The organism is Bradyrhizobium sp. Crot121 (assembly GCF_059512385.1).
This window is the reverse complement of the sequence record NZ_JCAMOR010000010.1, coordinates 56,583-169,760: the sequence shown is the minus strand read 5'-3', so window position 1 is coordinate 169,760 and position 113,178 is coordinate 56,583. Positions and strand designations below refer to the sequence as shown.

Below are 113,178 nucleotides of genomic sequence, written 5' to 3'. Positions count from 1 at the left end.
CTTGCGCTCGAGAGCGCGAAGGTCGGCATCACCGTCAACGCGATCTGTCCCGGCTATACCCACACCGAGATGCTGGGTGCGGTCTCGCCGGAGGTCATGAAGGATGTGATCCTGCCGCAGATTCCGGTCGGCAGGCTCGGTCGGCCCGAGGAGATCGCGCGCGCCGTCGTCTTTCTCGCCGCCGACGAGGCCGGCTTCATCACCGGCTCGACGCTGTCGATTAATGGCGGCCAATATATGAGCTGAGCCATCGAACACCATCACTGACGCAAGGAGAAGCAATGTCCAGCTCTGCGACACGAACTACGACCGCGACGCATGCGCATGCGGTCGTTTGGATCGATCATCTCACCGCAAAGATCTTCTCGATGGGCCTCACGGGCGTGGATTCCATCGTGGTGCCGGCGCATCTGTCCTCGACCCATCTTCACCACAAGGCCAACAGCATCGGCTCAGGCAAGGTCGAGAGTGATCCCGCTTTCCTGGTCAGCGTGGGGCAGGTGCTGCAGAATTGCACCGACGTCCTGATCATGGGGCCGGGGAACGAGAAGACCGAGCTGCTGCATCATCTGCAGGACACCTACCCGAACATCATCCTTCGCGTCGAGGCGAGTGATCACCCGACCGACAAGGAGATCATCGCCCGCGGCAAGGAATTTTTCGGCTTCGCGTGAATTTGGAGCGCGCTGCGGACCTCACCTCTCCCGCTTGCGGGAGAGGTCGCTGCGCCTTGGCGCAGCGGGTGAGGGCTCTCTCCACTCAGGGAATCCCAATGCGGAGACACCCTCACCCCAGCCCTCTCCCGCAAGCGGGAGAGGGAGTGCAGCATCCATTGCGGATGCAATTCATCACGCTCCCGTCGAGCGCCGTCGGCGGCGCGTTGGTGGCGAGCTCGGCAGCAATCATGCCGAAGCGCGTTCGATGGCCGGTTTCGACGATCAGCATCACGGCGTTGCCGCTGACCACGCTGGTCCCGGCAAAGAGCGCGTTGCTTGCTTCAGCGGGCAGGGTGCCGCGCATGGCGCGGTGGTCTTGCTCGCCGGAAACGGCTCGCCCGTCATCAAGGCCTCGTTGACCTGCAGTTCGTGTACGTCCAGCACGATCCCGTCCGCGGGCACGAGGTCTCCGGTGCGGAGGTGAACGATGTCGCCCGGCACCAGCTCGGTGACGGGAAGGGAGACGATAGCCCCGTCGCGCACGACGTCGGCCTGGATCGCCACCGACGGCCGCAACGCTTCGGCGGTCAGTTCGGCGCGGTGCTCCTGGACGATGTCGAGCGTTAAGGACATGCCGATCACGAGCACGATGATGACGAAACTGCCGATGTCGCCGCTCATGCCGATACCCATGGGCGCTCGCTGCATGCGGTTCGGACCGCCCGATCCATGCGGGAGGCCGTGGCAAACCAGTTTGACGCAGCTCAAACCGTTGCTGGCGGCACTAGCGTAAATGGAGTCAATGGAGGTTGGTATGACAAGCGAGGCCATGGATTCCAAAGTCGTTCCATTCGAGCCGGTCAAGCCGCCGTTGCAAGTCGGCGCGGCGGTCCCCGCGGTACCAGCACCGTCCGAGCCGGTATCGGCGTTCGACGTGATCGATCACCTCGCCCATGCCATGATCGCCCGCTGGACTGGTGGCCTGTCTCCCGCCGCGCTTACGCTGGCGCTGCTCGACTGGCAGCTCCATTTGGCGATCTCGCCGGGCAAGCAGTTGACGCTTGCACGGGGTGCGATCCGCGACGCGATGCAGTTTTTCGAGACACTCGCGAACCCGCATCCGGTCTATCGCACCTGGGGCCTGATCGCGCCGGCGCCGACCGACCGGCGGTTTTCCGAGCCGGACTGGGAATTGCCCGCCTTCAACATGCTGGCGCAGGCGTTCCTGCTGACCGAGCAGTGGTGGCAATCGGCCACCACCGATGTCCATGGCGTGGCGCGGCAGGATGCGGCGATTGCGGATTTCGCGATCCGGCAGTGGCTGGACGTGCTGGCGCCGACGAATTTCGCGCTGACCAATCCCGAAGTGCTGCGCAAGATCATTGAGACCGGCGGCGGCAATTTCGTCGGCGGCTTGCACAATTGGCTGGAGGATTGGAAGGCGCTGGTGACCGGTCACGGGCCGGAACATAGGTTCGTCGTTGGACAGAACGTCGCTGTCACCAAGGGCAAGGTGGTCTACCGCAACGAATTGATCGAGCTGATCCAGTATTCGCCGACCACATCGCAAGTCCGGCCCGAACCGATCCTGATCGGGCCGGCCTGGATCATGAAATATTACATCCTCGATCTGTCGCCGCACAATTCGCTGGTGCGTTTCCTGGTCGAGAGCGGCTTTACCGTGTTCATGATCTCCTGGCGCAACCCGACGCCCGAGGACCGCAACGTCAGTCTCGAGGACTATCGCCGGCTCGGCGTCGATGCCGCGATCGAGGCTATCGGCCGGATCGCCCCCGGCCAGCCCATTCACGCCACCGGCTATTGCCTCGGCGGCACGCTATTGTCGATCGCGGCGGCGCGGCTGAGCAAGGAGAAGCCGGACTGCCTGCGCACCGTGACGCTGCTGGCCGCGCAGACCGACTTCACCGAGGCCGGCGAACTCACGCTCTTCATCAACGAAAGCCAGGTCTCGTTCCTCGAGGATATGATGTGGCAGCGCGGCGTGCTCGAGACCACGCAGATGGCCGGCGCCTTTCAGATGCTGCGTTCCAACGACCTGATCTGGTCGCGGATGATCCGCGACTACCTGATCGGAGAGCGGCAGCCGCTCAGCGACCTGATGGCATGGAATGCGGATGCAACTCGCATGCCCTATCGGATGCATTCGGAATATCTCCGCCAGCTCTTCCTCGACAACGAACTTGCCGAAGGGCGTTATCGCGTCGACGGCAAGCCGATCTCGCTGTCCGATCTGCATGCGCCGATGTTCGTCGTCGGCACGCTTCGCGATCACGTCGCTCCCTGGAAATCGACCTTCAAGATCCATTTCCTCGCCGATGCCGATACGACGTTCGTGCTCACGAACGGCGGACACAATGCCGGCGTCGTCGCGGCTCCCAACGAGCCGTGGCATTCCTACCAGGTCCTGACCGAGCTGAAGGACGGGCTCTATATCGGGCCGGATGAATGGCTGAAGGTCGCGCCAAAGCGCGAAGGCTCCTGGTGGCACGAATGGGTCGCGTTCCTGAATGCCCATTCCGGCGAACCGGTTGCGCCGTCACCCATGGGCGGCGCCGGCAAGGACGCCACCGCGCTGGAGGATGCGCCCGGCCGATACGTGCTGCAGCACTAGCGCTTTCGTCCACGATGCGGGCCCCGCGTCACCTCGCCCCGCTTGCGGGGAGAGGTCGAAATTCAAGCTGAGCTTGAATTTCGGGTGAGGGGGAGTCTCCGCGAGTCCGTCTATCACCGTCCGCCTGGAGAAAGCCCCTCACCCGACCCTCTCCCCGTAAGAACGGGGAGAGGAGAAGGACCGTCATCGTTTCGATCTAATCCTCTGGCGCGGCCCGCCGCGGAAGACATCGCACGCTCCGCTCCAGCGTTTCCTCCGGAGTCCCCGACGCATCCACGAGCGCCCAATCGACGACGCCGGTGTCGATGCTGTCCTGAAACAGCGCCACGTCCTGGGTTGCGTCGGAGGCGTCATTCCGGCGTGCGCCGATGCGTGCGAGGCGGACGGCGGTCTCGGCAACAAGGAATATCCCGAAGAAATCGACGCCGCAGGAGGCCGCAAGCGGGCGAAGCTGGTTTCGCTCGTCTTCCTTCAGGAACGCTGCGTCGACCAGCGCGGAAAATCCCTGCGCCAGCATAGCTCGCGCGCGATCGAGCATTGCGTCATAAACGCGCGCGGACGTTCCGGGCGCGTACGCTGACTCGGGGAGCTTGACCAGGGGGCCGACTCCGAAGATCTTCTTGCGGATCACGTCCGAGCGCAGCAGCACCGCGCCGGGCGCCGGCTGGATCACTCCGGCAATGGCGCGCGCCAACACGCTCTTGCCGGTGCCTGAGCGGCCGCCGACCGCGATCAGCGACGGCTTGCCCGGCGCGATCAGTTCGCCTGCGAGTTCGAAATACGACTGCGCATCTGACAGCACGGCGGCGCCGCCGCCTTGCGCATGCTTGGTCAGGAGCACATTGGCTCTGATTGCCGCGCGGATGGACAGGAACAGCGGCAGCAAGGCAAGCGCGCCGGCGTTCTGCTGCCACGTGGCCTGCAGATAGGAGTTCAACAGCCGGTTCGCGGCAGCACGGTTGCCGAAATGCAAGAGGTCCATCAGCGGAAAGGCGAGGTCATAGAGCACATCCGTGGTGGCGATGACGGGGTCGAATTCGATCGCATCGAACAGGCGCGGCTTGCCATCGATCATCACGATGTTGCCGAGATGCGCGTCGCCATGGCATCGGCGCACCCTACGAGCGGCGGCGCGCTGCTTGAGAAGCACCTTGTTCTTGGTGAGCAGATCGCAGCTCAGCAGATGCAGGCGCTCGACCTCGGCGCTTGCAAGTGCGGGATGGCTGCGAAACGCTGTTGTGTTGCGCTCGATGATTACGGGGAGCGAGGCGAGCCAGGTCTCGCCATCCGAAACCGGTGCGCTGTCGTGGGACGCGGCGATCGCCTCGGCCAGCGGTTCGGCGAGTTCTGGCGTGATCTCGCCTCGTGCCGCCAGATGGTCGAGCGTCTGGTTCTCGTCGAACCGCGCCATCTCGACCGCCCACTCGATGACGTCGCGCTTGCCGCCGATTTCAGGGCCAGCTTCGCCTTCCGTGATCGGCACCACGCCGCGATAGATTTCCGGCGCGAAACGCCGATTGATGGCGATCTCCTCCTCGCAGGCGTGCTTGCGTTTGTCGAGCGAGGAGTAATCCAGATAGGGCAGCCGCACCGCACGCTTGACCTTGTAAACGCGGTCGGGCTTCAGGAACACGATCGAGCCGTGCGTGTCGACGCGAAGGGTATCATGCCCGCCGGACGGCTTGCCGAGAAAATCCAGCACGCGGTCCTGGTCGGTCGTGCCTTGATGCGAGGACGGTGGCGTCATGGCCGCAGCACCGCCGCGCCGACCAGATTGCCGCTGCGCAGGCGCGCCAGCGCTTCATTGGCCTGATCCAGAGGAAAGGTGGTGGTCGTCGTCTTGATGTTCGCCTCGCGCGCCACTTTCAGAAAATCCCCGCCGTCCTGGCGTGTCAGATTGGCGACCGAGACGATCTGCCGCTCCTCCCAGAGAATATCATAAGGAAAGGACGGAATGTCCGACATGTGGATGCCGGCGCAGACCACGCGGCCGCCTTTGCGTACAGCGCGCAACGCCTGCGGCACCAAGGCGCCGACAGGGGCATAGATAATGGCGGCGTCGAGCTCGGCCGGCGGCTTGTCACCGGAGGCGCCCGCCCAGTCGGCGCCGAGCGACAAAGCAAGCTGTTGCGCCTCGGTGTCGCCGTCGCGCGTGAAGGCGCAGATGCTGCGGCCCTGCCAGCGCGCGACCTGCGCGATGATGTGGCCGGCAGCACCAAAGCCGTAGATGCCGAGGCGCTTGCCGTCGCCGGCCATCAGCAGCGAGCGCCAGCCGATCAAGCCGGCGCAGAGCAGCGGCGCCAGCGCGACATCGTCGCCGCCTTCGCCGAGCGGAAAGCAATAGCGCGCATCGGCGATCAGGTGGCTCGCAAATCCCCCATCGCGGGTGTAGCCGGTGAAGCGCGGATGGTCGCAGAGATTCTCCTTGCCCTCGCGGCAATAAGGGCACGTGCCACAGGTGAAGCCGAGCCAGGGCACGCCGACGCGCGCACCTGGCGCGAGGCCGTCAACGCCTTCGCCGAGCAGATCGACCCGGCCGACGACCTCGTGACCGGGAATGATGGGATAACGGATGTCAGGCAATTCGCCGTCGACGACATGCAGGTCGGTGCGGCAGACGCCGCACGCGGAAACTTCGATGCGCACCTCGCCCGGTCCGGGCAACGGATCGGGACGCTGCTCACGCATGAGCGGCCTGTTGGGTGCTTGAAGAACCATGGCGTACATCAACAACACCTCTCTGAGGCCTCAAGGGAAACCGCTCACCTTCTCGCGTTAATTCCAGTCTGCCGCACATGTGCCGGGTCTCGCTTGATTTCGCTCAACGCCCGTTGTTCGGCCGGGCGTAAAGTTCCGACACCGGTTCGGCTTACATAGGAGGCAATCATGATCAAGCCTATGCGGCCGGCAGAAGGCTGCCGAGCATGGATGTCAGCGAGACCGACAAGGCGATCGAGATCACGGCGGAACTTCCCGGTCTCGAGCAGAAGGACGTCGAGCTCAATCTCACCGACAACCTTCTCACCATTCGCGGCGAAAAGAAGAACGAGCGCGAGGAGAAGAGCAAGGATTACCACCTGGTCGAGCGAAGCTTCGGCTCGTTCGCGCGCTCCGTCGAATTACCGCCGGGTGTGAAAGCGGAAGATATCTCCGCTGAGATCTCCAAGGGCGTCCTCAAGGTGACCGTGCGCAAGCCCGAGCCGAAGCAAAGCAAGCAGATTGAGATCAAGACGGCGCCGTGACGCGGAAGATGGGGACGACGGTCGTGGGTTAGACGTCGTCAAACCGGCTCGGTCATTCCGCGGCGATGCGCAGCCTCGAACCCGGAATCCATTTCACAACTTGCGGCACGCGGCATAATGGCTTCCGGGCGCGCGCTGCGCGCCCCGGAATGACAAGTTGCTGGAATCGCTGAACGTTGCGCTATATGCTGCAGCGCGATGATCGATGGTACAGGCGAAGTTCTTATCCTTACCGGTCCGCCAGGATCGGGAAAGACAACCACGGCAAAAATCCTTGCCCACGAGCCGGGTATGCCCAAGGTGCATCTTCATGCCGACGATTTCTGGCATTTCATCAAGCACGGTGCGATTCCCCCCTATCTGCCGGAGGCGCACGAGCAGAATCGGAGCGTGGTTCGTATCCTCGCAAACGTGGCGGAGGGATACGCCAGAAGCGGCTATTTTGTTCTCCTGGATGGCATTTTCGGGCCGTGGTTTCTGGGGCACTTCCACTCACTCAGGGTCGCTCTGCACTACATCGTTCTCAGGCCCCCGCTCGAGATTGCCATCCAACGCTGTCGCGCACGCGGAGGCGATACACTGACCGATGCGGAACAGATCACGGTGATGCATCAGCAATTCTGCTCGTTGGGAGATCTCGAACGGCATGTACTCCAAACCGACGGATATGACCCGGAACTGACAGCGCGCGAGGTGAGCAGGGCGGTGCAGAGCGGAGCGTTCCGATTGCCTGGATGATGGGGTGCTGTGCTGGAACGATGATTGCCGGGCCGCGGCACTCTTCACCGTTCTCGGCGTTGTAGCGCTGGGACTTGCGCAGTCCGCATCCAACAGCAATACGGAGCAAGCATGGCTGTCGAGACGGAACTGAAATTCCGCGTGGCCGCGCGCGACCTCAAATCTCTCGCCGGCTGGCGCATTCCCGGTGGAAAAATGGGTGAGCGATCGGACAGCGATCTTGTCTCGACCTATTTCGATACCGGGAAACACAAGCTGAAGAGTCGCGGTCTGACACTGCGCGTGCGGCAAAACGGCAGCACGAACATCCAGACGATCAAGTCGGCGAACGGCGCGCAGTTTGGCCGAGGCGAATGGGAAGCGGAGATCAAGGACGACGCGCCGGACCTTCGTGAGGTCGACGACACGCCGCTCGAGCCGCTCGCCACCGGCAAGCTACGCCGCAAGCTGAAGCCTGTGTTCAAGACATCGGTTCATCGCACCATCGTTCCGGTCCGGACCCGCAGGAGTGAGATCGAACTCGCCATCGATCGGGGAAAGATCGTTGCGGGTCACCGTGCGAGCCCCATCGAGGAACTCGAACTTGAGCTGAAAAGCGGCCGGCTCGCTGACCTGTTCCGTATTGCCAGAGCGATCGAGCAACGGTTGGGAGCCGAACTCGACTTGCGATCAAAATCGGACCGCGGCTATGGCCTCGCCGAGGGCAGGGAGGAACAGGTCGTTTTCGCCGAGCCGATCGAGCTCCCCGCCGACATGACGGCGGGCGAGGCATTCCGGGTCATCGCCCGCGCGACGGTTCGTCATTTCTCTGGAAATGCGGATGCGGTCCGCAATCTTGACGCGGAAGGTGTTCATCAGATGCGGGTGGGCCTGCGCAGACTCCGCGCGGCGATCTCGCTGTTTTCGAAGGTGCTGCCTGGTGCCGGGACGGGAGCCGCCAAGCGCGAGCTGAAGTGGCTCACGGCTGAGCTCGCGCCTGCGCGCGAAATCGACGTGTTCATCAGCGAGCAGGTCGAGCCGGTTACGCACGACCGCGCGCTGAGCCGCGGCGGCAAGGCCATCAAGGACGAGTTCGACGAGAAGCGCGCCCATGCCCTTACACGGGCGAAGAGGGCGGTGAGCTCGATACGGTTCCGCAGGCTGCTGGTCGACACGCTGGAGTGGGTCGAGTCGAAGCCGCCTTCGGCGAACGAGCATATGGACGTTCCGATCGAAAAATTTGCGGCTGACGTCTTGCACCGTCGCATCAGGAAGGCGCGCAAGCAAGGCCAGCACCTTGACCGCCTGTCGCCGCGCGCGCGGCATAAGCTCCGGATCAGGATCAAGAAGATCAGGTATGCGGTGGACTTCTTCAAGTCGCTTTTTCCGGCCAAGCGCGAGCAGAAGAGACTTAAACGCCTGTCCGGCCATCTCAAGAAGATCCAGGATGCGCTTGGCGCGCTGAACGACTTTGTTGCGCATCGGAAGATGGCCATGGCAGCAGCGCTGCAGGCGCCGCGCGAGAACAGGCGCGCCCGCGCACTTGCGGCCGGCGTGGTGGTTGGCCGGGAGGACAAGGCGATCAGGCCGCTGATGAAGGTCGCCCTCAAGGAGGCGCAACGGCTGCAAGTGGCGTGAAGCCGACGGCGTCTATGTCGATTTGCCCGGCGTCGCGCGTTTGCTGCCGGCGATCTCCGCTTCCCATCCGAACACCGAGCGGCCGCCGAGCGCGGGCGATCGGTTGCGCTCTTGCGCGACGAACGCATCGAAGGATGGGCCGGTTGCGGTTCGCTCCAAGAGGCGCGCCTGACTGTCGAGGCGCTTCAATGCCTGGATCTCCTCCTCGCGGCCAAGGCTCGCCTGCTGCACGGCGGATTTCAGCACGCGGATGGTCTCGTCATAGACCTTGATCGGCACCGGATAGGGATGGCGGTCCTTGCCGCCATGGGCGAGCGAAAACCGCGCGGGATCCTTGAACCGGTAGGGTGCGCCGTGGACGACCTCGGCGACCATCGCGAGCGACTGCACGGTGCGCGCGCCGACGCCCGGCGTCAGCAGCAATTCCCGAAAATCGCGCGGGCCGCATTCGGCGGCCGCCGCCAGCGTGCCGTGCAGGCGGCGCGTAAACACGTCGCTGGCGCGGACGTCGTGATGCGCGGGCATGATCAGATGCGGCAGCTCCGGCTGCGCCTCGGGCTGTTTCGACAGCGCGGCATATTCGCGCGCGATGCCGTCGGGCCCAAGCGCGCCGAGCAGATCGAGCTGCGCCGCGCGCGATTGTTCGGCGCGATGATCGGTCAGGTTGATGATCTCGCCCTGCGCGGGACCATCGATGGCGCTGTGCGGCTCGTCGACGAAGCTCTTCAGAGTTTCGGAATGCCAGTGATAGCGGCGCGCCTGCCGCTTGTCGCCGTTCATGCCCTGCTGCACCACGGTCCACTTGCCGTCCTCGGTGACGAAGAAGCCGTGCAGATAAAGCTCGAAGCCGTCCTGGACGGCGGCGCTATCGACCTTGGCCACCAGCCGGCTGGCACGCGTCAGCGCCACGCCATCGAAGCCGGTGCGTTCGCCGAGCGCGGTCAACTCGTCCGGCGTGCGGCGCGAGTTGCTGCCGCGGCCGCCGCAGACATAGATGCCAAGCTCGTCTTGCAGCGGCACGAGCCCGCGCTTCAATGCGCCGATCACCGACGTGGTGATTCCAGAGGAATGCCAATCCATCCCCATGACCGCGCCGAAGGATTGGAACCAGAACGGATGGGCGAGCCGCTGCAGGAACTCCTCGCGCCCGTAATGGTGGACGATCGCCTGCGTGATGATCGCGCCGAGCGTGGACATGCGCTGGCCGAGCCACGCGGGCACGCGCCCGTTATGGAGCGGAAGATCGGCGCTACCGGTTCGTCGTGCCATGAGGCTCCTGGTGCTGAATCAGGTGGAGTATAGCAGTTCTTGCTTCACCTCTCCCATAGGGAGAGGTGATCGAAGCGTCCCTCGCGACTAGTCCCGCATCGTGCGCAACGTAATGGAATAGCGCGGCGCTTCGACCGCTGGGATGCTGTGCTCCCAGATTTGTCTCGCCTCGCCCGAGAGCAGGTAGATCGATCGGGGCTGCGCCTCCAAGGTGAAACGTTCCCACTTGTCGCCGGCCGGGCGGCGGAAGCGGAACTTGCACGGCGATCCCAGCGACAGGCCGAAGACCCGCTCGTAATGCGGCTTGTCGCGATGCCAGCCGATGCCGACGCCGGTCTCGTATTCGGTGCAGAGCGCCTGGGCGATCTCGGTCCGTGGCCCGCCGAAGGCCTCAACCTGCTCGATCAAGGGGCGGAGCCAGTCCGGGATGAAATCGGCCTCGCGCATCCGGCGCTCCGTATAGTCGTAGCGGAAGCCGAACGAGGCCACCCGCCGCTTGCCCTGATATTGGCCGAACTGGAACGGTTGCAGCGGCAGCGCAGCGATGCGCGCGATCAATTCCCGCTCGACGTCAGGCGAAATGAAATCGGCGGCATAGCGCAATCCCTCCGGCGCTGATGACGCGGAGGAATTGTCGGCAAAGAGGGCGAGCTGCTCGGTCAAGCCGGCGGTCCTTATCTCGGCCTGCAGGGGCACCACCTAAATATAGGGCGGAGCAGCGCGACATGAAGGGGCGCGGGTAGCATCGCCGGACCAGGCGCGATGGCCCTTCACGCGGGCGTGCGTTACTCCGCGGCCATCTCCTGCGCACCGCCGAGCAGTTTCACATTGAGCCGGCCGCCGGCGAACAGCATGTCGTCGAGCGCCTCGTCGATGTCGGCCGACATCACCGACTTGCCGCCGTCGCGGGCGATGCTGGCCTGTGCGAGGCGCCGCATCAGCTCCTTGATGAAGGCGGCGCTGACGCCGTCCGTGCGCCGCACCGCTTCATCGACGGTGGTCTCCTCAAGCGGCAGGTTCTTGCCATAGAGCCGCACGAGCTTGCCGCGCCCGATCGCATCCGGCAGCGGCACCTCGATCGCCTGGTCGATGCGGCCGGGCCGGCCGGCCAGCGCGCTTTCGAGCTCCTCGGGTCGGTTGGTGGTGAGCACGAACAGGATGTCGGCATCCTCCTTCAACCCATCCATCTCGTTGAGCAGCTTGTTGAGCAGCGATTCCTCGCACGGGCCCATCAGCTCGCGGTCGGTGGCGATCAGGTCGACGTCCTCGATCACGACCATCGTCGGCTGCAGCAGCCGCGCCAGATTCATGTAGGCTTCGAGCAGCCCGATCTGTTCGGCGGTGATGATCAGTGTCGTATGTCCCGGCAGGTTGGTGGCGAGGTAGCGGATGGTGTGAGTCTTCCCGGTGCCCGGCGGTCCATAAAGCAGGATGCCCTTGCGCGTCGACTGGCCAAGCCGGCGCAACGCGTCGCGGCTGCCGACAAAGTTCAGGACGTTGCGCTCAAGCAGTCTCAGGGTCGGTTCGTGCAGGATAACGGCCTCGCGATCGACCGGCGGCAACCGGTGCACAGTTACGCCCCTTGAACGTCCGCGATACTCGGCCCCGCTGTCGAGCGAAAGAATCTTGCCGCGATAGGAGCGTGCTGTCTGCACCGCTTGCTCGAGTTCCGAAAAACAGCGCTGAACGAAGGTGTCGCCGGCCGCGCCGGTCGGCACCGCGATCTCGATTCGGATCGCGTCCTCGTTGCGGGATTCGCGATAAATGGACAGCAGCACCGCGTAGCGAAGCTCGCCGGCGCGGCACAGCCACAATCCGTTGTTAAGACATTTCACCGCCGCCGGCTCACCGACATCGACTTCATAATATTGCGGCGGAGCGATCACCGGCGCATTGCGCCCGTCGTTCATCAATCCCGCAAAAGTCAGCGTCTCGTAGCGATATTCTTCGTGAACGCCGAAGAAGTGGATCGGTGAGGAGAGCAGTCGATCCAGCGCGACCTGAACGTCCGCACGCATGTGACCCGGAAAGCCGCGCGCCCGCGTCACGAGCTGGTTGCGTGGAATGCCCGCAAAATGCCAATCGATCGCGACGTATGTGTATCTGAATTCTTCGCCCTGCAATTTTTCGGATGCATCCCTTGCCGCGAGCAGGCAGTCGCTGCAGAGGCAGGCAATCTTGTCGTCGAGTTGCACCTCCTGCACCGGCGGCGGCGCGCCGCACAGATCGCAGGGACCGCTGGTCCTTACCGCTTCGCTGGTAATCTGAAGACCATGCCCGGCTGCGTTGATGCGCTGTTGCGCTGTTTTCCATAGCGCTGCCGCGACCCGGGACGGATAGGGGCCACAGGTGGCGTTGCCCTGCTGGTCGATCTCGGCCGCGAACAGGATGGCCTCCCGCTCCGACTTGCCGAACACGGCGCGCAAAAGCTCTCTGACGAACTCTCGAGGCGTCTCGTTATCGTTGTGGAAGACAAATTGAAACGATTCGGCGCCGGTATACCCGTCGTCCATGAAATACCTCTTGCGCACAATTTAAGATCGAAAGAACAAAAAAAGAACATCATGAAACCTGCCGTTCGTCAAGCAGGCCAAACTGGAAAATGTTGGGAGCGCTTCGCTGGAGAGCCATTCGACACATCTTCGGCAGATTGACGGCGCACAGACCGCGATACCGATTCGCCGTTTCGCGCGGCCGCGCTTGTGAACTGCCTCTCTCTGCCGCTTGATCAAATCGGCGGGCATGTCCATAAGCGGCGCCTTGCGACCGGCGGTTCGGTTGCTTCGAAGTGGTGCAGAGGGAATTGCGTGGCAAAGATTCATCAGCAGATTGCGCAGGAGCTTGGCGTGCGCGAGCAGCAGGTCGAGGCGGCCGTCACGCTGCTCGACGGCGGCGCCACGGTGCCGTTCATTGCCCGCTATCGCAAGGAATTGACCGGCGCGCTCGATGACGCGCAATTGCGCACGCTGGAAGAACGGCTGACCTATCTGCGCGAGCTCGAGGAGCGCCGCACCGCGATCCTCAATTCGATCCGCGAGCAGGGCAAGCTCGACGCCGCGCTCGAAGCGCAGATCATGGCCGCCGACAACAAGGCGCGTCTCGAGGATATCTATCTTCCCTACAAGCCGAAGCGTCGCACCAAGGCCGAGATCGCCAAGGAGGCCGGGCTCGAACCGTTGTCCGAGCTGTTGATGACGCAGCCGCAGCATGATCCGAAAGCGCAGGCGGCAGCCTTTGTCGATGCCGACAAGGGTGTGGCCGACGTGGCCGCGGCGCTGGAAGGCGCGCGCGCGATCCTGGTCGAGCGCTTCGACGAGGATGCCGATCTGATCGGCGCGCTGCGCGAGGAGGTGTGGGCGAACGCGCGCATGGTCTCGACCGTGCGCAAGGGCAAGAAGACCGAGGGCGAAAAGTTCAAGGACTATTTCGACTTCAGCGAGCCGCTGCACAAGCTGCCGTCGCACCGCATCCTGGCGCTGTTCCGCGGCGAGAAGGAGGAGATTCTCGATCTGCAGATGCAGCCGGAGGCGGAGCCGCCGGTGGCCGGCGTGCCCAGCGCCTATGAACTGAAGATCATGAAGCGTTTCGCCATTTCCGATCTCGGCCGTCCCGGCGACAAATGGCTGATCGAAACCGTGCGTTGGGCCTGGCGCACCAAGATCCAGGTGCATCTCAACATCGACCTGCGCATGCGGCTGTGGACCGCGGCGGAGACCGAAGGCGTGCGCGTGTTCGCCTCCAACCTGCGCGACCTCCTGCTGGCGGCGCCCGCCGGTGCGCGCGTGACCATGGGGCTCGATCCCGGCTATCGCACCGGCGTCAAGGTCGCCGTCGTCGATGCGACCGGCAAGGTGCTGGCGACGACAGCGGTCTATCCGCACGAACCGCAGCGGCAATGGGACGAGGCGCTCGCGACCCTGGGCAAGCTCGCGATTCAGCATCGCGTCAACCTGATTGCGATCGGTAACGGCACGGCCTCGCGCGAGACCGACAAGCTCGCGACCGAACTGGTGAAGCGGCTGCCGGACTTGAAGATGACGAAGATCGTCGTCTCCGAGGCCGGCGCTTCCGTCTATTCGGCTTCGGCCTATGCGTCCGAGGAACTGCCCGGGCTCGACGTCACCCTGCGCGGCGCGGTGTCGATCGCGCGGCGCCTGCAGGATCCGCTCGCCGAGCTCGTGAAGATCGATCCCAAGGCGATCGGCGTCGGCCAGTATCAGCACGATCTCGGCGAGAGCAAGCTCGCACGCTCGCTCGACGCCGTCGTGGAAGACTGCGTGAATGCCGTGGGCGTCGACGTCAACACCGCCTCCGTGCCGCTGCTGTCGCGGGTGTCGGGCATCGGGCCCGGCTTGGCGCAAAGCATCGTGCAGCACCGCGACTCGAACGGCCCGTTCAAGTCGCGCAAGGCGCTGAAGGAGGTGCCGCGGCTGGGGCCGAAGGCCTTCGAGCAATGCGCGGGCTTCCTGCGCATCAACGACGGCGAGGATCCGCTCGATGCCTCGGGCGTGCACCCCGAGGCCTATCCGGTGGTGCGCCGGATTCTCACGGCGACCAAGAGCGACATCAAGGCGCTGATCGGCAACAGCGAGATCATGCGCCAGTTGAAGCCGCAGTCGTTCGTGGACGAGACCTTTGGTCTGCCGACGGTCACCGACATCCTGCGCGAACTGGAAAAACCCGGCCGCGATCCCCGTCCGGCGTTCAAGGCCGCGGTGTTCAAGGAAGGCGTCGAGGAGATCAAGGACCTCAGAGTCGGCATGATCCTCGAGGGCACCGTCACCAATGTCGCCGCCTTCGGCGCCTTCGTCGATATCGGCGTGCATCAGGACGGTCTGGTGCACATCTCGGCGATGTCCAGGACCTTCATCAAGGATCCACGCGAAGTCGTCAAACCCGGCGACATCGTCAAGGTGAAGGTGCTCGACGTCGAAGTCGCCCGCAAGCGCATCGCGCTGACGCTGCGGCTCGATGATGAGACCGGCAAGAAGGATTCGAAGGGCTCGTCGAGCGACCGTGTTCGCGGGCCGATGACGTCCTCCGCCCCGCGCAAGCAAGAACAACCCGGCAACGCCTTCGCCGACGCCTTCCGCCGCGCCAGCGAGAAGAACGGCAAGCCGCTACGCTGAGCGGAACTGCTTAGTCTGGCACGGAAGCTAACTTCCGTGTCAGAATCTGTCGCCTTTGTCAGTTGAAGTCGAAGGAGCTTTTAGCTCTCCTGATCGTTCTCCTGTTGCGACGCGATGCGTCGCTGCAATTCAACCAGGGAGGAATCGGGATGAAGAGCAAGCTCGTCAATTCCCTTATCGCGGGTGCGCTCACGACCGCGCTTGCGTTCGCGTCGCCGGCCTTCGCTCGCGGTGGCTTCGGGGGCGGCGGCGGTGGCTTCCATGGCGGCGGCATGGGCGGCGGTTTTCACGGCGGCGGCATGGGCGGAGGCTTCCGCGGCGGTGGCATGGCCGGAGGTTTCCGCGGCGGCGGCTTCGGAGGCGGGATGCACGCCATAGGCGGAGGAACGCGCTTCGGCGGCATGGGTGGAGGGACGCGTTTCGCGAGCATTGGCGGAGGACCGCGTTTTGCTACCATCGGCGGAGGACCGCGTTTTGTGGGTGGGCGGTTTGCTGGTGCGCGGTTCGCGAATGCGAATGCTGCATTCGCGCCGCGCTTCGCGAGCCTCGGCTTTCGAGGCGCAGCTTTTCGAAGCGCAGCCTTCCGGCATGGCTTCCATAACCGCTTCTTCCGCAACCGCTTCAATCGCTTTGCGTTCATCGGCGTGCCCTTCGGCTACGCCGCCTACGCTGGCTACTACGACGACTGCTGGACCCAAGTGTGGACGGGCTATGGGCTGCAGTGGGTCAACGTCTGCGGGTACGACGGTTACTACTGACTGCCGACCCACGGTGTGATGAGCGCGACACGGCACCTTCCGGCGCAGCCTCGCCGGGTGGGCCTGGGGTGACCGTCACATTCATGTGAGCCGTCCCGCGCAACCATCGGAGTACGATGAGCATCTCCGACAAAGCCAGCTGCGCGACGTCCTGGACTGCAGGAACGCCGCGCGTTCGTGGCCAGTCATTCGGAAGAAGACCATGACGGCAGGTCATCGCCGCATTCTCGTCGTCGAGGACGACGCGGAAACTGCCGGCCAACTCGCCGAGCAACTCACGAGCAGCGGCTATGAGGTGGATCTGGCCGCGAGCGGCAACGAAGCCCTTCGGCGCGGCACGTCTCGCGATCATGCCGTGATCACGATCGACCGCATGCTTCCCGACATCGATGGCCTCACGGTCATGCGTCAATTGCGCGACGGTGGCGTCGCTGCTCCCTTCCTGATCATCAGCGCGCTCGGCGAGGTCGATGATCGGGTCCGTGGCCTGCGCGCCGGCGGCGATGATTATCTGGTCAAGCCCTTCTCCTTTGTCGAATTGCTGGCGCGGCTGGAAGCGCTTGGCCGGCGCAGCGAGACCATCGCCAAGGACACCATCCTGCGGGTCGGCGATCTCGCCATCGACCTGATCTCGCGCACCGCCAACCGCGGCGGCAAGGCCATTCCACTGCTTCCGCGGGAATTCCAGCTTCTGGAGTATCTGGTCCGCAACGAAAACCGCGTTGTCTCCCGCGCGATGCTGCTGCAGCACGTGTGGGATCTCCACTTCGATCCCTCGACCAATATCATCGACGTCTATGTCGGACGCGTGCGGCGCAAGGTCGACGACCAGCAGGCCTATCCGTTGATCCATACCGTCCGCGGCATGGGGTACTGTCTCCGTGCTCCTGGCTGATACCCTGAGGTCGACGACCTTCAAGCTGGCGCTGGCCGCGATCGTGACCTTTGGCGTAATCGCCGCCACCATCTTCGCCTATGTCTATCTGTCGACCGCCTCTTTCGTGCGCAGCCGATCAGATCAGGCCATCATGGCCGAATATTCCGGCCTGCTCGGCGCTTACGAGCGATCAGGACGCAAGGAATTGATTGAGCTGATCCGAAACCGGATGGCCGACAGCAGTTCCGCAGAAAAACTGTATCTTCTGGTCGATCATGCGTCCGCCGTTCTCGCCGGGAATCTCGACAAATGGCCTTCGGCGGCCACGACTGCGCAGGGATTGACGGAGTTTCATGCCCCTCGTGCGTCGGATGCCGCAAGCCAATCGCGGTTTCGTGCCATGTCTGCAACGCTACCGGGCGGCGATCGTCTGCTGGTGGGAACTGATATCAGCGACCTCGACAGCTTTGCCGCCAAGATCTGGGCGGCGGTGATTGCAATCATTTTCCTGATGTTCGTGGTTGCGGTGGTGGCGAGCATCCTGGTCACGCAGCGGACAGTGGGACGAATAGAAGAGATCAACGCCACCAGCCGGGCCATCATGCAAAGCGGCCTCGACAAGCGCATTCCGCTGCGCGGCAGCCATGACGAATGGGATCGTGTGGCGGAGAATCTGAACCTGATGCTCGACCGCATCGAGGCCTTGATGGGAGACGTCAAGCAGGTGAGCGACAATGTCGCCCATGATCTGCGGACGCCGCTCACGCGGATGCGCGGACGGCTGGAGAAGGCCTATCACGGCGAACGTATTGGCGAGAAAGATCTAGCGCTGATCGGCGACACGATCGCGGACCTCGATGCCGTCCTGGGGATGTTCTCCTCGATCACGCGGATCGCGCACATCGAGACCCAGGTGCGCAAAGGCGCGTTTCGCAACGTGAACCTGGTCGAGATCGCAAGCGAGGTCGTCGAGCTCTATGACGCCGCGGCGGAGCGCGACGGTACCGATCTCTCCATCACTGGCGACCGCGAGGTGCGGGTGACCGGCGACCGCGATCTGTTGTTCGATGCCATCGCCAACCTCGTGGACAATGCCATCAAGCACGGTCGCGCCGGAGGCAAGATCGTCGTTGCCTGCGAAAACGTCGATGAGGAGGCCGTCATTGCGATCACCGATGACGGGCCCGGAATTCCTCCCGGCGAACGCGACCATGTCTTCAAGCGGTTTTACCGGCTCGAGCAGAGCCGCTACACGCCTGGAAACGGCCTTGGACTGAGCCTCGTCGCCGCCGTGGCCCACCTCCATGGCGCCCGGATCGAGCTGCTCGATCAGTCACCGGGTGTTCAGGTCAAGCTCTGGTTCTCAGCGCCAGCGAATTAGAGCATGATGAGATCACATTGAATCTTCACCTCTCCCGCTTGCGGGAGAGGCCGGCGCGTAGCGCCGGGTGAGGGCTCTCTCCACTCGGGGAGTCCCAATGCGGAGACACCCTCATCCCAACCCTCTCCCGCAAGCGGGAGAGGGAGCGCAGTTCCGCCGGGACTATCTTTCACCTGATCGGCGATTGCGCTAGCCGAGCGAACTCTCTGTCGACAACAGACCGGTGAAGAGGGGACGAACGTAGAGCCGAACTGCGTTCTCCGCCGTGATCGCTGGTGTCCACCGCTCCAACTCCGATGCAGCATTGACCATCGTCGACACGAGCTGCGCGGCAATGGAGGCGTCGAGCACGCGAACCTGACCCTGTTCCATTCCTTCGACGATGAACCTGCCGAAGCGTTCGGTGAGGCGGTTGAGCCCGGCCTGGGCATCCTTGCGCTGGCCGAGCGGGAGCGCACCCCAGGCGGTGATCCGCAGCAGGGGTCCCTGATCGGACAGTTGAAAGCGGACGAGCTCCCGCGCGCTCGTGCAGAGGCGGGCCCAGCCGGAGGGGCTGCGCTCGATGGCGAGCGACTGCATCCTCCGCACCACGTCAAAGGTTCGCTCGAAGCAGGCGATGATCAATTCGTCCTTGCTCGCGTAGTGATGATAGAACGATCCCTTAGTCAGGTTGAGGCTGCTCGCGATCCGCTCCAGCGATGCGCCGCGATAGCCCTGTTCATTCACCATCATGGTGGCCGCGCGCAAGAAGGCCTCTGGAACGACATCCCGTGCGGTCGCGGCTCGCAGCCAACCGAGCTCGGGCGCTGCGCCTTCCCGCCAGGACTTGGGCGATCGGGCAAGGCCATCGATCAGGATCGCAGACATCCGTTCAGCCGCTGGCCGATAGTCGGACGGCTCATAGCGTGAGATCCACGCCCGCATCATATTAACGAGCGACAGCAGGAGGTGGGTCCGGGCATTTCGCGACAGGCGATCTTCCGTCGACTCGCTGCGGGGAAGCAGCGAGCGCACGCTGCGGAACAGATCGTTGTAGGCGTCGAATACGCGACGCGCATGAGATCCGGTCAATGCGCGGATATCGTTGAAGAACACCAGCTCGTCCCGCGCGCCGGTGGTGATCTCCGCCAACAGATCGGCGTAGCCGCATACGTAGCTGCGGATTCTGTCTTCCGGCCGGTTCTCCCGTGCCGCGTCGAGGACCACGGTTTTGGTTGTCTCTATCGCCGCAAGCAGACAGGCCGCCGCGAGATCCTCCTTGCGGCGATAGTAATAGGTGATGCTGTGGGTCAGCAGCCCGACATCCCCAGCGATCTCGGCCAAAGTCGCGCCCTTCAGGCCATCGCGGTTGAAAAGGCGCGCCGAGGTTCCGATGATCGCCTCGCGCCGCTTCAGGTATTTTTGCGTGTACGCAGCCGGATCACCGCGCCGCGTCGACCTCTCGGACGGCATTATTGTGCGGCCATGTCGTGCAGGTGGCAAGCCACGGCCCGACCGGCACCGAGGTCGCGCAACGCAGGGTCCTCGTGTCGGCAGCGATCGATCGCAAGCGGACAGCGCGTGTGGAAGCGGCAGCCGGACGGCGGATTCATCGCGCTCGGCACCTCGCCCGAGACCGGAACGCGCTTGCGGGTGGCCTCGACAACGGGATCGGCGACCGGCACGGCCGCCAGCAGCGCCTGGGTATAGGGATGGAGCGGCTTTCGATAGATCTCGTCCCGTGCCGCGATTTCGACGATCCGGCCAAGATACATCACGGCGATGCGGTCACTGACGTGGCGGACCACGGCAAGGTCGTGGGCGATGAAGAGGTAGGCCATTCCGAGCCGCTGCTGCAGCTCGACGAAGACGTTCACGACCTGCGCCTGGATCGACACGTCGAGCGCGGAGACTGGCTCATCGCAGATAATCAGCGCGGGCTCGAGCGCCAGCGCGCGCGCGATGCCGATCCGCTGTCGCTGGCCGCCGGAGAATTCGTGTGGAAAGCGGTCGGCCATGTCAGGCAGCAGCCCGACCGTCCGCATCAGCTGCGCGATCCGTTGATCAAAGGCCTTTCTGTCGTTCGCGAGGCCATGAACCTCGAGCGGTTCGCCGATGATGTCGCGGACCTTCATGCGCGGATTGAGCGATCCGAAGGGGTCCTGATAGACCATCTGCATGCGCCGGCGCAGCGGACGCAGGCTGGACTTGTCGAAATGGGTGATGTCCTTGCCCTCGAACTCGATGCGCCCCCCAGACGGCTCCAGCATCCGGAGGATTGCAAGGCCCGTTGTCGACTTTCCGCAACCGCTTTCGCCGACAAGGCCAAGCGTTTCGCCGCGCTTCAACTGGAAGGAGACGCCGTCGACGGCCTTTACCGTCGCCACCTGCTTGCGGAACACCGCGCCCTTGTGCACGGGAAAGTGCACCCGCAGATCGTCGACGCGGAGGAGGACATCGGCCTCAGACATGTGCAGGTGTCTCCAGCCAGCAGGCGGTTTGGTGTTGCGGTCTGATCTCGGCCAGCGCCGGCCGCTCGCGGTGGCAAAGGTCGGTGGCCTGCTTGCAACGCGGCGCGAACGCGCATCCTGTCGGGAGCCGGGCGAGGTTGGGCGGCTGTCCGTCGATCGGCACCAGACGTTTATTGGTGTCGCCGTCGAGCCGCGGCACCGATGCCATCAAGCCGCGCGTGTAGGGATGGCGGGGATTGGCATAAAGCTCGCGCGCGGGCGCCTGTTCCACCACGCGCCCCGCATACATCACGACGACCCGGTCGGCATAGCGTGCGACCACTCCGAGGTCGTGCGTGATCAGGATCAGCGAGCAGCGAGAACCTTGCGCGAGATCCTTCAACAGGTCGAGGATCTGCGCCTGAACCGTGACGTCGAGCGCCGTGGTCGGCTCGTCCGCGATGATCAGCCGCGGCTCGCAGGCCAGCGCCATCGCGATCATGGCGCGCTGGCGCATGCCGCCCGAGAACTGATGCGGATAGGCGCGGAGCCGCGATTCCGTATCCGACATCCGCACCCGGCCGAGCAGTTGTTTCGCGGTGCCAAGCGCTGCATCCCAGGGCTTGCGTCGATGGACATTGATCGGTTCGGCAACCTGCAATCCCACCGTGAGCACCGGGTTGAGCGAGCTCATCGGCTCCTGGAAGATCATGGCGATTCGGTTGCCACGAATCTCCATGATCTCGCGCTCGGAAAGCTTGGTGAGATCGGTGCCTTCGAACAGGATCTCGCCGCTTTCGATCCGGCCGGGCGGCGAGGGAATCAGGCGCAGGATCGACAGCGCGGTCACGCTTTTGCCTGAGCCCGACTCGCCGACAACAGCCACCGTTTCTCCCACGCCGACATCGAAGGAGACATCATCGACGGCGGTCACCGCTCCCCGGCCGCGACCGAACCGGGTCACGAGGTTGCGTACGCTGAGGAGAGGTTTGGCTGCCGCCGTCATTGCGAGGCCTCTAGTAACCAAGCTTCTTCTTGAGATCCTGATCGATCCAGAGTCGAGCATGGATCGGACCGGGTCGTTCGGAGCCGACACGCAGTTCGCCGCCATAGTTCTTCACCCACGGCCACCATGCCGTATAAAAGTAGTCGACGGGCAGCCAGATATAGGGGGCCTTGTCCACGATCTCGCGCGTCAGCGCCTTGATCATTTCCTGGCGCTTGGACTCGTCCCGCTCCAGGTAGACGTCGTTCATCTTCTTGTCGAATTCGGGATCGGAGTATTGCGACGGATTCCAGGTCTGCTTGGTGACGAAGCTCTTGCGGATCGAGGTCGTGGGATTGGTGTGGCCGTTGCGCATGAAATAGCCGGCGGCGTTGGTCTTCGTCGTCATGGCGGAGAGGAAGGCGCCATATTCCATCGGCTGGATCTTCAGCTTGACGCCGACTTTCTCCAGATAAGCCGCAACCAGCGGCAGCAAATCCATGTGATCCGGCGAGCAGGAGCAGACCTGGACCTTGAAGGAGAAGCCGTTGGGATAGCCGGCTTCCTTCAGCAGGGCCTTCGCCTTCTCCGGATTGTAGGTGAAGAGCTCCTTCACACTGTCGGGCATACTTTCCAGTGGCTCGTAGTAGCCGATGTAATCCGGATGCATGGGATAGGCGAACAGTTCGGCATTGCCATTATAGTAGGAAGCCACGATCTCCTTCTTGTTGACCGCCATGTTCAGCGCGCGCCGCACGCGAATGTCGTCGAACGGCTTGGTGTCGACGCGCATGGCGAGGAAGGTGCCGCCGGTGCCGAGCGAACGCGACCACTGCAATTGGGGCGCACTCTTCTTCAATTCGTCTACGGCGGTCCATCTGATCGCTTCGAGAAGGTCGAGCTTGGCCGTGCGCAGCGCGGTGAGGAACGTGGCCTCATCCTTGATAGTGCGATAGACGATCTTGTCGACGAACGGGAGCTTGTACTCCTGGCCGGCGATCTTTTCCTTGTCCCAGTAGACCGGGTTCTTCGAGAATGTGACGGCGTTGCCCTGGATATAGTCCGTCAGCATGAACGGGCCGGTGCCGTTGGCGTTCTTCCAGTTGCCGGCGCCGGCGTCGACCACTTCCTTCGGCACGATGCCGGAATAGTAGCCCCAGCCGAAACGGTAATCCCACTCGGCGTGATAGTTGTTGAAGGTAAAGACAACCGTGTGCGGGTCCGTCGCCTCGACTTTCTGCACATGATCGAAATAGGTCGGGACCTTCTTCGGGCTCTTGTCGAGGCGGTAGTAGCTTTGCACGACGTCGTCGGCGACGAGCTCGCGTGAGGCCATCACGCCTGGCTTTTCGGGAAACATCACGCCCTTGCGGAGCTTGACCTCGACGCGGAGCGGATTTTCCTTCCATTCCCAGCTTTCCGCGAGTTCGCCCTTGACGGCGTCGCTCGGCAGCCAGGCATCCGGCACGAAGCTGTATTTGCCGCCGTTGCGCTTTGTCTTGGAAAGATCGCCGACAAAGAGCTGCTCGTACATCAGCCCGGTGTCCTGCTGGAATTTCCAGGTCCAGTCGGCGGGATCCCACGATAGCGGCGACAGCGTCACGTAGACCATGCCGATGTTGAGCGTGCCGCCGACTTGCGGCTTTTCGTCCGCCAGGGCAGGCGACTGGGACAGGCCAAGGGTAGCTGCGATGGCCAAACCTCGCGCGAGACTGCCGAACGTCGTCTTCCGATCCATGCTTCTCTCCCTCCTCTTTGTTTGTTTTGTATGGCCGCCGGCTATCGCGACCCGCGCATGCGCGGGTCGAGCAGATCGCGCAGGGCATCGCCAAAGACGTTGGTGGCATAGACCACGATGGTCAGGCAGAGGCCCGGCGCCAGCGCCAACCATGGACCCTGGAACATGTAGGTTCGGCCGCTGCCCGACAGCAATCCGCCCCAGGTCGGCGCCGGCGGCGGAACGCCAAGCCCGAGGAACGACAGTCCGGACTCGACGAGGATCACGGCGCCGACGCGGGTGGTGAACAGCACGATGATCGGCGGCATGATGTTGGGCAGGATATGCCGCCAGAGGATGCGGCCGGTGGAGGCGCCGATCGACTGGCTGGCGTGCACATACATGTGCTCGCGCACGGAGACGACGGCGCCACGGATGATGCGCGAACCGGCGATGCCGAAGGCAAGGCTCAACACGCCGATGATTTGCGGCATGCCCGGACAGACCACGGAGACGACAGCGATCAGGATCACGAGTTCGGGAAAGGACATGTAGGCATCGACGAATCGCTGCGTGATCAGATCGAAGCGGCCGCCGAGATAGCCCGTCAGTGCGCCGATCAGCACCGAGATCACGGTTGCAAGAAACGCGGCCGAGAAACCGATGATCACCGAAAGGCGGGCGCCATACAGGCAGCGCGAGAACAGGTCCCGGCCGAGATTGTCGGTGCCGAAGAGATGCGCCCAGGACGGCGGCTTGAGCCGCTGTATGGGATTGATCTCGTTGAAGCCATAGGGCGCCAGCACATCCGCGAACAGGCCGGCAAAGACGAACAGCAGAAAGATGATCCCGGCCGCGGCACCAAACGGCTTCTCGCGGAACAGGCGGCCCAGAAACTGCAGTGCCGGGTTGCGTCTCGTCTCCTGACCGACGGAGGGATTGGCCTGTTCGATCGCCGTCATCTGGTCCTCACTCGCGGATCGAGCAGTCCGTAGCTGAGGTCGACCATGAGGTTGATGAGCATCACTGCGAGTCCCACCGTCAGGAACACGCCGGTGACGATCGGGTAGTCTCGCTGATTCACCGCCTCGAGCAGGAGAAGCCCCATGCCGGGGATGACGAAGATCTGCTCGATGATGATGGCGCCGCCGATCAGCAAGGGGGCCTGGAGACCCACCAGGGTAATCACCGGGATAAGCGCGTTGCGCAAGGCGTGGCGCATGATGACGAGGCGTTGGTTGAGACCCTTGGCGCGGGCGGTGCGGATGTAGTCCTGGCGCAGCACCTCCAGCATCATGGTGCGCGTCATGCGCATCGTGACGGCCGACAGGCTCGCGCCGAGAACCATGGCCGGCACGATGATCTGCTTGAGATTCTGGATCGGGTCGTCGGCGAACTTCACATAGTTCACTTCGGGCGACCAGCCCCACCAGATCGATGGGAACACCATGACCATGGTGCCCATCCAGAAGCTCGGCACGGCCAGTAAAAGAATCGAAAACGAGCGCGCGACGAAATCTCCCACCGTGTCCTGCCGGACGGCGGAGTAGACGCCGATCGGCAGCGCGATCACGAGACCCACCGCGAGCGCGATGACGCCGAGCTCAAAGGTGACGGGCAGGCGCTGCAGGACGAGTTCCAGGACCGGAGTCGATTGCCAGAGCGAGCGGCCGAAATCGCCTTTCAAGATGCCGGCGATCCAGATCAGGTATTGTTCGGCCATGGGCTTGTCGAGGCCGAGCGCTTGAACGAGCTGCTCGCGGCTCAGCTTGTCGGCCGCCAGATCGTTCTGGCTCAGCATCATGTCGATCACGTCGCCCGGAATCATCCGTACCGTGGCGAACACGATCAGACTCGCAAACAGCAGCGTGGGGATCAGCGCCAGCAGCCGGCGCACAATGTAGCCGTACAAGGGCCTACCCGCTGATCGTAGCAGCCATCAAGCATGCCGAAAGTTCGAAAAGAGTGTTCGCTGGCTTCACCTTGCAGTCCTCCCTCTTGCAATCGGTCTGTTGCCGATTTTTCGTGAGGAGAAATTTGCCGCTCAGCTTGCGTTGCAACGCGGCAATTTCAAGCGTTTCCCCACTATTGTTTGGATCGTATCACCGGCTAGCGCGCTTGCAACAGCTTCGTGGATGCGTCGACTGCTTCCGAGCACGCTGGCAGCTACCATACTCGGTTTTTGAAAATGCAGATGCGGCTCGTGGCCGCAGTGGAGACTCATAGCGCGTCATCATCACGCCAGAACCTGTCGCCGGGCGCGCCTTTGGCTAGCCCGGTGGGTGGGGCGTCTCGGAGAAGCGTAACAGGTGTGAAGTGGGATTGAAGCGCTATGGCTTTGCTTGAATCGGCGTGACGGCAGTTGTTCACCTCTCCCCGATGGGGAGAGGTGAGGCACCTTCGACCGGGCACCAACTCGAACCTGACCTTATCACGCGCTAGCTCAACCGGAATATCGCCACGGCTACTCCGCGGCTTCCGCACCGCGTGACTCGTCCTTCCGCTCGAAAGGCGACTGCAACACGAGCATGGTCTGCGGTGGCCGGGCGATCTGGATGTTGAGCTCGTAGAAGCGCTTCTTCATGCGCCGGTAGAACTCGCGCTGCACCGGCCAGCGGCCGGAGTCCGTGCATTGGATCTGGCCGACGATGGTCGTCATGGTGGCATCGACCTTGTCGACACCCCAGAGGTCGAGATCGCCGCGGATCATGTGCTGGAATGCTGGATCCTTGCGCAACTCGGCGCCGATCTCCTTCAGCACGGCGCCAACCCGATCGGGATCTTCCTTGTAATCCACGTTGACACTGACCGAGGCATTGCCGATGCCACGGTTGGTGTTGGTGACTGATGTCACCGAGCTGAAGGGGATGATGTGCACGGAGCCGTCGCCGGCCCGCAGCCGAATGGTGCGGATCGAGAGGTTCTCGACGACACCAGACAGGCCCGACACGGTGACGAAGTCGCCGACCTGCATCGCGTTCTCGAGCAGAAGGAACAGCCCGGTGATGACGTCCTGCACCAGTTTCTGCGAGCCGAAGCCGATGGCGATGCCGACGATGCCGGCGCCGGCGAGCAGCGGGGCGATGTTGACGCCGAGCTGGCTCAGCGCCGTCAGCGCGACGACGGTGAGGATGATCGACAGCAGCGTCGTGCGCAGCATCGGCAGGAAGGTACGCATCCGCGCCGCGCGGGCGTAGCGTCCTTCGCGCGAGAGCTGCAGCAGATGCTGCTCGACGGCGGCGTTGACCGCTTCCCAGATCGCAAGCGCGACCACGCCGGCGATCGCGACCGTGATCAGCGCCGATAGCAGGCGTCCGCCGATGTGATCGCTGGTGAACCATGCCGCCGCATCCAGGCCCCAGACCTCGAGCAGCGCGATCACGGTGATGACAGCGATCACGCCCGAGACGATGCTCCGCAATGCAGGGAAATACCGGTTGGCGCGTGCTTCGAGGCCCGGAAACTGGCGCGTGAATTCCGGGCTGATGCGGAACACGCGATCCAGCGCCGCCATCATCGCAATCTGTGCCAGCCGCGCGATCAGGAGCACGGCGACACTGGCGACGAAATAGCGGAACAGCAGCGCATAGCCGTTCTGCACCCGCAGCGCCCACACGGTCCATAGCGCGAGGTCGAGGACGATCGCGAGAATGTGCCAGACATCGGCGAAGCGGTTGCGCATCACCACCAGCGGGCCGCGCGCGCCCTCCGGCGCCCGGATCCAGTCGGCGACGCTGCGGCGGCATTGCAGGATGATGACGACCACGAACAGGTGCACCACCAGCATCACCAGCCGAACTACCGCGTGATAGGCCGGGCGGTACAGGCCGAGCAGCAGCGCGATGTTGGCGAGGGCGATGCCGAACACCGTGAAGGCGACGATCCGCCGCCACCAGATGTCGAGATAGGCGGCAGCCTCGTCGCGGATAATGAACAGGCTGGGCTGGCTGGAGGCCGGCGACATCACCGCCGCGGTGACGGCGAGGATGCTGCGGTAGATCACGTAAGCATTGACCATCGCCAGGATGACGACGCGGGGCGTCGGCGCCCGGCCGATGTCGGTTGCGAGCAGGAGATTGCCGATCGCCGCGAAGCAGACCACCGGCAGCAGGTCCAGGAACAACCGTGCCAATGCAAAGGGAAGCCGGATGGCGAGTTGCCAGGCGTAGGTGAGCGTTGCATGCCAGCGCCGGACCGGCTGCGTTTCGTTGGCCGCACTCGGATCCCGTACGGTATCGACATGCCGCGCGCGTAATGGAATGTAGCGGTCGATGGCGTTGAGCGGACGCCGGATCGCGCGGCGAATGATCCATTCCGCCATGAAAGCGCAGGCGATCACGAGCACGAGCCGCCACGCCGTGTCGAGCAGCATCTGCTGCATGTACGGATTGGTGGTGAGATTGACCAGCCAGCCCCAGATCATCGGAAAGTCGGACACCGCGCGGGCCGCGGTGGCGAGCTGGTCAGAGACGTCGCCGAACCAGTCCGAGACTTCGGCCAGAAGCTGCACGCCGAGATTATCGGTGAAGACCGGCGGCGACGCCGAACCTTGCGGCTGCGCTGGCGCGCCGGAGGAGGACGCTTTCGCAATGGTCTGCAGCGTCTGGATGAGCTGGGCCCGCTTCTGGTCGTCCTGCAGGATATCCAGCGTCGCTTGCGCCTGCGCCGCTGCTGACGGCTGCGGCGGAGGAGGCGGCGACGTGTTCGGGATCATCATCTGCGCTCGCGCAGGCGACATCAGCAGCAGACAGGTGAGCGCAATCGTGATGAGTCGGAGACAGTTGCTCGGCATGAAAACGCTGCGATGATGAGGGGTGGCGGGAATCGCGTGTATTTAACGCGGGTACGGCCATAGTTTGGCATGCCTGTGACAGGCGGCTCACTGCCTGCCAATGCATAGAGCGTTTTCGAGCGAAGCATGCCCTCGGACTTGATCCGAGGGTGGACACCGGTTAGCGTGAAGAAAACGCGCCAAAGCAAGAATCTAGAGCTTCGGTTCTGATGCAATTAGAACCGAAAACGCTCTAGTCACAAGATGTTCCAGTACCCCTACGAAAATGCCGCTGCAGGAAGCCCTGCCACTACGCCGCCCCGAGCGTAGTTCCGTAGACGACGCCTTTTTCCTTCAGCCAGCGCCGGTATACCACGGAGGAGGCATCCGCCCGGGTCGGGATTTCCGCGCGCGGTTCCAGCGGCAGCAGCCGCGGGCGCTGGTTTTCCAGGATGATGCGGTCCTGCAGGAAGATCATCTGCTGGAACTGGATGAGATCGGCGAGTTCTGAGGTGTCGTCGATCAGGAACCCCACCGGGTGGGCGCGGCAATGGTCGGGGTCGAGCGGCTGTACGAACAGGCAGATCACATCCAAGCGATCGGCGGCATTCGGGCAGGTCTTGTAGAGCAGCGTCGCGAAGGGGGCGGCGACCCGGTAAATATATTGCGTGACAATGCCGTCGCTTGCCGATAGCGCCGCCTGCGGCTGGAAAAATTCGCAGTCGGTGGCCCAGACCTCGTCCACGTCGCGGCGGATCTCGGTCGTGTAGTGGCGCACCTCGGTGTGCGGCTCGGCGCCGAGGATGTCGGTGTGGACGAACGGGAAATGCGCCATGTCCAGGAAGTTCTCGACGATGCGCAGGCCCGAAGCGTGCACCGAGACTGCGCCGCAGACGATATGCCGCCGGTCCGCTTCGTCAGCTTCGGGAAGCGGCAACACGTCGCGATCGGGCTTTCCGAGCGTGGTCCAGAGGTAGCCGTAACGCTCGCGTACCGGCAGCGGATCGTCGCGATCTTCCGCCGAGACGACGACCGCGCCATCTGCGTCGCGGAGCGTGGTCAGCTCAACGCCGAGCAGGCGATTGCGCCGCGGCGATGCCGGGATGTCGCTGAGCGCATCCAGCACATACCACTGGTTCAGCGTGCCGGGGTCGATATTGCCATTCATGGTGCAAGCTCCGCTTCGTTGCGGTGGGGCTATTGCCGGTAGATTCGTTGCATGATCTTCGCGTGATCCGCAAGCGAGGCCTCGACGTCGTGATGCACAAATTCTCCGCGGCGGATGATGTTGCGCCCGTTGATGAAGGAATAGTCCACCTTGAACGGGCCGCACATGATCATCGCCGCCAGCGGATCGCGCTGGGTGCCGGAGAGCCCGAGCTGGTTCAATCTGATCGCGATGAAATCCGCGCTCATGCCGGGCGCGAGATACCCGATATCGTCGCGGCCGAGCAGTCTGGCGCCGCCGCGCGTCGCCATGTCCAGCGCCTCGCGCGCCGACAGCGCTTTCGGGCTGCCACCAAATCCGCCGCGGCCGCCTGGCGTCTCGGAGAGATAGCGGTGCGGCGCGACCCGCTGCAGCATCTGCGCCAGCCGCGCCTCGAGGAAGAGGTTCGAGGTGTCGTTGGAGGCGGAGCCGTCGACGCCGAGCCCGCAGGTGACCCCGGCGTCACGCATCTCGCGGATCTTTGCGATCCCCTGGCCGCACCGCATGTTGGCGGAGGGGCAATGCGCCATGCCGGTGCCGGTCTCGGCGAAGGTCTTGATCTCGTTGCTGTCGAGGAAGATGGCGTGCGCGAACCAGACGTCCGGCCCGAGCCAGTCGACCGAGCCGGCGAATTCCACCGGCCGCATGCCGTAGATATCGCGGCAATAAACCTCTTCGTCGAGGTCTTCGGCGAGATGCGCGTGCAGGTGCACGGCCTTGTGGCTGCGCGCAAGCTGGGCGGCTTCCTTCATCAGGCCTGGTGTCACCGAGAAGGGCGAGCAGGGCGCGAGCACGATCCGGCTCATCGCGTGCCGGCTCGGGTCGTGGTAGGTCTGGATCAGCCGTTCGGCGTCCTTGAGGATGTCCGCTTCCTTCTCGACGCAACTGTCCGGCGGCAGTCCGCCCTGGCTCTTGCCGCGGGACATCGCGCCGCGCGCGGCGTGGAAGCGCAGGCCCAGCTCCTGCGCCGCCTGGATCGTGCTGTCGAGCCGGACATTGTTGGGCTGGATGTAGAGATGGTCAGAGCTCGTAGTGCAGCCGGAGGCGATCAGTTCGGCCATCGCGACGCGGGCCGAGACATAGATCGCCTCGTCATCGAGCTCGGACCAGATCGGATAGAGCGTGGTCAGCCAGACGAACAATTCATCGTCCTGCACCATCACGCGCGTCAGGTTCTGGTACATGTGATGATGCGTGTTGACCATGCCCGGCATCACCAGATGGCCGGAAAGATCGAGCACGTCGTCGGCAGCAAGATGCGCCAGCTCCGCATTGCTGCCGACCGCCTCGATCACATTGTCGCGGACGAACAGCGCGCCACCCTTGATCTCGCGATTGGCGTCGTCGAAGGTCGCGAGGTGATCGATGTTCTTTACAAGCAGCGTCGACATAAGCTCACCGCAGGTCACGATAATAGGGAATGCCGAGCGCGGCAGGTGCGGCCATCACCTGGCGCATGCGGTGCCAGGCGACGACGGGAACGACGATGAAGGCGATGGTGCCGAGATAGGGCAGCATCGAGAGCACGGGTGCGGCGATCGGCCAGTTGCGCGCCTGCCCGACGAAGCCGAGCGAGGTGATGACGCCGAACAGCAGCGCGGCCAGCACCGCATTCAGTGGGCGATAGCCGGCGAAGATCACCAGCGCCACCGCGATCCAGCCGCGGCCGGCGACGACGCCTTCGGACCATGACGGCACGAAGGCGAGCGTGAGATAGGCGCCGGCGCCGGCAGCGAGCGCCGCGCCCGCGGTTACATACCAGAAGCGGATCCGTTGCACGGCGATCCCTGCCGCATCGGCCGCGGCCGGGTTCTCGCCGACGGCGCGCAGGTTGAGGCCGTGGCGAGTGCGGAAGATCAGGACGTGCAGCATCACCGGCAGGATGATGTAGATCAGGTAGACCAGCACATTCTGCGTGAACAGCACCTGGCCGATCAGCGGGATCGAGCTGAGATAGGGGATCTCGACGCTCGTAAACGTCGCCGGCGCCGGGATTCCGGAATAGGCCTTGCCGACGGTCGCGGCAAAGCCCGTGCCCATCAAGGTCAATGCGAGTCCGCACAGCACCTGGTTGGCGCGCAGATAGACCGTGATCGCGGCAAACACCATGCCGACCACAAACCCCACCGCGAGCGCCAGCGCGAAACCGGCGGTCGGACTCCTGGTCGTGACGACGGCGGCAATCCCTGATATCGCGCCGAGCGCCATCAATCCTTCGACACCGAGATTGACCACGCCGACACGCTCGGCCAGCACCTCGCCGAGCGCGGCCAGCGCCAGCACGCCGCCGGCGAGCAGAGAGGTGTGCAGGATGCCCGCGATCAGATCCATCTTCAGGCCTCCGCCGGTTTGCTGCTGACGATGCGGAAATGCGCGAGCTCGTCGCCGACAGCGGTGAAGAACAGGATCAATCCGGTGATGGCGAGCACCGTGGATGTGTTGACGCCCTGGGTCTGCAGGATGATGCCGGAGTTGAGGATCACGGCCATCAGCGCCGCGCCGGCGATCACGCCGATGCAGGAGCCGCGCGCCAGCACCGCGACCATGATGCCGAGATAGCCGAAATTGTTTGATATGCCGCCCTGCAGGCGATGCACGGTGCCGGCGACCTCGAGCATGCCGGCGATGCCTGCGATCGCGCCCGACAGCAGCATCACCACGATCAAATGGCGGCGGAACGGCATGCCGGCATATTTGGCGGCCTGCGGGTTCGAGCCCGCGATCCGCACCTCATAGCCCCAGCGCGTGAAGCTGAAGGTGGCGGCCGTGATCACGGCCACCAGGATCGCGATCGGAAAGCCCCAATGCACCATGCCGATGAATTCGGGGATGTCGTGCTTCAGCCGCGCGGTGGTCCCCAGCGCATGGCCGCCAGGATCGAGCCAGGGGCCGGTCGCGACATAGTAGACCATCAGTGTGGCGACGAAGTTGAGCAGCAGCGTCGTGATGAGCTCGCTGACATCGGCATAGGCGCGTGCAAGCGTCGGGATCAAAATCCAGATCAGCCCGCCGAGCGCGCCGGCGATGAACATCAGCGGCAGCATCACGATGGTGGGACCGGGGACGAACAGCGCCATGCCAGTCGCGGCAAAGGCGCCGGCATAGAACTGTCCTTCCGCGCCGATATTCCAGGCGCCGATTCTGAGCGCGACGGCGACAGAAAGCCCGGTGAGGATCAGCGGCGTTACCAGCAGGCCGACATCCTCAAGGCCAAAACCGGAGCCGAAGGTCGACTTCAACACCTGCTGCGCCAGCTTGAGCGGTTGCGCGCCGCTGGCCGCGAGCAGGAGACCGGCGGTGACAAGCGCCATCAGGATCGCAATCGCGCGCGCCGCAAGCGCGATTGCAGGCGAGGCCGATGGCAGGCGTTGCAAACGGACTGCCATCGTCAATGCACCATCGCAGCCGCGCGCGCCGGTGTGGCCGCGCGCTGGCCGCCCATCATCAGGCCGATCTGTTCGATATCGGCGCCTGCGCTATCGACAATGCCCATGATCTCGCCGTGGAACATCACCGCGATGCGGTCGGAGAGATTGAGCAGTTCCTCGAGCTCTTCCGAGATTACGACGATGCCGACGCCGGCATCGCGCAGCTCGACGAAATAGCGCATCATGGTGTTGATCGCGCCGACGTCGAGGCCGCGGCTCGGATAGGCGGCGACGAGAAGCTTGGTCGCGATCCGCATCTCGCGCCGCGCCACGAAGCGCTGCTGGTTGCCGCCGGAGAGGTTGCGGATCGGCATCGCATAGTTCGGCACCATCACGGCGGCGGCTTCTGCTATCTTGCGCGCCAGCGCCGCTGCCGCGCGCGGCCGGTACCACGGTCCGAGCGAGACCGGCGCGCGGTCATATTCGCGGATCACCGCGTTGTCGGTGACGCTGAGCGCGGGTGCCAGTCCGCTGCGCAGCCGGTCCTCGGGGATATGGCCGACGCCGAAATCCGCGAAGTCGCCGGCGTCCGCGGCCGAGACATCGCGCCCGCCGAGCATGATCTGTCCGGAGCTGGCCGCGCGCATGCCGGTCAGAAGTTCGCTCAACTCTTTCTGCCCATTGCCGGCCACTCCTGCGATGCCGAGGATCTCCCCGCCCGCGATATCGAGCGAGACCCTGTTCAGTACGACATGGCCGGTGCTGTCCCGTGCCGTCACCTCGCGCAAGCTGACGACCGGCTCGTTGGCTTTGGCGACTGCGTTCGGTCCCCGTGCGCGTAAATCGTCGAGCACGATCTCGTGCCCAACCATCAATTTCGCCAGCATCTTTTCGCTGCAGGCGCCGGTTGGTTCGGTCGCCACCTTGCGGCCGCCGCGCAGCACGGTGACGCGGTGGGAAATCTCCAGCACCTCGTCCAGCTTGTGGCTGATGAAGATCACGGCGTTGCCGCGCGCGACGAATTCCTTCAGCGCCTTGAACAATTCGCGCGCTTCCGACGGCGTCAGCACAGCGGTCGGCTCGTCCAGGATCAATACCCGCGCTCTTCGCGCCAGCACGCGCAAGATCTCGACCCGCTGCTGCTCGCCGGTCGAGAGTTCGTCGATCCGCGCGCCCGGGCGGACCGCGAGATTGAGCGAGGCCGAGAGCTGCGCGGTGCGCGCTTCCAGTTCCTGCGCACTGATCGCGCGGGGCGTTTCCGACCAGCCGAGATGGATGTTCTCGGCGACGGTGAAAGCACGCACCAGCTTGAAATGCTGGTGCACCATGCCGATGCCAGCCGCGATCGCTTCCACCGGCGAGGCAAAGCTTTTCAAGTAACCGTCGATGATGATCTCCCCGGCATCGGGCTGGTAGATGCCGGTTAGGATATTCATCAAGGTGGATTTCCCGGCGCCGTTCTCACCCAGCAGTGCGTGGATCTCGCCGGGCCATACTTCGAGGTCCACGTCCTGATTGGCAACGACGCCGGGAAAATACTTGGCGATGCCCCGGAGCTGCACCAGTGGCGGCGTGCCGGGAGGACGGTCGGTGACACCGGGCATCGCCATCACGGTCAGCTTCAGAGCCCCGAAATGCCGGCGATCGGCCAATCCCAGTTGTAGAGCTCGGTCTCGCTCATGCGCTTGCCACTGGCGACTTTCACATTGCCCTTGGCGTCCTTGATCTCGCCGACGAAAGGCGACCAGCCGCCGAGGATCTTTTCGCGCACGGCGTCAGCCTGCTTGCGCACATCCTCCGGCACGCTCTCGCCCCAGGCGTCGCGGTCGACGCCGGCGCCCATCGGCAGGATGGTGCTGGAGGGCGTCCAGGTGCCTTCGAGCCGCTTCTTCACCTCGCCGACATAATATTGCTTGAAGTCGATGACGATCGAGCTGATGTAGGCCTTCGGCCCGTAGCGGCGGATATCCGTGTTCCACATTACCGCCTTTGCGCCGCGCTTCTCGGCGACCTGCAGATAGCCGGCCTCGTCCATGATGCCGAACAGGAGGTCGCAGCCATTGTCGAGCAGCGCCGTGCCGGCTTGGGTGGCGGCCTGCGGATCGAACCAGGAATTGATGGTGATGACCTGCATGGTCGCGTTCGGATTGACCGAGCGCGCGCCCATCAGGAACGCGTTGGTGCCGGAGAACACCGAAGGCACCGGGAAGGATGCGACATAGCCGAGCTTGCCGCTCTTGCTCATCAGGCCGGCGGCGACGCCGGTGACATAGGTCGGGTACCAGTGCCCGACATAATAGGTGCTGAGATTGTCGAGCGGGTTGCGGCCGTCGCATTCGTAGAACGCGACCTTCGGCGAGCGCTTCGCCACGTCGTAGAGGAAGTCGCCATAGTTCGAAGTCGCGAACACCATGCAGGCATTCTCGGAGACGAACTGCCGGTACGTGCGCGTCGCATCGGCGGAGTAGGGGATGCTCTCCACGAACACGGTCTTCACTTGCGGGAACGCAGCCTTCACCGCCTTCATCCCCTGGTCGTGACTCCAGGTCCAGCCTTCATCGGTGACGGGCCCGGTGTGGCCGAAGGCGATCACGGCGTCCTTCTCGGCGACCGCGGGCAGCGGTGCCGCGGCATGCGCGGACCGGATCAGGCCCGGCGGCAACAGGAGCGAAGAGCCGGCGGCGGCGCCGAGGTTCAGGAAGCGCCGGCGGGACAGATGGCGGAGGTCTGACATGGTTGAGCTAAGCCTCGTGTTGGAGCCCGTGTTCTGTTGCGGATCGTTGCCGTGGCCAAACCAGCCGGAAACTCCGGGCAATGCCGATCGTCGACACAGCGTGTCGGCGCTCTGTTACCGAAAGATTTCCGTAGCAAGGTCCATGCCGCAGTCCGCGCATCGGCGGCATCACCGGCCCATCCCGCACGCTTGCGCATAGTCAGCGTGTCTGGCGCTGGCTGTTTCGCATAGGCGCTTTTTTTCGATTGCGGTGATCGATCCAGCGCAACATCGTTCGGCAACGATGCCTTAAAAAACAAGCAGATCGCTGCTTCTCTGCTCAAAGGATATGCATGGGCAATCTTTCCGCTTGCCCTGATCGCGGCACGCTCGAATAAATCGAACCACAGGGATGTGAGCGCATGCAGGGAGCAACCGTTATCGTCTTCGCAGGGCAGTTTCGCGTCGACAGCTTCGTCGAGTTCGTCAACCACCGCGCGCGGCGGTTGCAGCTCGACGCGGTGGTGGAGACGGCGACGCCTGATTGCATCGAGGTGGCGGTTTCAGGACAGCCGGAGCTGGTCGATGCGTTCGAGATGGCGTGCAGCCTCGGGCCGATCGACTGCCTGGTGCGGGATGTCTGGCGGAAGAATGCCTCGGCGTAAGTCTTGCAGCGCGTTCGCCGGGTTCGCGATGGAGATGGGTTGATGGAAACAGGGTGGTATCCGGTCGCGCTGGCGGAGGGGCTGGAGCGCGGCACTTCTACTGGCACGCGGCTGTTCGGCCGCGAGCTCGTGGTCTGGCGCGACAGCGCGGGCGCTTCACACGTCTGGGAAGATCGCTGCCCGCATCGTGGCATGCGCTTGAGTTTCGGCTTCGTGCGCGACAACCACATCGCCTGCCTCTATCACGGCTGGCAGTACGATACGGCGGCGCAATGCAGCTATATTCCGGCGCATCCCGATCTTGCCGTCCCCAGCACGATCCGGGTTGCGAGCTGTCCTTCGATCGAACGGCTCGGCATCGTCTGGGCCTACAACGAACTCGACAGCGACGCGCCGCAGGACATCGGGTTTGCCGAGCGCGCGCCGGTGACACCGGTGCGCAGCCTCTATGTCGATGCTTCGGCAGCCAAGATTTTCGACGCGCTCGTGCTGGCCGAATGCCCACTGTTGACGATTGCCGGCGGCCCGACGCAGCGGTCGCGAACCGATGCGCTGGTCTCGCTCAAGAGCGGCGGCGACGAAATTCTGGTCGCGGTGCAGCCGCTATCCGATGTGGAGGCGGCGCTGCATATCGTCATCGCCGGACCGCCGGACGTCCATTCCGGCGATAGCCAGAAGCGCGTCTCCGCCTGGGGTGAAGCCTTGCGGCGTGAGATCGAAGGAGCGGCGCGGCCCGCCGGCGAACTGCGTCACGGGGTGACGCCGTGAGCGAGATGACCCTCTACGACTTCGAGCTCGACGAAAATTGCTACAAGGTGCGGCTCGTCCTGTCTGTGCTCGGATTGTCCTACCGCAAGGTCGCGGTCAACATGGTGCCAGGCCGTGAACATCTTGGGCCCGCGCTGATGGCACTCAATCCGCGCGGCGGCCTGCCGATCCTAACTGATGGCGAGATCGTGCTGAGCGAAGCGGAAGCGATCATGACCTATCTCGCCAGCGCTTATGACAACGGTAACGCGTGGCTGCCCGCCGAACCGAAGGCGCACGGCCTGGTCGCAGCGTGGCTGCAATTTGCCAGCCGCGATCTCCATGCCGCCTTCCTCGCGCGGCGGCTGGCGATGTTCGACGAACCAGGGGATGAGGTGGCGCTGGGCTTTGCCGCGCGGCGCGCCTTCCGCCTGATGGAGGATCACATGACGGCACGCGAATTTGATCGCGCCGCCTGGTTCGTTGGCGATAATCCATCGCTTGCCGATCTCGCGCTGTTCCCGGCAATCGCGCTGAGCCGCGATTTCGGCATCGAACATGAGGCCTATCCGGCACTGCGGCGCTGGATGCGCCGCGTGCGGACTACCCCGGGGTTCGTGACCATGCCGGGCATTCCCGACTATTATTGAGGCCGATCACGCACGCGCAACGTAAGAGGCCGCCATGACCAGGCTCACCCGCTTTTCCGTCCAGCCGCTCCACACCATGACCCGCCGTCTCGCCGACGTTGCCTCGGGACGGGCGGCGCCCGATCTCGTCATCACGGGCGCGCGCGTGCTCTCGACTTATTCGGAGCGGATCATCGACAACAGGGAGATCTGGATTGCAGGCGGGCGGATCGCCGCGGTGAAGCCGGCCGGCGCGCACAAGGCTGCCGCTGGCGACGCCGCGATCAAGGACGTTGCTGGCGGCATCATCGCGCCAGGGCTGGTCGATCCGCACATCCATATCGAATCCTCGATGGTGACGGCTTGCGCCTATGCCGAAGCGGCCCTGCTCAACGGCACCACGACGATCTTCTGCGACAGCCATGAGATCGGCAATGTGATGGATGTCGCCGGCGTCGAGGCGATGCTGGAGGATGCGCGCGAGGCACCGCTCTCGATCTTCCTGACCGTGCCGAGCACGGTGCCCGCCACCTCGCCGGAACTCGAGACCGCCGGCGGCGATCTCACCGCGGAGAAGATCGCCGGCCTGTTCGACCGCTGGCCGGAGGCGGTGGCGCTCGGCGAGAAGATGGATTTCGTCCCCGTGACGCTCGGCGACGAGCGCAGCCACGCGATCCTTGCCGCGGCGCTCAAGCGCGGACGGCCGGTGTCGGGCCATGTCTATGGTCGCGAATTCGTTGCGGCCTATGCCGCGAGCGGCGTCACCGACACCCATGAAGCGATCGACCGCGATATCGCCGACGATCTCTTGGAAGCCGGCGTCTGGATCTTCCTGCGCGGCGGTCCGCCGACCACGCCGTGGCACTCGCTGCCGCAGGCGATTCGAACAATCACCGAACTCGGCGCGTCGCATAAGCGCGTCGCCGTCTGCACCGACGACCGCGATGCCGACGATCTCCTGCAATTCGGTCTCGACTGGGTGGTCCGCGAAGCTGTCAAAGCCGGCATGTCGCCGGAACAGGCATGGTCGATGGGGTCGCTGCATGGCGCTACGCGCTTCGGTGCCGAGGGCGAGATCGGCGGCCTCGGCGGCGGCCGGCGCGCCGACCTGGTGCTGCTCGATGATTCGCTGAGGCCACACGCCACCTGGTATGGCGGCGAATGCGTGGTCGAGAACGGCAAGATCACGCCATTGCTCGATGCCGCGCTGTCGAAGCGCTACCGCTATCCGCAAGCCGCCTATTCGACGGTGAAATTGCCTGACGAGGTGAAGCTGACGCCGGCGCTGCCGACCGAGGCCTGCACCGTCAATGCTATCAGAACCGCGCTGCCCGGCATCACCCTGATCCACGACCGCATCGCGATCGAGCCCGCCAATGACTGGCAGCCGCTGTTCGAGCGCTACGGCCTCTGTTTCGTCACTGTGGTGGAACGCCACGGCAAATCGGCCGGCAATGTTGCCCACGGTGTCCTCAAGGATTTCGGTCTCAAGCACGGCGCGGTGGCATCGAGCGTAGGGCATGACAGCCACAACATCATCATTGCCGGCACCAACGAAGATGACATGCAGGTCGCGCTTGCTGCGATCAGGGATCATCAAGGCGGCGTCTGCGTCGTTGCCGACGGCAAGGTGAAGGCGATGGTGCCGCTGCCGATCGCGGGCCTGCTCTCCGACAAGCGGGTGACCGAGGTCGCCGAAGAGGTGCAGAAACTCAAGGTGGCATGGCAGAAAGCCGGCTGCACCATCCCCTATATGGGCTTCAACCTGATCCCGCTGTCGGTGATCCCCGAAATCCGCATCACCGACAAGGGGCTGGTGCTGGTGCCGGAAATGCGGCTCGCGCCGCTGTTCGAGTAGCAGATGGATCCACACCGGCTCGGCCTGATCTCGACGCGCCTGCATTATTTCCAGCTCGTCGCCCAGCTCGGCTCGATCCGGCAGGCCGCGCGCGTGCTCAATGTCGCGCCGTCCTCGATCAGTCGCGTGATCGGTCAGCTCGAGGACGAACTGCAGACGCCGCTGTTCGAGCGCATCCGCCAGCGGCTGAAACTCACCAGCGCCGGCGAAATCCTGCTCTACCGCACGCGCGCCAGCCAGGGCGAGATGACGCGCGCCTACACCGAGATCACCGACCTCCAGGGTCTTCGTCGCGGCACTGTTACGGTGGCGGTGGTGGAGAGCATCGCGCGCGGGTTGTTGCTCGACGTGATGTCGACGTTCTGGGAGAGCTATCCGGCGATCACCGTCGACATCAAGGTGATGGGATCGGAACATGCGTTCGACGCGGTGGCCGACGGCGAATGCGACATCGGCATCGCTTTCGACATCAAGACGCCGCGCAACGCGCAGCGGCTCGCCGGCACGGTGCTGAATATGGGGGCGCTGATGCATCCCGGGCACCGGCTCGCCGGCCGCAGCGAGCTCAGGCTGTTCGATCTCGCCGGCGAGCGCGTCGTGCTGTCGGATGCCAGCCTTTCGCTCGGTGCCTCGATCGAGGAAGCGCTGAACGGCTCATCGATCGATTTCGGGCGCCGCGCGCTGACCAACTCGATCACGGTCATGGCCGATCTTGCCATGCGCGGCAACGGCGTCGCGCTGCAGACGCGGATCGGCGTTCAGCGCGAGATCAGGAGCGGGGCGCTGGTGTTCGTGCCGCTGCGCGATCCCAAATTGCGGCCACGAAAGCTGGTGCTGCTGTCGCGCGCCAAGTCCGGCATGTCGGAAGCGGCCTCGAGCCTCGCCACCATGCTGACGCGGGCGATCGAGGGCCTGTCCGGCGGCTGAGACATGTTGCGCATGGCGCATCAGGCTGGTGAGAAATCAGGGCCTATTCAGAACATCTCGCGCCTGAGATTTTGCCCGAAAGGGGAATCTGCATGAAGCCATCCGCCGTCGACGCCGTGATCCGCGGCTTGAAGCAAGCAGGTGTCAGCCTCGTTTGCTATCTGCCGGACTCGCTATTCAAAGAGCTCTATCCGGCGCTCGACGCCGACCCGGATATCCGCACCATTCGCGTCACCAATGAAGGCGAGGGCGCCGCGATCTGCGGTGGCGTGTTCCTGTCGGGCAAGCGCGCGGCGCTGGTGATGGAGAATTCGGGCCTGCGCGCCTCGGTCGAGCCGCTGGCGCGGATGGGGCTCGGGGCCGGCATCCCAGTGGTGATGCTGATGAGCTATCGCGGCGAACTCGGCGAGAACAATTGGTGGGCGATCCCGCACGGCATCACCATGGAGCCGGTGCTGAACGCGCTGCGCATTCCCTATCGCATCGTGACGGAAGAGGAGCGGATCGAGCGCGCCATCACCGATGCGTTCAGTTGGTCCTATTCGGCCTATTATCACTCGGCGGTCGCGCTGGGCGGGAGCGTGGTGCGATGAAGCGGTTCCACTGCATGAAGGCGCTGGCGCGCCGGCTCTCCGACGAGCTCGTGATTCTTTCGCTCGGCGCGAGTGTCGACGAATGGTACAACGCCGCTCCCCATATGCGCGATGCCAGCCTGTTCCAGCAGCAGCTCGGTTGCGTCAGCGCGCAGGCGTTTGGTCTTGCGGCAGGCCTGCCGCATCGGCGCATCGTCTCGCTCGATACTGACGGCGGCATGATGTTCAACCTCGGCATCCTCGCCACCATCGCCAACGAGCAGCCGAAGAATCTGTTCGTCGTGGTCTGGGACAATGAATGCTACCAGTCGATCGGCGGCCCGCCGACGCATACGGCAAGCGGCCGCGTCGACATCGCCGCGATCGCGCGCGGCGCGGGCGTGACGCGGGCCTATACCGCGCGCACAATCGAGGAATTCGACGGCCATTGCGCGGACGGGCTGGCGGCGCAGGAGCCATATCTGGTCGTGGCAAAAGTGTCCGGCACGGTGCAGCCCGACATCAAGCGCAAGCACAGCGATGGGCGCGAGGACAAATACATCTTCGTCCGCCACGTCGAGCGCACCGAGAACATCGTCATCATGGGCCCGAGCGAGCATAACTAAGGCATGACGTTATTGGCTCGATCTGCTTGCGCGTCGCCTCTTCACCTCTCCCCTTGTGGGAGAGGTCGGATCGCATCGCAAGATGCGATCCGGGTGAGGGGTTTCGCTCTCTCGTCGGACCGGCGGCCCCTCACCCGCGCCGGAGCCTGTCATCGGGCGCGCCTTCGGCGCGACCCGTTGGGCGCGACCTTTCCCCGATGGGGAGAGGTGACACGCGCAAGCGGACCAATTGAGCCAAGAATGCAACAGCCATGACCGCGCTCCTCCCCGCCTATGATTACATCGTGCTCGGTGGCGGGTCCGGCGGCGCGGTGGTGGCGCGGCGGCTGGCCGAACGCAGCGATGCGAGTGTGCTGCTGCTCGAAGCCGGACCGTCGGATGCCGGCATCGCCGCGATCGAGGATGCCGCGAACTGGACCGCGCTGCTCGGCGGCCCCTACGACTGGGGTTATCGCTACGCGCCGCAGCGCGAGTTGAACGATCGCAGCATCGCGATTCCGCGCGGCCGCGTGCTCGGGGGATCGTCGAGCCTCAACGCGATGCTGTGGTACCGCGGCCACCCCTCCGACTATGATGCCTGGGAGGCAGCGGGCGCTGTGGGATGGAATTTCCGTTCCGTGCTGCCTTACTTCCAGCGAGCTGAGGATTGGGAGGGCGGCGCCTCCGACTGTCGCGGTGCCGGCGGTCCTTTGCGCATCGAGCGGCCGCGCGATCCGCATCCGATCGCGCTCGCCATGCTCGCGGGCGCCGCCGAACTCGGCATCCCCGTGATCGACGATCCGAACGGCGCGAGCAATGAGGGCGCCAGCCTCGCCAATCTCAACGTCGGCGAAGGCAAGCGCTGGAGCGCGGCGCGCGGCTATCTCCGCCCCGTGGCGGAGCGGAATAATCTCACCATCCGCACCAACGCGCTCGCGATCGGTCTTTTGTTCGAGGGCCGCCGCGCCCGCGCGGTGCGCGCGATCATCGACGGCGCCATCGTTGAGACGCGTGCGGACTCCGAGATCATCCTGGCGCTCGGCGCGATCGACACGCCGCGGCTGCTCCTCATGAGCGGCATCGGTCCGGCGGAGGAACTCGCGCGGCTCGGCGTATCAGTCATTGCCGACCTCGCAGGCGTCGGCGAGAATCTGCAGGACCATCCGCTGCTGATGGGCATGAATTTTCGCGCCAAGGCGCCGCTCGGGCCGGTCCGCGACAATGGCGGCGGCAGCATGATGAACTGGAAGAGCGCTGCCACGCTCGCCGCGCCCGATCTCCACGCTTTCGTCGTGCAGGGCCGTCACGCCAACGATGAGGTTGCCGCGGGTTACGATCTCTCCGGCGACATCTTCGCGATGTCGCCGGGCTTGATGGGCTCGGCCAGCATCGGCCGCATGCGGCTCAACAGCGCCGAGCCGGGTGCGGCGATCGAGCTGCAGCCGAACTTCCTCGCCGAGCCCGCCGACCTCGAGGCGCTGATCGCCGGCATCGACACCATCATGGAACTCTCTGCTACCAAGGCCTTCGCCGATCTCATCGCGGCGCCGGCCGCGCCCACCCGTCTGCTATCGCGCAGCGAGAAGATCGCGTTCATCCGCATGAGCTGCTCGACCTTCTTCCACACCTGCGGCACCTGCGCGATGGGCGTAGGCGAGCGCGCCGTGGTCGACCCGGAGTTGCGGGTGCGCGGCGTCGAGGGCCTCCGCATCGCGGATGCCTCGGTGATCCCGATCATCCCGTCCTGCAATACCCATGCGCCCGTGGTGATGATCGGCGAGCGCGCCGCCGATTTGATCACCGGCATGAAACCTGCAGAGCAGGCGGCATGAACGCAAAGGACCAGATCATCGCCGCCGACTTCGTTCTCACCATGGACGAAGCCAACCGTGTTATCTCCGACGGCGCGGTGCTGGTGCGCGGCGCCCGCATTGCTGCGGTGGGCAAGAGCAACGCGCTCTGTGCCGCCGAGCCGGCGGCCGAGGTCACTTACCTCAAGAACTGCCTGGTGATGCCGGGGCTGGTGAACTGCCACATGCATTCCGGCTTCCTGCGCGGCACCGCCGAGCACCTGCCGGTGTGGGACTGGTTGCGCCTGCACATCAATCCGATGCATCGCGTGCTCCGGCCGCACGAGGCGGAGGCCGCGTCCTATCTCTGCTACGCCGAGAGCGTGCTCTCCGGCACCACCACGACGGTCGACATGTGGCGCTTCATGGATGGCAGCGCACGCGCGGCCAGCGCCATCGGCAACCGCCTCGTCGCGGTGCCCTATGTCGGCGAGCATCCGGACTACAATTATTTCGACACGCTCGACGACAACGAACGGATGATCGAGAGCTGGCACGGCAAGGAGGACGGTCGCATCTCCGTCTGGGTCGGGCTCGAGCATCTCTTCTATGCCGACGAAGCCGCGCAACGCCGCGCGGTCGAGATGGCGAAACGCCAGCGCACTGGTTTCCACACCCATTGCAGCGAGGCCTCGATCGAGGTCGCCGAGTTCGAGAAGCGCTACGGCAAGCGGCCGATGTTCGTGCTCGACGATCTCGGCTTGTTCGAGACGCCGCGGGCGATGATCGCGCATGCGGTCTGGCTCGACGACGCCGAGATCGCGCTGCTCGCCCGCCGCGGCGTTTCGGTCGCGCACAATCCCGTCAGCAACATGAAGCTCGCCAGCGGCATCGCGCAGGTCGAGGCGATGCTGCAGGCTGGCCTCGCCGTCGGCCTCGGCACCGACGGTGAGAAGGAGAACAACAATCTCGACATGTTCGAGGAGATGAAGGCGGCCTCGCTGCTCGGCAAGCTGAAGTCGCTCAATGCCGCAGCGCTGGATTCCTGGACCGCGCTGCGGATGGGCACGATCCTGGGCGCGCGCGCCATCGGCCTCGACCACGAGATCGGCTCGCTCGAAATCGGCAAGAAGGCCGACCTGATCGCGGTGCGCACCGACACGCCGCGGATGACGCCGCTGTTCGGCGAGGGACCCTATTTCAACCTGCAGCACAATCTGGTGCACGCCGTGCGCGGCGGCGATGTCGCGCTGACAATGGTCGACGGCCGGATCGTCGTCGAGGACGGCCGGTTGAAGACAGCCGATCTGCGCGCGCTGATCGATCACGTTCACGAGGTGGCGCCGGGATTGTTCGCGCGCCGCGCCGCCTGGCTCGCCGAGCACGTCCACGGCTCGGTGCAGTGGACCGGCGCGGCTGGGGGAGGCGATGGCCAAGACCACTGATCCCGTCGCGCTGAACGAATGGTACGCGATCGAGACATTGTCCGAGGTGACGGCAACGCCGCGCCTCACGCGCCTGCTCGGCCAGGATCTGATCATCGACTGCGACGCCGATGGCGCCCCGCGCGTACGGGAAATCGTCGCGGGTACACCGGCCGCGCCGCTGCCGACCCGCGAGCGCTATGGCTGCCTCTGGACCACGCTCGGCCAGCCGCGGCGCGAGATCTTCGACATCGCCGAGGCCGCGGAGGAGGACCGCCGTTTCGTGATTTGCGGCTGGGTCAAGATGCGCACTTCCGCGCCGCGGGTGATCGAGAATTTCCTCGACATGGCGCATTTCCCTTACGTCCATCACGACATCCTCGGCGCCGTGCCGCACACGGAGGTGCCGAGCTATGTGAGCGAGATCCGCCGCGACGTCGACGAGGTCTGGGCGAGTAATTGCCGCTTCTTCCAGCCGCGCATCGCGGTGACGGAATCATCAGGCGATTTCGTGCAGCTCACCTACCGCGTGCCGTCGCCGTTCACGGTGATGCTCTACCGGGTCTGCCCCTCGGCTCCCTCGCGGCTCGATGCGATCGCGCTGTTCATCCAGCCGATCGAGGAGGAACTGTGCCGCGCCCAGCCGGTGATGTTCCTGGTCGATGCGCAGTCGGCCTACAACGACATGCTGAAGTTCGAGCAGGTGATCTTTTCGCAGGACCGCATCATCGTCGAGAACCAGCGTCCCCTGCGGCTGCCGCTCGAGCCGCGCGCGGAAATCCCGACCCGGGCCGACGGCTCCTCCGTCGCCTATCGCCGGTGGCTCAAGGAAAAGGGCCTGCGCTTCGGCATCATCGCCGGATCGCCATGATCTCCTGAGATCTCTATAGGCGGGCTACGGCACTGATTCGCCGGCCGCCTCGTCATGCTGTTGCCCTCCGGTCCGCCGGGACAGGCCTTTTATGCCTTTATTCCGTGGAATGACAGGGCCGTTAACGGATGATTAACCATGGCTACCGATCATTAACCATTCGAAAAGGAGCTGAGTCGGCCGCGATGGACGCACCTGTGCAGTCAAACCGTCAACTGGTCCGCATGCGGGGCCGATCCTACGTTGCGTTCGTGTTTACCCCCGTGGTCCCGATCATGAACTGGCTCGGGGAAATCGACGCGACGCTCGCCCGTTCACCCGGATTCTTCGTCGGCAAGCCGGTGGTGCTCGACCTCTCGGCGCTGGACCTCAGCCAGAGCGCGATCCAGCATCTCGTTGCCAACCTCGAGCAGCGCAACATCCGCGTGCTCGGCATCGAGGGCGTCAGCCCCGACCATCTCACCAACAGCCTGCCGCCGCTGCTCACGGGCGGCCGGCCCTGCGGGCTCCCGCAGTCTGAGCCGCCAAAGCCGCAAACCAAGCCGGCGAAGCCGAAACAGACATCGCTGCTGCTCGACCAGCCGGTGCGTTCCGGCCAGTCGATCGTGTTCACGGATGGCGATGTCACCGTGCTGGGCTCGGTCGGCTCGGGCGCCGAAATCGTCGCCGGCGGTTCCATTCATGTCTATGGAACGCTGCGCGGCCGGGCGATGGCCGGCATCAACGGCAATTCATCGGCACGGATCTTCTGCCAGAGGATCGAAGCCGAACTACTGGCCATCGATGGCTACTACCAGACCGCAGAGGACATCGGCGAAAGCCTGCGCAGCCGGCCGGCCCAGGCGTGGCTCGAAGACGATTCCCTCAAAATCACAGCGCTGAATTGATCGACCAAAGGAGGAGAGAAAATGGCCAAGGTTTTGGTCGTGACGTCTGGGAAGGGAGGCGTCGGCAAGACGACGTCCACGGCTGCGCTCGGTGCGGCTCTTGCGCAAGCCGGACAAAGCGTTGTCGTGATCGACTTCGATGTCGGCTTGCGCAACCTCGACCTGGTGATGGGCGCGGAACGGCGGGTCGTGTTCGACCTCATCAACGTGGTGCAGGGCGTCGCCAAGCTCTCGCAGGCGCTGATCCGCGACAAGCGCCTGGAGAATCTGTGGCTGATTCCGGCGTCGCAAACCCGCGACAAGGACGCGCTCACGGATGAGGGCGTGCGGCGGGTCATCAACGAGCTTAGGACCAAGTTCGACTGGATCCTGTGCGACAGCCCGGCCGGCATCGAGCGCGGCGCGACGCTGGCGATGCGCTATGCGGACGAGGCGGTCATCGTCACCAATCCCGAAGTCTCCTCGGTGCGCGACTCCGACCGCATCATCGGCATGCTGGATTCGAAAACCGCCAAAGCAGAGCGGGGCGAGCGGGTCGAGAAGCACCTCCTGGTCACCCGGTACGACGCCTCGCGCGCCTCGCGCGGCGAGATGCTCTCGATCGACGATATCCTGGAGATCCTTGCGACGCCGCTGCTCGGCATCATCCCCGAAAGCCAGGACGTGCTGCGCGCATCCAATGTCGGTTGCCCGGTCACGCTGAACAGCACGAACAGCGCGCCGTCCCGCGCCTATATGGACGCTGTACGCCGCCTGATGGGCGAGACGGTGCCCATGACGGTGCCGGTTGAACGCAAGGGACTGATGAACAGGCTATTACGACGGAGGGCGGCATGATGAATCTCCTGCGGCTTATGAGCGGCCGCTCCGGCTCCGCGCCAGTCGCGCGGGAACGGCTGCAGATCCTGCTTGCGCATGAACGCGGGGTGGGTGGCAGCGGCGCGCCCGAACTGTTGGAGCTGCTGCGCTCCGAAATCCTCGCCGTGGTTTCCAAGCATGTGGATCTCGATCCGGAGAAGGTCGTGGTCAAGCTGGATCGGGGCAAATTTGTCTCGATGCTCGAGGTTGACATCGAAGTGCCCAATGCCGCGCAACGATCCAAGCTGGTGGCTGCAACATGACGGCGGACAGCGATAGCCATATTGCCTGGCAACGGGCGCAGGTCAGGAAGCACCGCGCTGCGCTCAAGGAATTGGAAATCGCCCGGTTCGGGGGGGCCGCTATCCCGACTTTCAACCGAAAAACCGAGCAAGCGATCAGCGAGCTGAAGCGGAAGATCATGGAAGCGGAGCGCTGCATCGGCGATTACGAGCGGCGAACCAAGCGGCCGCTGGCCACCGACGGGCGAAGCCTCGCAAGCGTGAGCTGGAGCCACTGGGACGCTAATGGCACCACGCCGCAGCGCCGCCGCGCCTGACGCTTCCGTAGCCTGATACTTTCGTAGCCCGGGTGAAGCGAAGCGCAACCGGGACGCCTGTATCCTCGTTTGCCGGCGGTCCCCGGGTTACGCTTCGCTCCACCCGGGCTACGATTGCATGCGGCTTGATGCCGCGCAACGCGCACACGCGTGTGTGAACTGCCCCCGAACCGCTATGACAGAGCCAGGGCTTTGGCATAGGCTGCTGTTGCTCTGACCAGAGCGGCAGAGAAAATGCGCATGCGATCGAGGATCGTCATCGCACGGGTTCCGGAGGTCGCATGCAGCTCATCGTCAACGGCAGGACGCATGAGGTTGACGTCGAAGACGAGATGCCCCTGCTGTGGGTCTTGCGCGACGTGCTTGACGTCACCGGTCCCAAATATGGCTGCGGCATTGCGATGTGCGGGGCCTGCACAGTGCATGTCGGTGGTGAGCCGGTGCGTTCCTGCTCACTGCCGGTCGGCGACGTCAAAGCCGACGTCATCACGATCGAAGGATTAGGCACACCGGCGGCGCTGCATGCGGTCCAAAAGGCGTGGGTCGAGCATCAGGTCGCGCAATGCGGCTACTGCCAATCCGGCCAGATCATGTCGGCCGCCGCGCTGCTCAGCGCGAACGGCAATCCGAGCGACGACGATATCGATGAGGCGATGTCCGGCAATCTGTGCCGCTGCGGTACTTATCCGCGCATCCGCGCTGCGATCAAGACCGCAGCGCGTGAACTCAAAGGCCGCCCGACATGAGCAGGGCCGGCACCATCGCGCGGCGCACCTTCCTGATCGGTACTGCTGTGATCGCAGGCGGCGTCGCGTTCGGCGTCTATGCCTATAAGCGCGAGCCGATCAATCCGCTGCTGAAGGAGCTTGGCGACGGGCAAGCGGCGCTGACGCCTTACGTGCGCATCGACCAGGCCGGCGTCACCATCATCACGCCGCGCGCCGATCTCGGACAGGGTGTCGCGTCAGTGCTTGCGGCTTTGGTCGCCGAGGAGCTCGATATCGCCTGGAACGACATCAGGATCGATTTCGGACCGCCGAGCAGCGCGTACTATAACGGCATCGCCGCCGCCGAGGGCCTTCCCGTTCCGGCAACCGACGACAGCATCAAGGCGCGCTCCGCGCGCGTCGTGGGCGACGCGGTGAGCAAGTTCCTGGGGCTGCAGATCACCGGTGGATCGTCGTCGGTTGCCGATGCCTATGAGAAGATGCGCATTGCCGGCGCGGCTGCTCGCGAAGTCCTGTTGCAGGCGGCAGCGATGCAGACCGGAATTCCAAAGCACCAGTTGAAGACCAGGGACGGCAGCGTGATCACGCCGCGCGGCGAGGCGCTGAGCTACGCGTCGCTGGCAGCGGAAGCCGCCAAGATCGAACCGCCGCGCAAGGTCCGGCTGAAGCCGGAGTCGGAGTGGCGCTATCTCGGCAAGCCGATGCAGCGCATCGACATCGTCGCGAAGTCGACCGGCACAGCCACGTTCGGCATCGATATCAGCATGCCCGGCATGGTCTACGCGACGGTTCGCGCCAATCCTTCCATCGGCGGCGGCATCAAGGGATATGACGCGAGCGCGGCGGAGAAGGCGAGGGGTGTCATTGCGGTCGTGCCGATCAGCGGCGGCGTCGGCGTGATCGCCGACAACACCTGGCGTGCCTTCCAGGCGGCGGAATTGATCAAATGCGATTGGGGCCCGGCGCCCTATCCTCCATCCAGCGCAGCGATGTTCGAGACGGTCGCGGCGTCCTTCACAGGCGAGCGCCAGGATAGCCGGCTCAAGGATGAGGGCGATGTCGAGACGGCGCTGCAGGGCGATGGCGCGATCGCGGCCGAATACAAGGTGCCATATCTCGCGCATGCGCCGCTCGAGCCGATGAACGCCGTGGTCCAGCTCAAGGACGGACGGCTCGATATCTGGACGGCCACGCAGATGCCGCTGTTCTTGGTGGCGGCGGCGGCCGAAGTCAGTGGGCTCGCACCTGACAAGATTCACCTTCATTCGCTGATGTCGGGCGGCAGCTTTGGCCGGCGCCTCGAGGACGATTATGTCCGCCAGGCGGTCGAGCTCGCAAAGGCGCATCCCGGATCTCCGATCAAGATGACCTGGAGGCGCGAAGAGGACATGACCCACGACTTCCCGCGCCCGCTCGGCATGGCGCGCATGCGCGGCGCGGTCAGGGATGGCAAGGTCGAAGCCTATGACCTCAAGGTCGCCTGTCCGTCGGTGACAGCCTCTCAGATCGGGCGGCTGCAGATGCCGACCTTCGGACCTGATATCGCGATCGTGGCGGGGGCCTGGGACCAGCCGTTCCGGATTCCGCATTATCGCGTCACCGGCTATCGCGTGCCGGAGTTGGTGCCGGTGAGCTCCTGGCGCTCGGTCGGCGCGTCGGCAAACGGCTTCCTGCACAATGGCTTCCTCGACGAGTTGATCCACGCGGCGGGCGCCGATCCGCTGCAGGAACTGATCCGGCTATGCTGGCACGAGCCGTCGCGCAGAGTGCTTGCCACCGTGGGCGAGATGTCGAAATGGGGCAGCGCTACAGGCAAGGATCGCGGCCGCGGCATCGCGTTCACGCTGTCATTCGGCGTGCCGGTGGCCGAGGTCGTGGAAGTCTCGAACACGCCGCGCGGCATCCGGATCGACAAGGTGTTCGTCGCCGCCGATGTCGGCAAGGTGCTGGACCCGACCAATTTCGAGAACCAGGTTCAGGGCGCTGTGATCTGGGGATTGGGCCACGCCGTCAATTGCGAACTGACCTTCAAGGACGGCGTCGCCGAGCAGACGAACTTCGACGCCTACCAAGGCTTGCGCCTCAATCAGGCGCCGGCGATCGAAGTGCGCGCCGTCGACAACGGCAGCCCGATCCGCGGCATCGGCGAGCCCCCGGTTCCTCCCGCCGCGCCAGCACTCGCCAACGCCATCTTCGCCGCCACCGGCAAGCGCATCCGCGAGTTGCCGCTGAACAAGCACATCGATTTCGTGTAGCCGCGCCTCGTTGTTCCGAACCCAGCCGAAGTCAGTATTCGCTCCGTCAATCAGAAACGGACCAAAGTGACGCCGAGAACGAGAAGGGCTGCACCGGCGAGCCGGACCGGGTTTGCTGAATGTTGCGGAATACCAAGAACGCCGAAATGATCGAAAGCCAGTGATCCGATCATTTGACCGACGACAATCAAGGCAAGCACTGTCGCGGCACCGAGGCGAGGCACCATAAGAATAGCGGTTCCGATGAAGATCGCACCGAAGATGCCGCCTGCCCATGAAATGAAGGAGGTGCGCACGACCATGGCGGCCGACAGCCATGGTTGATCGGAGATTGTAGCAGCCGCCAGCATGACTATCGTGCCGACGAGATAGCTGATGAACCCTGCCCACCAGGGGGAGTCCAGCTCTGTCCGGAGGTTCGAGTTGAGAACTTGCTGGAATGCGACGCTGACTCCCGCGCCCACCACCACGAGACAGAACAACACGTTGACATAGCCTCCTGGCATCGCACCACCTCATCAAATGGGTATGAGCCGGTGCCATGAGTGGCTATCGCCGCAGTCGAGTGACTGGCTCTCCGCGCTCTATCGCGCCTCCATTAAGGGAGCCGGATCGGCGCGTCTGGAATGTTTGTGACAGGCTCAGCCCAAGCGGTATTGGCCCGGCGTAACGCCAAAGATCCGCCGGAACCATCGACCGAGATGGCTCTGGTCGGCGAACCCGGTTTCCGCCGCGACCGCGGCAATGGTCTCACCGGCACGCAGCAATTTGCGCGCCCGATTGAGCCTGCTCGCGAGCCTGAAGGCGTGAGGAGGCATACCGGCACGCCGGGTGAACATGCGGGAAAAGCCTTCACGGCTCATTCCCATTCGCGCCGCGATCTCTCCGACGGGTTTATCGCAGATGGTGCGAACGGGCGCGGCAGGGCTGGCCAGCATCTCATCCTGGCGGTGTTCGCGGATCACTGCAATGAGGTCGTTCCATCGAACTTGATCGGATTTGCGCCACTGGCGTTCGATTTCCTTCAACATCGGGCCGACCGCATATCTCCCCGCGGGGACATAGGCATTAAGGCAGACCACTCCGGCAGGTTCTGCGATGGAACGATGAGGAATGCCGGCAGGAATCAGCGTGCCCTGGCCAGCAGCAAGATCGATGACGTTGCCTTCAACGACAAATCTTCGCCTGCCGGAAAGAACGAACGTGATCTGGTTCTCGTCGTGGAAATGCGTCGGCAGACCTACCTCGCGACCGTGCAGGGTGCCCAGCTCTACAACGTGCTCCGCCATTGGGCGCCAATAGGTCCATCTGCCGCTGGACGTGGCTGGCACATCACTGTTGAGGAAAAGACGCTCCATATTGGTTCATCTACTGCCATTCGGTTCTGAGCGCCAACGTTTATGTGATCGGCCCGTTTGGCAGCCCTTCGGAATAAGACGCGCCTGCACGCGTCACACCCCCACAACCCAATCAATATGGAGGCCAGAATGCGTAGGCCATCGTTTCACGGCGCCGTGACGGCACTGTCAGGTATGCTTCCGAGACCAGGTCCAGGCACTGCGGTTCTTGGCGCGCGCCTTCTCATCGCGCTTTCTCTTCCGTCGCATGTGCTTGCGCACGAAGCCCACCAGCCTGCGCAGCCGGCAGTTGCCGCCGACGAGGCTCCGTTTTGGAAAGAGAACGAGGCTGCGATGACCAGGATGATGAACGACATGGAGATCAAGCCGACCGGCGATGTCGATCGCGATTTTGTGGCGATGATGTCCCCTCATCATCAAGGCGCGATCGACATGGCGATCAGCGAATTGCGCTACGGCAAGAACGAACAGTTACGGCGCATCGCGCAGGAGATCATCGTCGATCAGATGCAGGAAATCGCGGCTATGAAGCTTGCGATCGGTCAGCCGGTGACGGATGCCGCGCCTGCTCCCACACAACAGTAACCGGCTTCGACACCGGTCGAACATCACCACTCAGGCATGCCGATGGACATGTCATCGGGAACGAAGAAGTAGGAGCAAACCATGACGATCTGGAAAAGCCTTCTCCTTGCCGGTACGATGCTTGCGACCTGTTCCGCCGCGTGGGCAGGACAAGCGCCCGGCGCGCTGTCCGCGCCCGATGTGCCGATCAGCCATCACGACCGCGTTTACGCGGCGGAGCAATTCTCGAATACGGTCTCGGTGACGGACCCCCTCGATAACAAGCTCCTCGGCGTGATCAGGTTGGGCGATCCGCAACCCGTTAACTTCAGCCCGCTCTACAAGGGGCAGGTTCTGGTCCACGGAATGGGCTATTCGCCCGATCATCGCACCCTGGCGGTGGTCTCGATCGGATCGAACTCGGTAACCTTCATCGACACCGCGACCAATGCCGCCAAGCATGTGACCTATGTCGGCCGATCGCCGCATGAAGCATTCTTTACGCTCGATGGCCGCGAGGCCTGGGTCACCGTGCGCGGCGAGAATTACATCTCACCATCGCAAACAGCACTCCAACGGAGTATGCCGGGTTACGTTTGGTAAGCACGAAAGAAGTGATGAGCGATACGGTCACCACCGAAAGCCATGGACACCCCGACAACGTCACGAGCCGCCAAGCTCGTCGCAATGATAGGGGCCACGGCAATCGGATTTCATCAGGGCCAGCGGTCATAAGCCCGCACCAACAGGCCGGACATATGACCGAAGCAGACCAGCTCGTTCGATACTTCAAAAGGTGCTTGCCAATTGGGGCCGTCCACATATGACGATGTGAATGCAGCGTCGTAGGGTGGGCTAAGCGCAGCAGGCCTACCATTGCGAGCGGAGTGCTGATGGTAGGCACGCTGCGCTTAGCCCACCCTACAATCGCGCGTCTCTCGCGAGCGTGAGCGCGGATGTGTTAGCGGGCTAATACGTTCGACGCTCTCACCTGCATCCGCATCGCACACGTTCCTTGGCGCGCCGCACAAATTCAGGAGCGTCCAACCTGATCCGAAAAATCATCATTGCATTGCTGCTCGCGCGTGATGTGATGAGGGCTTGAGCATCGCGGCTGCTGTCGACAACGAACGGCAAGAGAAAAAACCACCCGCTGCAACGGAGTCATTGATTGCCTTGTTTTCGGCAGAGTTCCGGCGCTCATTTGCACCGGGTCTGAATTCAAGCTCGGTGTTACACCTCAACTCAAGATGGAACTCGAGATGCACCATCCAGACCAGACACGTCGTTCGCTTCTGAAGGTTCTTGCCACCGGCGCCTGCGTTGCGGCCGCCTCGCCTGTTGCGGCGCAAGAGGATCAGCCCGGCAGCAGCGATCGGCCGAAGAAGGGCGATCTCCTCGTTATCGCCGAAGGCGACCGCGCCGGCCAAGTCATCAAGTCCGACGACCTCAAGCTAGGCGGCCCTCCGGTACGCGCCTGGCCGAAGGATCCCGCCACCTCGGTGGTCCGCAAAGGTTCGCGTTTGAATGAAGTGCTCGTCATCAGGCTAAATCCCGATGAACTCGATGATGACACGCGCGCGCGTTCGGCCGACGGCATCGTCGCCTATTCAGTGATCTGCGCGCATGCCGGATGTCCGATCACCGGTTGGGTGAAGGCGGCCGAAAGCGACCAGAAGGTCCTCAAGTGTTTTTGCCATAATTCCGAATATGACCCGCGGCACAACGCGGACGTCGTGTTCGGGCCGGCAACCCGTCGTCTGGCGGCGCTTCCGTTGGCTCTTACTGACGGTTCGCTCACAGTGTCTGCGGCGTTCGTAGGAAAGGTAGGTGTTTGAGGCGAAGGATCAGGCAACGCGAACGAATTGGAGTTATGCAACTAAAAGTTGCGAAAGGTCGTAAATGAAAAACAGAGCAGGGAGGTAGCATCTAATGAGCAGGAAACAATGGCTTCTTACGAGTGCAGCGGCGTTCGCGTGCCTTGTCTCAACCGCCGCGGTGGCTGGCCCGATCGAGAATTACAGCCCGGTGACCTCGGCGCGTCTCGAAAATCCCGAGCCGGGCAACTGGATGCTGTATCGGCGGACCTATGACGGGCAGGGCTATAGCCCGCTCGAGCAGATCAACACCTCGAACGTCAAGAGCCTGACGCCGGTATGGACCTTCTCCACCGGCGTGATCGAAGGCCACGAGGCGCCGCCGATCGTCAACAACGGCGTGATGTTCGTTGCAACCCCGATGGGGCAGGTGATCGCGCTCGACGCCAAGACCGGCGACGAATATTGGCGCTACAAGCGGCAGCTTCCCGAGGACCTGTTCCAGCTGCATCCGACCAGCCGCGGCGTCGGCCTGTGGCAGGACAAGCTCTATCTCGCCACGACGGATGACCATGTGGTTGCGCTCGATGCCAAGACCGGCAAGGTGGTCTGGGATACGAAGGTGCAGGATTACAAGAAGGGCCAGTATATGACCCTGATGCCGCTGATCGTCGACGGCAAGGTCATCGTCGGCGGCTCCGGCGGCGAATTCGGAGTCCGTGGTTATGTCGTCGCATATGACGCCAATAGCGGCAAGGAGCTGTGGCGGACCTTCACTATTCCCGCCCCCGGCGAGCCCGGCAGCGAGACGTGGAGCGGCGACGACTGGAAGACCGGCGGCGGATCGGCCTGGATGACCGGCAATTACGACAAGGACACGAAGACGATCTATTGGGGCGTCGGCAACGCCGCACCATGGCCCGGCTCGGCGCATGCTGGCGACAACCTCTACACCAGCTCAGTGCTCGCGCTCGATCCGGACACCGGCAAGATCAAGACCCACTTCCAGTATCACCAGAACGATTCCTGGGATTGGGACGAGGTTGAAGCGCCGATCCTGGTCAACGTGGAACGGGAAAGCCGTCCGTTCAAGGCGCTCATTCACCCCGGGCGCGATGCGATCTTCTGGGTTCTCGAAGCAAAGCCCGATCGCATCAACTATGTGACCGGCTGGCCGTTCGTGTACACCAATGTCTGGAAGGGCATCGAGAAGGAGACCGGCAGGCCGATCGTCGATCCCGAGCACAAGCCGGTGCTTGGCAAGCGGGTCGAATTCTGTCCGTCGCTGTGGGGCGGCAAGGATTGGCCGTCGGCGGCCTATAGCCAGAAGACCAAGCTCGTCTACGTTCCCGCCAACGAGAACTTCTGCGGCGGCTTCTCCGGCGAGAAAACGCCGCTGGTTCCCGGCCAGCTCTGGCTCGGCACCAAGCCGGAGGATATCGGTCTGACCGTGCGCCCCGGCGCCACTCACATGGGCGAGTTGCAGGCTTGGGATCCAGCCAGCGGCAAGAAGGTCTGGTCGCACACCTTCCCGAAATCGCAACTGTTCGGTTCGGTGCTCGCGACCGCGGGTGATCTGGTCTTTGCCGGAGGCACCAACGATCGCAACTTCCGCGCCTTCGATGCCAAGAGTGGCGAGCTGCTGTGGGAGCAGAAGACCAATTCCGGCATCATGGGCATGCCGATGTCCTATGAGGTCGACGGCACGCAATATATCGCGATCCAGTCGGGCTGGGGCGTCGACGCGCAGCGCATCCAGGATGCCTTGGCCACCCAGAATGTCGGCGTGGAGAACAACGTTCCCCAGGGCGGCGTCGTCTGGGTGTTCGCGGTCAAGAAATAGCGCCGCGGCGGAGCGGGGGGACAAAGCGGCGGACCGAAAGGTCCGCCGTTCTTTATTAGGAACAGGAAATTACTTGCCTTTGTTGTCGACCTTCGCCTTCTCGTCCTCGTTCATCTTCTTGATCGTCGGGTCGCGGCTGGCTTCGCCCGTGGTCTGGTTGGTGGTCGCCGGTGGGGCGTTGTTCGGCAGGGAATTCTGCTCTGCGGGCGTCTTCGCCGGCCGGGTGGCAGTTGCAGGTGGTGACGTGTTCGCTTGTGCGTTCGCCGCCTGCGTATTCAAAAGAAAGGCGCCCGCCAGTAGCGACACCGCGAGCGCCGGGAAATTGTGTTTCATCGATCTGTCTCCTCTCCAGATCGATGAAACGGTTGGTGCGAGCTTGCGTTCCGCCTCATGCCTCCAGTTGCTTGCCGATCGGCATCGCCCGGATACGTTTTCCGGTCGCGGCGAAGATCGCGTTGATCAGCGCCGGCGCGAACGGGGGGACGCCGGGTTCGCCGACGCCGCTCGGGGGCGTATCGGGGCTGGCGGGCGGCACGATGTAGACATTGGTCACGGCAGGGGATTCGTCGATCCGGATTACCGGGTAATCGTCGAAATTGCCCTGCTGCACCTTGCCGTCCTTGAAGGTGACCTCGCCATATTTGGCGAGGCTCAGGCCCATGATCGCCGCGCCCTCGATCTGCGACTGGATACGCTCGGGGTTGACATAGGTGCCGCAGTCGATCGCGGTGTCGACCCTTGGCACCGTCAGCTTGCCCTTGTCGTCGACAGCCACCTCGATGATGGTCGCGATGTAGCTGACGAAGCTCCTGTGCACCGCGATGCCGAGGCCATGGCCCTTGGGCACGGAGCGTCCCCAGCCGCCCTTGTCGGCAACCACTTCGACCACCTTGCGCAGCCGCGCGGTGTCGATCGGGTAGCTGTCATAGGGCTCGCCGTAGTTCCAGGGATCCTTCACCGAGGACAGATTGACGATTCGCGGCGAACCGATCAGCTCCAGCAGCATATCCTTCGGATCGCGGTTGGTGGCCTGGGCGATTTCGGCGACCATGGACTGCACCGCGAACGCGCGCGGGATGTTCGAGACCGAACGGAACCAGCCGATGCGGGTATGTGCGGCCGCTTCCGGATTCTCGCACTGCAGGTTGGCGATCTCGAACGGATTGTCGATCAATCCCATGCCGAGCTCGAACGGCGCCTGGTGAACGGTCCCGGCGGCGAACGTCGAGGCGATCGATGGAGCCACGCTGCGATGGCGCCAGGCGATCACCTTGCCACTCTTGTCGAGACCGGCCTCGATCCGCTCGACCGAGACGGTGTGGAGGAAGTCGTGGCGCACATCGTCTTCGCGCGTCCACTGCACCTTCACGGGCACCCCGAGCTCCTTCGAGAGCAGCACGGCCTCAAGCGCGAAGTCGCATTTCGACTTGCGCCCGAAACCGCCGCCGAGCAGCGTGACGTTGACGGTCACGTTCTCCTCGGGAATGCCGAGCGTCTTGGCGACGTCCTCGCGCGTTCCGCCCGGGCTCTGCACGGGGGCCCAGACCTCCGCCTTGTCGCCCTTGACGTTGGCGACCGCGACCGGCGGTTCCATGCTGGCATGGGCGAAATGGGGCAGATAGTACTCGCCGACGATGACCTTGTCGGCGCTCTTTAACGCCGCCTCGACGTCGCCTTCCTTGCGTACGATGAGGCCTGGCTTGCGCGCGGCTGCCTCGAGCTCGGCACGATAGGCGACCGAGTCGTATTTGGCATTGGCGCCGTCCTCCCAGGTCACCTTCAGCGCGTTGCAGCCCTTGATCGCCGCGCCGGTGTTGCGTGCGATCACGGCCACCCCGCCGAGCGGCTGGAATTTCGACGGCCACGGCCATCCCCTCACTTCCATCACCTTCTCGACGCCGGAGACCTTCAGCGCGTCGGCGGGGTCGAAGGAGGCGAGCTTGCCGCCGGTCACCGGCGGACGCGCGATGACGGCATACTTCATGCCGGGCAGCCGCACGTCGGCGCCATAACGGGCCGCACCCGTCGTGATGTCGTGCAGGTCGACAATGCTGATCTCGCCCTTGCCGAGGTAGCGGAAGTCCTTTGGGTTCTTGAGCTTCAGGCCTTCGATGCTTGGAACCGACTCCTTTGCCGCATCGGCCGCCAGCTCGCCGAAGCCGAGCTTGCGCCCGCTTGCGCTGTGGACGACTTCGTGATTGGCGGCCTTCACCTCGCCCGCTGGCACGCCCCAGCGTTTCGCCGCGGCCTGCTCCAGCATGGTGCGAGCCGAGGCGCCGATCTGGCGCATCGGGATCAGATAGTGCCGCGTGCTGCGCGAGCCGTCGGTGTCCTGGTTGCCGAACTTGACCTCATCGCCATGCGCCTGCTGGACGCGGACGCGCGACCAGTCGGCTTCAAGCTCTTCGGCCACGATCAGCGGCAGGCTAGTGCGCACACCGGTTCCCATCTCGGAGCGGTGCGCGACGATCGTGACGATGCCGTCAGGCGCGATCGAGACGAAGACACGCGGGTCGACCACGACGCCGTGCGGCATCTTCCCCGCGCCGGTGTCGTAGGCAAAGCTCGGACGTATCATCACAGGTGCAGCGAGCACGAACCCGCCGGCCAGCCCTAAGGTCTTCAGGATGCTGCGGCGCGAAACGTTCTCGATCTTGATGTGCTTCTCGAAACCGCGAAGCTTGTTGGGATTGGTGAGGATATTCATGTCACACCCCCGTCGATGCGAGATGAACCGCGTTCTCGATCCGCTGGTAGCAGCCGCAGCGGCAGATGTTGCCGGACATGGCTTCGCGGATTTGGTCGTGCGACGGTTTTGGATTGTCCGCCAACAGCGCGGCGGCCTGCATGATCTGGCCGGCCTGGCAATAGCCGCATTGCGGCACGTTGACCTGCCGCCAGGCCTTCTGCACCGGGTGATCGCCGGTCGGGTGCAGGCCCTCGATGGTGGTGATCTCGCGGCCGGCCGCATCCGACACCGAGGTGATGCAGGCGCGCACCGCCTGCTTGTCTATGATCACGGTGCAGGAGCCGCACAGCGCCTGACCGCAACCGAATTTGGTGCCGGTGAGCCCGACTTCGTCACGGATGAACCAGAGTAGCGGAAGATCGGGATCGCCATCCCAATTCTGTTCCTGACCATTAATCTTCAACTTGACCATGATCGTCCCTCGCTCTTCTTAAGCTGTTGATGTCTGCAGGCCACGAGCGAGAACATATTTCTCCCTGCGCTCGCGACCACTTCTGGGTCTCGTGCGGCGGGCAGGTCCTTGGAGATGTTTAAGGAGAGCCCGTTGCACGATCGGTAGTCCGTGTCCGGCTGCTCCTTTGCTATGTTCAAATGAAATGCGCCGCCCGCGCGCATCGAGAAAAACAAATGTTATCAGAAACCGATGCGACAGTGACTTCACAGCCCGGTGTTCTGCATTTGCCGTTTGTCAAAAGCGGGGCCGACCGTCGGTGATGTTAGATCGTCAGGATATTTTTGCAAACGCGGCCGACGAAAAATTCACCGCCGCGAGGCAGACGCGGATCGGGAAAAGGCGGAACTGACTTAATTTACGGGAGCAATATGAAGGATGGGCGCGTGCAGCGGAAAATGCTGCGGTGCAGGCACGGATGGCACCGCTGGCGGTCAAGCACCGCCAGCGGGAGCGCGGGCAAATCAGGCAGCCTTGTTAAGCGGCCCTATCAGGCAGCCTTGGATTTCGCCACGTGAGTCGCGATCGCATCCATCAGTGCCGGCGACAGGCAGTCATAGGGCTCGAGTCCCAATTCCTTCAGCCGGCCGCGGATCGCCGGCATATCCTCCGGCTTGGCGCCGGACTCGATCACCGACGAGACGAACGCAGCAAATCCCGGCGCCGCCGAGCCGCTTTCCTGGAAGAGTTCGGGATGGATGAAGTCAAGGCCGTAGAACGGATGCGCCTTGTTCTCGATCCGCCCATACATATGCGTGCCGCAATCCTTGCAGGCATAGCGTTGGATCACGGCCGCGGGGTCGACGATCTGCAGCTTGTCGCCGTTTTCCAGCACCGTCAGGTTCTGTCTCGGTACCACCGCAACGACCGAGAACATCGCCCCTTCCGGCTTCCAGCATTTGGTGCAGCCACAGGCGTGGTTGTGGGCAACGTCGCCCTTGATCTCGACCTTCACCGGTCGGTCCGAGCATTTGCAGACCAGCGTGCCACCGGCAAAGCTGCCGGAACCCTTCTGGATGCCGTTGTCAATCGACGGGTGGAGATGAACAGTCATGGGTCAATCCTCCTGGTGTTTGACACGTTGATTCTGGAACGGGGCATCGTGATCCCGTTCCACCTTTTGCTGGAGCATGACCCTTCCGGGGAGCCGGGTCCGCTTCCGCCGACCTGGCACTCCGATTCGGATCACGCCCTAGTAGACGACGACCGAACGGATCGACTTGCCCTCGTGCATCAAGTCGAATCCCTTGTTGATGTCCTCGAGCTTGAGCACGTGGGTGATCATCGGATCGATCTGGATCTTTCCGTTCATGTACCAGTCGACGATCTTCGGCGTGTCGGTGCGGCCGCGCGCGCCGCCGAAGGCCGTGCCCTTCCAGACCCGTCCGGTGACGAGTTGGAACGGCCGGGTCGCGATCTCCTTGCCGGATTCCGCAACGCCGATGATCACGGAGACGCCCCAGCCGCGGTGGCAGGCTTCCAGCGCCTGGCGCATCACATTGGTGTTGCCGGTGCAGTCGAAGGTGTAATCGGCGCCGCCATCGGTGAGGCCGACCAGGTGCTGGACGATATCGCCGCCGACTTTCGTCGGATTGACGAAATGCGTCATGCCGAAGCGGCGGCCCCAATCTTCCTTGGAGTCGTTGATGTCAACGCCGATGATCTTGTCCGCGCCGACCATCTTGGCGCCCTGGATCACGTTGAGCCCGATACCGCCGAGGCCGAACACCACGACGTTGGAGCCTGGCGTGACCTTGGCGGTGTTGACCACGGCGCCGACGCCGGTGGTCACGCCGCAGCCGACATAGCAGCTCTTGTCGAACGGAGCGTCCTCGCGGATCTTCGCCACCGCGATCTCCGGCAGCACCGTGTAGTTCGAGAAGGTCGAGCAACCCATGTAGTGGTAGATGGTCTGGCCCTTGTAGCTGAAGCGCGAGGTGCCATCCGGCATCACGCCCTTGCCCTGAGTGGCGCGGATCGCGGTGCAGAGGTTGGTCTTCTGGCTCAGGCAGCTTTTGCACTGCCTGCATTCGGGCGTGTAGAGCGGGATCACGTGATCGCCCGGCTTCACCGAGGTCACGCCTGCACCGACCTCGCGGACGATGCCGGCGCCCTCATGGCCGAGGATGGAAGGGAAGATTCCCTCACTGTCGAAGCCGTCAAGCGTGTAGGCGTCGGTATGACAGATACCGGTCGCCTTGATCTCGACCAGGACTTCACCGGCCTTCGGGCCTTCCAGGTCGAGCTCGACGATCTCAAGCGGCTTCTTGGCTTCGAATGCGACGGCAGCGCGTGTCTTCATGTTGATCTCTCCGTAAAGCGTGTTGTCGCCCGCGCTCCGCAGCTTCAATTCTTGCCCATGCAGGAATCTTCCGCCTGCTTATAGGCGGCGGGCTTCTCTTCATGCTTTGCGGGGCGTACGCGCCCCACCGCGTCATTGGCGCGGGCGCGCAGGTAGACATAGAGGTCGTCCATGTAGCAGGCGACGTTTGGATTGTCACCGAACGCCGGCATGACATTCTCCTGTGCGGTACTGACGTTCTTGCGGCCGCTGGCGACGACGCCGAGGAAATCGGCGTAACTCATGGTCTTCAGCGAACTCGCCAATGCCGGTGCATAGGTCGAACCCATGCCGTCCGGGCCATGGCAGACATGGCATTCGGAATGATACCGCCGATATCCGGAGTAGGTGTACCAATCCACCGTCCCGTCGGCTGCGACCTTGTAGGTCGGGTTACCTTCCTTATCCAGATATTTGCCGTTCTCTTCCTTGACGGCGGTCGGATCGACCGCATCGTCGGCAAAGGCGAATCCTCCAGATACGGCGATGATCATCGCCGCAACCACAAACCAGCTTTTACGCAAGAGCATGTCCTCGAGATCAGATACAGGCAAAACCGGCGCGTGGATGGTCCACGCGCCGGAACGACGTTCGGCTCACTGCGGGAGGGAGAACACGGTGAGCGTTCCGCCGAGGGCGGTATAGTTGCTCAGCGCCGCATAGCCGCCGACTGCGCCGAGACCGGCAGTCGGATCGGTCAGCCCTGCAGCAAGGCCGATGCCCGCCCAGCCGCCGACACCCGAGAGTATGGCCACATACTGCTTGCCGCCCTGCTCATAGGTCGTGACGTTGCCGATGATGCCGGAGGGAGTCTTGAACTTGTAGAGCTCCTTGCCGGTCTTGGCATCAACTGCCTTGAGATAGCCTTCGAGCGTGCCGTAGAACACCACGCCGCCGGCGGTCGCAAGCGCGCCTGACCAGACCGAGAACTGCTCCTTGTTCGACCAGACGATCTTTCCGGTCTTGTTGTCCCAGGCGATGAAGTTGCCCATGTGGGTTTCGCCGGGAGGCGGGTACATCGAGAGCGTCGCGCCGACATAGGGCTGGCCCGCGGTGTAGCTCACCTTGAACGGTTCATAGTCCATGCAGACGTGGTTGGTCGGCACGTAGAACAGTTGCGTCTCCGGCGAGTAGGCTGCCGGCTGCTCGTCCTTGCTGCCGAGCGCAGCCGGGCAGATGCCCTTGACGTTGACATCTTCGCCCTGCTTGTCCGTCGAATATTGGTCGAGGACCTTCGGCCGGCCGTAGGTCGGCGAGCTCTTGTTCATGTCGACGCCGCTGGTCCAGTTGACCTTCGGGTCATACTTCTCGGCGACGAGCAGTTCGCCGTTGGTGCGATCGAGCGTATAGGCCAAGCCGTTACGATCGAAATGCGTCAGCAGCTTGCGCTCCTGGCCGTTGAAGGGCTGGTCGGTCAGGATCATCTCGTTGACGCCGTCATAGTCCCATTCGTCATGGGGCGTCATCTGATAGACCCACTTGGCCATGCCGTTATCCGGACTGCGCGCGAAGATGGTCATCGACCACTTGTTGTCGCCCGGACGCTGCTTCGGGTTCCAGGTCGAGGGATTGCCCGAACCGTAATAGACGAGGTCGAGCGTCGGGTCATACGACAACCAGCCCCAGGTGCAGCCGCCGCCGGTCTTCCACTGGTCGCCCTGCCAGGTCTTGAGGCTCGAGTCCTTGCCGACCGGCTTGCCGAGAGCGGTGGTCTTCTCGGGATCGATCTTGATCTGGTCGTCTGGCCCTTCGGAATAGGCGCGCCAGACCTGCTTGCCGCTCTTCGTGTCGTAGGCGGTCACGTGGCATTGCACGCCGAACTCACCGCCGGAGATGCCGACCAGCACCTTGTCCTTCACGACCAGCGGCGCGGATGTGCCGGTCTCGCCCTTGCCAGGATCGCCGTTCTTGGCCGTCCACTCCACCTTGCCGGTCTTGGCGTCGAGTGCCACCAGCGAGGTGTCGGCCTGGTGCAGGAAGATCTTGCCGTCGCCATAGGCCACGCCACGATTCACCGTGTCGCAGCACATCACCGGGATTACGTTCGGATCCTGCTTCGGCTCGTACCTCCAGACAATCTTGTTGTCCTGCGACAGGTCAAGAGCATAGACCTTGTTCGGGAAGGGCGTATGCACGTACATCATGTTGCCGATGATCAGCGGCCCGCCCTCATGGCCACGCAGCACGCCGGTCGAAAATGTCCAGGCGACCTGCAACTTTCCGACGTTCGAGGCGTTGATCTGATTCAGCTTTGAGTAGCGCGTATTGGCGTAGTCACCCGCCGGCATAACCCAGTCCTTCGGGTTCTGCGTCATTTTGCTGAGTTCTTCGTTGGCACTGGCAGCACCTCCGCCGAGCGCCGCCACGGCGCCGATAGAGGTCGCGATTAGCACCTTGCGCATAGTGATTTCCTCCCAATGATGACCTTCCGCTTTCAATCGAAACGGCCCATTTTTTTGGTTCCTCCTCCTATCCCCTTCGTCGACGCGCGACTTGCCCAAGAGAGAAGGGCGGCTTGCTCAGAAGTGAAACTCGAAGAACTTTTTTGCTTGCGGTGCAGCGCGGTGGCGCACGGGCGTGGCCCCGGTCGCGGGCGTAGGAGACTGATTTTCCTTGACGGCACTTGAAGTAAAGTCGAGGATTAAACCTCAAGGTTGTCAGGAGGAACGCTGCTCAGGGATCAAAGACCGCATTAAGATTGAGGTAACGGTACTTCACGGTGACCAAAGCCTCTTGCGGCGAGCAGTCACGCTTTCATCTCGAATCGGTGGCTGGATATGCCCGATACCGTCCGTTCGCTCACTACCTCCGGATTGACGCCAAAGAAGCAGGTTCAATGTTGGACAGACGCACTGACCGATCTATGCGGCCGGTTTGATGTCGATCCGATGGACGCCTCCTCGCTCGAGGCACGGGTCAACTACACCACAGTCTCGCGGCTGAAACTGTGCCAGATCGAGGTGAGTCAGCACCGTATCGCGCATGTGAATGCGCGCTCGAAACTGAGCGATCATCCCTACATCAAGATCCTGTTCCAGACCCATGGCACCTCCTATTTCGAGCAGGATGGCCGCCATTTCGAGCTCGTTCCCGGCGATTGCCTCGCCTATGACGTTTCCAGCCCGCACACCATCATCAGCCCGTCGCTGACGCGGCATGAGGTCGTGATCGTGCCGAAGGCGCTGTTGCAGGAACGTGGTTTCCGTTCGGCACGGATGCCGGCCTGCAAGCTCTCCGCCCGCAGCGGCACCGGCCGCATCGCCTACGATTTCGTGCATGCGGCCTTTTCCGAGGCGAGCCGGCTGTCTCCCTACAATGCGATGGGCGTCGCCGATTCGTTGATCGATCTGTTGCTGTTGCCGCTGCGTGAAGCCGAGACGACGTTCAACCATGGCGGTGCGGAGGCGACCTATATCCGAGCCCAGTTCTTCATCCGCGAACACCTGCGCGATCCGGATCTCTGCATCGACCAGATCTCGACCGCGCTAGGCTGCACCAAGCGCTATCTCCACATGCTGTTCAGCGAGCGCGGCATGACCGTGAGCGACTATATCTGGCGCGCGCGGCTGCAGCATTGCCGTGAGGAGCTGGAAGCGCAGCCCGGCAAGACCATCACCGACGTCGCATTCTCCTGGGGCTTTTCCAGCTCCTCGCATTTCAGCCGCGTGTTCCGGAAGTATTTCGGCATCGTGCCGTCAGCCGTCCACCGGCAGCAGCAGGTCGGCTCCGCGGAATTTTCCGCAACCTCGGACTAGATCGTAAAGCGCGCCGTGGGCGGCTGGCGTGCGCTCCGCTATCTACGCAAGCTTCTCTGCCGCCCTTGCCGTGCAGGTTCTGCCAAGGGAGATGAGAGATGAAATTGCGTGGTCTTGTTATCTTGATATCGGCTGCTGCGCTGCTTACGGCGCCCGCTCTGGCCGCGCCCAAACGCGCCGACCCGATCAAGGCATTCGACACCGACAATGATGGCACCCTCGATCTGGCCGAGGTGAAGAAGGCGGCATCGGCGCTGTTTACCAGACTGGACCGGGATCATGACGGCACGCTCGATGCGCGAGAATTGCGCGGCCGCCTCAGCGCCAAGGAACTGGCGGCTGCCGATCCTGACCACGACGGAACGCTGACGCAGGATGAATATCTTGCGGTCGTGGAGCAGCGCTTCAACGCGGCCAATCCGGACAAGGATGGAACGCTTGACGCCAAGGAACTGCAGTCGCCCGCCGGTCGCGCCCTCCTGCGGCTATTGCGATAGGATGACAGGGTCTTTGTTTGAGCATGGTCTTTTCGGAAAACCGGTTTCCACTTTTCCGGACCATGCCCTCTAGCTGGCAGGCCCGTGCGAGCAGGCTGCGGGCCGCGGCCTGGAGCCGCGCTTGTCGGGCGGAACGTTGCAATTATCGATCCGCTGCTCGTCCATCCATTTCTTGCCGAGCCGTTCCTTGCCGGTCAGCGTCGCCGGCATCTGCGTCCGCCCAGGCTGAGGCCGTTCCTCGGCGGCGGCTGGCGACGCAACAGCGATCATGATGAATGGAACGAGTAAGAGGCGGGATGACGTTCTCATGCGAGGCCTCGAAAAGCGCTTGCAACTGATGCGGCGTGAACGGCGGCAGTGAACAGCATCGGATTTCACCTCGCCACCCGGAACCTGGGACGCGTGCTTCGGTTCTTCCGTGATCCCGGCGTGCAGGGGCACGCGCCGATTCGAGAAGGAGACGAGACATGAGCACAAGACGCACCATCTTTGCGGGTTGCTCCATCCTGGTGCTGAGCGCCGGCGCCGCGCTGGCAGGTCCCTGCAATACCCAAGGCCAAAGCGCCAATAAGGATGCGGGTTCTGGCCCGGCATCGACCAGCAGCCAGACCACAACGGGCATGGCGAGCGACAAGGAGCATCCGCCGACCAGCACGATGAATAGGGCTACCGGAGATGTCGCCACGTCCTCGCAGGATGTGCAGCGGCAGATGCAGGGCGAGCCCACGGCAGCACAGCAAGCCGAAGGAAAGAAGTCCGAAGGCCAGATGGCGAACAAAGACAACGATTGCTGAGCGCGTTGCTCTTGAACGGCGTCACGCCTCACGCTGTGTCGTGCGATCGATCGTTGAAGCACTCGCGTGCGAGTGTGTGCCCAACGTGACAGGCTTTGCCCAAGAGGGAACTTGTTTGTCCAGGAGGGAACTATCGGCGCACAACTGCGGCACAGATGCGCTCGCTGGTCGATCTTGTCCACTTGCGCCACGCGCGAGCTGGCCATAGGTTCGACCTTGGCGTGAACCTCGCGCCAAGCCATTTGGGAGGATCGAATGAGCTGGAAGACTCCGAAGATCGTCGAAGTGCAGGTCGGCATGGAAATCAACATGTACGCCTGCGCATCACGCAAGTAAGCGTCAAGCGCCTGCCCGGCTCGCGCAGCGCTATCTGCGCAAGCCGCGGCAGGCGAATTCGTCAGGCTCACATTTGTTGGGCCTCTGTGTGAGACGCCCTTAAACTTCCTTCGTATCGAAAATGTAGAGATCGGCGCCGCCATCGGCAAAGTTGGCGAGATCCGCGCCTGCCGCCTTTCCTTCCGCCGATCCCATGCCTGCCTTCAGCGCGTCGAGCGAGTCGAAATACAGCGTTGCCGCAAGGTGGACGTTGCTCTCGCCCGCTGGCGTCCTGAGCGGAGCCGTGCTGATGTCGTATTTCTTCAGTCCCGGGATCTTCTTGGCCAGCGGAATGTGCACCGATGCGTAATACTTGTCGAAGGCCTCGGCGTTTTTCGGCATTTTATAAAGTACCAGAACTCGTGCCATTCGGTTTATTCTCCCTGAAGCGATTGTTCTTCCGCCGGCCCTTCCCGGGTCTTGCATTGCAGCCGAAATGGTCCTTGCAATCAAGCTTCCAATCGCTGCCGCTCGACTGGACGTTGTGATAGGAATGTTCTTGTCAGCGCTGCTGACGCTTTCGATTCGCTCTCGGGACGAGAATGTCTTTTCGCGCAACGATGCTCCGGGCGGCTGCCGTGTGCTTTTTCGCACTGCTTGCTGCCGTCGGCGCGCGTGCCGATGAAATCGATACTGAGCATCTGTTCGGCTTCCTGATCGGCACCGACGTCGGGCATGTCGGCGAGCGCGAATTCCAGACCGAGACCACGGGAAGCTTTTCCAGGAATGGTGGCAGCTATCGTGCCGTCGCCCAGGAGTTCGAACTCGAATTCGTGCCGGCCCGCGACATCCGCATCGAGCTCGGCGGCGCCTTTGTGGCGCACCAGATCTACGGCATTCCCGGCTTTGAAGATCGGCGTCAATTGACCTGGCAAGGTCTTTCTTTGGATGTCCGTTACCGATTTCTCGACCGCGAGACGGCGCCGTTCGGCCTGACCCTCGCAGTGGAAAGCCACTCCGACCGGATCGACGAGACCACAGCCGATCGCATCCGCAATTTCGGCACTGAATTGAGGTTGGCCTTCGATCGCGAGTTGGTACCGAACTTCCTGATCGCGGCACTCAATTTCATCTATCAGCCGGAATGGACGCGTTTTCTTGCCTCGCGCGCTGCGCAACAGGAGGCGACGGTTGGCGCGGCCGTCGGGCTGATGGCGCAGATCAGGCCCGGCGTTTTCGTTGGCGGCGAGGCGCGCTATCTCCGCCATTATGACGGGATCGGGCTGAACGAGTTCGAGGGGCAGGCCTTGTTCATCGGTCCGGTCGCCTATCTCCAGCTCTCGGAACGTTCGCGGCTGACCGCGGCCTGGAGCGTGCAGGCCTGGGGGCGTCCTGCCGGATCGGCTGCGGCGCTCGATCTGGTCAATTTCGAGCGCCATCAGGCGCGGCTTGTGTTTGGCATGAATTTCTAGGAACCTCCCGCAGTGGTTCCGGCTTTCACGGTGAGGCGAAACCTGGCCTCGCCGCCCACGTAGCTTGCTGTGCGTTACTTCACCGAAGCACCAGGGATTTGAGGCATGAATCCGATCGATCTCATCGTGACCGTCTGTGCCGTGCTGTCGCCCGCCACCTGCGAGGAGACCCATCTGGTGTTCTCCTTCAACGGTTCGCTGCGGCAATGTGCGATGGCGGCTCCGCCCTACATTGCGCAATGGATCGGCGAGCATCCGAAGTGGACCGCGGTCAAATGGCGCTGCGAATATCCGCACAGCAATGATCGAGCGGAAAAGACGGCGGCTCCGATCGCGGGCTGAGCCTATTTGTTGCAGTCCTTCAGATCCTTGTCAGAGATCGAGAACACCGCGTCGGCCTTGATCTCGATGTCGCGGACGAAGCACTGCCTGGCGCCGGCATAACTCACCTTGGCGTCGTAGCGTCCGGGCTCGACGCCAACGAGGCGCAGCCGCTCGTCGTGGTCGACCTCCTTGTCCTTGTCATTCAGGGTCTGATTGGGACCCCAATCGTTCTTACCGACCGGCGAAAGTTGGAAGCCGGAGATGGTCGACGTCGTGAGATTCCAGAGCCTGATGCCTTTACCTTTGGTCTGCGCGCTGAGTTCGCTGGGCAGTGCGAGCAGCAGGAGGGCGACAGCAATCAATCGGCGCGGCATCGTGAGCTCCCAATCTTTTCTCGATATAATTTTCTCAATATGAAGACCACGTCTCATATCTTTGCAAGCCGCCGCCGCACCAGGTCGGCCTTGATGTGGTTGATCTCGGCAGCGCTCCGTCGCGCGCGCGGTGTCGGGATCGGCACTTCCTGCAGAATCCTGGCCGGCCGCGCCGACAGCAGGAACAGCCGGTCGCCAAGATAAACGGCATCGTCGAGATTATGCGTGACCAGCAGCGTCATCATCGAGCGGCTTTCCACCAGCGTTGCGATCTGCTCGCGCAGGTGAGCGGCGAGCGCATCGTCGAGTGAAGCCAGTGGCTCGTCGAGAATGAGGAAATCCGGCTCGATCGCGAAGGCTCGCGCAAGCGCGACGCGGCGCGCGAGGCCAAGCGAGAGCTCGCCGGGGAAATGGCTGCGATGCTGCGTCAGTTCCAGGATGGCGAACAGTTCCGAGAGCCGTTTCTCGTCAATATGTGGCGCAGCGAGCCGGATATTGTCCTCGACCGACCGCCACGGCAAAAGCCGCGGCTCCTGAAACACCATCCCGAGCCGCGCCGCTGTTGGACGCGAGACCTTTCCCTGATAGTCGTGGTCGAGGCCGGCCAGGATCTTCAGCATTGTGCTCTTGCCGCAGCCGGAGGGGCCGACGAACACGCCGACTTCGCCGCCGTGAAGCGAGAACTTGACGCCCGCGAGCACGTCGTGCCGCTCGCCCGCCGCACTCTCGAAATGCTTACCGGTGATGTCGACCTCAAGCTGCACGGGGCCGCCACCGGGATGCGCGAAGTTCGAATGGCTGCACCAGCACCGTCTCGATCACCAGTACGACCGCGGCAAAGGTCAGCGAATAGGCGAGCAGCAGCGGAATATCGAACAACTGAAAGGCGACGCCGATCTCGAAGCCGACGCCGTTCGGACGTCCGAGATATTCCGCAACCAGCACGATCTTCCAGACCAGCGAGAGCCCCGATCGCGCGGCAGCCGCGATATAGGGCCCAAGCTGCGGCAGGATCACGTGCCGGAACGCTCTTCCGCGCGGGATCGCGAACACGCTTGCCATCTCGTCCAGCGAGCGGTCGAGCGCCCGCGCGCCCTCGCGCAGCGTAACGACCGCGGTCGGAAGCTTGTTGACGGCGATCGCCGCAATCGCGGCGACCTCGGTGAGCCCCGCCCAGATATAGGCGAGCACGATGACGACAAGTGCGGGCAGATTGAGCAGCAGGATCAGCCAGGGATCGCCGATCCTGTCGGCGAGCTTGACCCGGCCCATCAGGTAGCCGATGGCGGCGCCCAGCGCCATTGCGAGCGTAAAGGACAGGGCGACTCGCGCGAGCGTAACGCCGAGATTGATGAACAGCGCGCCGGATGCCGCTTCTCTTAGGATCACCGCCAGCACCGCCGGCGGCGCCGGCAGCTTCACGTCACCGGTCAGGAGCGCTGCGAGCCACCACGTCGCAAGGAACAGGAGGAAGGAGAGAAGGCGCACCACGGCTCAATCTCCCGGAATCGCGTGATAGAACGTGCCGGGGTCAAGCTCGGTTGCCGATCCCACCAGCTCGCCGCCGCCGATCTTGGCGAGCACCCGGTAGAGCACCCGTGCGTCGGCCTCTTCGTCCGCGATCGGGCGGCGCGGAATGCCTTCGCGATAGCGGTCGCGATAGGCGTGCAGCGTTGCGGCGTCCGGGGCACCGGTCAGGCGCGCGATCTTCTCCCATTCGTCGTCGGACTTCGTGAGGATCTCCTTGGCAGCACGGGTCATCGTGATGAAACGCTCGACCGCATCCCGGTTCGCGTTGGCCCAGCCTTCGTCGAAGACATAGCCGACCATCGCGATGCGACCCTTGGCGCCGAGTTTCGGCAGGATATCCTCAATGCCGGCGACGCGGCGAAAGCCCTTGGCTTCCAGCGCGGCGCAGAAATTCCAGTAGTTGACGACGGCATCGACCTCACCGCCCACGGCCTTGGCCGCAAGCAGCGGTGGCGCGCCATAGACGATGGTCGCCGCCGACTTCAGGTCGAGACCGTCCTGCTTCAGCGACGCCTGCAGCAGCAGCCAACTCTTGTCGATCGGTCCGCCGGCAACGGCAAGCTTGCGCCCCCGGAGATCGGTGAGCGAACGGATCGGCGAGGAGGTCGGCACCATCACTGCGCCCAGCGCGCTCGAATAGGGATAGAAGGCGAGCTTGGCGCCGAGCGTCCGCTCGCGAGACACCCACAGCCAATCGGAGACCATGACGTCGGCATTGCCGGCGCGGAGCGCGATCTTGCCCGCCTCCGGGCTTGCGAGCTCGGTGGCCTCGATCGCAAGATTGGCCTTCTTGTCGAGGCCATGCGCGCGGATCACCGCCAGTTCCCAGGCAAAGGTGCCGGTTTTCTGCACTGCAACGCGGATCGTGTCTGCGCCAAAGCAGGCGGCGAACGGCGTTACCGCAAGAACCGCGGCAGCCGCCAGCGTGCGAATGATGGCACTCATTTTGTTGAGCCGTTTCCTCGAACGTGTTCTTTTCTATCGCGTAGTCATAGCATAGCTTGCGCCATTGAAAGCGAGAGGATCGTCATGACGATTGCGGGACCGGTACGACCTATTGTCGCCGCTTTGATCGTATTCGCGGCAACCGCGGCGATCGCGCGCGGCGAGGAGGTCAACGATTATCCGACCGCCGCCCGCGCGGAATACGTGTTCGGCTGCCTGAAGGCGAATGGCGAGACACGGCACGCCATCGAGCAATGCTCGTGCTCGATCGACGTGGTCGCATCGCTGATTCCCTATGACCGCTATGTCACCGCTGAGACGGTGCTCAGCCTGTCCCAGGTGAGGGGCGATATGGGCTCGCCCTTCCGCACGTCCGAACAGGCGGCCAATGCCCTCAACGATCTCCGCCGCGCCCAGGCCGAAGCAGAAGTCAGGTGCTTCTGAAACCCTTCAACTATCCGAATCGATCTTCCATTCGTGCTCGAATACGTGGCCGTCGGTGTCCTTGGCCTCGGCGCGGAAACGCTTGGCGCCATTCGAGACATAGGTGAAGCGGATATTGGGGTCCTCGGAGATCGAGATTCCGCCTTCCATCTTCAGCACCAGGCTGTCGTCCTGCCAGAGCTGCAGCCGGTCGACATAGAAGGCGGGAATATAGAGCTGCGTCACCTGGTCCATCTGCAGGCCGGAATTGTTGGGATGGCCGATCATGACCTGCGCCTCCCGGGCTCCGCTTGTGGAGCCTTCACCAGCTTTCGAAAGCTGCCGATATCGGATCTGGCCGAGCCTGGCCTTGGCCTCCTCAGCGTTCTTGAGTGCGGGCGCAGCGCAGCCGCCGGACGCCTTCACGTAAGTCTTCACCACATAGAGCTTGCCGTCGGTGAGTTCGGCTACGGCATGGACGTCGGTGTAGTTGTTGATGCGCACGCGGGTCGAGATTTCCGTGACGTTGGCGTCCGGCCCAAGCGCGAACTTGGCCGCCATCGGCGCCGGGTTCTGGTCGATGACGAGGGTGATCGTCCGCACGCGGCGGGTGTCGTCGGGCGCGAGCTTGCTGCGCAGCGTCACCGGCACGATGGCAGCATCCTCCGCACGAGCCGGCATCTCGAGCGCGATCACGTTGCTGCCGTCGCTCATCGGGCGATTGTTGAAGATGTCCTGGACCAGGCCGGGCCAGGGATCATGGGCCTCCGCGCTCACCGCGGGCGCAAGGCGCGCGCCAAATGCGATGATGCCCAGGAGGCCGGCGATATAGACGAGACGGAAAGGTGCTCCGGACATAGTCGTTCTCCCCGCGGCGAGGATGGAAGCAACGCCTCTACTATATGGCCTCGCCAAACCTATTCCCACTCCAATTGCGAAAATGCTGCAGTTGCGTTCCGGGCGTTGTAGTCGTCGAACAGTTTCCAGCGCGGCCGCTCCGATGCCGCGGCAGTTTCGGCAGCAGCGGTGATCGGCTTGCCCTTCGCGATCAGCGCACGCACGTCGGCGGCCAGCGTCTCGAGATAGTGGCGCTCATCGGCCAGGGCTGCCGGCCATTCGCTCACGGGCCCGTGACCGGGAACTACACGCTGAGCGGGCAGGGCGGCAAGTTCGCCGAGGATGGCGAGCCAGCCTTTGATGCTGCCGTCGACAACAGGGATATGGGTGACGAATACGAGGTCGCCGGCGAACAAGGTCCGGGTCTTCTCATCGAACACGGTGAGGTCATTATCGCTATGCGCGGTCGGCCATGCCCTTAGTGTAAGCGATCGTCCACCGAGATCGAGCGCGAGGCTGCCATCGACGAGCGTCGTGGGCGGCACGATGCGCACGTCGTCCATCAGTTTCGCGCCCATCGTCCGGCGGAAGGCCTCGAGATAGAATGGGCCGCGCGCGGTCAGCGCGTCGGGAAGCTTCCTGTGGCCGACGAAAACGGTTCCATCCCCCGCAAACGCCGCGTTGCCGAAGGCATGATCGGGATGGGCGTGGGTGTTGATGACATAGCGGACCGGCTCGTCGGTGCGGGCGCGGATGGCGGCCAACAGTCGCCGTCCCTCGCGGACGCTGCCGCCGGTGTCGATCACGGCAACGGCGCTGTCGCCGATGACGAATCCGACATTGGCGATGGCGCCTTCGTTCTCGCCGGTCATCAGGGCGATCTCGCCGTTATGCACGAATATTCCCGGCGCGACTTCGCTCACAGGCAATTCTTGCTCCTGCGCCCGCGCTAGGGTCGATAGGCAGAGTGCAGCGACAAGCGCGATCAGCGAGACGATGCGAGCCATGTTTCCGCCCAAGTTCGTGCGCGAAGCGACATCGGCCGTTTCGCACTCACGTCACGCCTGTTTGCGCTGCAGCACGCCGGCGAGATCATCACGAATCTGTTGCACGCCGTGACGCGCCGGGCAATCTATGGTTAGCCCCAAACAAGAAAGAGGAGGAAGCGCGATGGCGGGTGCCGGACAATATCGCCGCTTGTTGCCGGCGCTGCTTGCGATAGCCACGATGGCAATCGGGCATGGTGCCGCTTGCGCGCAGACCAATGAAAGCGGCGATCTCTCGATCGAATTGATCGATCCCAAGGTTCTGCGCGTCTGTGCCGACCCGCGGAACTTGCCGTTCTCCAACGAGAAGGGCGAAGGCTTTGAGAACAAGCTCGCCGAGCTGTTTGCTCAGAAACTGCAGAAGAAGCTTGAGTTCACCTATTTTCCGCAGGCGACCGGCTTCGTGCGGATGACGCTCGGCTCGCATCGCTGCGACGTCATCATGGGCTTCCCGCAGGGCGACGAGCTGGCCCAGGGCACCAATCCCTATTATCGCACCGCCTATGCACTGGTGACGAAGCAAGGCAGCGGCCTCGACGATGTGACCACGCTCGAGGACGAGCGGCTGAAGGGCAAGCATATCGGCATCGTCGCCGGCACGCCGCCCGGCACCAATATGGCCGCGGCCGGCCTGATGGCGACTGCAAAACCCTATCCATTGATGATCGATACGCGCATCGACTCTTCCGCGGAGGCGATGATGAAAGATCTCGCCAAGGGCGAGATCGACGCGGGCGTGTTGTGGGGGCCTATGGCCGGCTTCTATGCCAAGGAGGCTAATCCGCCGCTGCACGTTACGCCGCTGGTGAAGGAGACGACGGGCCCAAAGCTTATCTATCGGATCGGCATGGGCGTGCGCCCGGCTGACCAGAACTGGAAACGCCAGCTCAACCGCCTGATCCAGGAGAACCAGGGCGAGATCAACAAGATCCTGCTCGACTACGGCGTGCCGCTCCTGGACGAGAACGATCGGCCGATCGGCCCGGACACGGCGGCGAAATCGCCATGAGGCGGTGGCTCACGAGCCTGGTCGTTGCCGCCGCGTCGCTCGTCGTCGCGGCCCACGCGCAGCAGCAGGTCGCCGAGCCGCAAGACTACCGCACGGAGAATTATCGCGCGCCGGTGCCCGCGACGCTTGCCGGTGCACGCGTGCTCTCCACCGCGGAAGCGGAGGCGATCTGGCGTCACAAGACCGGCGCTTTCGTCGACGTGCTGCCGCGTCCGCCTAAGCCCGCCAACCTGCCGGAAGGCACGGTGTGGCGTGACAAGCCGCGGCACAACATCCCCGGCAGCATCTGGCTGCCCGACACCGGCTACGGAAAACTCGCTGACGTCACCGAAGACTATCTTCGCCACGGCCTTGAGCGCGCCTCGGATGGCAACAAGGCGGCGCTGCTCGTGATCTATTGCCAGGAAAATTGCTGGATGTCGTGGAATGCAGCCAGGCGCGCGCAAACTTACGGCTATTCCAACATCGCCTGGTATCCCCTGGGATCCGATGGATGGGAGCGCGCAGGCCTACCACTCGTCGAAGCCAAGCCGGAGCCGCGGACGGGTGAAGAGAAATAACTCCTGCGACTACTTCACTCAGGCGAAGCTGAACCTCGGCCGCGAGGGCCGAGGTTCAGTGTGATGACACTACTGCTTCTTCAGGTCGGTGATGGTCTTGGTGCTGCCGCCTTCGGAGGCGGAGAAGTTCACCTTGTCGCCAGCGTGGAAGGGTTCAAGCTTGTTGGTGTCAGTCACCTTGAATTCCTGTATTGCGCCGCTGCCTGCGCCGACCGTGCCGCTCTGCGTTTGCTGGATCGAGATGGTGCTATTCAGCCGGTCGATCTTGGTGATGGTTCCCGTCATGTTTTGTTGAGCCGAAGCCGCGGTTGCAAAGATTCCGAGGGCCGTCGCGCCCGCCAAGATGATCGTCGTTGTTCTCATCAAAACTCTCCGGGTTTCGAGATGGCTTGAGCGACAAGACGCTGGAATCACGTTTGGTTCCGGCATTTAGTCGGCGGAACCGGACAAAAGGTGAGCTGTACTGACCTTTTTGCGCCGGAACCGGCGCTACTCCATCTCTTGCTGGATCGTACGGCCAAGCGCGAACAGGCGCTGGTCGATCGTTGTCGGTACTTCGCAGACAAATCTGACCACACGTTGGCGGTCTTCGAAGATCCGCGTTTCCCACAGCAGGGTATTGCTGAGTTCGTCGACCTTGGCTTGATCGGGCGAGGATGAGTTCTGCAGCGCCTGCAGCGCGAGCGTGTCGGCGCGGACCTTCTCGGCCGCCTCGCGTTGCTTGCGTGTCACCCGCTCGATGCCGTTCATGACCGAGGAACGCTGGGCGTTGAGCGAATCGAACAAGCCGGCGAACAGCAGCTTGCCGGCGGTCGTCTTGTCGGACGCGGAAGCCGCAAGGAAGTCAGTGATCGCCTTTTGGGCATCATCGAGCGGCGTGCGCCGCGCGGCCAGCTTCTCCACCAGCACGCTGATGTTGGGGTCCTCTTTCCATTTGTTCTGGACGTCGTCGAGCGGCGGTCCCGCCCAGACCGCCGCGAGCGAAATCTCCGGCACTTTGGCCTGCGCGCAGGGCCAGTCGGGATAGCGCGGATCCGCGGCGTGCGCGATCCCGAGCGACGCCGCGATGGCAAGCAATGTTCCGATCGCAATCCGCCCGATCATGTCTCCCCTCCCGCAGGCCCGCGCCGCGCCAAACCACGCGAGGGATCATAGGCCAGGATCGCGCCGATCATGAACACCGCCGTGCAGCCGGCGACGACGCCAAGCGAAATCCAGTTGATCTGGCCATAAAGCGCAAAGCGGATCAATTCGACCGCATGGGTGAATGGATTGAACTGGCAGACATAGTAAAGCATCGGGCTGCCTTCCTGCACCCGCCACAGCGGATACAGCGCGGATGAGGCAAAGAACATTGGAAAGATCACGAAGTTCATGACGCCGGCAAAATTCTCGAGCTGCTTGATCCCCGAGGAGATCAGCATGCCAAGCGCCCCCAACATCAGCCCTGATAGCACCAGCGCCGGCAGCACGGTGAGATAGCCGATCGGCGGCGGCGTGATGTCCCAGAGCCATGCGATGACGAGGAAGGCATAGACCTGCAACAGCGACACCGCCGTGCCCGCCAGCAGTTTGCAGAATAACAGGTAGCCGCGCGGCAGCGGGCTCACCAGCAGCGTGCGCATGTTGCCCATCTCGCGGTCATAGACCATCGAGAGCGAGGATTGCATGCCGTTGAAAAGCTGGATCATCGCCATCAGTCCCGGCGCGATATAGACCTCGTAGAGGATGTAGGTCTCGTAGGGCGGAATGATCGAGATGCCCAGCACCTGGCGGAAGCCGGCGGCGAAGATGAACAGCCATACCAGCGGCCTAACCAGCGCCGAGACGAAGCGTTCGCGCTGATGCAGGAAGCGCAGCGCCTCGCGCCACACAATGCCGTTCAGGCAGGTGAGGTATTCGCCGAACGAAAAGCCGCGCCGTGACGGCGTGACGGTGATGGAGCTCATGATGCCTCGCTCCCGGCTTTCCCTGCAGCCCCGGTCAGGCGCATGAAGGCGGTGTTGATGTCCTGCGCGCCAGTGTCCGCGATCACGCGTGAGACCTGGCCGCGCGCCAGCACCTTGCCCTGGTGCAGCACCACGAGGTCATCGCTTGCCATGATCTCGTCGAACAAATGCGTGGCCCAGAGCACGCCGATGCCTTGCTCGGAGACGAGCTGTCGGACGTGGTTAAGGATGTCTGAACGGGCCTTGACGTCGAGGCCGACCGTCGCCTCGTCCAGCAGCAACAGGCGCGGCCGGTGCAGCAGTGCACGCGCGATCTCCAGCCGGCGCATCTGGCCGCCGGAGAGATCGCGCACCTTGCTGCCGGCGCGGTCGGAGAGCGCAATACGCGCCAGCACCTCGCCTGAGCGCAGCCGCGCCTCGCGCCGGCCGATGCCGTGCAGGGCGGCGTGATAGAGCAGGTTCTGCGTCACCGACAGATCGAGGTCGAGCGTGCGCGGCTGGAATACGACGCCGAGCAGCCGCAGCGCCTCGCCCGGCGCGCGGCTGATGTCGTGGCCGAAAATGCCGATGCGACCTGCCTGGATGCCGAACAATCGGGTGATCAGCGAGAACAGCGTGCTCTTGCCGGCGCCGTTCAGGCCGAGCAGCGCGGTGAAGCTCGCCGGCGCGACGTCAAAGCTCACATCGATCAGCGCGCGGCGCGCGCCATAGGAATGGCTGACGCCGTCGATCGACAGAGCGGCAACGCCGGCAGGATCGTGCCGGGCCGACATGTCCGGCGATGATTTGTCAGCGATGGGTATCTCGGCTGCTGTCATTGCGGTGCAATCGTAACGCCCCAGGGAAGTTCGCCGACCTGGATGGTCTTGATCACCTTTTGCGCGGCGACGTCGATGACAGAGACGTCGTTGGACACGCCATTGGTCACCAGCAGGTATTTCTCGTCCGGCGTGAACGCCATGTGCCAGACGCGCTGCCCGACCAGGAGATATTTGGTCACCTTGTGATTGACGGCATCGACCACCGCGATGCGGTTGGCGGGACCGAGCGCGACGAAGGCGGTCTTGTCATCCTTGGTCATGCCGATGCCGACCGGCTGGATCGCCTCGCTGCGCAGGCCGGGAATGTTGAAGGTGACCTTGCCGCTCACCACGTGCTTGACGGGATCGACGATCGACACCGTGCCGCCGATCTCGGACGAGACCCACAATTCCGAGCCGTCATGCTTGAACTCGGCAAAGCGCGGCCGGGCGTCGACCAGCACGTTGGCGACGATCTGGCGCGTCGACGTATCGATGAAATGCGCCATGTTGGTGGTCTCGGAGGTGTTGATCAGGATCTTGCCGTCCGGGCTGATTGTCATGCCCTCCGGCTCGACGCCGACCTGGACGTCGCCGATACGGGCGCGCTTTTCGAGATCGATCACGGTCACCGTATTGTCGTTCTCGTTGGCGACGTACATGATCTTGCCCGCGGCATCCTGGGTGAACAGTTCCGGATCGGGACCGGAGGGTAGGGTATCCACCACCTCCTGCTTCTTGGCGTCGATCACCTGGATAGTGTCGTCGTCGCCGACCGCGACCATCACGAACTTGCCGTCGCGGCTGAATTCGATGCCGCGCGGCCGCTGGCCGACCTTGATGGTTTTCGTCACCGTCCAGCTATCGGTGTCAATCACCGAAACAGTGTTGCCCTTCTCGTTCGAGACGTAAGCCATGAAGGCGGAAGCGGGGGCGGCGGCCGTGAGCCAAAGGACCGTTCCGGAAAGCAGACAGCGGCGCCACATGCGCGATCTCTCCCTCATTGCAGCTTGCATTTCGTCTCGGGACGGTCGACGCCGAGCGTGTCGAGCTCGGAGACCTGGTGCAGGAAACCTTCCTGCGGCGACACCGAGACGACCATGCGTCCATCGACCAGAAGAATCGGCTGGCGAAGCTGCAGGTTCCAGTCGCGCAGCGTCAGCCGCGTGCCCTTGAACGCCGCCACCGAGAAATCCGGTCCCTTGAGGAAAGCAAGCAGCTTCTTCGGGTCGCCCGAGTTCGCGCGCGAGGCGGCTTCGCCGATCATGCGCGCGGCGGTCCAGGCCTGCATGTCGAGCGCGGTCATGCGCCGCGAATTCAGTTTCACGAAGCGGTTCTGGATCTGGACCGCGCCCCACTGATCCTGCGCTGCGTCCCAGCTCGTCGGCACGAGCCCGGCCGAGCCCGCGACCGGCCGCGGGTCCCAGGTGCGATAGGGCAGATAGGACGCGAAGACCTCGCTTTCATCAGCGGCAACCAGCACGTCATAGGCCGGAATCTGCTGGGTGAAGACCGGCATCTGCCGCTGGATCAGCGTCACGCCGCTGTCGGTGCGGCGGGCGCCGCCGGTGTCCTCGAAGATCTTTTCCTGCACGATCTTGGCGCCGAACCGCGTCGCCGCGCGGCGCAGCGCATCGGCATAGAGCTTGTCCTTGTCGTGTGAGCCGACCACGAGGAACCAGCGCTTCCATTGCTTCCACACCAGATATTGCGCCAGCGCATCCGCCAGCATCGAGCGCGTCGGCGCGACGTGGATCACGTTGGCGCGGCAGTCCTGCTCACGCAGCCGGTCGTCGATCGCGCCGGCGTTCAAGAGCACTGTGCCGCGATCGCGCAGTGCGTCCGCTGCCTGCAGCAGCGCATCGGGCGGAAGATCGGCGATGATGAAGCCATTGCGATCGGCGAGCGCAGTCGCGGCCTTCGCTGCGTCCTCGCCTTCCTTGAGACGGACCTCTTCCAGGTTAAAGCGCTGGTTGAGGAATTTTCCGGTGGTGTTGTTGTCCTCGACCGCAAGCCGCGCGCCGGCGATGCCGTCATTCTCGGCGGGCTGCTCGACCAGCGACAGTGTCTGCTGCACGCCGGCGCGGCCGAGATAGCCGATGCCGATCTCGATCGGCTCGGTGGCACGCACGGGCATCGCCATTGCGATCAGACCGATTGCGGCGACCAGCCATCGGACCATGTTTCCTCCGAACGCCTCCTCGCCTTGACCGGCGATGGAGCTACTTGTGGGCTGCAAGATGACTGAATTGTCCTGGCTTGCAACCCCGCATTTTGTCGTTGCGACGTCCTCGATTCCGCCCGATCACGATCATGAGAGCGCGGTCTGCCGTCGCGGCAATGATGTAAATGCCGCCGTACCCGTGGCCGCAATGGAGATGGTTCAGGCCGTCAGCCGCGCGGCGTGCCAGCGCAAGTGATCGCTCATGAAGGTGGAGATGAAATAATAGCTATGGTCGTAGCCTTCCTGGCGTCGGAGCAGGAGCGGGATATTTGCCTGCGCGCAGGCCTGTTGTAGCAGTTCCGGGCGAAGCTGTTCAGCAAGGAAGGAGTCGGCATCGCCGACGTCCACCAAGAGGTCGGAAAACCGCGCGCCGTCGTCGATCAGCGCCACCGCGTCATGCTTGCGCCAAGCGCTTCTGTCATCGCCGAGATAGCCGCCGAGCGCCTTGATACCCCAGGGCACCTGTGACGGCGCAACGATCGGCGCAAAAGCGCTCGCGGCGCGATAGCGGTTCGGATGACGCAGCGCCACCGTCAGCGCGCCATGGCCGCCCATGGAGTGGCCCATGATCGACTGCCGCACGGGATCGACCGGGAAGTTTGCCGCGACCACCTGCGGCAATTCCTGCGTCACATAGCTCCACATCCGGTAGTTCTGCGCAAACGGCTCCCGCGTGGCGTCGACATAGAAACCGGCGCCAAGCCCGAAGTCATAGGCGCCGGCGGGATCCCCGGGTACGCCCTCGCCGCGCGGGCTGGTGTCGGGCGCCACGAAGATCAGGCCGAGATCGGCGCAGGTGTCGCGGTATTCGCCCTTTTCGGTGACATTGGCATGGGTGCAGGTCAGGCCGGAGAGATAGTACACCACCGGCAGCTTCGCGCCCGCCGGATGCGGGGGGACATAAACCGAAAAGGTCATGTCGGTCTTGGTTTCGCGGCTGGCATGCTTGTACACGCCCTGGATGCCGCCATGGGATTTGTTGGTCGAAACGGTCTGAATCGTCATCTCCAGCACTCCGGCGCTCTTCTATGTCTGCGCATAATCTTTTCGGAAAACCGCTGCCTGCAATTCCGCATCATGCGTGCGCGATCTTCAGGCGACGCCGCTCTCGATCGCCAACCGTACTAGTTCGGCTGAGGTGCGCACGCCCAGTTTCTGGCGCATGATCGAGGAGGTGTTGGCGACGGTCTTGTAGGAAGAATGAACCAGCCAGGCGATCTCGGAGAGCGTCTTGCCGGCACTCAATAGGCGCAGGATCTCCATCTCGCGCGGATTGAGCTTCGACAGCGGGCTCTGCGCCGCGGCGGGGCCGGCAAAGGCCACGCGCCGCGCGATCGCGGGCGGCAGATAGACGCCGCCATTGCCGACTTCGCGGATCGCCTCGACGAGATCGTTGGGATCGCCAGTCTTCGCCACATAACCCTTGGCGCCAATCTCGATGGCGCGGGCGGCGAACACCGGATCGTCGTTCATGCTGAACATGATGATGCGCGCCGAATAGTCTCGCGCCAGCATCCGCCGCGCCAGTTCGAAGCCGGAGACGGTCGGCAAGTTGATGTCGACCACGGAGATGTCGGGACGTTCGGCGACAAAGACGCGCTCGCCGCTTTCCGCGTCGCATGCCTCAAGCAATTCGATCTCCGGCTCGTCGGCGAACACGGTGCGGCAGCCGGAAGCGACGATCGGATGGTCGTCAACGATCAGCACGCGCATGCTCGAAGTCCCGGATAGCTGCGTCAGTCCGTTGCTGCACCGCATCAGAATGCACGAGCGCGGCTCGCCCGCAGGCTCGCTCATGCATCTCCAGCGCGATTGCTGTACCCTTCGATTAGACAGACGCGGTATTTGTCTGTCAACGCTCCTCTTGATTGAGGAACCGAACGCGGGTGATCGTGGGCAAAGGCGATGTGGCAGAAACTTTCCTTGCGCGGGCGGATCAACCTGCTGCTGGCGCTCGTCCTCGCGCTCGGTCTCGCCATCAACATCGCCCGGCTTGTCGTCGAGGCAGGGCCCCGGGTCCAGGCCGAGGACCAGAGCGTCATTCGTTTGGCGCGGGAATTCGTGACCACGATCGTTGCCGGATTGAACGAGGCGCCGGATCCTGACGCCCGGCTCGACCAGATCGTTCGCGATCTGAGCCGGCTGCGTCACGTCAGCATCATGCGGCAGGACGGCGCGACCGCAAAGTCCGGGCAGGACGAGGCGACCGACAGCCGCGAGGAAGCGCGATCGCCGCCGGCCTGGTTCGTCGCGCTCGTCCATCCGGAGACAACGTCCGTTAGCGTGCCGATCTCGATCCGCGGCAAATCGGAATCGCTCGTGATCACCTCGCATCCGAATGACGAGATGGCGGAGATCTGGGACGGCATCGTCACCCAGCTCGCGATCGGTGCCGCGATCGTCGTCGTGCTTTTCCTGATCATCAGGAGCGTTGTCGGCCGTGCGCTGGCGCCGCTCGAAGAGCTGTCGCAAGCCATGGCGAAGATCGAGGCCGGGCAATACGATGTTCGGGTGACGCCGGGCGGCGCGCCGGAGCTGGCTGCGATCTGTGGCCAGCTCAACCACCTCGCGGCCACGCTCGGCGAGGCGATCGAGGACAAGCGGCAGCTTGCCGAACGCGCGTTTTCGCTGCAGGACCGCGAGCGCAAGGAGATCGCGCGCGAATTGCACGACGAACTCGGCCCGCATTTGTTCGCGCTGCGCGCTCACGCAAGCGCGTTGATGCGGCCACCTGATGCGCGCGAGGCAAGTTCGGACCAGGTGCGAAAGCACGGCGGGGCGATGCTGGAGCAGGTCAATGCGCTGCAGCAGTTCACGCGCCGGATATTGGAGAAGCTGCGGCCGGTCGGGCTCGCCGAGCTCGGACTTCACGAGGCGCTCTCTGCCCTGTTCCGCCTGTGGAAGGAATCGTATCCGGAGGTCGCGATCGAAACAACCATTTCTCCTGCACTCGGCGAGACCGGGGAGACGGCCGATCTCACGATCTACCGCGTCGTCCAGGAAGCGCTGACCAATGCCTTCCGCCATGCCGGCGCGACCGCGGTCACGGTCACCGTCGAGCCGGCGGAGCAGCCGGACAGCGTGCGGGGAAATCGCTGTTGTGCGCGGGTTCGGGTCCGCGACAACGGCCGCGGCTTGAGTGCGGATCACCAGTTCGGCTTTGGCCTGACCGGCATGCGCGAACGCCTGTTAGCGTTGGGCGGCTCGCTGACGGTTTCGTCGTCTGATGGCGTGACGGTGGAGGCGCTGGTTCCTACGGGAGCGCGCGCCTAGTTCCATGAGATGAGGTCGAATTGTATCCGCCAAGGGTGCTGCTCTTCACCTCTCCCATAGGGAGAGGTCGGCGCATAGCGCCGGGTGAGGGGATCTGCTCTATCGAGGGACCGTAGCCCCTCACCCGCGCCTTCGGCTCGACCTCTCCCTTCGGGAGAGGTGAACTTGCGGCCAGGCCGATTCAACCTAATGACATCATACTCTAGCTGGTTGTGCCGCCCCAGACGACGTGAGACCTACACGACGTGAAAGTTGGACACTGAATCGTTTGCGAGCTGGGCGACAAGGTGCAGCTCCCAATCGATATAGGCCTGCATCGCGGCCGCCGCATTGTCCGTTCCCTCATAAGGGCGCTTGTAGACATCATCAGGGTGCGAGATCCAGGAATGCCGGTCCCGCTCCAGCGGCTGATTGCTGCTGGTCCAGGCGCGCGTTCCGCCTTTCAGCACGGTTACTTTGCGCTGCGTCGAAGCGGTCGCATCCGCAAGCGCGAACAGGGCTTCGTCGCCGTCGGCGCTGGTGAGAATGATCGCTCCTTCGCCGGGTAGCCGCGGCAAATCTTCGGTGAAGCGCGAGGCCAGCACGAAATGCGCCCCGGGGATATGGCCCGCGGCGTAAGCGGGGCTGCGCGCGAGATCAATGACGGTCCAGCTATCGGGATTTGCGATCAGGTCCGCCACGTCGATCGTAGGGACCGAGGCTGCCGGCACGGGACGGCGCGGTGGCCGAGTGCCGGCCTCGGTCGCCCCAATCACCTCCGGCCCGACGATGTGAGCCTCCCAGCCCATCTGGATCAACCAGGATGCGGCCATGCGTGCGCGAACGCCGTCGTCATCGAACAGCACGAGCCGCGATCCGCGCACGGCAACCCATTCGTCCGTCGCCTGCACGAGCTGCCCGCCAGGTGCGGAGGCGAAGCCGGGCGGATATCCGCGCTCGTATTCCTCCGGCGTCCGCACATCGAGCAGATAGAGCGTGCGTTCGTTCGCCTGCGCGACAAAGCGATCGAATGTGCTGCGGTCAAGCGAGGGGACGCCGACGCGCTCGGCCCATCGCGTCGCGCTGGCGAGTGCTGTGGAATAAGTCGCTTCTGGGCGCTCCAGGAACCGGTCGGTCCTGTCACGTTCGACCTGATGTCCGGCCAAGGTCCAGCCGATCGTGCCGTTTCGCAGCGCGAAGACCTTGTTGGGAAGCCCGGCATTGATCAGCGACTGCGTGCCGATGATGCTGCGCGTTCGGCCGGCGCAATTGACGATGATGGTGGTGCCGGGCGCGGGCGCGATTTCCCTTGCGCGAAACGCGAGCTCACCGCCGGGAACGCTGACGCCGCGCGGAATGCTCATGGTCCGGTATTCCTCGAACCGGCGGGCGTCGAGCACGACCAGATCGGGCTCCGTCTCGATCAGGGCCTTGACCTCGTTTGCCGACAGGGACGGCGTGTGGCGGATCGCCTCGACGAGTTCGCCGAACGCCTTGCTCGGCACATTGACGTCGCGGAACACCTCGCCGACTGCGCGGTACGCCCCCAGGCCGCCGTCGAGGATCGAAACGTCCCTATAGCCGAGCGCTGAAATGCGTATCGCCGCCCGCTCGGCATATCCTTCGCCGTCGTCGTACACGACAATGGGGGCGCCAAGCCGCGGGATCAGATCGAGAACACGCAGCTCGATCTGCGAAAGCGGCAGGGAGACGGCGAAGAACGGATGCGCCAGCGAGTAGGGGCCTTCCTCGCGCACGTCGAGCAGCGCCACCTCCTCGCCGGCCCGCCAGCGCCGGCGCAATTCGGTGGGCGTAATAATTGGTGCGGCGTCAGACGGCTTCGGCTGCGTGCCGGAGATTGGCTTCATTGGTGCATCCAGAGAGGAACTCGTGAGGGTCGGCATATAGCAGATATTGTCGACGGCCGATGGCGCTGGCCGAAGCGGACCGGGAATTTTCCCGAAACTTTCGGGAACACTTACAGGTAGCGTATGGCTCGTCCTGCGCTCTAGTATCGCTCGAACCGGCGACAACGGCCGGACGGTGGGTGGAACGGGTGGTAAATGGCGGGCGTGCGGGTGCTGCTTGTCGCATCGATTGCGACGGGTGCTGTCGTTGTCGTCGGGAACGAGACCGGATTCGCCCAGAGCGGGGGCCAGCAGGTCGAGACATTGCCGCCGGTGGAGGTGACGCCTGCAGACCGCGCCAGGCGCGGCCGTCCTACGACGGCTCCCGTGCGCGCGCGGACAAGAGCGCCAAGGGTCGTTTATGTCCCGACCGCGCCGACGCCGACCTCGGATTCGGCCGCCGCGGTCGAAGCGGACAAGATTCCGGCGGCCGTCAATGTCGTCGACAGCAGGGAAATCGCGCGAACCGATTCGCTCAATATCACGACCGCGCTCGACCAGCGCGTGCCGGGCGTCATCGTCAATGAGGTCGCCGGCAATCCCTTCCAGCCGGATGTCCAGTTCCGCGGCTTCGTGGCGTCTCCGGTGGCAGGCACGCCGCAGGGCCTTGCGGTCTACCAGAACGGGGTACGGATCAACGAAGCCTTCGGTGACACCGTCAACTGGGACCTGATTCCAACCAGTGCGGTCAGGTCCATCGATGTTGTGACCAACAATCCAGCCTTCGGTCTCAACGCGCTGGGCGGCGCAGTCGTCGTCCAGATGAAGGACGGCTTTTCCTATCAGGGCGCCGAGATCAACACCATGGGCGGCTCGTTCGGCCGCATCCAGGGCGCGGCACAATGGGGCAAGCAGATCGACAATTTTGCCGTCTATGGCGCGCTGGAAGGTCTGCACGACAACGGCTTTCGCAACTTCTCTCCTTCCGACGTCCGCCGCTTCTACGGCGACGTCGCCCACAAGAACGACGTCAGCGAATTCCATCTCAATATCGGCCTCGCCGATAACAAGTTCGGCGCGGCGGCCACCGTGCCGGTCGAACTGCTGCAGCGATATTGGGGCGCGACCTACACCACGCCGCAAACCACTGCCAACAAGGTCGGCTACTTCAACCTGACGGGAAAGGTGGAGGCGACCCCGACCTGGACCATCGAGGGTGCTGCGCATCTGCGGTTCTACAAGCAGAAGACGCAAGACGGCAATCCGACGGCGACGGAGCCGTGCGAGGCCGATGCAGGGCTACTGTGCTTCAATAGCGATGATGTCCCGGCAAACGGCCTGAACGGCGTCCAGCTCGCCAATCCGTTTCCGGCGGGCGCGGTGCTTGGCGAGAACGACCGCACCACGACGAAATCGACCACGGGGGGCATGCAACTGGCGGCGACGAACACGGATCAACTCTTCGGCCATGACAACCGCTTCACGATCGGTGCCAGCTTCGACACCAGCGTCTCGAACTTCACCGCGAGTGCGGAGCTCGGCACCATCGGCCAGAACTACGTCGTCAGCGGCAGCGGCATCTTTCTCGGCCAGTCCGGCGATCCCGTCTCGATCGGCCCGGTCTCGCTGCGCACCACCAATCAGTATACCGGCATCTATGCGCTCGACACCTTCGACGTCACGAATGCGTTCTCGATCACGGCGGGCGGCCGCTATAACGATGCGCGCATCAGGCTTGAGGACCAGATCGGCACCGCCCTGAACGGCTACAGCATCTATGACCGCTTCAACCCGATCATCGGCGGCACCTACAAGATCACACCGGAGCTGACCGCCTATGCCGGCTACTCCGAAGCCAATCGCGCGCCGACGCCGCTGGAGCTGGGCTGCGCCGATCCCGCGCGCCCCTGCATCGTTGGCGCCTTCCTGGTCTCCGATCCGCCACTGCAACAGGTGGTGTCGCGCACCGTCGAGGCCGGCCTGCGCGGCACCAAGGAATTGAACATCGGCACGCTGTCCTGGAAGGTCGGCGGCTTCCGCACCACCAACAACAACGACATTCTCGCGATCCCAAGCCCGGTGCTGCAGGGCTTCGGCTATTTCCAGAATGTCGGTTCGACGCGACGACAGGGCGTCGAGGCCGAAATCCAGGTGAAATCATCCGCGCTGCAGATGTATGCGAGCTATGCCTTCATCGACGCGCGGTTCCTGGATGCGCTGCAGGTCGGCTCCAACAGTCCCTTCGCCGATGAAAACGGCAATGTGCAGATCCTGCCCGGCAACCAGGTTCCTGCGGTTCCTCGCCATCGCATCAAGGCCGGCTTCGACTATGCGCTCACCGATCAGTTCAAGGTCGGCGCGGACGCGATCTACGTCAGCGGCCAGTATTTTGTCGGCGACGACTCCAACCAGGCGCCGAAGCTGGCGTCCTACGCTGTGTTCAATGCCCATGCCTCCTACCAGCTCACCAAGAACGTCCAGATCTATGGTCGTATCGATAACCTCCTCGACAGCCGATACGCGACCTACGGCACCTTCTTCGAGACGGACCAGGTGCCCAATTTCGCCGCTGGCGGGGTAGCGTTCACCGATCCGCGCTCGGTCAGCCCGGCCCGGCCGCGCGCCTTCTATGCGGGAGTTCGGGCGACGTTCTAACCCCAATACCTGTAGGCGGCCCAGCCAAGCGCCAGCGCCGCACTGATCCAGACGAGGATGATGACGGCCATCGCGGCACGGCTGGCCGGAGGCGAGGCTTCACTCGCCTTGGCGCGGCACTCGACCATGATCTCCTTCGGAACCAGCGAGATCACGAGCCAGATGCCGAGCGGCACCAGCACGAGATCGTCGAGATAGCCGATCACCGGAATGAAGTCGGGAATGAGGTCGATCGGCGAGAGCGCATATCCCGCAACCGCAATGGCGAGTAGCTTCGCGTACCACGGCACCCGCGGGTCGCGGGCGGCCAGATAGACAGCGCGACTGTCGCGCTTGAGCGTGCGCGCCCAGGTTTTGATGGCCTCCAGCATCTGCTCTCTTTCCACCTCTCCCGCTTGAGGGCCGTTCGCAGGGAAGTTGAGCGTAACCCACTGCCTCCTGCGCCTCAAACTCCGCCGTCATTGCGAGCCAACGGATCGCGCGAACGCGCGCCCGATGACAGGCTCCTCCGCGAAGCAATCCATTCCTCCGCGTGCGACGCTATGGATTGCTTCGCTTCGCTCGCAATGATGATGTGGCTGGTTTGGGTGCGACAAATCAACCCGACGGGCAAATCACCAAAAGTCTGTCCAGCCCTCGCGCGAAAAACATTCCACTTTCGCCGTCGGGCAAATCAGTGATTTAACTCCGCGCGTCTCACGGCGGATGAGGGGCGGGTCGCGATCGTCACGAACGTTGCGGTGAGATGCGGTGGACGCGGGTGTTACGACTGACGAGCGTGATATTCGCGGACGGCGAAGTCGTGTGGTCCTGGCGCCCCGACGCTGGCGCTAAGCTTCTTGCGAAGTGACGGTGGCAAAAGAGCCCGGTCACCGGGGAGAGCACGAAGTAAGCCGTAAACCATCGCGCAGGGAAAGCCGGAATGCTTCGGTTGAACCTGTGGTCCTACCCCCGTGCTTTTTGTTGCACGGGACCCACGGGTGCAACCAGCACCCGGCTTTCCCTGCGCCCTCTGATATCGAGGAGGGTAACGGTCACGCAAACCTCGGGCGCAGCGCGCCGCGAGAACGCGAACTCACATCCGCCGTTTGAATCAGACGTAGGATGGATAGAGCGGAGCGAAACCCATCATTCGTGCCGCTTGCTCCTTCGCGATGGGTTTCGCTCCGCTCTACCCATCCTACAGGCCTGCTGGATCGCCCGATCGAGCCGGACGATGACGGCGCAGAGCTGTTTGACATTTGAATCAGAACTGTCCGCGCGCCTCATTGCGAGCCACCGGGTCGGCGCGAAAGCGCCGCCCGATGACAGGCTCCGCGAAGCAATCCACGCCTCCGCGTGAAGGGGACCCGCGCATCTCCTTACAGATGGATCACCCCGCGCCGCGCCGCATGCGCCACCGCATCGGTGCGGCCGGTGGCGTCGAGCTTGTCGAGCAGCGAGCTGACGTGGAATTTGGCGGTGTGCACGGATATCCCGAGCTGCCGCGCAATCGCCTTGTTCGAGGCGCCCTCGGCCATCAGCGCCAGCACGTCGCGCTCGCGCGGCGTCAGCTCGATCTCCGATCGTTCGCCCGCTGGCTGATCTCTTGAGACCAGCGCGATGCTCGCCGCTTCGCCCGGCGCGGCAAGGCGCAAGCCTGCGACGCCGCCAAGCAGCGATGCGAGCCGGTCCGCCAGCGCGGGATCGCCGACGTCGATGGCGACGACGAGGGGAGGCGAGGTCTGTTCGCTCACGTCTCCGGCCTTTCCCCGACCGTCAGCTTGACCCGCACCGGCTCGCCGCCACGCCGCACCGCGACGTCGACGGTGGCGCCGACGCTGTCGGGCCCGAGCGCCCTGAGCAGGGCCCGCACGCCGGAAATCTTCTCGTCGTTCCAGCCGACGATCACGTCGCCTTGCCGGATGCCGGCGGCCGCCGAGGGGCCGGCCTTGTCGACGCTCATCACCATCGCGCCGATGCCGTCGTCGAGCTTGACCGGCTGCAGGCCGAGCCCGAGATAGCCGCGCGCGATCCGGCCATGGGTCTCCAGCCGGCTCGCCACGCGCGCGATGGTCGCGGCCGGGATGACAAGGACGCGCCGGGCGCCGAGCACGGCCATGCCGATGGCATCGCCGGAGCCATTGAGCGCAAGCCCACCCTCATGACTCGGCCTCAGGCGGACGTCGAGCTCGATGCGCGCATCGATGTCGCCGCCGCGCAGGCTCCGCCAAGTGCCGCCGACCAGCGATATCAGGCCGAGCGCCGCCGCGGGCACGCCACGCTCGGCGGCGACGACCAGCGCCAGCGATCCGAGCGCCGGTACCGCCGATGAAAGTTTGGTCGGCGCGATGTTGGAGGTCTCGACCCGCAATAGCGCAATATCCGTGGTGTGATCGCGTCCGGCGATGGTTGCAGGCCGCTCCGTTCCGTCGGCAAAGCGGACGATGACCTCGCCTTCTTCTGCAAGCGCCTCGTCGGCGGTGACGACCAGGCCCGCTTTCCAGACAAAGCCCGAAGCACGCGAGCGGCGCGAGTGTACGGAGACGACGGCAGGCGCGGCGCGGGCGACGATGTCGGCCATCGCGCCGGAGAATGTGGCAAGCACTGAGGGATCGGACATGGTAAAACTCCGTTGGATTTTCTCCGATCTGGGCACGCTCCTGCGCCGTTGGAAACTGCCCGGGTGGGCAGGCGTGAACCGCCGCGCCGGAACGGTATCCTTCTTGCATCAGATGTGCATTGCGGCCCTCGATACGAGCCCCCGCTTCTCAATTCTCCTGCTCGACCGGAATTGCCGATATGACTGACCTCTTGATCCGAAATGCCCGCTTGCGGGGCCAGGGCGACGCGCTTGCGGACATCGCGATTTCGGACGGTGTCATTGCCGAGATAGCGCCGCGCCTCGGCGGCGATGCCCGCCTGACGCTGGATGCGGCCGGAAACCTGGTCACCCCTCCTTACGTCAACGCACATCTGCATCTTTGCAAGGTGTGGACGCTGCCGATGATGACGGAAGCAGCGCTTGAAGCCTATCACGGCGGCGGCATGAGCGAGGCGGCGAAAGCAATCGATCTCGCCGCCGCGGTGAAGGAGACATACGATGCGTCCTGGATCATCCCGAACGCCAGGCGTGCGGTCGCGCTGGCGGCGCTGCATGGCAATCTGCACATCCGCGCCTTTGCCGATGTCGACACCAAGGCGCGGCTCGAGGGCGTCAAGGCACTGCTGGCGGTGCGCGAGGAATTCCGCGGCATCGTCGATCTCCAGGTCGTGGCGTTCGCGCAGGACGGGCTTGCTCGCGAGCCGGGTGCCGACCGGTTGGTGCGGGAGGCGATGGCGATCGGCGCCGATGTGGTCGGCGGGATTCCCTGGATCGAATCCTGCCCCGATGACATGCAGGCCCACATCGATTTTTGTTTCGATCTCGCCGCCGAGTTCAACGCTGATATCTCGATGTTGCTGGACGACGTCGGCGATCCCAACATGAAGACGCTGGAATCGATGGCGCGCCAGGCGATCTCGCGCGGCTACCAGGGACGCGCGCTGGCGCATCATTGCCGGGCGATGGCGCTCTATCCGCAATCCTATTTCGGAGAATTGACCGAGCTGTTGCGGCAGGCGCGCGTCAGCATCGTCAGCGACCCCCATACCGGTCCGTTGCACGCACGGGTCAAGGAGCTCCTGCAACAGGGCGTCAACGTCTGCCTCGGGCAGGACGATATTTCCGATGCCTACTATCCATTCGGCCGGAACAACATGCCGGAGGTGGCGTTCCTTGCCGCGCATCTGTTGTGGATGACGAAGGAGCGGGACATCAATACGCTCTACGATATGATCACGTCACGACCGGCAGCGGCGATCAATCTAGCGAAGTACGGTATCGAGGTGGGGTATTCTGCCAACCTCGTCGTGCTTGATCATCCTGATGTTACCGACGTGCTTCGCTTTCACACGCCTCCGGCCGCAGTCGTCAGCCACGGACGCATGATCGATCTCGCGTACATGCGCGATGTCGCGCAGCTCAAGCGATGATGTTTCTCGATGCAATCGACGCTTGTATTTCAAGAATCATTCTTGGAATGATTCTTGAAAGTTCTAGAGGTGTTCTATTGGCGGTGGCCTCCACTCCTCGCCTAAGCGTGATCCCGCTGGCGCGCCGTGGTCATTCCCGGCGCGCAGGGGGCAAGCTGCAGTCGGGGTGGTGGATTGAAGGTTCTTCGTGGGTTGGCTGTCGCCGCGTCGGCGACGGCATCGTCTTTGGTATTGTTGCCCCAGGCAACATTCGCGCAATCGAGTTCTTCGCAAACGACGCAACCGCTACCGCCGGTCACGGTCCAGGCGCCAGAAGCGCGCCGTCGCGCGCAGCCTGTGGCGCAGCGCCGCGTTCAGCGCGCCACGCAGATCACGCCGCCGCGCCAAGTGCAGCCGTTACGCGGCAATACGACGGTAGTTGAGAATCCGCGCGGCCCGATCGATGGTTATGTTGCCGGGCGCAGCATGGCCGGCACCAAGACCAACACGCCGATCATGGAAACGCCGCAGGCGATCTCGGTGATCGGCAGCGAGCAGATCCGCGACCAGAAGCCGGGCAAGCTCGACGAGATCCTGCGCTACGCGCCGGGAGTCGTGGCCGGTACCTTCGGCGCCGATATCCGCAACGACTGGTTCCTGATTCGCGGCTTCAAGTCCGACGATATCGGCCTGTTCCTCGATGGCTTGCAACTGTTCTACACATCTTACGCGAGCTGGAAGCTGCAGCCGTTCAACCTGGAGCGGGTCGAAGTCCTGCGCGGGCCTTCAGCGGTGCTTTACGGCGGCTCAAGTCCGAGTGGCATCGTGAATGCGATCAGCAAGATGCCGCCGGCGGAGCCGATCCGCTATCTTGAAACCGGCGTCAACAATTTCGGCAACGCCTATGTTGCTTTTGACTTCGGTGGGCCGGTGCAAACGCAGGCCAATAACGGCCAATTATTCTATCGCGTGGTAGGCCAGGTCCAAAATGGCGGTACCCAGGTCGACTTCACCCCCAACAACAATTACTTCATTGCGCCGTCGGTGACGTGGAAGCCCGATGCCGACACCAGTTTCACCGTGCTCGCATCAGCCTCGTATAACCAGACGCGCAGCCAGAACTTTCTGCCTTACGTCGGCACCGTCGTCGACGCGCCGTTCGGCCGTATTCCGACCAGCCTGTTCGCCAGCGATCCCAGCATGGATACCTTCAAGCGCGAACAGGAAATGCTCGGCTATCAGTTCGAGCGCAATCTCTCCGACAGCGTCACGTTCCGGCAGAATGCACGCTTCGCCCATGTCGACGTCACTCTGGCGACGCTATACGGCCTCGGCTATGCCACCACGCCTGCCGCAGCCAATCTCGCGCGCGGCAACTTCGTGACCCGGGGCATCGCCAACCAGGCTGATCTCGACAGCCAGCTCGAATATCGTTTCGCCACCGGGCCGCTTGGCCACACCATGCTGTTCGGGCTCGACCTGAAGCATTACAGCCTGGCTGATTGGCAGGGTTTTGGTTCTGCGACGCCGCTCAACCTGGTCAACCCGGTCTACACGCCGACTGCACCCTTCAACGGAGCTCCTTACCAGGATGCGACGCTGACCCAGAAGCAGCTCGGCGCCTATATACAGGATCAGGTCAAGCTCGACCGCTTTACGCTTGTGCTGAGCGGCCGCAACGATTGGGTTTCAACCAACAACGACAATCGTATCGGCCCGGATCAGAACCGTGACGACAGCCGGTTCAGCGGCCGTGTCGGCCTGATCTATAATTTCGACAGCGGGGTCGCACCCTATGTCGCTTATGCGACCAGCTACAATCCGATTGTCGGCCGCAACGCCGCGAACCAGTTGCTCTTGCCCGAAACCGGCGAGCAGACCGAGATCGGCTTGAAGGTCCAGCCTCTCGGCTTCAACGGCCATTTCGGCGTCGCCTTGTTCGATCTGAAACGCCAGAATGCGCTGACGACAGATCCGAACAACACGCTGCTGCAGACCCAGAATGGTGAGGTCACCTCGCGCGGCGTCGAAGCCGAAATTGTGGCCAATGTCATGCCGGGTCTCAAGGTGACCGGCTCCTTCACCACCTACAATCTATTCATCAGCAAGGACCTGAACCCTGCTTTGATCGGCAAGGCGCCGACCAACACGCCACAGCAGGTGGCGTCGACCTGGGCGGACTATACGTTCCAGGATGGGCCGCTGCGCGGGTTTGGATTTGGCGGCGGTCTGCGTTACGTTGGTGAATCCTTTGCGGACACTGCCAACACGCTGACTGTGCCAGCCGTCTTCCTTGGCGACGCGACGGTTCACTATGAATGGCAGAACTGGCGGGCCGCCTTGAATGTCGTCAATATCTCCGACAAGATCTATGTCGCAAGCTGCTCATCGTCGACCGCCTGCTTCTACGGTGATCGACGCCGGATCACGGCGAGCCTTTCCTACAAATGGTAGAGGAGTACGACGCTGAAGGCACGCACTGTCAGGCTCTGGTCGCTCGTCCACACCTGGACCAGCCTGGTCTCGACCCTGTTCCTGCTGCTGTTGTGTCTTACCGGCCTGCCGCTGATCTTTCACCACGAGATCGACGAGGCGCTGGGCTATGCGCCGCAGCCGCAAGCTGCGGCCGGCCAGCGGCCGGTGCCTCCGCAGCGGATCGTTGAAGCTGCGCTCGCCGCCGACTCCGGCCGGGTGATGCAGTACATCTCCTGGGACAAGGATGAGCCCGGGCTGGTGATGGCTTTCACCAACGATGCCGTTGACGGCAAGCCGGACAATGCGACGGTGCGCGCCTTCGACGCGGTTTCGACCAAGCTGCTTGGCCCGGTCGGCACCGGCCCGATGCTGATCGTGCTGAAGCTGCACACCGATATGTTCGCGGGCCAGGCCGGCAAGCTGTTCCTCGGCGGCATGGGGCTGCTGTTCGCGGTCGCGATCGTTTCAGGCGTCGTATTGTACTGGCCGTTCACGCGCCGTTTGAGCTTTGCGACAATTCGCAAGAATAGCTCGCGTCGCGTCGGTTGGCTCGACTGGCATAATCTGATCGGCGTCGTCACCATCGCCTGGACGCTCGTGGTCGGCTTGACCGGCGTCGTCAACACCTGGGCGGAACTGATGCTGGCGCAGTGGAAGTCGACCGAGCTCGCCGCCATGGTGGCGCCCTATGCCGGCAAGCCGCCGCCGGCGCATCTCGCGTCGCTGGACGATGTTGTTGCGCAGGCGACCGAGGCTGCGCCGGGTATGTCGATCGCGTTCATCGCATATCCCGGCACGCCCTTCACCTCGTCGCATCATTTTGCCGCCTTCATGCGCGGCGACACGCCGCTGACCTCGCGCCTGTTGAAACCGGTGCTGCTCGACGGCGAGACTGCGGCGGTTGCCGATACCCGCGCGCTGCCGGCCTATCTCCAGGCGCTCTTGGTCTCGCAGCCGCTGCATTTCGGCGATTATGGCGGGATGCCGCTGAAGATCATCTGGGCGGCGCTCGATGTGCTGACGATCGTGGTGATCGGCAGCGGTCTCTATCTCTGGTTCGCGCGCCGCAGCAGGAAGGCGCATGCCCCTGCCATGCGGGCGGAAGGCCCCATGGCGCTCGCGTCGCGATGACTAGTCGCACTGACAGCTCGCCCCGTTGGCTCAGCGTATTCGGCGCGCCGATCCTTGTCGCCGTGTTGACGTTGATCGGGCTTCTGGCTGCACTGATGTGGGGCGATTTCGGCCGCTACCTTTCATGGGTGACTGTCGCCGTGCCGGTGATCATATGCCTGTGGACGTGGCTGCGCGTCCGGCCATGGCGCTGGAACCGAAGAACGCTTAGATAACTCCGCCTGAACAGGCGAGGTGAATCGAATGAGCGATTTGCAGGAAGGTGCCATGGCGCGGTCGGCCGGCGAGATCGCGAGCTATCACGCCCATATCTACTACGATCCGGCGACAACGAGGCCGGAGGCCGAGCGCTTGAGGACATGGATCGGCGAGCGCTTTTCGGTCACGCTGGGCCGATGGCACGACGTCAAGGTCGGGCCGCACGATCAGGCCATGTACCAGGTGGCTTTCGCCGCGGAGGTCTTTGCCGAGTTCGTGCCGTGGCTGATGCTCAACCACGGCAGCCTCAGCATCCTCGTGCATCCGAACACGAGCAATCCGCGCCGCGATCATCTCGTCGATCCGCTTTGGATCGGCCGCCCGCTCACCGTGCACGGCGAGAAGCTGCCGGAAGAGAGCGAACTCGAGCAGGCACCCGCGCCGAATACGACGCCGCATCTTCGGCCGTGAACCGCCTCGGTTGAAGGGTGGGCAAAGCGACTTCTGGCTGAAGCCTATCAACACGCGGCGGCGGAAGCGTGCCCACCGTTACGAGCGGAGCGCTTGATGGTGGGCACGGCGCTGACGCGCCTTTGCCCACCCTACAAGTTCACAACTCAATTCGCGCTGTCGATCAGGTTTTCGAGTAGCCGCTTCAATTCGTTGGTGGACTTGTTGCCGTAGTTCTCGACGATATGCGCTTCCTGGCTCATCGCGAGCGAGTTCAATCGCTGGCACAGAATTTTTCCGCGCTCGGAGCAGAACATCAGCACCTTGCGGCGGTCCTTCGGATCCTGGACGCGGTAGACCAGGGCATCCGACACCATGCGGTCGACGATCTTGGTCAGCGTCGGGTGGTTGAGCAGCACGGCTTCGGCGAGCTCGCCCATCGAACGGCCGTTGCCGTCGAACAGGACCTTCAGGATTCGCCACTGCTCGACCGGCACACCCTCCTTGGCCAGCCGCGATTCAAGCTGCCGGTTGATTTCCCGGTTGGCTTGCGCGAGCAGGTAGGCGAGATGTTCAGTGAGCGGGGTATCTTGGCTTGGCGGTTTGGCCACGATTGAAGACTTTGTTTTGACCCTGATGAGTGAATGACTGGCGCTGATTGCCCGTTCTATATGCATGGCAATTGTTGAAGTTTCAATATTTTCGCCTAGGATATTTGTCGAACGGGTGGGACAACCGGCGGCGCCGTGCATCGATGCACCGCGCGACAAGGGGCGAAGTGTCGGACAGGAGTGGGCGTGCTCTCAACAGTCAGCGTCAACAGCGGCGGCGCCCCCATGCCGCCCTTCGTGTTCAGAGGCCTGTCGGCGCCGACGACCGATCCCTCCTGGCATCCCGCTGATGTCGGCTTCAGCAAGCGAGGTGGCGCCCACAACAAATTGAGGGTCGCGAACTTCCTCACCTTCTCCGGCTCGCCGGGAATCTGGGGGCCGGCCACCACCAACGCGGTGTTGCTCGCGGTCTCCGAGATCAATCGTCGCGGCGGCATTTTGGGCCGCGAGATCGAATTGACGATGCTGGATGCCGGCGGCCCGATCGAGGATGTCGTCCGCCGTGCCGCGGAGGCGGTCGCCCTTGACGAGGTCGACGTGATCATGGGCTCGCATATCAGCGCGGTCCGCGTCGCGCTGCGCAAGGTCACCGGCGGCCGGGTGCCCTATATCTACACGCCGGTCTATGAGGGCGGCGAGCGCACGCCGGGGGTGATGGCGATCGGCGAGACGCCGCGCTGGCAGAGCCGGCCCGCGATCCACTGGCTCGCCGATGTCAAGAAGGCCTCGCGCTGGTATCTGATCGGTAGCGACTATGTCTGGCCGTGGCAATCGCATCGTGCGGTGAAGAAATATATCGCCGAGTCCGGCGGGCAGGTGGTCGGCGAGGAGTTCGTCCCCGTCGGCGAGGACAATCATTCCGCCCATCTCGACCGCATCCGTGCCGCGCGTCCCGATGTCGTGCTGATCTCGCTGATCGGCACCGACAGCATCACCTTCAACCGCGCCTTTGCCGAGAGCGGCCTGGCGGCAACGACGCTCAGGCTGGCCGGCGCGATGGACGAGACCGTGCTGCTCGGTATCGGCGCCGACAACACCGAGAACCTGTTCTGCGCGTCCGGCTATTTCATCGGCATCGGCTCGCGCGCCAATGATGATTTTCTCAGTCAGTATCACGCCACGTTCAGCTCCACCGCACCGCCGATCGGTTCGGTCGCGCAATCCAACTACGAGGGTCTGCGCTTCCTGCAGGCGGCGGCCGAGCGCGCGGGCTCGCTGGCGTTCAAACCGCTGCTCACTGCGGGACGCAACATCGTCTATACCGGCGCCCGCGGGCCGATCACCATTCGCAGCGGCCGCGCGGAGATGCCGATGTATCTCGCCGAAGCCGACGGCCTCGATTTCAAGCTGATCAAGACGATCTGACGCCCGCAAGGGGTTGCGTCCGCGCGCGCAGTTCTGCAAAATAATTCTTGAAAAGGAAAATATTTCCGTCTGTAATACCCGGGCGGCCTCGGGTGGGACCGCGTCTTCGCATGCATTCCGCGGCCGCGCGCCATCATCAAGCTTCCAGGGAGAGTGTCTTGTCCGTCGTGCTTCCGACCCCAACGCAACTTCGCGCGGTCGCCGCGCAATGCGGCCTCGCGCTTTCCGACGAAGACGTCGCTTCGTTCCGCGGGCTGATGCAAAGTTCGGTCGACGCCTACAACCTCGTTGCCGCAATGCCCGACGAGGTGCCGCCCGTGAAATATCCGCGTACGCCCGGCTATCGACCGAGCCCGGAAGAGAATCCGCGCAACGCCTGGTACCGCAAGGCGACGGTGAAGGGCGCAGATTCCGGCAAGCTTAAGGGCAAGAAGGTCGCGCTGAAGGACAACATCATGCTGGCCGGCGTGCCCATGATGAACGGCTCGTCGACGCTCGAAGGTTTTGTGCCCGATTTCGATGCGACGATCGTGACGCGCATGCTGGATGCCGGCGCGGAGATCGCCGGCAAGGTGCATTGCGAATCCTTCTGCATCTCCGGCGGCAGCCACACCAATTCCACCGGGCCGGTGCATAACCCCTACAAGATGGGCTATTCGGCCGGCGGATCGTCATCGGGCAGCGGCGTCGTGGTGGCGCTTGGCGAGGTCGACATGGCGATCGGCGGCGACCAGGGCGGCTCGATCCGCATGCCGTCCTCGTTCTGCGGCACCTATGGCATGAAGCCGACCTGGGGGCTCGTGCCCTACACCGGCGTGATGCCGATCGAGGTCTTCGTCGATCACACCGGGCCGATGACGGCCACAGTGGAAGACAATGCCTTGCTGCTCGAAGTGCTCGCTGGCGACGACGGCTACGATCCCCGCATCAAGGCGCCAAAGGTCGATGAATATACCAAGGCGCTCGGCAAGGGTGTGAAGGGATTGAAGATCGGTGTGCTCAAGGAAGGGTTCGAGCAGGCCGGAGCGGAGCCCGCGGTGAACGAAAGCGTTCGCGAGGCGGCGAAGCGCTTCAAGGACCTCGGCGCATCCATCAGCGACGTTTCCATTCCGATGCATCTGCTCGGCCCCGCGATCTGGATGCCGATCGGCACCGAGGGCATGACGCAGACGATGATGTATGGCGACGGCTATGGCCTCAGCCGCTCCGACCTCTACTCGACCTCGCTGATGGATTTCCACCGCGGCTGGCGACGGCAGGCGGACTCGCTTTCCGAAACTACCAAGCTGTTGCTGCTGTTCGGCACCTACATCAACAACACGTTCGGCCCGCGCTATTACGGCAAGGCTGTAAATATCTCGCGCCGGCTGACGGCCGCCTATGACGCGGCATTCAAGGATTACGATCTGCTGCTGCTGCCGACCACGCCGATGAAGGCGACGCCGCTGCCGCCGGCCAATCCGGGCCGCGAGGATTATGTCGCGCGCGCGTTCGAGATGATCTCCAACACTGCGCCGTTCGACATCTCCCATCATCCGGCGATGTCGCTGCCGTGCGGCATGGTCGATGGCCTGCCGGTCGGCTTGATGCTGGTCGGCCGCCACTTCGAGGAATCCACTATCTACCGCGCCGCGCATGCCTTCGAGCAGTCCGGCGACTGGAAGAAGATGTGAGGAAGTTATCGTTGCACTTCGGCCGGATCGCGATGCATGGGTAGTGCATTCGTCGCCGCTTTCGAAATCCTGAGCTTCGGCGCGATCATCGTCCTGGTCGTGCTGGGGCTCGGGATCATCGCCAGCATGATGGGCATCTTCAATTTCGCGCAAGGCGAGTTCGTCCTGCTCGGTGCCTACGTCACCTATCTAGCCTATAGCCATGGCATCCCAGTCTGGGTCGGCATGGCAGCCGCGCCGTTTCTGGTCGGCGCGCTCGGCTTCGTGCTCGAGGCGCTGATCATCCGGCGCTTCTACGCGGCGCCGATCGTCGCAATGCTCGGCACCTATGCGCTCGGCCTAATCATCCGCGAATGCGTGCGCGGCCTGATCGGCGGGCTCTATCTCTCGGTGCCCGAGCCGATCGGCGGCTCGATCGATCTCGGCACCGTACACATCTCGGCATGGCGCTTCACCATCATCGTGATCACGATCCTGGTGATGATCGGCTGCTATCTCTTGCTGTCGCGCACCACGTTCGGCCTGCGGGTGCGTGCCACGCTGGAGAATCCGGCGCTGGCGCGGGCCTCCGGCATTTCCACCGCTGCGATGTACGGCACCACCTTTGCCTTCGGTGCGGCGCTTGCAGGGCTCGCCGGCGCGCTGCTGGTGCCGGTGTTCAGCCTGTTCGCCGATCTTGGCATCCGCTTCCTGATCCAGGGCTTTGTCGCGGTCATGGTCGGCGGCGTCGGCTCGTTCATCGGCCCGGTTGCGGGCGCGGCGGTGATCGGCACGCTGAGCGCAGCGCTGCCGTGGGTGATGGCGCCTGTGATCGCCGACATCCTCGTCTTCGTGCTCGCCATCGTCTTCATCAAATTCCGGCCGCAAGGCCTGCTTTCGGGAAAAGGGGTCTAGTCTCATGCGTAGCGATTATTTGAAATTAAGCCGGCGTCGTTTCCTGCAAAACTTTGCCTTCGCCTCCACCGCGATCGCGACCGGCGTGGGAAGCTGGGTGATCCGTCCCGAATGGGCCAATGCGGCCGAAGGCCCGATCAAGGTCGGCATCGCCACCGACTTGACCGGACCGATCGCCTATGCCGGCAATGCCGACGCCAACACGGCCAAGATGGTGGTCAAGGAGATCAACGATGCCGGAGGCCTGCTTGGCCGCCCCATCGAGCTCTTCATCGAGGACACCGCGTCGAACGAGTCGGTCGCGGTCGGCAACGTCCGCAAATTGATCCAGCGCGACAAGGTGGATCTCGTGCTCGGCGGCATCACGAGCTCGATGCGCAACGCGATCAAGGACCCGATCGTGGCCCGTGGCAAAACGCTCTACATCTACCCGCAACTCTACGAGGGCAAGGAGTGCACGCCCTATCTGTTCTGCACCGGGCCGACGCCGGCGCAGCAATGCGACGAGTTCATCCCCTGGCTGATCAAGAACGGCGGCAAGCGCTTCGCGCTGCCGAGCGCCAATTACGTCTGGCCGCATACGCTGAACGTCTATGCGCGCAAAGTGATCGAGGCCAATGGCGGCGAGGTGATCTTCGAGGAATATTACCCGCTCGACCAGGTCGATTTCAGCGCCACCGTCAACCGCATCGTCTCCAACAAGGTCGACGTGGTCTTCAACACGGTGATCCCGCCCGGCGTCGGTCCGTTCTTCAAGCAGCTCTATGAAGCCGGCTTTCTGAAGAACGGCGGCCGGCTGTCCTGCGTCTACTATGACGAGAACACGCTCAACATTAATCAAGCCAACGAGATCGAAGGGCTCGCGAGCTGCCTCGATTATTTCAAGGTGCTGACCAAGGACGATCCGGTCAGCGCCAAGATCCAGGCGACCTATGAGAAGGATTTCCCCGGCAATTTCCTGTTCGCCGCCGGCAGCGCCGCGACCGGCACCTATCGCGGATTGAAGCTGTGGGCCGCCGCCGTGAAGGAAGCCGGCAAGGTCGATCGCGATTCCGTTGCTGCCGCGCTAGATCACGCCAAGATCGCGGAGGGGCCGGGCGGTCCTGCCGAGATGGTGCCGGGCCAGCGGCACTGCAAGATGAACATGTACACCGCGGTTGCCAAGGGCGGCGTGTACGAGATCGTGGCCCGCAGCAGCGGGCTCGTCGACCCCAAGGAATGCTGAGTTAAGAATGGGCGCAACCGACCAGGCGGTTCGTACGGGGATCGACGAACAGCCGGACACCACGACGGCTGAGCACGGCGCGGGCGCCGCGCTGGCGTCACAGGCCAAGACGCCGCGCCGGGTCCTGCCGATCGTGGAGATCCTGGTGCTGCTGGTCGCAGTCTTCCTGCCGCTGGTGCTGCAGGATTATCTGACCGTCTTCGCCACCCGCGTCATCATCCTTGCGCTGTTCGCACTGTCGTTCGATCTCGTCTGGGGTTATGCCGGCATCATGAGCTTCGGCCAAGCCCTGTTCTTCGGCTCGGCCGGCTACGGCGTGGCGCTGCTGGCGCGCGATCTCAACGTCACGTCGATCTTTCTGGTGCTGCCGGCGGCGATGCTGATCGGGCTGATATTCTCGCTCCTGCTCGGCTGCTTCCTGTTGCTCGGCCGGAATCCGTCGAGCATGATCTTCGTCGCGCTCGGCACGCTCACCGGGTCCTATGCCGCCGATCGCCTGGCGCGCGGCTGGTACTATCTCGGCGGGCAGAACGGCATTCCTTCGATCCCGCCGATGTCGCTCGGCAGCACCGATATCACGGAGGGGCCGGTCTATTACTACCTCGCGCTCGGCATCCTGCTGGTCGTCTATCTCCTGTGCCGATTCCTGGTGCGCTCGCAATTCGGTCTGGCGCTCGCGGGTCTGCGCGAGAACGAGCAGCGCATCGCCTTCTTCGGCTACAAGGCGCAGCATCTGAAGGCGATCGTCTTTACCGTCGGCGGCACCATCGCAGGGTTGGCCGGCGGGCTCTATGCATTTCACGAGGGTTTCGTCTGGCCCAACATGCTGGGCGTCGTGATCTCGACCCAGGTCGTGCTCTACGTCCTCTTTGGCGGATCGGGTACGCTGATCGGTGCCGTCATCGGTACCGTGATCATCGAGGGCGTCAGCTTCTGGCTATCGGACAATTACCGCGACATCTGGCCGATCATCCTCGGCGTGTTGCTGCTCCTGGTGATCCTGTTCCGCCCGCTCGGCCTGATCAGCTTCGTGCTGGGTGAGCGCGAGCGCGTCGGCAGCTTCGGCGGAAGGGCGAAGGGAAGCAGCCATGCCGCTCCTTGAAGCCACCGGCATCAAGAAGGTGTTCGGCAAGTTGACCGCGCTCGACGGAGCGGGGTTGACGGTCTCCGAGAACGAATTTCACGGCCTGATCGGCCCGAACGGCTCGGGCAAGAGCACGCTGATGAAATGCGTCGCCGGCGCCGAAACGCCGACCGAAGGTACCGTGCACTTTGCCGGCAGCGACATCACCGCGCTGTCGCCGACCGAGCGCGCCCGCGCCGGCATGAGCCTGAAGTTCCAGATCACCAGCGTGCTGCCGTCGCTGACGCTTTACGACAACATCCTGCTGGCGCTGCAGGCGCAATGCTCGCTGCTCGACCTCGTGCTGTCGCGCACCCGCGGCATATTACACGACCAGGTCATGGCGATGCTCACGCAATTCCGGCTCGCCGATCGCGCCCATGACGCGGCGGCGACGCTGTCGCACGGCCAGCAGCAATGGCTGGAGATCGCGATGGCGCTCGCGGGCAAGCCGCGGCTGTTGCTGCTCGACGAGCCGACCGGCGGCATGAGCCTGGAGGAGCGGCGCGTCACCGGCGAACTGCTGCAACCGATCAAGTCGCACTGCTCGCTCGTGATCGTCGAGCACGACCTAGATTTCATCCGCGACATCTGCGACCGCCTCACTGTGCTCGATCAGGGGAAAGTGCTGGAGAGCGGCACCGTCGCCGAGATCCAGGCGAGCCCGGAGGTACAGGAGATTTATCTGCGCCGTGCCTGACAGTCAGTTCCTCGATATCATCAATCTCGACGCCGGCTATGGCCGCAGCCAGGTCCTGTTCGACGTCAATATGGGCATTCCCTGGCGCGGCGGCGTCGCCGTGCTCGGCCGCAACGGCGCCGGCAAGACCACGCTGATGAAGACCATCGTCGGCGAACTCGGCCTGACCAGGGGCGAGCTCAAATTCAACGGCAAGGATATCGGCCGCAGCCCGACCGAGCAGCGTGTGCGGCTCGGCATCGGCTATGTGCCGCAGGAGCATTCGGTGTTCGCGCGGTTGTCGGTGCGCGACAATCTCGCCGTCGGCGCACTCTATAATCACGACGCCACGGCCATCGACCGGGTACTGGCGATCTTCCCGAAGCTGGCTCAACGCCTCGATCAGCCCGCCGGCACACTATCGGGCGGCGAGCGCAAGATGCTGGCGATCGGCCGCGCGATGCTTGGCGATCCGAAACTGCTGCTGTTGGACGAGCCGACCGAGGGCGTGTGGATCGGCGTGATCGAGGAGATCACCGAGCGCCTGATCGAGCTGGCAAAGGACATTGCGGTCGTCATCGTCGAGCAGCATCTCGACCTTGCGCTGCGGGTGGCCGACTACGCCTATGTCCTCGACCGCGGCCGCGTCGCGCTGCAGGGCCCGGCCGCCGCAGTCAGGGACGACCCGGAACTGCTGCGGTATCTGGCTCCCTAAAGGGAGACTTGCGCGGGCCTTTCTGTCATCACTTTTCGGGGGTGACCGGCCATTTGGTCTCGATTGTGCCCAAGTCTTGTTCCGTGATATGTCCAGTCAATTCGGTGAATCCTTATCTGGAGCCCGTCAGAGGCTCCGATGCGCCGAACGGGGTTAGATGGGTCGGATTGGGACAGGTGCAGCCGAGCGCCCGCGGGGTGGTGCTCGATGGATGGGCAAGGCGACATTTTCTGTCGCCTCGTTTGCGTTGGCGTCTGCCCTTGCCGCCTGGATCGCAGAGATTAACCCCTTGGATTTGCTGCGTGGTTCGGCCTTGGCGAACACTTCCGCGGCGATTTCCTTCAACGATCGGTTCGGGGCGCGCTCAACGCTCGATTCCGCCTTCATCTACTACCCCTCGCGCCCGATGCTTCGTGGCAGCCGTAACGATTTCAACGCGGAATTCGCCCATATCCAGGGTTCGCTGACCGAGCAGCTTCGGGACACCCAGACCGACGAACCCGCGCAAGCCAGCCCGCCGAGCCCGGCGCCGCCCCCCGCAGTCGCCGCGATTCCGCTCCCGCGGTCGCGTCCGGTCGATGCCAACCTGCAGGCAAGGAACGATCTGCCCCCCGCGCCGGCACCTGTGGCGCAGGCGGAGGAACGCTCCATTTGGCAGAAGATCACCGACTGGGTGCCAGGACGGGTGCAACTGGCGTCCCTCGAGCCGAATGGCGGAATCCTTCCCGGCACCGGGCCGAGCCTGACCACGCTTGGCTACGACAGCACCACCGCCGTCTATGACATCACGGCGCGCACCGTTTACATGCCTGACGGCACCAAGCTCGAGGCGCATTCGGGTCTCGGCGGCCTGATGGACGACCCCTCCCGCGTGAATACCCGCAACGCTGGTGCGACGCCGCCCGGCATCTACGAGATGAAGCCGCGCGAGAAGCTGTTCCATGGCGTGCCGGCGCTGCGCATGACCCCGGTCGATAGCACGGATACGTTCGGCCGCGCCGGCCTCCTGGCCCACCCTTACATGCTCGGCCCGAACGGCGATTCCAACGGCTGCGTCTCGATCAAGAACTACGACCATTTCCTGAAGGCCTACCGCAACGGCGAAATCAAGCGAATCGTCGTCGTGGTCCGGCTCAACGACCGCCCGCCGCAGGCCGCAGCCACGCGCTCAGCGTCGCAGTCGTAAGTTCCTTCCACCTCGCCCGCTTGCGGGAGAGGTCGGCGCGTGAGCGCCGGGTGAGGGCTCTCTCCACACATTCGGACAGAGTCAATCGCGGAGATACCCCCACCCCGGCCCTCCACCGCAAGCGGGAGAGGGGGCGCAGCATCCGACGTGGATGCAACTCGACTTAACCGCCGATCTCCTTCCGCACCAGCGCGGCGGCGTCGCACATCGCCTTCAGCTTTCCGAACGCGACGTGCCGCGGCATGTATTTCATGCCGCAATCGGGCGCGACCACCAGCCGTTCGGCGGGCACCTGCTTCAGGCCGCTCCGGATGCGTCCGGCGACCGTCTCCACGGACTCGATCTCGGGATTGCCGAGGTCGAGCACACCAAGCATGATTTTCTTCGACGACAGCTCCTTAAGTACGCCGAGGTCGAGCTTGGGCTGCGCGGCTTCGATCGAGATCTGGTCGGCCGTGGTGTCGTTGAGCTCGCCGAGGAAGGAATAGCCGGCGGGCTTGTTCGAGCCCGGCACGACGGCGGCATAGCCGAAGCAGAGATGAACGACGGTCGGCACCGTGATGCCTTGAAGCGCGCGGTTGATCGCCTTCACGGCGTAGCGCTTGGCGAGATCCGGATTGTTGCGCACCCAGGGCTCGTCGAGCTGGATCACGTCGGCGCCGGCCTTTTGCAGGTCGAGCGCCTCGGCGTTGACGGCTTCGGCGAACGCCATCGCGAGTTCCTCGTCGTCCTTGTAGAACTCGTTCTTGGCCTGCTGGCTCATGGTGAACGGGCCGGGCAGGGTGATCTTGGCCGCGCGGTCAGTGTTCTGCCGCAGGAACTGCATGTCATGCAGTTCGACGGCGCGCGTGCGTTTCACCGGGCCGACCACGCGCGGCACCGGCGTCTGTGTGCTGCCGGTGCGGGCGGTGATGATGGCAGGATTCTCGTCATCGATGCCTTCGAGCGCGGTGGCAAAGCGGTTGGAATAGCTTTCGCGGCGGATTTCGCCGTCGGTCACGATATCGATGCCGGCGCGCTCCATGTCTCTGATGGCGACGATGGTTGCATCGTCCTGCGCTTCTTCCAAATGCTCGGCCGGCAACCGCCACATCGCGTGCAGGCGGGTGCGCGGCACGACTTTCGACAGCATGGCGCGATCGACCAGCCATTCCGGCTGCGGGTAGCTGCCGACGACGGTGGTCGGCAAGAGATGCGTCGGGAGGTTCATGATAGTCTCCTTGTTGTTCTTGGTTCAGCGAATCGCGTCACGCCGCGCGAGTTGCCGCGGCCGCAGCTTCGTCCTGCACGGGATTGCGCAGCACGCCGATGCCGGAAATCTCGACCTCGACCACGTCGCCACCCTTCATCCAGAGCGGCGGGTTGCGATAGGCACCGACGCCGCCGGTGGTGCCGGTGACGATGACGTCGCCGGGTGCAAGCTCGGTAAAGGTCGAGCAATAGGCGATCAAGGCAGGGACGTCGAACACGAGGTCCGAGATCGGCGCGGCCTGCACCTCGACGCCGTTGAGGCGGGTGGCGATGCTCTGCTTGCTGATGTCGGGGAGTTCGTCGGTCGTCACCATCCACGGGCCGAACGCGCCGGTGCCGACGAAGTTCTTGCCCGGGGCGAATTGCGAGGTGTGGCGCTGCCAGTCGCGGATGCTGCCGTCATTGTAGCAGGCATAGCCCGCCACATGCGAAAGCGCAGCCTCGCGCGAAATCCGCCGGCCGGCCTCGCCGATGATGACGGCCATCTCGCCTTCATAGTCGAAACGCTCGGACTCCAGCGGCCGGATCATCGGCTGGCCGGCGCCGACCTGGCTGTTGGCGAAGCGGGTGAAGATCATCGGATGCGGCGGCGTCGGATGGCCGCTCTCGGCAAGATGCGTGGCGTAGTTGACGCCGATGCAAAGGATCTTGTCGGGATCGGGCACGGTCGGCAGCAGCTCGACATCCCTGAGCGCGTAGTCGGCGCGTTCGCCCTGCAGCTTCCTCAACTCGTCGAGCGAGCCCTCCGCAAGCAGCGCCTTCAGCGTGGGAAAATCCTTCAGCCGTTTGCCGGCGTCGATCACGCCGGAATCGGTGACGATGCCATAGCTTGCGACATTGGCCGCCTTGAAACTTGCGATCTTCATGATTTGACACTTTCTTCGATGGAGGAAACGTAGGCGTCGATAGGCAGCACGATCTCGCCCGCGCGGATCGGGACGCAGTCGGGCGGGAATTCCTGGCGGAAGCCGGCGCCGTGGGCGGCGGCGCGATCGAGGAAATCCTCGAGATGGTCCATCGCGCCGGTCGGCAGATCGTGCAACACCATCAGCGTCCAGGGCTGCGAACCGCATTGATCGAGCGCGCGGCCGACCCAGCCGTCCGGATCCTCCCAGTCGCGCGGGATCGCGTTCCAGAGCACGCAGCTATGTTTGTTGCGTTTGAGGTAATCGACGACGGATGGTTTCAGCAGCCGGTCGTCGAGATTGCCGCCGCCGCCAAACGGCCGGAACCAGCGCTGCGGATGGGCGAGGTCACCGATCGCCGCCTGCGTGCGGCCGATCTCGTTCGCCGCCGTATCCGCATCCGCCTGCTGGCCGAGCGGAATGCTGTGAGTGAAGGTGTGGTTGCCGATCCAGTGGCCGTCGTCATGAGCGCGGGCCGCAAGCTTGCGCCGCGCGGGATCGCGGAGCTTCTCGCCGATCACGAAGAACGTCGTCTTGATGTCGCGCTCGCGCAGGATGTCGAGTACGCGCGGCGTGACCTCCGGCTCGGGGCCATTGTCGAAACTCAATGTCAGGTCGAACACGCTGGCATCCTTTACGTCGCCGGCTGCACGGCGCCGGACCCGACGTCGTCGGCAGCGCTGTGGCCGGCGCGGGTGCCGGTCTGCCAGATCGCAGCCTTGCGCTCGATCCACTTGATCAAGGCATTGAAAGCCATCGCCATGAACAGCACCAGCAGCACGCCGGCGAACACATGCGGGCTGTCCAGGATGGTGCGGTAGCGCGAAATCAGGTAGCCGATGCCGGCGGACGAGATCAGCATCTCCGACACCACCACGCCGACGATGACGAGCGCGCCGCCGACGCGCAGGCCCGACAGTACGGTCGGGATCGCGGCGGGAATGATGACACGGACGAGGCGCTGACTCATCGTTGCGCCCATGCTGCGCGCGGCAAGTATGAGCTGCGGGTCGATGGTTTGGATGCCGGCTGCGGTTGCGAGCATCGTCGGCAGGAAACCGTAGATCGAGGCGAAGGCGATCTTGGATTCCGTGCCGATGCCGAGCCACACCGTGAACACGGGATAGAGGATCACGAGCGGCACCGCATAGAGGCTCGAGACCATCGGCATGATCAGTACGCGTGGCCGCGGCAGGCTGCCGACGATGGCGCCGAGCAGGATGCCGCCGCCGCAGGCGAACGCCATCGAGATCGCGACCTCATAGAGTGTCACCGCCAGCGCGTGGCCATATTCCGGCGCCTCGTTCCATCCGGCCCTGAGCGTCGAGGACAGCGACGGCAGGAACAGTTCCGGAATAAGACCGGTGCGCGGCAGGATTTCCCACAGCGCGATCAGGCCGATCACGATCAGATGCCGCAGCGTCTTCGCGCTCATCGCAAGCCTCACGCCGATTTGCGGATGTGCCGCCAGATGCGGTCGCGCAGCGTGCCGAAGGCATCGCCGCTCAGCATCTCATAGGTGCGCGGCCGCGGCAGCGGCACCTGCAGATGGTCGACGATGCGGCCGGGCCGAGCCGACATCACGATCACTTCGTCGGCGAGGTAGACCGCTTCGGTCAGGCTGTGGGTGACGAACACCACGGTCTTGCCGGTCGCCGACCAGATGCGCAGCAGCTCGTCGCCCATGGTCATGCGGGTCTGCTCGTCGAGCGCGGCGAACGGCTCGTCCATCAGCAGCACCGGCGGATCCTGCACCAGGCCGCGCGCGATCGAGACGCGCTGCTTCATGCCGCCGGACAATTCGTGCGGATGGCGCTTGCCGAAACCGTCGAGCCCGACCAGCTTCAGAGCCTCCTGCGCCTTGGCGCGACGCTCCGCTTTCGCCACGCCGCGCAGCGCCAGCGGAAACTCGACATTCTCTTCCGCGGTGAGCCAGGGGAACAGGCTCGCTTCCTGGAACACCACGCCGACACGGTCCGGGTCCGGCTTGGAGATCGGCGCGCCATTGATGGTGATGCTGCCCATGGTCTGCTGGCGCAGACCGGCCATCATCATCAGAAGCGTCGACTTGCCGCAGCCGCTCGGGCCGACCAGCACGACGAAGCGGCCCGGCTTGATCTCGAGCGAAACGTTGTCGAGCGCGACCACGTCCTGCGTTGAGGTCTTGAAGACCTGGCCGACATTCTTGACCTCGATCGCGCCGGCGCGGGGCGGAGGCTTGAGCTGTGTCACGTTCGCCAATGACTGCATCGCGTTTCCACCCATCTGATCAGTTCGTTGAAGGTCATCGCGATCGCCGCGACCATCACCACGCCTGCCAGCAATTGCTTCATCTGGAAGTTCTCGCCCCAGGTCGCGATCTGGTGGCCGATGCCATCGCGCGAGGCATACATCTCGGCGAGGATCACGCCGGTGAGGTTGAAGATCATGGAAATCCGCAACGCCTCCAGCAGCACTGGCAGCATGCTCGGAAGGTAGACGCGGAATGCGGTCTGCGCGCGCGTCGCGCCGTAGGAGCGGGCGACCGTCAAATGCTCCACCTTCACCGACTCCACAGCCGTCGTGGTCGACATGATCACGATGAAGATGGTCGAGAAGAAGCCGAACCCGACCTTCTGCGAGAAGCCGACGCCGAACACCAGGATGAACATCGGCAGGAAGATCGATTTCGGGATGCTGAAGGCGAAGAACAAGAGCGGCTTTGCCACTTCCGCAAAGTAGCGGTTTTCCGCGATCAGGAACCCGATCAGTGCGCCTGAGGGGACCGCGAGCGCGAATGCGGTCAGCACTTCGGTCGCCGTCACCATCAGATCCTTGCGCACGGCGGCGCGCTGCAGGAGATCGCCGAGCGTCACGAGCGTGTCGGACGCCGACGGCAGCAGCCGCGGATTGACGATGCCGGTGCGCGACAGCAGTTCCCACAGCGCAAAGATCGCGACCACGATCGCGATCCGCGCCAGTTTTATGGCAAGCGCGCCCTGCATCTCAGAACTTCGTCGGGACCGGCTTGAACTTGGTGGAGATGATCTCCTCCACCGGCACGATATCCTTGAGCCCGCCGAGCTTGGCGAGATCAAGCGAAAGCTGCACGGCGGCGGGCACGTTCGCGGCACCCATGTTGCCGTCGGTCTCCAGCTTCAGAATCGTGTTCTCATATTCCAGCGCGGCGATCTCGGCCGGCATCTCGTAAAGCTCGGCGATCAGCTTCACCGTTGTGTCGCGGTTGGCGCGCATGAATTGCAGCGCGCCGTAGAGCGCGTTGACGGCCTTCTGCACCACCTCGGGCTTGGCATCGGCATATTTGTCGAGCACGATCCAGCCGGCGCTCAGATTCGGCGGCACTTCCTTGGCGTAGTCGAGGATGGTGCGGGCCTCGCCCGACTTCGCAATCTGGAAGCTGAGCGGCGAATAGACCACGGCGGCATCGACATTGCCCGCGAGCAGGTTCGGTACCAGGCCGCCACCGCCGACCGGCACGCGGGTGAATTCGAGCTTCTTGTCCTGCGCCGTCCACAGCGCGAGCAGGTCGGAGCCGGAGCCGGCCGAGGTGATCGCCACCTTCTTGCCGCTCAGATCCTTCACCTCGAGCGTCGACTTGACCGGCACCATCAGTTGCCAGCCGAAGCTGCCCATCGCGGCATTGGCGACGAGCTTCGACATCACGCCCTTCTTGCGCCCGGCCGACACCAGGGACGGAGGGTCGAGAATGATGTCGGCAGCACCTGCCGCCATCGCCTCGAAGGTCTCGGCGCCGCCGCGGTAGATGGTCAGCTCGGCGTTGATGCCTTCCTTTTCGAACAGCTTCTGCCGCACGGCGGTCTCGGCGATCGTCGTCGGCCAATAGGTCTTGGTCGGCAGCCCGACGCGAATCGTCTCGGCCGCGGAGACGGCGATGGGCGCTGCGAGCACGGTGACGGCGACGAGCGACGCCAGGGCATGGCGGCGGGACATGGGCATAGTTCTGTTTCCTCCAGGATGGCTGTTTGTTTCCGGGAACTGCTCCCGGCCTTCAGTTCGTGCCGTTCACCTCCGAGATCCGGGGCGCGGCGAACTCGACGAATTCCATGGTGATCGTGAAGTGCTTGGACAGCGCGATGACGGCGGCATCCGCATCGCGCCTGCGTACGGCTTCGACGATCGCGGCATGCTCGGCTTCGACATCACGCGGCTTGCCGACCTCGCGTCGGATCGACAGCCGGCGATAGCGCTCGCTCTGCTCGTGCAGTTCGTCGCGAAAGCCGAGCAGCCATCGCGAGCCGCAGGCATTGACGAGCGCGCGATGAAAGACGCGGTGGCGCACCACCCATTCCTCGTAATGCACGCCCGGCTGATCGGGATAGCGGTAAGGCACCGCCTTGAGCGCCTCCCAGGCGGCCTCGACGGCGGCGAGCCAGGCTGCGTCGCCGCGTTCGATCGAACGCCGCAGCGCCAATCCTTCGATGTCGATCCGCGTCTGCGTGACGTCGGCGAGATCGGCGAGCGAGACGGGGCTGACGCGAAAGCCGCGCTGGTCGGAGGCCTGCACCAACCCGTCCGCCACCAGTCGCGACAGTGCCTCGCGCACCGCGGCGAGGCTGACGGAAAACTGTTTGGCCAGCCCCGCGATGTGGAGCTTCTGCCCGGGCAAGAGCCGGGTCGAAAGGATGTCCGCGCGCAGCCGCTCCTGCACCGCAGACGTGAGGCTTCGCGGCCGCTCGTCGCCAAATCCC

Annotated in this window: 106 protein-coding genes and 4 pseudogenes (2 of these 110 running past the window's edge); 52 read left to right on the top strand and 58 right to left on the bottom strand. The window is 63.7% G+C overall.

Annotation, left to right across the window (positions count from 1 at the left end):
- Window positions 1–246: pseudogene (phbB, locus tag AC5ZGW_RS12710) on the top strand (acetoacetyl-CoA reductase) (it extends 479 nt beyond the left edge of the window).
- 35 nt (window positions 247–281) lie between these two features.
- On the top strand, window positions 282–674 hold the full coding sequence (locus tag AC5ZGW_RS12705; protein WP_130228145.1) for a hypothetical protein: 393 nt from the start codon (window positions 282–284) through the stop codon (window positions 672–674).
- Between the two features lie 270 nt (window positions 675–944).
- Here AC5ZGW_RS12705 and AC5ZGW_RS12700 read toward each other — a convergent pair whose 3' ends face one another.
- On the bottom strand, window positions 945–1,349 hold the full coding sequence (locus AC5ZGW_RS12700; RefSeq protein ID WP_245474906.1) for a P-type ATPase actuator domain-containing protein: 405 nt from the start codon (window positions 1,347–1,349) through the stop codon (window positions 945–947).
- A 121-nt stretch (window positions 1,350–1,470) separates the two neighbouring features.
- On the opposite strand from AC5ZGW_RS12700, the gene AC5ZGW_RS12695 reads away from it, so the two are divergent.
- Window positions 1,471–3,288, top strand: a complete 1,818-nt coding sequence (locus AC5ZGW_RS12695) for a PHA/PHB synthase family protein (RefSeq protein WP_245474907.1) — start codon at window positions 1,471–1,473, stop codon at window positions 3,286–3,288.
- Window positions 3,289–3,484: 196 nt separating this feature from the next.
- On the opposite strand, the gene AC5ZGW_RS12690 is transcribed toward AC5ZGW_RS12695, so the two are convergent.
- A complete protein-coding gene (locus tag AC5ZGW_RS12690) occupies window positions 3,485–5,035 on the bottom strand; it encodes a bifunctional aminoglycoside phosphotransferase/ATP-binding protein (RefSeq protein WP_130228146.1) in 1,551 nt (516 codons plus the stop codon).
- Window positions 5,032–6,015: a zinc-dependent alcohol dehydrogenase family protein gene (locus AC5ZGW_RS12685; RefSeq protein WP_130228147.1), complete on the bottom strand. Its 984-nt coding sequence runs from the start codon at window positions 6,013–6,015 to the stop codon at window positions 5,032–5,034. The genes AC5ZGW_RS12690 and AC5ZGW_RS12685 overlap by 4 nt, the downstream gene beginning before the upstream one ends.
- 197 nt (window positions 6,016–6,212) lie before the next feature.
- Between AC5ZGW_RS12685 and AC5ZGW_RS12680 the strand changes: the two genes are divergently transcribed.
- The 3 genes from AC5ZGW_RS12680 (at window position 6,213) to AC5ZGW_RS12670 (ending at window position 8,885) form a co-directional block, all read left to right on the top strand.
- On the top strand, window positions 6,213–6,530 hold the full coding sequence (locus AC5ZGW_RS12680; protein ID WP_130228148.1) for an Hsp20/alpha crystallin family protein: 318 nt from the start codon (window positions 6,213–6,215) through the stop codon (window positions 6,528–6,530).
- A gap of 201 nt (window positions 6,531–6,731) precedes the next feature.
- The gene (locus AC5ZGW_RS12675) at window positions 6,732–7,268 is read left to right on the top strand and encodes an AAA family ATPase (RefSeq protein ID WP_130228154.1); all 537 of its coding nucleotides are present in this window, start codon (window positions 6,732–6,734) and stop codon (window positions 7,266–7,268) included.
- Between the two features lie 111 nt (window positions 7,269–7,379).
- Window positions 7,380–8,885, top strand: a complete 1,506-nt coding sequence (locus tag AC5ZGW_RS12670; RefSeq protein WP_130228149.1) for a CYTH and CHAD domain-containing protein — start codon at window positions 7,380–7,382, stop codon at window positions 8,883–8,885.
- Window positions 8,886–8,897: 12 nt separating this feature from the next.
- Here AC5ZGW_RS12670 and AC5ZGW_RS12665 read toward each other — a convergent pair whose 3' ends face one another.
- From AC5ZGW_RS12665 to AC5ZGW_RS12655, 3 genes are all read right to left on the bottom strand, one after another.
- A complete protein-coding gene (locus tag AC5ZGW_RS12665; RefSeq protein ID WP_130228150.1) occupies window positions 8,898–10,154 on the bottom strand; it encodes a DUF763 domain-containing protein in 1,257 nt (418 codons plus the stop codon).
- Between the two features lie 87 nt (window positions 10,155–10,241).
- Window positions 10,242–10,817: an alpha-ketoglutarate-dependent dioxygenase AlkB gene (locus tag AC5ZGW_RS12660; protein ID WP_130228151.1), complete on the bottom strand. Its 576-nt coding sequence runs from the start codon at window positions 10,815–10,817 to the stop codon at window positions 10,242–10,244.
- Between the two features lie 122 nt (window positions 10,818–10,939).
- Complete coding sequence (locus tag AC5ZGW_RS12655) at window positions 10,940–12,667, bottom strand: ATP-dependent Clp protease adaptor ClpS (protein WP_463326936.1); 1,728 nt, start codon at window positions 12,665–12,667, stop codon at window positions 10,940–10,942.
- 294 nt (window positions 12,668–12,961) lie between these two features.
- Here AC5ZGW_RS12655 and AC5ZGW_RS12650 point away from each other — a divergent pair, with 294 nt between their 5' ends.
- On the top strand, window positions 12,962–15,283 hold the full coding sequence (locus AC5ZGW_RS12650) for a Tex family protein (RefSeq protein ID WP_130231654.1): 2,322 nt from the start codon (window positions 12,962–12,964) through the stop codon (window positions 15,281–15,283).
- Window positions 15,284–15,363: 80 nt separating this feature from the next.
- On the opposite strand, the gene AC5ZGW_RS12645 is transcribed toward AC5ZGW_RS12650, so the two are convergent.
- Window positions 15,364–15,882: a hypothetical protein gene (locus AC5ZGW_RS12645; protein WP_496113918.1), complete on the bottom strand. Its 519-nt coding sequence runs from the start codon at window positions 15,880–15,882 to the stop codon at window positions 15,364–15,366.
- 361 nt (window positions 15,883–16,243) lie between these two features.
- Here AC5ZGW_RS12645 and AC5ZGW_RS12640 point away from each other — a divergent pair, with 361 nt between their 5' ends.
- Window positions 16,244–16,936, top strand: a complete 693-nt coding sequence (locus AC5ZGW_RS12640; RefSeq protein WP_130231752.1) for a response regulator transcription factor — start codon at window positions 16,244–16,246, stop codon at window positions 16,934–16,936.
- Window positions 16,937–17,363: 427 nt separating this feature from the next.
- Window positions 17,364–18,299: pseudogene (locus AC5ZGW_RS12635) on the top strand (sensor histidine kinase); the annotation flags it as partial.
- Between the two features lie 189 nt (window positions 18,300–18,488).
- Here AC5ZGW_RS12635 and AC5ZGW_RS12630 read toward each other — a convergent pair.
- The 13 genes from AC5ZGW_RS12630 to AC5ZGW_RS12570 all read right to left on the bottom strand — a co-directional run bounded on the left by AC5ZGW_RS12630 (window position 18,489) and on the right by AC5ZGW_RS12570 (window position 35,510).
- Window positions 18,489–19,751 carry a TetR/AcrR family transcriptional regulator gene (locus AC5ZGW_RS12630; RefSeq protein ID WP_130225871.1) on the bottom strand — a complete coding sequence of 421 codons (1,263 nt, stop codon included), beginning with the start codon at window positions 19,749–19,751 and terminating at the stop codon, window positions 18,489–18,491.
- Window positions 19,751–20,749, bottom strand: a complete 999-nt coding sequence (locus AC5ZGW_RS12625) for an ABC transporter ATP-binding protein (RefSeq protein ID WP_130225872.1) — start codon at window positions 20,747–20,749, stop codon at window positions 19,751–19,753. Before AC5ZGW_RS12625 ends, AC5ZGW_RS12630 begins: the two co-directional genes overlap by 1 nt.
- Window positions 20,742–21,734 carry an ABC transporter ATP-binding protein gene (locus AC5ZGW_RS12620; RefSeq protein ID WP_130225873.1) on the bottom strand — a complete coding sequence of 331 codons (993 nt, stop codon included), beginning with the start codon at window positions 21,732–21,734 and terminating at the stop codon, window positions 20,742–20,744. Before AC5ZGW_RS12620 ends, AC5ZGW_RS12625 begins: the two co-directional genes overlap by 8 nt.
- Before the next feature lie 10 nt (window positions 21,735–21,744).
- Window positions 21,745–23,451 (bottom strand): ABC transporter substrate-binding protein, encoded by a 1,707-nt coding sequence (locus tag AC5ZGW_RS12615; RefSeq protein WP_130225874.1) that lies wholly within the window; start codon window positions 23,449–23,451, stop codon window positions 21,745–21,747.
- A gap of 41 nt (window positions 23,452–23,492) precedes the next feature.
- Window positions 23,493–24,392 (bottom strand): ABC transporter permease, encoded by a 900-nt coding sequence (locus AC5ZGW_RS12610; RefSeq protein ID WP_130225875.1) that lies wholly within the window; start codon window positions 24,390–24,392, stop codon window positions 23,493–23,495.
- A complete protein-coding gene (locus AC5ZGW_RS12605; RefSeq protein ID WP_028162678.1) occupies window positions 24,389–25,342 on the bottom strand; it encodes an ABC transporter permease in 954 nt (317 codons plus the stop codon). Before AC5ZGW_RS12605 ends, AC5ZGW_RS12610 begins: the two co-directional genes overlap by 4 nt.
- Before the next feature lie 552 nt (window positions 25,343–25,894).
- Window positions 25,895–28,222, bottom strand: coding sequence for a mechanosensitive ion channel domain-containing protein (locus tag AC5ZGW_RS12600; RefSeq protein ID WP_130225876.1), 2,328 nt, complete (start codon window positions 28,220–28,222; stop codon window positions 25,895–25,897).
- 289 nt (window positions 28,223–28,511) lie between these two features.
- A complete protein-coding gene (locus AC5ZGW_RS12595) occupies window positions 28,512–29,369 on the bottom strand; it encodes an aromatic ring-hydroxylating oxygenase subunit alpha (protein ID WP_130225877.1) in 858 nt (285 codons plus the stop codon).
- 29 nt (window positions 29,370–29,398) lie between these two features.
- A complete protein-coding gene (locus AC5ZGW_RS12590) occupies window positions 29,399–30,799 on the bottom strand; it encodes an 8-oxoguanine deaminase (RefSeq protein WP_130225878.1) in 1,401 nt (466 codons plus the stop codon).
- 4 nt (window positions 30,800–30,803) lie between these two features.
- Window positions 30,804–31,739 (bottom strand): ABC transporter permease, encoded by a 936-nt coding sequence (locus AC5ZGW_RS12585; RefSeq protein WP_130225879.1) that lies wholly within the window; start codon window positions 31,737–31,739, stop codon window positions 30,804–30,806.
- A 2-nt stretch (window positions 31,740–31,741) separates the two neighbouring features.
- The gene (locus AC5ZGW_RS12580) at window positions 31,742–32,794 is read right to left on the bottom strand and encodes an ABC transporter permease (protein ID WP_130225880.1); all 1,053 of its coding nucleotides are present in this window, start codon (window positions 32,792–32,794) and stop codon (window positions 31,742–31,744) included.
- 2 nt (window positions 32,795–32,796) lie between these two features.
- Window positions 32,797–34,386 carry an ABC transporter ATP-binding protein gene (locus tag AC5ZGW_RS12575; protein ID WP_207231022.1) on the bottom strand — a complete coding sequence of 530 codons (1,590 nt, stop codon included), beginning with the start codon at window positions 34,384–34,386 and terminating at the stop codon, window positions 32,797–32,799.
- An 11-nt stretch (window positions 34,387–34,397) separates the two neighbouring features.
- The gene (locus tag AC5ZGW_RS12570) at window positions 34,398–35,510 is read right to left on the bottom strand and encodes a BMP family ABC transporter substrate-binding protein (protein ID WP_130225881.1); all 1,113 of its coding nucleotides are present in this window, start codon (window positions 35,508–35,510) and stop codon (window positions 34,398–34,400) included.
- A gap of 401 nt (window positions 35,511–35,911) precedes the next feature.
- Between AC5ZGW_RS12570 and AC5ZGW_RS12565 the strand changes: the two genes are divergently transcribed.
- From AC5ZGW_RS12565 to AC5ZGW_RS12490, 16 genes are all read left to right on the top strand, one after another.
- Window positions 35,912–36,154: a hypothetical protein gene (locus AC5ZGW_RS12565; protein WP_130225882.1), complete on the top strand. Its 243-nt coding sequence runs from the start codon at window positions 35,912–35,914 to the stop codon at window positions 36,152–36,154.
- Window positions 36,155–36,196: 42 nt separating this feature from the next.
- Window positions 36,197–36,922: a Rieske 2Fe-2S domain-containing protein gene (locus AC5ZGW_RS12560; RefSeq protein ID WP_130225883.1), complete on the top strand. Its 726-nt coding sequence runs from the start codon at window positions 36,197–36,199 to the stop codon at window positions 36,920–36,922.
- Window positions 36,923–36,927: 5 nt separating this feature from the next.
- Window positions 36,928–37,551 (top strand): glutathione S-transferase family protein, encoded by a 624-nt coding sequence (locus tag AC5ZGW_RS12555; protein WP_207231024.1) that lies wholly within the window; start codon window positions 36,928–36,930, stop codon window positions 37,549–37,551.
- A 34-nt stretch (window positions 37,552–37,585) separates the two neighbouring features.
- Window positions 37,586–39,388 carry an adenine deaminase gene (locus tag AC5ZGW_RS12550; RefSeq protein WP_130225885.1) on the top strand — a complete coding sequence of 601 codons (1,803 nt, stop codon included), beginning with the start codon at window positions 37,586–37,588 and terminating at the stop codon, window positions 39,386–39,388.
- A gap of 3 nt (window positions 39,389–39,391) precedes the next feature.
- On the top strand, window positions 39,392–40,315 hold the full coding sequence (locus tag AC5ZGW_RS12545; protein ID WP_130225886.1) for a LysR family transcriptional regulator: 924 nt from the start codon (window positions 39,392–39,394) through the stop codon (window positions 40,313–40,315).
- A 92-nt stretch (window positions 40,316–40,407) separates the two neighbouring features.
- Window positions 40,408–40,908 carry a thiamine pyrophosphate-binding protein gene (locus AC5ZGW_RS12540; protein WP_130225887.1) on the top strand — a complete coding sequence of 167 codons (501 nt, stop codon included), beginning with the start codon at window positions 40,408–40,410 and terminating at the stop codon, window positions 40,906–40,908.
- Complete coding sequence (locus AC5ZGW_RS12535) at window positions 40,905–41,513, top strand: thiamine pyrophosphate-dependent enzyme (RefSeq protein ID WP_130225888.1); 609 nt, start codon at window positions 40,905–40,907, stop codon at window positions 41,511–41,513. The genes AC5ZGW_RS12540 and AC5ZGW_RS12535 overlap by 4 nt, the downstream gene beginning before the upstream one ends.
- Before the next feature lie 251 nt (window positions 41,514–41,764).
- Window positions 41,765–43,324 (top strand): GMC family oxidoreductase, encoded by a 1,560-nt coding sequence (locus tag AC5ZGW_RS12530; protein ID WP_130225889.1) that lies wholly within the window; start codon window positions 41,765–41,767, stop codon window positions 43,322–43,324.
- The gene (locus tag AC5ZGW_RS12525) at window positions 43,321–44,727 is read left to right on the top strand and encodes an amidohydrolase family protein (RefSeq protein ID WP_130225890.1); all 1,407 of its coding nucleotides are present in this window, start codon (window positions 43,321–43,323) and stop codon (window positions 44,725–44,727) included. Before AC5ZGW_RS12530 ends, AC5ZGW_RS12525 begins: the two co-directional genes overlap by 4 nt.
- Window positions 44,711–45,577: an aromatic ring-hydroxylating oxygenase subunit alpha gene (locus AC5ZGW_RS12520; RefSeq protein ID WP_130225891.1), complete on the top strand. Its 867-nt coding sequence runs from the start codon at window positions 44,711–44,713 to the stop codon at window positions 45,575–45,577. The genes AC5ZGW_RS12525 and AC5ZGW_RS12520 overlap by 17 nt, the downstream gene beginning before the upstream one ends.
- 185 nt (window positions 45,578–45,762) lie before the next feature.
- Window positions 45,763–46,464: a septum site-determining protein MinC gene (gene minC, locus AC5ZGW_RS12515; protein WP_130225892.1), complete on the top strand. Its 702-nt coding sequence runs from the start codon at window positions 45,763–45,765 to the stop codon at window positions 46,462–46,464.
- A gap of 21 nt (window positions 46,465–46,485) precedes the next feature.
- On the top strand, window positions 46,486–47,301 hold the full coding sequence (gene minD, locus AC5ZGW_RS12510; protein WP_130225893.1) for a septum site-determining protein MinD: 816 nt from the start codon (window positions 46,486–46,488) through the stop codon (window positions 47,299–47,301).
- Window positions 47,301–47,585, top strand: coding sequence for a cell division topological specificity factor MinE (minE, locus tag AC5ZGW_RS12505; protein WP_028162659.1), 285 nt, complete (start codon window positions 47,301–47,303; stop codon window positions 47,583–47,585). Before minD ends, minE begins: the two co-directional genes overlap by 1 nt.
- On the top strand, window positions 47,582–47,881 hold the full coding sequence (locus AC5ZGW_RS12500; protein WP_130225894.1) for a hypothetical protein: 300 nt from the start codon (window positions 47,582–47,584) through the stop codon (window positions 47,879–47,881). The genes minE and AC5ZGW_RS12500 overlap by 4 nt, the downstream gene beginning before the upstream one ends.
- A gap of 281 nt (window positions 47,882–48,162) precedes the next feature.
- On the top strand, window positions 48,163–48,627 hold the full coding sequence (locus tag AC5ZGW_RS12495; protein ID WP_130225895.1) for a (2Fe-2S)-binding protein: 465 nt from the start codon (window positions 48,163–48,165) through the stop codon (window positions 48,625–48,627).
- Window positions 48,624–50,864: a xanthine dehydrogenase family protein molybdopterin-binding subunit gene (locus AC5ZGW_RS12490; protein WP_130225896.1), complete on the top strand. Its 2,241-nt coding sequence runs from the start codon at window positions 48,624–48,626 to the stop codon at window positions 50,862–50,864. The genes AC5ZGW_RS12495 and AC5ZGW_RS12490 overlap by 4 nt, the downstream gene beginning before the upstream one ends.
- A gap of 50 nt (window positions 50,865–50,914) precedes the next feature.
- Here AC5ZGW_RS12490 and AC5ZGW_RS12485 read toward each other — a convergent pair whose 3' ends face one another.
- Window positions 50,915–51,370 carry a DMT family transporter gene (locus tag AC5ZGW_RS12485; RefSeq protein WP_130225897.1) on the bottom strand — a complete coding sequence of 152 codons (456 nt, stop codon included), beginning with the start codon at window positions 51,368–51,370 and terminating at the stop codon, window positions 50,915–50,917.
- A gap of 135 nt (window positions 51,371–51,505) precedes the next feature.
- Complete coding sequence (locus AC5ZGW_RS12480) at window positions 51,506–52,222, bottom strand: AraC family transcriptional regulator (protein WP_130225898.1); 717 nt, start codon at window positions 52,220–52,222, stop codon at window positions 51,506–51,508.
- A gap of 174 nt (window positions 52,223–52,396) precedes the next feature.
- Between AC5ZGW_RS12480 and AC5ZGW_RS12475 the strand changes: the two are divergent.
- The 4 genes and pseudogenes from AC5ZGW_RS12475 to AC5ZGW_RS12460 all read left to right on the top strand — a co-directional run.
- Window positions 52,397–52,804 (top strand): annotated as a pseudogene (locus AC5ZGW_RS12475) (DUF305 domain-containing protein); the annotation flags it as partial.
- Window positions 52,805–52,888: 84 nt separating this feature from the next.
- Window positions 52,889–53,341 (top strand): annotated as a pseudogene (locus AC5ZGW_RS12470) (YncE family protein); the annotation flags it as partial.
- Between the two features lie 707 nt (window positions 53,342–54,048).
- Entirely contained in the window at window positions 54,049–54,624 is a 576-nt protein-coding gene (locus tag AC5ZGW_RS12465; RefSeq protein WP_349645072.1) for a QcrA and Rieske domain-containing protein, read from the top strand.
- A gap of 94 nt (window positions 54,625–54,718) precedes the next feature.
- Window positions 54,719–56,446: a methanol/ethanol family PQQ-dependent dehydrogenase gene (locus AC5ZGW_RS12460; RefSeq protein WP_130225900.1), complete on the top strand. Its 1,728-nt coding sequence runs from the start codon at window positions 54,719–54,721 to the stop codon at window positions 56,444–56,446.
- 69 nt (window positions 56,447–56,515) lie between these two features.
- On the opposite strand, the gene AC5ZGW_RS12455 is transcribed toward AC5ZGW_RS12460, so the two are convergent.
- The 7 genes from AC5ZGW_RS12455 to xoxF5 all read right to left on the bottom strand — a co-directional run bounded on the left by AC5ZGW_RS12455 (window position 56,516) and on the right by xoxF5 (window position 64,389).
- The gene (locus AC5ZGW_RS12455) at window positions 56,516–56,779 is read right to left on the bottom strand and encodes a hypothetical protein (protein ID WP_130225901.1); all 264 of its coding nucleotides are present in this window, start codon (window positions 56,777–56,779) and stop codon (window positions 56,516–56,518) included.
- Window positions 56,780–56,834: 55 nt separating this feature from the next.
- Window positions 56,835–59,153: a xanthine dehydrogenase family protein molybdopterin-binding subunit gene (locus AC5ZGW_RS12450; RefSeq protein WP_130225902.1), complete on the bottom strand. Its 2,319-nt coding sequence runs from the start codon at window positions 59,151–59,153 to the stop codon at window positions 56,835–56,837.
- A 1-nt stretch (window position 59,154) separates the two neighbouring features.
- Complete coding sequence (locus AC5ZGW_RS12445; RefSeq protein ID WP_130225903.1) at window positions 59,155–59,607, bottom strand: (2Fe-2S)-binding protein; 453 nt, start codon at window positions 59,605–59,607, stop codon at window positions 59,155–59,157.
- 529 nt (window positions 59,608–60,136) lie between these two features.
- A complete protein-coding gene (gene gfa / locus AC5ZGW_RS12440) occupies window positions 60,137–60,700 on the bottom strand; it encodes an S-(hydroxymethyl)glutathione synthase (protein ID WP_130225904.1) in 564 nt (187 codons plus the stop codon).
- A gap of 138 nt (window positions 60,701–60,838) precedes the next feature.
- Window positions 60,839–61,948, bottom strand: a complete 1,110-nt coding sequence (locus AC5ZGW_RS12435) for an S-(hydroxymethyl)glutathione dehydrogenase/class III alcohol dehydrogenase (protein ID WP_028162648.1) — start codon at window positions 61,946–61,948, stop codon at window positions 60,839–60,841.
- Window positions 61,949–61,992: 44 nt separating this feature from the next.
- Complete coding sequence (locus AC5ZGW_RS12430; RefSeq protein ID WP_130225916.1) at window positions 61,993–62,481, bottom strand: c-type cytochrome, methanol metabolism-related; 489 nt, start codon at window positions 62,479–62,481, stop codon at window positions 61,993–61,995.
- 102 nt (window positions 62,482–62,583) lie between these two features.
- Complete coding sequence (gene xoxF5 / locus AC5ZGW_RS12425) at window positions 62,584–64,389, bottom strand: lanthanide-dependent methanol dehydrogenase XoxF5 (protein ID WP_130225905.1); 1,806 nt, start codon at window positions 64,387–64,389, stop codon at window positions 62,584–62,586.
- A 375-nt stretch (window positions 64,390–64,764) separates the two neighbouring features.
- Here xoxF5 and AC5ZGW_RS12420 point away from each other — a divergent pair, with 375 nt between their 5' ends.
- Both AC5ZGW_RS12420 and lanM read left to right on the top strand, forming a co-directional pair.
- A complete protein-coding gene (locus AC5ZGW_RS12420) occupies window positions 64,765–65,742 on the top strand; it encodes a helix-turn-helix domain-containing protein (RefSeq protein WP_130225906.1) in 978 nt (325 codons plus the stop codon).
- 98 nt (window positions 65,743–65,840) lie between these two features.
- Complete coding sequence (gene lanM, locus AC5ZGW_RS12415; protein WP_130225907.1) at window positions 65,841–66,239, top strand: lanmodulin LanM; 399 nt, start codon at window positions 65,841–65,843, stop codon at window positions 66,237–66,239.
- A gap of 69 nt (window positions 66,240–66,308) precedes the next feature.
- On the opposite strand, the gene AC5ZGW_RS12410 is transcribed toward lanM, so the two are convergent.
- Window positions 66,309–66,548, bottom strand: a complete 240-nt coding sequence (locus tag AC5ZGW_RS12410; RefSeq protein WP_130225908.1) for a hypothetical protein — start codon at window positions 66,546–66,548, stop codon at window positions 66,309–66,311.
- Between the two features lie 158 nt (window positions 66,549–66,706).
- On the opposite strand from AC5ZGW_RS12410, the gene AC5ZGW_RS12405 reads away from it, so the two are divergent.
- Both AC5ZGW_RS12405 and pqqA read left to right on the top strand, forming a co-directional pair.
- Entirely contained in the window at window positions 66,707–67,033 is a 327-nt protein-coding gene (locus AC5ZGW_RS12405; RefSeq protein WP_028162642.1) for a hypothetical protein, read from the top strand.
- A 255-nt stretch (window positions 67,034–67,288) separates the two neighbouring features.
- Window positions 67,289–67,369, top strand: a complete 81-nt coding sequence (pqqA, locus tag AC5ZGW_RS12400) for a pyrroloquinoline quinone precursor peptide PqqA (RefSeq protein WP_035689484.1) — start codon at window positions 67,289–67,291, stop codon at window positions 67,367–67,369.
- Between the two features lie 99 nt (window positions 67,370–67,468).
- On the opposite strand, the gene AC5ZGW_RS12395 is transcribed toward pqqA, so the two are convergent.
- On the bottom strand, window positions 67,469–67,777 hold the full coding sequence (locus AC5ZGW_RS12395; RefSeq protein ID WP_130225909.1) for an EthD family reductase: 309 nt from the start codon (window positions 67,775–67,777) through the stop codon (window positions 67,469–67,471).
- A gap of 209 nt (window positions 67,778–67,986) precedes the next feature.
- Here AC5ZGW_RS12395 and AC5ZGW_RS12390 point away from each other — a divergent pair, with 209 nt between their 5' ends.
- Window positions 67,987–68,820: a DUF6662 family protein gene (locus tag AC5ZGW_RS12390; protein ID WP_245474708.1), complete on the top strand. Its 834-nt coding sequence runs from the start codon at window positions 67,987–67,989 to the stop codon at window positions 68,818–68,820.
- A 105-nt stretch (window positions 68,821–68,925) separates the two neighbouring features.
- Window positions 68,926–69,162 (top strand): hypothetical protein, encoded by a 237-nt coding sequence (locus AC5ZGW_RS12385; protein ID WP_130225910.1) that lies wholly within the window; start codon window positions 68,926–68,928, stop codon window positions 69,160–69,162.
- A 2-nt stretch (window positions 69,163–69,164) separates the two neighbouring features.
- Here the strand turns inward: AC5ZGW_RS12385 and AC5ZGW_RS12380 are convergent, their stop codons facing one another.
- Genes AC5ZGW_RS12380 through AC5ZGW_RS12365 form a run of 4 tightly spaced genes read right to left on the bottom strand, consistent with a single transcriptional unit; the run spans window position 69,165 to window position 71,993 of the window.
- Window positions 69,165–69,518 (bottom strand): hypothetical protein, encoded by a 354-nt coding sequence (locus tag AC5ZGW_RS12380; RefSeq protein WP_130225911.1) that lies wholly within the window; start codon window positions 69,516–69,518, stop codon window positions 69,165–69,167.
- A 53-nt stretch (window positions 69,519–69,571) separates the two neighbouring features.
- On the bottom strand, window positions 69,572–70,282 hold the full coding sequence (locus AC5ZGW_RS12375; RefSeq protein WP_130225912.1) for an ABC transporter ATP-binding protein: 711 nt from the start codon (window positions 70,280–70,282) through the stop codon (window positions 69,572–69,574).
- Window positions 70,272–71,009, bottom strand: a complete 738-nt coding sequence (locus AC5ZGW_RS12370) for an ABC transporter permease (RefSeq protein ID WP_028162636.1) — start codon at window positions 71,007–71,009, stop codon at window positions 70,272–70,274. The genes AC5ZGW_RS12375 and AC5ZGW_RS12370 overlap by 11 nt, the downstream gene beginning before the upstream one ends.
- Before the next feature lie 3 nt (window positions 71,010–71,012).
- Complete coding sequence (locus AC5ZGW_RS12365; protein WP_130225913.1) at window positions 71,013–71,993, bottom strand: ABC transporter substrate-binding protein; 981 nt, start codon at window positions 71,991–71,993, stop codon at window positions 71,013–71,015.
- Between the two features lie 84 nt (window positions 71,994–72,077).
- Here AC5ZGW_RS12365 and AC5ZGW_RS12360 point away from each other — a divergent pair, with 84 nt between their 5' ends.
- Window positions 72,078–72,437, top strand: a complete 360-nt coding sequence (locus AC5ZGW_RS12360; protein WP_028162634.1) for a hypothetical protein — start codon at window positions 72,078–72,080, stop codon at window positions 72,435–72,437.
- 6 nt (window positions 72,438–72,443) lie between these two features.
- Here the strand turns inward: AC5ZGW_RS12360 and AC5ZGW_RS12355 are convergent, their stop codons facing one another.
- The gene (locus AC5ZGW_RS12355; protein WP_463326928.1) at window positions 72,444–73,274 is read right to left on the bottom strand and encodes a quinoprotein dehydrogenase-associated SoxYZ-like carrier; all 831 of its coding nucleotides are present in this window, start codon (window positions 73,272–73,274) and stop codon (window positions 72,444–72,446) included.
- A gap of 59 nt (window positions 73,275–73,333) precedes the next feature.
- Window positions 73,334–74,260 carry a quinoprotein relay system zinc metallohydrolase 2 gene (locus AC5ZGW_RS12350; RefSeq protein WP_130229623.1) on the bottom strand — a complete coding sequence of 309 codons (927 nt, stop codon included), beginning with the start codon at window positions 74,258–74,260 and terminating at the stop codon, window positions 73,334–73,336.
- Window positions 74,261–74,423: 163 nt separating this feature from the next.
- Between AC5ZGW_RS12350 and AC5ZGW_RS12345 the strand changes: the two genes are divergently transcribed.
- Both AC5ZGW_RS12345 and AC5ZGW_RS12340 read left to right on the top strand, forming a co-directional pair.
- A complete protein-coding gene (locus tag AC5ZGW_RS12345; protein WP_130229622.1) occupies window positions 74,424–75,308 on the top strand; it encodes a substrate-binding domain-containing protein in 885 nt (294 codons plus the stop codon).
- Window positions 75,305–75,868 (top strand): PQQ-dependent catabolism-associated CXXCW motif protein, encoded by a 564-nt coding sequence (locus AC5ZGW_RS12340; protein WP_130229621.1) that lies wholly within the window; start codon window positions 75,305–75,307, stop codon window positions 75,866–75,868. Before AC5ZGW_RS12345 ends, AC5ZGW_RS12340 begins: the two co-directional genes overlap by 4 nt.
- Before the next feature lie 69 nt (window positions 75,869–75,937).
- Here the strand turns inward: AC5ZGW_RS12340 and AC5ZGW_RS12335 are convergent, their stop codons facing one another.
- The 8 genes from AC5ZGW_RS12335 to AC5ZGW_RS12300 all read right to left on the bottom strand — a co-directional run bounded on the left by AC5ZGW_RS12335 (window position 75,938) and on the right by AC5ZGW_RS12300 (window position 82,554).
- Entirely contained in the window at window positions 75,938–76,231 is a 294-nt protein-coding gene (locus AC5ZGW_RS12335; protein ID WP_028162629.1) for a copper-binding protein, read from the bottom strand.
- Window positions 76,232–76,357: 126 nt separating this feature from the next.
- Window positions 76,358–76,972, bottom strand: a complete 615-nt coding sequence (locus AC5ZGW_RS12330) for a hypothetical protein (RefSeq protein ID WP_130229620.1) — start codon at window positions 76,970–76,972, stop codon at window positions 76,358–76,360.
- A complete protein-coding gene (locus AC5ZGW_RS12325) occupies window positions 76,969–77,817 on the bottom strand; it encodes an ABC transporter permease (protein ID WP_130229619.1) in 849 nt (282 codons plus the stop codon). Before AC5ZGW_RS12325 ends, AC5ZGW_RS12330 begins: the two co-directional genes overlap by 4 nt.
- Window positions 77,814–78,590 (bottom strand): ABC transporter ATP-binding protein, encoded by a 777-nt coding sequence (locus tag AC5ZGW_RS12320; RefSeq protein ID WP_130229625.1) that lies wholly within the window; start codon window positions 78,588–78,590, stop codon window positions 77,814–77,816. The genes AC5ZGW_RS12325 and AC5ZGW_RS12320 overlap by 4 nt, the downstream gene beginning before the upstream one ends.
- A gap of 41 nt (window positions 78,591–78,631) precedes the next feature.
- Window positions 78,632–79,603, bottom strand: a complete 972-nt coding sequence (locus AC5ZGW_RS12315; RefSeq protein ID WP_245475051.1) for a YVTN family beta-propeller repeat protein — start codon at window positions 79,601–79,603, stop codon at window positions 78,632–78,634.
- A 14-nt stretch (window positions 79,604–79,617) separates the two neighbouring features.
- Window positions 79,618–80,799, bottom strand: a complete 1,182-nt coding sequence (locus AC5ZGW_RS12310; RefSeq protein ID WP_130229617.1) for an ABC transporter substrate-binding protein — start codon at window positions 80,797–80,799, stop codon at window positions 79,618–79,620.
- 201 nt (window positions 80,800–81,000) lie between these two features.
- Window positions 81,001–81,846 (bottom strand): S-formylglutathione hydrolase, encoded by an 846-nt coding sequence (gene fghA / locus AC5ZGW_RS12305; RefSeq protein WP_130229616.1) that lies wholly within the window; start codon window positions 81,844–81,846, stop codon window positions 81,001–81,003.
- Window positions 81,847–81,933: 87 nt separating this feature from the next.
- Window positions 81,934–82,554 (bottom strand): response regulator transcription factor, encoded by a 621-nt coding sequence (locus AC5ZGW_RS12300; protein ID WP_130229615.1) that lies wholly within the window; start codon window positions 82,552–82,554, stop codon window positions 81,934–81,936.
- Window positions 82,555–82,746: 192 nt separating this feature from the next.
- On the opposite strand from AC5ZGW_RS12300, the gene AC5ZGW_RS12295 reads away from it, so the two are divergent.
- Window positions 82,747–84,114: an ATP-binding protein gene (locus AC5ZGW_RS12295; protein ID WP_130229614.1), complete on the top strand. Its 1,368-nt coding sequence runs from the start codon at window positions 82,747–82,749 to the stop codon at window positions 84,112–84,114.
- Between the two features lie 236 nt (window positions 84,115–84,350).
- Here AC5ZGW_RS12295 and AC5ZGW_RS12290 read toward each other — a convergent pair whose 3' ends face one another.
- On the bottom strand, window positions 84,351–85,961 hold the full coding sequence (locus tag AC5ZGW_RS12290; RefSeq protein WP_463326926.1) for a rhodanese-like domain-containing protein: 1,611 nt from the start codon (window positions 85,959–85,961) through the stop codon (window positions 84,351–84,353).
- Between the two features lie 195 nt (window positions 85,962–86,156).
- On the opposite strand from AC5ZGW_RS12290, the gene AC5ZGW_RS12285 reads away from it, so the two are divergent.
- Window positions 86,157–88,595: a TonB-dependent receptor gene (locus AC5ZGW_RS12285; RefSeq protein WP_130229613.1), complete on the top strand. Its 2,439-nt coding sequence runs from the start codon at window positions 86,157–86,159 to the stop codon at window positions 88,593–88,595.
- Here AC5ZGW_RS12285 and AC5ZGW_RS12280 read toward each other — a convergent pair.
- The 3 genes from AC5ZGW_RS12280 to AC5ZGW_RS12270 form a co-directional block, all read right to left on the bottom strand.
- A complete protein-coding gene (locus tag AC5ZGW_RS12280; protein WP_130229612.1) occupies window positions 88,592–88,966 on the bottom strand; it encodes a YkvA family protein in 375 nt (124 codons plus the stop codon). The two genes, AC5ZGW_RS12285 and AC5ZGW_RS12280, sit on opposite strands and share 4 nt — an antisense overlap.
- 990 nt (window positions 88,967–89,956) lie before the next feature.
- Entirely contained in the window at window positions 89,957–90,331 is a 375-nt protein-coding gene (locus AC5ZGW_RS12275) for a response regulator transcription factor (RefSeq protein WP_130224997.1), read from the bottom strand.
- Complete coding sequence (locus AC5ZGW_RS12270) at window positions 90,328–91,197, bottom strand: S1C family serine protease (RefSeq protein ID WP_130224996.1); 870 nt, start codon at window positions 91,195–91,197, stop codon at window positions 90,328–90,330. The genes AC5ZGW_RS12275 and AC5ZGW_RS12270 overlap by 4 nt, the downstream gene beginning before the upstream one ends.
- 179 nt (window positions 91,198–91,376) lie before the next feature.
- On the opposite strand from AC5ZGW_RS12270, the gene AC5ZGW_RS12265 reads away from it, so the two are divergent.
- The 4 genes from AC5ZGW_RS12265 to AC5ZGW_RS12250 all read left to right on the top strand — a co-directional run bounded on the left by AC5ZGW_RS12265 (window position 91,377) and on the right by AC5ZGW_RS12250 (window position 96,863).
- Window positions 91,377–92,609 (top strand): amidohydrolase family protein, encoded by a 1,233-nt coding sequence (locus tag AC5ZGW_RS12265; RefSeq protein ID WP_130224995.1) that lies wholly within the window; start codon window positions 91,377–91,379, stop codon window positions 92,607–92,609.
- 174 nt (window positions 92,610–92,783) lie between these two features.
- Window positions 92,784–95,042 (top strand): TonB-dependent siderophore receptor, encoded by a 2,259-nt coding sequence (locus AC5ZGW_RS12260; protein ID WP_130224994.1) that lies wholly within the window; start codon window positions 92,784–92,786, stop codon window positions 95,040–95,042.
- Between the two features lie 12 nt (window positions 95,043–95,054).
- Window positions 95,055–96,194, top strand: a complete 1,140-nt coding sequence (locus AC5ZGW_RS12255) for a PepSY-associated TM helix domain-containing protein (protein ID WP_130224993.1) — start codon at window positions 95,055–95,057, stop codon at window positions 96,192–96,194.
- Between the two features lie 243 nt (window positions 96,195–96,437).
- Window positions 96,438–96,863, top strand: a complete 426-nt coding sequence (locus AC5ZGW_RS12250; RefSeq protein WP_245474619.1) for a DOPA 4,5-dioxygenase family protein — start codon at window positions 96,438–96,440, stop codon at window positions 96,861–96,863.
- A gap of 146 nt (window positions 96,864–97,009) precedes the next feature.
- Here AC5ZGW_RS12250 and AC5ZGW_RS12245 read toward each other — a convergent pair whose 3' ends face one another.
- The gene (locus tag AC5ZGW_RS12245) at window positions 97,010–97,453 is read right to left on the bottom strand and encodes a MarR family winged helix-turn-helix transcriptional regulator (RefSeq protein WP_028162613.1); all 444 of its coding nucleotides are present in this window, start codon (window positions 97,451–97,453) and stop codon (window positions 97,010–97,012) included.
- 186 nt (window positions 97,454–97,639) lie between these two features.
- Between AC5ZGW_RS12245 and AC5ZGW_RS12240 the strand changes: the two genes are divergently transcribed.
- From AC5ZGW_RS12240 to AC5ZGW_RS12205, 8 genes are all read left to right on the top strand, one after another.
- Window positions 97,640–98,818 (top strand): substrate-binding domain-containing protein, encoded by a 1,179-nt coding sequence (locus AC5ZGW_RS12240; protein ID WP_165435121.1) that lies wholly within the window; start codon window positions 97,640–97,642, stop codon window positions 98,816–98,818.
- Window positions 98,819–98,976: 158 nt separating this feature from the next.
- The gene (locus tag AC5ZGW_RS12235) at window positions 98,977–100,491 is read left to right on the top strand and encodes an amidase (RefSeq protein ID WP_130224991.1); all 1,515 of its coding nucleotides are present in this window, start codon (window positions 98,977–98,979) and stop codon (window positions 100,489–100,491) included.
- 36 nt (window positions 100,492–100,527) lie between these two features.
- Entirely contained in the window at window positions 100,528–101,385 is an 858-nt protein-coding gene (locus AC5ZGW_RS12230; RefSeq protein ID WP_130224990.1) for a branched-chain amino acid ABC transporter permease, read from the top strand.
- Between the two features lie 4 nt (window positions 101,386–101,389).
- Window positions 101,390–102,610 (top strand): substrate-binding protein, encoded by a 1,221-nt coding sequence (locus tag AC5ZGW_RS12225; RefSeq protein WP_130224989.1) that lies wholly within the window; start codon window positions 101,390–101,392, stop codon window positions 102,608–102,610.
- Between the two features lie 7 nt (window positions 102,611–102,617).
- Window positions 102,618–103,712, top strand: a complete 1,095-nt coding sequence (locus AC5ZGW_RS12220; protein WP_130224988.1) for a branched-chain amino acid ABC transporter permease — start codon at window positions 102,618–102,620, stop codon at window positions 103,710–103,712.
- The gene (locus AC5ZGW_RS12215) at window positions 103,699–104,433 is read left to right on the top strand and encodes an ABC transporter ATP-binding protein (protein ID WP_130224987.1); all 735 of its coding nucleotides are present in this window, start codon (window positions 103,699–103,701) and stop codon (window positions 104,431–104,433) included. Before AC5ZGW_RS12220 ends, AC5ZGW_RS12215 begins: the two co-directional genes overlap by 14 nt.
- The gene (locus AC5ZGW_RS12210) at window positions 104,426–105,127 is read left to right on the top strand and encodes an ABC transporter ATP-binding protein (protein ID WP_130224986.1); all 702 of its coding nucleotides are present in this window, start codon (window positions 104,426–104,428) and stop codon (window positions 105,125–105,127) included. Before AC5ZGW_RS12215 ends, AC5ZGW_RS12210 begins: the two co-directional genes overlap by 8 nt.
- A gap of 313 nt (window positions 105,128–105,440) precedes the next feature.
- Window positions 105,441–106,313, top strand: coding sequence for a DUF2778 domain-containing protein (locus AC5ZGW_RS12205; protein WP_245474618.1), 873 nt, complete (start codon window positions 105,441–105,443; stop codon window positions 106,311–106,313).
- 163 nt (window positions 106,314–106,476) lie between these two features.
- On the opposite strand, the gene AC5ZGW_RS12200 is transcribed toward AC5ZGW_RS12205, so the two are convergent.
- The 8 genes in view from AC5ZGW_RS12200 to AC5ZGW_RS12165 are tightly spaced (at most 52 nt apart) and all read right to left on the bottom strand, a layout consistent with a single transcriptional unit that may run on beyond the window.
- Complete coding sequence (locus AC5ZGW_RS12200) at window positions 106,477–107,523, bottom strand: uroporphyrinogen decarboxylase family protein (protein WP_130224984.1); 1,047 nt, start codon at window positions 107,521–107,523, stop codon at window positions 106,477–106,479.
- Between the two features lie 37 nt (window positions 107,524–107,560).
- Window positions 107,561–108,430 carry a fumarylacetoacetate hydrolase family protein gene (locus AC5ZGW_RS12195; RefSeq protein ID WP_130224983.1) on the bottom strand — a complete coding sequence of 290 codons (870 nt, stop codon included), beginning with the start codon at window positions 108,428–108,430 and terminating at the stop codon, window positions 107,561–107,563.
- Entirely contained in the window at window positions 108,427–109,092 is a 666-nt protein-coding gene (locus AC5ZGW_RS12190) for a polysaccharide deacetylase family protein (RefSeq protein WP_130224982.1), read from the bottom strand. Before AC5ZGW_RS12190 ends, AC5ZGW_RS12195 begins: the two co-directional genes overlap by 4 nt.
- An 11-nt stretch (window positions 109,093–109,103) precedes the next feature.
- Window positions 109,104–109,904: an ABC transporter permease gene (locus AC5ZGW_RS12185; protein ID WP_130224981.1), complete on the bottom strand. Its 801-nt coding sequence runs from the start codon at window positions 109,902–109,904 to the stop codon at window positions 109,104–109,106.
- A gap of 8 nt (window positions 109,905–109,912) precedes the next feature.
- Complete coding sequence (locus AC5ZGW_RS12180) at window positions 109,913–110,719, bottom strand: ABC transporter ATP-binding protein (RefSeq protein WP_245474617.1); 807 nt, start codon at window positions 110,717–110,719, stop codon at window positions 109,913–109,915.
- Window positions 110,698–111,453 (bottom strand): ABC transporter permease, encoded by a 756-nt coding sequence (locus AC5ZGW_RS12175; RefSeq protein WP_130224979.1) that lies wholly within the window; start codon window positions 111,451–111,453, stop codon window positions 110,698–110,700. The genes AC5ZGW_RS12180 and AC5ZGW_RS12175 overlap by 22 nt, the downstream gene beginning before the upstream one ends.
- A 1-nt stretch (window position 111,454) precedes the next feature.
- Window positions 111,455–112,426 (bottom strand): ABC transporter substrate-binding protein, encoded by a 972-nt coding sequence (locus AC5ZGW_RS12170; RefSeq protein ID WP_130224978.1) that lies wholly within the window; start codon window positions 112,424–112,426, stop codon window positions 111,455–111,457.
- Between the two features lie 52 nt (window positions 112,427–112,478).
- Window positions 112,479–113,178, bottom strand: partial view of a GntR family transcriptional regulator gene (locus tag AC5ZGW_RS12165; protein WP_130224977.1) — the 3' portion only. 29 nt of this gene lie beyond the right edge of the window; only the last 700 of its 729 coding nucleotides appear in the window; its start codon lies beyond the right edge, outside the window; the stop codon is at window positions 112,479–112,481.

Coding starts and splice junctions, on each gene's coding strand:
- AC5ZGW_RS12695 (WP_245474907.1), top strand. CDS start 1,471: ATGACAAGCGAGGCCATGGATTCCAAAGTCGTTCCATTCGAGCCGGTC.
- AC5ZGW_RS12520 (WP_130225891.1), top strand. CDS start 44,711: ATGGCCAAGACCACTGATCCCGTCGCGCTGAACGAATGGTACGCGATC.
- AC5ZGW_RS12170 (WP_130224978.1), bottom strand. CDS start 112,426: ATGCCCATGTCCCGCCGCCATGCCCTGGCGTCGCTCGTCGCCGTCACC.
- AC5ZGW_RS12625 (WP_130225872.1), bottom strand. CDS start 20,749: ATGTCTGAGGCCGATGTCCTCCTCCGCGTCGACGATCTGCGGGTGCAC.
- minC (WP_130225892.1), top strand. CDS start 45,763: ATGGACGCACCTGTGCAGTCAAACCGTCAACTGGTCCGCATGCGGGGC.
- AC5ZGW_RS12410 (WP_130225908.1), bottom strand. CDS start 66,548: ATGAGAACGTCATCCCGCCTCTTACTCGTTCCATTCATCATGATCGCT.
- AC5ZGW_RS12435 (WP_028162648.1), bottom strand. CDS start 61,948: ATGAAGACACGCGCTGCCGTCGCATTCGAAGCCAAGAAGCCGCTTGAG.
- AC5ZGW_RS12595 (WP_130225877.1), bottom strand. CDS start 29,369: ATGAATGGCAATATCGACCCCGGCACGCTGAACCAGTGGTATGTGCTG.
- AC5ZGW_RS12365 (WP_130225913.1), bottom strand. CDS start 71,993: ATGAGTGCCATCATTCGCACGCTGGCGGCTGCCGCGGTTCTTGCGGTA.
- AC5ZGW_RS12620 (WP_130225873.1), bottom strand. CDS start 21,734: ATGACGGCGGCAGCCAAACCTCTCCTCAGCGTACGCAACCTCGTGACC.
- AC5ZGW_RS12325 (WP_130229619.1), bottom strand. CDS start 77,817: ATGAGCTCCATCACCGTCACGCCGTCACGGCGCGGCTTTTCGTTCGGC.
- AC5ZGW_RS12355 (WP_463326928.1), bottom strand. CDS start 73,274: ATGTCCGGAGCACCTTTCCGTCTCGTCTATATCGCCGGCCTCCTGGGC.
- AC5ZGW_RS12335 (WP_028162629.1), bottom strand. CDS start 76,231: ATGAGAACAACGACGATCATCTTGGCGGGCGCGACGGCCCTCGGAATC.
- AC5ZGW_RS12535 (WP_130225888.1), top strand. CDS start 40,905: ATGAAGCGGTTCCACTGCATGAAGGCGCTGGCGCGCCGGCTCTCCGAC.
- AC5ZGW_RS12570 (WP_130225881.1), bottom strand. CDS start 35,510: ATGTCAGACCTCCGCCATCTGTCCCGCCGGCGCTTCCTGAACCTCGGC.
- AC5ZGW_RS12465 (WP_349645072.1), top strand. CDS start 54,049: ATGCACCATCCAGACCAGACACGTCGTTCGCTTCTGAAGGTTCTTGCC.
- AC5ZGW_RS12315 (WP_245475051.1), bottom strand. CDS start 79,603: ATGTGGCGCCGCTGTCTGCTTTCCGGAACGGTCCTTTGGCTCACGGCC.
- xoxF5 (WP_130225905.1), bottom strand. CDS start 64,389: ATGCGCAAGGTGCTAATCGCGACCTCTATCGGCGCCGTGGCGGCGCTC.
- AC5ZGW_RS12485 (WP_130225897.1), bottom strand. CDS start 51,370: ATGCCAGGAGGCTATGTCAACGTGTTGTTCTGTCTCGTGGTGGTGGGC.
- AC5ZGW_RS12705 (WP_130228145.1), top strand. CDS start 282: ATGTCCAGCTCTGCGACACGAACTACGACCGCGACGCATGCGCATGCG.
- AC5ZGW_RS12540 (WP_130225887.1), top strand. CDS start 40,408: ATGAAGCCATCCGCCGTCGACGCCGTGATCCGCGGCTTGAAGCAAGCA.
- minE (WP_028162659.1), top strand. CDS start 47,301: ATGAATCTCCTGCGGCTTATGAGCGGCCGCTCCGGCTCCGCGCCAGTC.
- AC5ZGW_RS12195 (WP_130224983.1), bottom strand. CDS start 108,430: ATGAAGATCGCAAGTTTCAAGGCGGCCAATGTCGCAAGCTATGGCATC.
- AC5ZGW_RS12450 (WP_130225902.1), bottom strand. CDS start 59,153: ATGAATATCCTCACCAATCCCAACAAGCTTCGCGGTTTCGAGAAGCAC.
- AC5ZGW_RS12530 (WP_130225889.1), top strand. CDS start 41,765: ATGACCGCGCTCCTCCCCGCCTATGATTACATCGTGCTCGGTGGCGGG.
- AC5ZGW_RS12265 (WP_130224995.1), top strand. CDS start 91,377: ATGACTGACCTCTTGATCCGAAATGCCCGCTTGCGGGGCCAGGGCGAC.
- AC5ZGW_RS12550 (WP_130225885.1), top strand. CDS start 37,586: ATGACCAGGCTCACCCGCTTTTCCGTCCAGCCGCTCCACACCATGACC.
- AC5ZGW_RS12700 (WP_245474906.1), bottom strand. CDS start 1,349: ATGGGTATCGGCATGAGCGGCGACATCGGCAGTTTCGTCATCATCGTG.
- AC5ZGW_RS12640 (WP_130231752.1), top strand. CDS start 16,244: ATGACGGCAGGTCATCGCCGCATTCTCGTCGTCGAGGACGACGCGGAA.
- pqqA (WP_035689484.1), top strand. CDS start 67,289: ATGAGCTGGAAGACTCCGAAGATCGTCGAAGTGCAGGTCGGCATGGAA.
- AC5ZGW_RS12300 (WP_130229615.1), bottom strand. CDS start 82,554: ATGCGCGTGCTGATCGTTGACGACCATCCGATCGTCGCTTCCGGCTGC.
- AC5ZGW_RS12565 (WP_130225882.1), top strand. CDS start 35,912: ATGCAGGGAGCAACCGTTATCGTCTTCGCAGGGCAGTTTCGCGTCGAC.
- AC5ZGW_RS12680 (WP_130228148.1), top strand. CDS start 6,213: ATGGATGTCAGCGAGACCGACAAGGCGATCGAGATCACGGCGGAACTT.
- AC5ZGW_RS12615 (WP_130225874.1), bottom strand. CDS start 23,451: ATGGATCGGAAGACGACGTTCGGCAGTCTCGCGCGAGGTTTGGCCATC.
- AC5ZGW_RS12345 (WP_130229622.1), top strand. CDS start 74,424: ATGGCGGGTGCCGGACAATATCGCCGCTTGTTGCCGGCGCTGCTTGCG.
- AC5ZGW_RS12490 (WP_130225896.1), top strand. CDS start 48,624: ATGAGCAGGGCCGGCACCATCGCGCGGCGCACCTTCCTGATCGGTACT.
- AC5ZGW_RS12320 (WP_130229625.1), bottom strand. CDS start 78,590: ATGTCGGCCCGGCACGATCCTGCCGGCGTTGCCGCTCTGTCGATCGAC.
- AC5ZGW_RS12280 (WP_130229612.1), bottom strand. CDS start 88,966: ATGCTGGAGGCCATCAAAACCTGGGCGCGCACGCTCAAGCGCGACAGT.
- AC5ZGW_RS12420 (WP_130225906.1), top strand. CDS start 64,765: ATGCCCGATACCGTCCGTTCGCTCACTACCTCCGGATTGACGCCAAAG.
- AC5ZGW_RS12430 (WP_130225916.1), bottom strand. CDS start 62,481: ATGATCATCGCCGTATCTGGAGGATTCGCCTTTGCCGACGATGCGGTC.
- AC5ZGW_RS12225 (WP_130224989.1), top strand. CDS start 101,390: ATGCGTAGCGATTATTTGAAATTAAGCCGGCGTCGTTTCCTGCAAAAC.
- AC5ZGW_RS12690 (WP_130228146.1), bottom strand. CDS start 5,035: ATGACGCCACCGTCCTCGCATCAAGGCACGACCGACCAGGACCGCGTG.
- lanM (WP_130225907.1), top strand. CDS start 65,841: ATGAAATTGCGTGGTCTTGTTATCTTGATATCGGCTGCTGCGCTGCTT.
- AC5ZGW_RS12560 (WP_130225883.1), top strand. CDS start 36,197: ATGGAAACAGGGTGGTATCCGGTCGCGCTGGCGGAGGGGCTGGAGCGC.
- AC5ZGW_RS12270 (WP_130224996.1), bottom strand. CDS start 91,197: ATGTCCGATCCCTCAGTGCTTGCCACATTCTCCGGCGCGATGGCCGAC.
- AC5ZGW_RS12350 (WP_130229623.1), bottom strand. CDS start 74,260: ATGGCTCGCATCGTCTCGCTGATCGCGCTTGTCGCTGCACTCTGCCTA.
- AC5ZGW_RS12645 (WP_496113918.1), bottom strand. CDS start 15,882: ATGGAAGCCATGCCGGAAGGCTGCGCTTCGAAAAGCTGCGCCTCGAAA.
- AC5ZGW_RS12250 (WP_245474619.1), top strand. CDS start 96,438: ATGAGCGATTTGCAGGAAGGTGCCATGGCGCGGTCGGCCGGCGAGATC.
- AC5ZGW_RS12385 (WP_130225910.1), top strand. CDS start 68,926: ATGAATCCGATCGATCTCATCGTGACCGTCTGTGCCGTGCTGTCGCCC.
- AC5ZGW_RS12405 (WP_028162642.1), top strand. CDS start 66,707: ATGAGCACAAGACGCACCATCTTTGCGGGTTGCTCCATCCTGGTGCTG.
- AC5ZGW_RS12500 (WP_130225894.1), top strand. CDS start 47,582: ATGACGGCGGACAGCGATAGCCATATTGCCTGGCAACGGGCGCAGGTC.
- AC5ZGW_RS12525 (WP_130225890.1), top strand. CDS start 43,321: ATGAACGCAAAGGACCAGATCATCGCCGCCGACTTCGTTCTCACCATG.
- minD (WP_130225893.1), top strand. CDS start 46,486: ATGGCCAAGGTTTTGGTCGTGACGTCTGGGAAGGGAGGCGTCGGCAAG.
- AC5ZGW_RS12180 (WP_245474617.1), bottom strand. CDS start 110,719: ATGCAGTCATTGGCGAACGTGACACAGCTCAAGCCTCCGCCCCGCGCC.
- AC5ZGW_RS12285 (WP_130229613.1), top strand. CDS start 86,157: ATGGCGGGCGTGCGGGTGCTGCTTGTCGCATCGATTGCGACGGGTGCT.
- AC5ZGW_RS12555 (WP_207231024.1), top strand. CDS start 36,928: ATGACCCTCTACGACTTCGAGCTCGACGAAAATTGCTACAAGGTGCGG.
- AC5ZGW_RS12630 (WP_130225871.1), bottom strand. CDS start 19,751: ATGCCGTCCGAGAGGTCGACGCGGCGCGGTGATCCGGCTGCGTACACG.
- AC5ZGW_RS12380 (WP_130225911.1), bottom strand. CDS start 69,518: ATGCCGCGCCGATTGATTGCTGTCGCCCTCCTGCTGCTCGCACTGCCC.
- AC5ZGW_RS12200 (WP_130224984.1), bottom strand. CDS start 107,523: ATGAACCTCCCGACGCATCTCTTGCCGACCACCGTCGTCGGCAGCTAC.
- AC5ZGW_RS12585 (WP_130225879.1), bottom strand. CDS start 31,739: ATGGATCTGATCGCGGGCATCCTGCACACCTCTCTGCTCGCCGGCGGC.
- gfa (WP_130225904.1), bottom strand. CDS start 60,700: ATGACTGTTCATCTCCACCCGTCGATTGACAACGGCATCCAGAAGGGT.
- AC5ZGW_RS12575 (WP_207231022.1), bottom strand. CDS start 34,386: ATGGCGATGCCCGGTGTCACCGACCGTCCTCCCGGCACGCCGCCACTG.
- AC5ZGW_RS12360 (WP_028162634.1), top strand. CDS start 72,078: ATGACGATTGCGGGACCGGTACGACCTATTGTCGCCGCTTTGATCGTA.
- AC5ZGW_RS12655 (WP_463326936.1), bottom strand. CDS start 12,667: ATGGACGACGGGTATACCGGCGCCGAATCGTTTCAATTTGTCTTCCAC.
- AC5ZGW_RS12295 (WP_130229614.1), top strand. CDS start 82,747: ATGTGGCAGAAACTTTCCTTGCGCGGGCGGATCAACCTGCTGCTGGCG.
- AC5ZGW_RS12670 (WP_130228149.1), top strand. CDS start 7,380: ATGGCTGTCGAGACGGAACTGAAATTCCGCGTGGCCGCGCGCGACCTC.
- fghA (WP_130229616.1), bottom strand. CDS start 81,846: ATGACGATTCAGACCGTTTCGACCAACAAATCCCATGGCGGCATCCAG.
- AC5ZGW_RS12460 (WP_130225900.1), top strand. CDS start 54,719: ATGAGCAGGAAACAATGGCTTCTTACGAGTGCAGCGGCGTTCGCGTGC.
- AC5ZGW_RS12665 (WP_130228150.1), bottom strand. CDS start 10,154: ATGGCACGACGAACCGGTAGCGCCGATCTTCCGCTCCATAACGGGCGC.
- AC5ZGW_RS12330 (WP_130229620.1), bottom strand. CDS start 76,972: ATGATCGGGCGGATTGCGATCGGAACATTGCTTGCCATCGCGGCGTCG.
- AC5ZGW_RS12185 (WP_130224981.1), bottom strand. CDS start 109,904: ATGAGCGCGAAGACGCTGCGGCATCTGATCGTGATCGGCCTGATCGCG.
- AC5ZGW_RS12175 (WP_130224979.1), bottom strand. CDS start 111,453: ATGCAGGGCGCGCTTGCCATAAAACTGGCGCGGATCGCGATCGTGGTC.
- AC5ZGW_RS12590 (WP_130225878.1), bottom strand. CDS start 30,799: ATGTCGACGCTGCTTGTAAAGAACATCGATCACCTCGCGACCTTCGAC.
- AC5ZGW_RS12230 (WP_130224990.1), top strand. CDS start 100,528: ATGGGTAGTGCATTCGTCGCCGCTTTCGAAATCCTGAGCTTCGGCGCG.
- AC5ZGW_RS12685 (WP_130228147.1), bottom strand. CDS start 6,015: ATGTACGCCATGGTTCTTCAAGCACCCAACAGGCCGCTCATGCGTGAG.
- AC5ZGW_RS12610 (WP_130225875.1), bottom strand. CDS start 24,392: ATGACGGCGATCGAACAGGCCAATCCCTCCGTCGGTCAGGAGACGAGA.
- AC5ZGW_RS12455 (WP_130225901.1), bottom strand. CDS start 56,779: ATGAAACACAATTTCCCGGCGCTCGCGGTGTCGCTACTGGCGGGCGCC.
- AC5ZGW_RS12340 (WP_130229621.1), top strand. CDS start 75,305: ATGAGGCGGTGGCTCACGAGCCTGGTCGTTGCCGCCGCGTCGCTCGTC.
- AC5ZGW_RS12215 (WP_130224987.1), top strand. CDS start 103,699: ATGCCGCTCCTTGAAGCCACCGGCATCAAGAAGGTGTTCGGCAAGTTG.
- AC5ZGW_RS12600 (WP_130225876.1), bottom strand. CDS start 28,222: ATGCCGAGCAACTGTCTCCGACTCATCACGATTGCGCTCACCTGTCTG.
- AC5ZGW_RS12395 (WP_130225909.1), bottom strand. CDS start 67,777: ATGGCACGAGTTCTGGTACTTTATAAAATGCCGAAAAACGCCGAGGCC.
- AC5ZGW_RS12545 (WP_130225886.1), top strand. CDS start 39,392: ATGGATCCACACCGGCTCGGCCTGATCTCGACGCGCCTGCATTATTTC.
- AC5ZGW_RS12445 (WP_130225903.1), bottom strand. CDS start 59,607: ATGGTCAAGTTGAAGATTAATGGTCAGGAACAGAATTGGGATGGCGAT.
- AC5ZGW_RS12310 (WP_130229617.1), bottom strand. CDS start 80,799: ATGGTCCGATGGCTGGTCGCCGCAATCGGTCTGATCGCAATGGCGATG.
- AC5ZGW_RS12495 (WP_130225895.1), top strand. CDS start 48,163: ATGCAGCTCATCGTCAACGGCAGGACGCATGAGGTTGACGTCGAAGAC.
- AC5ZGW_RS12220 (WP_130224988.1), top strand. CDS start 102,618: ATGGGCGCAACCGACCAGGCGGTTCGTACGGGGATCGACGAACAGCCG.
- AC5ZGW_RS12290 (WP_463326926.1), bottom strand. CDS start 85,961: ATGAAGCCAATCTCCGGCACGCAGCCGAAGCCGTCTGACGCCGCACCA.
- AC5ZGW_RS12480 (WP_130225898.1), bottom strand. CDS start 52,222: ATGGAGCGTCTTTTCCTCAACAGTGATGTGCCAGCCACGTCCAGCGGC.
- AC5ZGW_RS12580 (WP_130225880.1), bottom strand. CDS start 32,794: ATGGCAGTCCGTTTGCAACGCCTGCCATCGGCCTCGCCTGCAATCGCG.